The sequence below is a fragment of the Collinsella aerofaciens genome, from assembly GCF_039836695.1.
GTDB lineage: Bacteria > Actinomycetota > Coriobacteriia > Coriobacteriales > Coriobacteriaceae > Collinsella > Collinsella aerofaciens_BD.
This window is the reverse complement of sequence record NZ_JBDPAC010000007.1, coordinates 1-106,561: the sequence shown is the minus strand read 5'-3', so window position 1 is coordinate 106,561 and position 106,561 is coordinate 1. Positions and strand designations below refer to the sequence as shown.

The following is a 106,561-nucleotide window of genomic DNA, read 5'->3' as shown; positions in this document are numbered from 1 at the left end:
TTTCGCCGGAGCTAAAGCGACGCGCGGCGGGGTCGTGAGGTGCACACGCAAGGGGCGGTGCCGACGCCGTGCGGTTAGGAGGAGACAGATGGGCTACTACGCATGGGGTACCGGCGAAATTAAGTTTGCGTCCAAGGAGGAGCTCGAAGCCGCCGTAAAGGCGTTGAAGAAGATCCCTGCTAGCGCGAATTTCAAGGGCATCGAGAAGGATTACCCCGACCATGAGTCGTTCGAGTTCTGCAAGGCGATGTCTGAACTCGGGTTTTCCGCTGTCCACTCCAAGGATGATTTCTACCCCTATTCCTTCGATATCGAGTACGAATGGGACAAAATCGGGTCTTGGACGGAAGAGCCGTTTGAGGCGATCGGCCCCCATTGCGTCAAAAGCTATTTCAAGTGGAGCGGAGAGGACGGCGAGAGGTGGCTTGAGTCCGGGCTGCACACCGAGAAGGACATGCTCGTCGCCAGTTTCCCGGACGGTGGCGTTGAGTGCTCGAACGGCAGCATGTTCATCGATCTGACCTATGCCGACCAGAGGTTCCAGCTGTTCATCAACGTCAACGACTGGGGTGTCCCCACGTTCCATATCAGCCAAATCAAATAGATCCAATGCCGGGACGGTCGCCGTCCCGGCCTTTATTCCCCCGGCCACCGCCCAGGGGGAGCGCTCCGGCGCCGCCTAATTTCAAGAACAGCCAATGGCGGGGGCCTGCGAGCCCTCGCCCCACTCCAAAGGAGAGAACCATGAAGATCATCGACGAGAAGATCAGGAAGATCGTCGCCCTCATCGACGGGGCCGCGACCGAAGGCGAAGCGCGTGCCGCCTCGTTGGCGCTCCAGAGGCTCCTCGTTGCGAACAACCTTAAGTTGGAGGACATCAATCTGGACGATTCACCGGCAGAAGTCGGTGAGGAGGTTTGCGATCTCGGCCGTCGAATTCCCGAGTGGAAGAAAACCCTTGCACTTGTTGTTGCAGCGAACTACAGGTGCAGGGCCTACACGTCATATAGCAACAATGGAAGGACTGTCGTGTTCGTCGGTGAGGGCGAGGATTCCGTTGTCGCCTCGTGCTGCTTTAGGGCGAGCGCCAATGCGGCCTAGAACTGCTTCAGGACCTATTCCGCGCGAATGAAGGCCATGGGGTACGGGAATGTCTCACGTCAGAAGGGCGTAAAGGGAACGTGGATGCTTGGCTTCATCTCCGGTCTCAAGCGAGCCTATGCGGAGCAGGTCAGCAATGACGAGTCCATGGCGCTCGCGATCGTCGTCCCCGAATCCGTCAACCGTCACATGGATGGGATCGGCTTGAGGACGACCAAGATTAAAGTCAGGACTACTAGCGATCCTTATGTCAAAGCCGACGGCTATGAATCCGGTTATGGGTTCGGCAGAGGCGACAGAGTGACCGCCGCATCGGCATAAGACGAAATGCCGGGGCCGCCAAAAGACGGCCCCGGCATTTTTCTATTTAACTCGATCTAAAGGACAATGGGGCTCCGGTATCGAATGGGAAACCATTTATCGCCGGGCCCCATTGCCAGTTCGATCGTTAGACGAACTACTGAAATATGGAAAAGGTGAATACATGAACAATGGGAAAAGCGAACTACAGAATTACGTAATAACGACAAGTTGCAATAGCGTAAAGGCAGCAAACCGTAAAATGCGAACCACGAAACTACTGAATAGCAGAACTATTGAACATCGTACCGTTCGGTCCTGAATTTTGTCCGCAAGTGTCGTACGCTGCCGTACAAAACTGCGTTTTGCCCGGTAGCGTACCGCCGCCAAGGGCGGCGCTTGCTAGGGCTCTGCCCTAAAACCCGGCGCCTACGGCGTTACGTAGTTTCGGTCTTACATAGTTGCATTACTTCGTAGTTGCTCTTTGCCGCAATTACGCTATTGCATAGTTAAGCAGTTCACTCTTTTCGTTTTTCAGCTTCTCTACTGTCACGTTTTAACGTCAATGAGTTGATTGCCAATATTTTCATTTCGATGATTTGGAAAAATCGCCGGTCGTCAATCAATAATGAGCACGGCAAGTTCGGCTTCGCATTCGAAAGGCGCCGCAATAGCGCCGGATGGATGGACCGGACTCCGATCCTGTCGTTATTCACCTCATTACTTGATAGCCAAATTGGAGTCATTAGACCGACGGGAGACGGTTAGTCAATTTGACTCACGGCTTAGTTTCACTGGTACGTTCAGGCAGGAGCCCAGGGTCGCTGCTGGTCGTTCTTGGCGAAGGACATTGGCTAAGGTTTTGGGCGGGTGCGACCGGAACTTACATTCTTTGAATGTCCAATAGTGCCGTCTTGTTGCAACTGCATGGTAACGTTGTTCCGATATTTCGTTGTTACTAGGTTACGTAGTTCAGTTATGCAGCTATTGCACAATAAAGCTGTTCGCCTTTTACGTTATTCACCTTTTCGACTTGTACGTAACAATGCGCTGTAAATGGCCCAAACGAGATATCCGCAATCGGCTCCAGCCACCCGTCTTACCTTGAACTCTTAGGCAATACGTGTGGCGTGGGCTCATCGAGAAGCTCCGGATGAATTCCGATAGATAGACTGGTTCATTGTGTCGATCGAGCTGTAACTCTGAATAGCGATGACCGTTTTAGATGAAGGGGGCTACCCAGCGTCGCTCTTGGCTGTGGCAAGCCTTCCCCAGCTTCCGTATTTCAATTGTTCCCTTACTACGTTGTTTTGTGGTTATGTAGTTGCGTTATTGCACAGTTACTTCTTGACGTTAATGAGCTATTACCCAACACCTTCTTTTCGTTGATTTGGAAAGACATCGCTCGTCAATCAATTTTGAGCGCGGCACATTCGTTCTCGAACTCGCAGGACGCTGTGCAGTGCCGGACAGATGGGCCGGACTTCGATCCTGCCGCTATTCGCCTCATTACTTGTCAGCCAAACAGGGGTCATAAGGCTAACGAATCACTAAGCCTGTTTAAACCAAGGCCTAGTTCCCCGGATCGTTTAGGCGGGGGCGCGGTCGATGGTGTCTGTTTTGCCAACGGGCATTGTCTAGGGTGTGCTGGCGGGTGCGACTAGATTCCCTTTCTTTGAATGCTCAACAGTATCGATATGTTGAAGTTGCATTGTTACGTAGTTACGTTATCTCATTGTTACGTTATGCAGCTATGTCACAGTTCGGTTGTTCACCCTTGACGTTATTCGCCTTTTCGGTATGTACGAGACAATGCACCGTAATTGAACAAAATGGGATGTCCGTAATCGATTCCAGCGACCCATCTTGCCTTGAGCTCTTAAGCAAGACGTGACCCACAAGCTCGTCGAGAAACGCTCGGATGGATTTTGATAGAAAGGCTGGTTCCTTGTGTTAATCGAGCCGGAATTCTGAATAGCGATGACCTCTTTAGGTCGAGGACATTACTCGACGTTTCGGCTGACTGTGGCAAACGTTTCCCACTTTCCGAATTTCAATTGTTCCTTTATTACGTTGTTGCTTAGTTACGTAGTTACGCTATTCGGCTCTTACGTTGTTCCGTAGTTCGCTTATTGCATTGTTCGTTATTTCAGTTTGTTTGTAGTTCGGTAATGTCATAGCTCGGCAATGCCACAGGCATTCACCTGCAAAAACATTGGCACCGCATGTCACCAAGTTGTACGGCACGGTACGTGTCGCTGCTCTACGCTTGTTAAAGCATGAGTTAGGAGTCGGCGCATGGGTGAATTGTCCCGTGAGAAAAAGCCAAAAAAGGCCCGTATAGAAGCCAGGAGCACCGTTGAGGAAGCGGAGGCCATTCGTGCAATGGCAAACAGCCTCAACATGAGCGTCACTGAGTACATTCTGTACAAGGCGCTTTACGAGACCAATGCCTCATCAGGATCGACCTTAAGGGATATCTGGGACGAGCTCTTTACTATTTCGACGCAGCTGTCTGAGCTCAATTTAAACGCAAGGGCGATAGCGGGACAGTCGCGCGCCGCCGAAGCGAGAAGGCTGTCTATGGCCATATTCGCGGCAATCGATGCCGTCGAGCCGCGTCTGATGGATGCCTGCGAGCGTCTCTCGCGTGCAATCGAGGCTGAGTATCCGACTGAAAGGAGGCGTAATGCCCTTTCTTAAGACGCTTTCGGGTGGTGGGGGCAGCTGTAAACAGGTCGATGACTACCTTTCATTTGGGCATCGAAGCGCCGAAGACCATGAAGAGAGAATGGAAAAGTACCTTGCCGGAGATAAGTCCGCCTCGCGCTCCATGGCGTTCGGCCACTCTCCAGGTCTGCCCGACACCCCCTACGGATGGCATAAGGTGATGGATGCGACGAGAAAGAGATTCGGCAAGGATAAGCCCCCAGAGTGGTTTGAGAAGAAAAGGAAATCAAATCCAGATCTTATCTGGAGAAACTACTATCAGTGGGTTTTGTCGCCGGACCCCAGGGACCGCGCGTCGGCAGAGGAGGTTGGCCAACTCGCCCAGGAATGGTGTGAGAGGGTTTGGCCTGCCGATCGGGGCTGGCAGTGGATCTGGTCCGTACACGACGACAACGCAAGTGGCGTCATGCACGCCCACATAATTCTCAATGCTGTAAATGCGTCCACGGGTCTCAAAGTTCAGATTTCACCTGAGGATAGCGACATGCTCGACCATCAGGCTCAAAAGATCGGTGAGGAGCATGGAATGAATTACTTTCCCGACCTTGCTGATTGGCGCGCAGCAGTACGTGAGGGACGGCAGGCCCCTACGATTCAGTCAGTTCGCATGAGTGCGGCCGAGCGCTCACTTAGGCGCCGTGGAGGCCGAAGCTGGGTTGCGGAAATCAGAGATGCGATAGACAGGTCAATCGCAAACAGCTCCAACTGGGATGAGTTCGTAGAGAGGTTCGAGGCCGATGGCTTTACTGTCGAATGGAGTCGCAGGGGTATCGGTTATAGGCATCCCGATAGCGGCGGGCATGACAAGAAGGTACTTGCGTCTTCACTCGGTTCAAATTACGACGAGTTCGGCATTCGTGCCCGGCTGGGAATACCTGTTGATGTTGTAGCCGGGAATATCGAATCACGAATCTCCAGCCGCAAACTGAATGAGGCAAAGGCAAAGAGTCTTGGCTACACTCCGCGAGATAAGGGTTTTGACAATGCGCTTAAGTGGAGGATTGCATCCAAATCGAAGCGCGCCGGCATCGGCGCAATTAGCGCCGGGGTCAAAGCCTTGTCCGTCATTTCCGCAAATGGGTATAGCAGCGTCTCGGAGGTCGAGGGTGCCTTCAGGTCTCAGATGCTCAAGGTCGAGGCTATGGAGCATGAGGTCCATGAGATCGAGTCATCGATATCCATTGCGGAGGAAGTTCTCGAACGCTCGGAAAAGATCTCGTCTGCCAGGGTAAGACTTGCCGAGCTGGAGTCGTCAATTTCTTTTTCGCCGGCTGACAGGAAGGAGAGAAACGCTCTTTTATCCCAAATTGATAACGATACCGCTTTCTGCAGCGCGGCATTATCAAAGATGTCTGCCGATACATCGGAGGCTGAGCGCTATGCCGTCGAAGCGCGGTTAATCCTAGGCGGGCTGAGAGATAGGCTGGGTGAGCTCTCCGTGTCGCTCGATAGGGCGCGAGCTGACGCCGAGTCTCTAAATGAGTCTCTCGCGGCAATCGAGGGTTTTATTGGAGCTAGGACAGTGAGGGACCTAAGAGGAGTCCCCTCGGTCGGCGAGTTTCTAAGAAGGTCAAACAGGCGGAGACTCAGCGTCCCGACTTCCATCCAGACAAGAGACTTGATCGCTGTCGCGGCCGCATTGGAGTCGGCCGTCTCAAGGCGCATTCTTCAGGAGGGCAGTGACCGTATCGAGAGCATCAAGAAGGCGGCGAAATCGCAAATGCCTTCGGTTTACGTCCGTCCCGAAGCCGGAACGGTTTCCGAGAGAAAGAACACGGTTTAAAGATGAACACTTCTTCATTGAGGATTTACTACGAGACGGGATGTATCGACGAGGTGCATATGCCAGATCCGTCTTTTGAATCGGGCGTCGCTCTCCAGCGTGAGTACCTCGATATCTCCAATCCCGACAGCGGCATATATCTCGATAGGAGCTATAAGATGCCCGGGGGTGACAATGACGAGTATCGCGAGCTGTGTGACAGGATGCTTGTAGTGAGCTCGGACGACCTGGCGAGGGCCCTTCTCGTCGAGTCCCATGGTCTTGCCCTTCTCACGCGCGACCCTCTATCTGATTTCGATTGCGGTCTATCTATCACGCTGCCAGACCGCCTGGGCTTCAACGATGACGCCTGCTTGATGAACGAGGATTGGTATTTCAGAAACATCCAGAAACTCATCGAAAAGGTTCTTGCGATGGGACCCGCCGCGCACGCCGCGCTCGTCAACGGATTGGCGGCCGGTGTGGAAGGGCTTACCGTTGAGGAAGGCTGGAGTGATGGCACCCGATGAGATTGTCCTCAGGGACTATCAGCAGGAGTGTGTGGATATCTGCGACTCCCTCGAGAGCGGGTCGCATCTCGTGCAGATGGCAACGGGGCTCGGTAAAACCGTAACTTTTAGCAGGATCGCCCGGAAGGGTAGGGTCCTTCTGCTTTCACACCGCGAGGAACTGGTTACCCAGCCGGTTAAGTACTACAGCTGCCCGGTAGGCATCGAAAAGGCCGAACGGCACTCGCATGGCGAGGAGGTTGTCTCGGCTTCTGTCCAGACGCTCGCAAATCGACTCGAGAGAGACTTTGAGCCTGGCGAATTCGATATGGTTATCACCGATGAGGCGCACCATGCCCTAGCGCCGTCTTATCGAAAGATCTATGACTACTTGAGGCCGCGCCTCCACATCGGGTTCACCGCGACGCCGAGGAGGGGAGACGATCGAGGCCTCGGGGCGGTTTTCGACGATATCGTCTTTCAGAAAGATCTGCGCTGGGGAATCTCCAATGGCTATCTATGCGATATCGACTGCCGTAGAACCATCGTGGACTGGTCGACGAAGGGCGTCCGAACCGGAATGGGCGATTTCCGGGTAGGAGAGCTTGCAAAGCGCGTTGACCGCCCTGAGACGAACCGGCAGGTCGCGGCTGCATATAAAGAACTCCATATAGGCCAGACACTCATCTTCGCTTCGAGCGTGCACCATGCCTACTCGCTGGCCGAGCTCATTCCCGGCTCCGTGGTTGTCGATGGAAACACACCGGAAGATGAGCGCCGACAGATCATTGACGCGTTCACGGCGCGAGAGATTCCATGCCTCATCAACTACGGCGTTTTTACCGAAGGCACGGACATGCCACTCATTGAAACCGTATTGTTGGCCCGACCGACGAAGAACCCATCGCTCTACACGCAGATGGTCGGGCGAGGGCTGAGACTCTACACCGACCCCGTAACCGGCTATGAAAAGAAGTCCCTCAGGCTTATCGACTGCTTGGGCGTTTCTGACGATAAGAGCATCTGCACACCGCCAACTTTATTTGGACTCAATGAAAGTGATTTTCCCGACAGGGTTGGCAGGAAGCAACTCGATGGCTCGCTTCTCGATTTGGGAAGAAGAGTCGAGGAAGTGGAGGATTGTCCATCCGGTTGGGTGCTTACGTCGCGCAAGGTCAACGTGCTCTCTTCCACTGGGTCCATCGCGTGGGTCGTGCACTACAACGGCGATCGGAATATCGCCGGTCCCGGTGCATCCGACAGGGGGTGGCAGGTCACGCTATACAAGCCTGACCTTCTCGACTGTTGCACCGCGGATCTTACGAGACTGGGGGAGACCCAGCGCAGGTATTATAGGTCGCTTGATGTTGCCGAGCAGGACATACTCCTGTGGCTTGAATCGAATTATGAGACCTCGCACGATAGGGCCCTTTGGGACCGCGAGCGCGCGGCAAAATGGGCCGAGGACCCCGCTTCAGAGCCGCAGTTGGCTTTTATCAGGAGGCTTTTGGGTGATTCTGCAGGTGACCTAAATTACGATGACCTTACCAAGAGGGATGCGACGATACTCATCGAGTGCGCCAAGAGGCGCGCCCAGGAGACGAATCTAAGGAAATACGGAGTCTGCCCGCTGTGTGGGCGCGCGCTGAAGGTGTCTAAGTCCGGTAAGTCCATCGTCTGTGAATCCAATAGCTGGGAATATAGAAGCGGTTCATTTGTGATTGCGTCCGGTTGCGGTTTTCAGGTCAAGCGCTTTCATGAGCATGAAGAATATTCGCCTGAAAAGGCCATGAAATGGCCGGGCGTTAAGGAGCATCTTAAGGAGAAGCAGGGATGATTCCCCTCGTAGGTCCGTTTAGCGAAATTGCGAAAAGGCGTTTCGATCGGAATTGTGAGCGCGTTGCATCTGGTACCAGAAGTTCCACTGCCGTGAAATTGACGGTTGGTGTTCTTGTTGCCTCAGTGCTTATCTTCATATGCCTGGGTACCGAGGTCGTTAGAGAGGCTGCGATCGCAAATGCGGCTGAGCAGAAAGCGCAAGCAGACGGCGGCGTGTCTCTAAAAGATGAGAACCCGGACTATGTCGGTTGGCTTACAGTCGAAGGGACCTCGATCTGAACGCCCGTTGTCTCATGCCGCCAGGGTGACCCTAACGGTTTCTACCTCAATCACGGTTTCGATCGCCTACCGTCATTCTCCGGTTGTCCGTTTATAGCTGAAGGCTCATCGCCATCAAGTTCAAACATGCTCGTGTACGCTCATAACATGGGATATGGAACTCTAGGCTTTACCGAGCTCCAGAATTGTTATCGGACGGATTGTTTTGCAAATATTGGAGCCGTGGCATTCACGAATGTAAATGGCAATACCGTTCGCTATAGGCCTCTGTTTGGCATGAGGGTGCCTAAAAGCTTTGATCTGCTTCTACGGTTTGACTTTGCCGGAGAGTCAGACTTCAAGGCCTGGCAAACTTCATTGGCCGAGCACGCTAGCGCGAAGTCGGATTCCGCTGGTTCCGACTCTGTCGTCACGTTGGTGACATGCTCTTCAGCGATTGGCGGGGACCGGTATCGGAGCGTTTTGGTTTGCGAAAGGACTATTTAAGTCATGTGTGGCGCCATGGGCTAACGCAACGGCTGAAACGGTTAATAGCAATAAAGGTCCGGATAATCAATCTTGCATTTAGTATCGGGCATCTTCAAAGCACCTATATAATTAAATAATTAGTTAATTAATCAAAGGAGCTGTACATGCCAGATTCGTCCTCAATTAATGACAGCCGGATAGGGGTGCAACAGGGTGAGCCCCTTCGATCTTGTCTTTCCTCCACAAATCTTGATGACACAATTCGTACGACTCTTTCGCTGTCACTAACCGTTGGCGATAAGAAAAGGCTCAAATCTATGGCAATGAATAGGGGAATGACAATCGCAGCACTTGTGCATGAATGGATTGTTGAGTTTGCAGGGGAGGATAATTAATGGCCAAATTCGATACCGAGCGCGAGGGACAGATCAAGTTCTATGAGACGTTTATCCCAAGAGTTGACCCGGACTTGGATTTGGACGAAATTCTTGCAGATGATAATGATGGCGTCATCAACGGCAACCTCCTTGAGTTTAAGCTGATCGTCACAGACCTCAATGCCGTTCTATTCCAGTGCATCAAGTACCTCTCCGCCCGCCGCCTCAAGGGGAAGCCGGTCCCTGCGAGCGTTGTTATTGTCTCGCTCGAGGAGTCCGTTGCCTACGTCTATTGCTCCAAGGACTACCTTGAGCAGATCGAGACTGTCTACAATGGTCCCTCGTCCAAGAACAATAGTGGATTCACGGCTGGCAAGTATGCAGACAGACTGGACTACTCAGACCAGCTTGCTGCCGAGAGGCTTGTAAAGACGCTGAAAACCGATAACTATACGAAGACTCACATAGATGAGAATTGCATCGTTGGATGGGCGGAGGAATACTATCGCCTGAGGCCGGATGCACGTAAAGAACATTTCATTGGCGACAGCACCGGAAAGCATAAGGTCACCGGCGAGATTAGGCAGCCCAAGGTTTTTGCCCGATACTTGATTTCGTATACCGGGCAGACCAATGTCAAGTTCGACTACCTAATGGACTGTCTGAACGATTTCCTCCAGAAAAAGGACCTAGGGGCTTTTTTCACCCCGGAGCCCTATGCAGAAAGAGCCAGGGAGCTATTGGAGGAAGCCATCTCGCGAGTTCCATCAGGAAATGATTACGTCATTATCGATCGCTGTGCAGGCACGGGAAACCTAGAACGGGGTCTATCTGAAGACGTGCTGTCACATTGCATTGTGTCGACAAAGGAATACTACGAGTACAAGGTGTTGCAAGAGCTGATTGGCTCGAAGGTTCGCCACATCATACCTCCTATCGAGGCTGAGGACACCTTCGATGCCGGTAATGTAAGGGGTGCCGACGCTCTAACGCGGGAGTATGTCGAGAATCCTATCATCAGGAGTTATGTCGATGACCCGTCCTGCACGATAATCCTGTTCGAGAACCCGCCGTTCGCCGAGACCACTTCGATGGAGCATCAGAAGCGCGGCGAGGGAAAGAAGTCGTCATCTGGTTGGAAGGCCAGCTGGGTCGTCGAGCAGATGAGAAAGGCCGCGAAGGAGGATCCGTCGATCTCGGGAACGTCAACCAACGATATGGGTAACGTCTTCATCTGGTCTGCGTTTGAATACTATCTCCGGCAGCCGACCGACAGTTATGTTGTCTTTTCGCCTGTTAAATACTGGAAGGCCCAGGGGCTCGTCAAAAAACGCTTCATTGACGGCTTTGCCGGAGACAGATTCCATTTCCACGCAAGAAAACACTCATGCGTACTCGTAGCCCTATGGTCAAATGAGGATGCAACGGTCGATTCGTTCACGGTAGATGGTTTTGATATCATCAAGGGGAAACTCGGGCCTGCAGTTCCGCTGGATTTCAGAAGGATTGATTCGCTCTATAGTTCCCGTTACTACGACAAGCGCAAAATGGAAGATGACATCGACGGCGGAATCCTTCTGCAGAAAACCGGAGATGAGGCCACGACGCAGAAGAAAAGGCTAAAACCCCGCTGGAATAAGAACATACTTGGCTACATGGTCGTAGACGGATTTGGGTTCGACAACCCCGACCTTCATTCGATACTCGTCTCGGCCGGCATATTCAATGGCAATGGCTTCTATCTTCGTCGCGACAACTATCTGCAGAAGCTGCCTATGTTCGCCGCGTCCCGCTACATCTCCTATGACGGATCCTGGACTGAGCGCGGCCGCATCATGAAGTCGGCAGATGGAGCGGACAGGTTCCTGAAGGACGTTACCGCTGGCAAGTTAGACCAATGGCTGTTGAGAACGCTCCTGTTCACATGTATGGAGTATCAGAATCACATGCGGTCGTTCAAGGGCAGCGATGGTAGAGCCTACAGAAATGAGCTGTGCCTTGACACTACAAATCGCAGCACGGTGGCTTCTGCGGCACTAGAAGGGCTTCAGTGCGGCGAGCGTGAAAACGAGCTTCTGACGGCATGGACTAGGGTCTTGGAGGAAGCGAAGGAAACGACCCTATATGACAGGTCGCTCACGTATGGCCTCTATCAGATAGGCGAAGAGCTCAACACATGGCGTGAACCATCGAATGGGAAGAAGGGACGTATATATGATTACCCGTCGCTAAACGGGTCGATTCGTGCTCTTAAGGAACTCAACAAGAAGTACTACCTCGAGGAGATTGTCCCTAAGTTGTTTGAATACGAGTTTCTGAAATAGTGCATTAGTTGAATTGAATAATCTGCCTCATCTGGTTATGCCCGCTGAATCTGATAACCGATTCAGCGGGCACAATTCAATTTATTTATGAAAGGTGGCCTTATGCAAGTTTTGGTCTAACAGGGCTACCTGATTTCGAAGGAGCGCCGGCTGCTCGTTTCTTATTCTCGAGAGCTTTCAGGTCTGCCTGGATTTTCGAGGTCGAAGGGGTGGAATGATCAATCGAGCGTTTTCCCTCCTCGAGCGTCTCCGGGGTATATTGAATGAGAATATCGGCCCCTATCTCGTGCATTCTCGCGTCAAAGGAACATTGGCACTTCCGCAGGACTTCATCGAAGAATCGGAAGTTACCTTGAGTCTGCGCAATCTCCATCCAACTCTTGTATTCGTCCGCACGCGCTTCGTCAATGACGATAAGGTCCACCCCGTTCTCGATGCACTGCTTCATCATGATGAGTCGACCGATTCGCCCGTTGCCGTCCTGGAACGGATGCAGATGCTCGAACCTTGCGTGAAAACGGGAAATCGACTCGAAGTCCTTTGGGCTGCTCTCCCATTCGGCAAGCAGTACCGGTATGGCAGTCGGAATGTCGCTCGGAAGGGCAACCTGCACCGAGCTGTTCCCAATACGGTTGGGAATGTACTTGAAATGACCGCTTTCCCCGTTGGCCGCCATGGTCGTTCCCTTGTGAAGAATCGTCTCGAATTCAATGAGGAGTTCCGGCGTCAGCTCGACTCCGAGCGTGTCGACCATTCGATCGAACATCTTGAAAGACTTCTTGGTCTCAATGATATCGTCAAAGTCGTGGTCTCCCGTAACCTTATTCCGTGCATAGAGCGTCTCGATCTGATCGAGCGTGAAGGTGGATCCCTCGATCTTGTTAGAGTGGTAGAGGAATTCTAGAAGGATGACCTCATAGGCGGAATTCGGTGCCGCCTTCAGTGTCTGCATCTTACTTGGGGATATAATCATTGTGCATCCTTCGTAAAAGGCGTATCAATCACAGTCGTTTCTATATCTAGGATAATTGAATAAACGATATTAAATTTGTGTTTCCCCAGCAGGACAAGCGCCCCAATGCCTACAGCGGCCGTAAAAGATACACCCTCGGCGCTTCGCTATCAAAGGCGGTTGTGACTTGGCCGCCACCTTTAAGGACGAGTTAGACGTTGACTAGATTCTCCCGCGGCAATCGCGATAAGTTGGCTCACAGGAACTTCTTCTGGCTTACAGTCGCGGCATGTTCTTGTAGACACCCTGGCGGTGGCCGACCCTCACGACCTCGATGACGGCTTTCCCGTCCTCGATCCTTGCCAGTATGCGGTAGACGCCGACGCGCCAGCGCCAACCGGAATCGGTGCCCTGAAGCTGTTTTCCGTTCGGTGCGCGGCGCGGATCCTCGCATCCGTTAAGGTGTTCTTGAACCCAGGACAGGATGATGAGCCGCTGCTTCTTAGGGATGTTGAGGAGTTGCTTGGTCGCTGCCTTTGACCACTCGACGCTGAAGCTCACTCCGCCTCCATTGCCATACGCATGACGTCATCCATCGAGTAGCGGGTGCCATCGTCCTCCATCAGCGCCTCGTTGTACGCCTTGATGTCGGCAGCCTCCTCAACTTTTTCGAGGGCGGCACTCCTCACGAATTCGGAAAAGGACATGCCGAGGACGCTCGCATAGGACTGGATCCAGTCCTTCTCACACTCGTCGAACCTGATGGCGGTCGCACTCATGGCCATAGCTACTCCAATCAACGTACTACACCGTAGCACGCTCATTATACCCATTCGGCATGGGATCGGTCTCAAATAGGTGTTCAGAATGAGTATGCGGTTCCGCACCAGGACAAGCGCATCCAAATGCCCTACAACGGCCGTAAAAGAGATGCCCCTTACCGGAAGAAGGGCTTAGTTTCTTGTTTTTGCGCCCTTCATGGGGTATAAGTGGTTTAAGTTAAGGTGATTAGCACCGTCAATGCGCCGCTATGAAAGGCGCCCATCAGTCCGAGATAGGGATTTAAGGAGACGGTGCCATGCCGAATGAATCATTCCGCTACTCAAAGCAAATATCGGACCAGGGCCGAGAACGCTCTGTCGAAGTGCGCCGGGAGCGTGCTGCCCTCAAGGAACGCCTCAAGGCGGGGGAGATCAGTCCCGCCGATGTCCTCAACGATGAGGGGAACGTCGCGGCCAAAATCAGGCTGTTCGCGTTCCTTAAAAGTTGCCCCGGTGTGGGGTCGGCGGGGGCAAGGACGCTCCTTCGCGCATTGGGCCTGTCCGAGACGAAGACAATTCGCTCCCTGGGTCCCGTGCAGAAGGCCCGCATACTGACCATGCTGGAGATGGTCGCCGGTGGTGCCCGGGTCGACCGCGTGGCCGAGATCATCATGTCCGAACGATAGAATAGAATCCGATAGGGGATTAGAGAAAGGCAACATCATGGATGAGAATAACCTCAACAATCAAGACGGCCAGGGCCAGGACCTGAACCTCGTTCCCGATGGAGACGGCAGCGGCAAGATGTCCCTGAAACGCAAGGTCGCAATCGGCGCGACGGTCGCGCTCGTTGTCGCGGGGCTCGGGTTCGGCGGCGCCTGGGCTACCGGCGTCTTCGCCCCAAAGTCCGAGATCACTAAGATCGAGGCCGATGGCGACAGCGGCAAGAAACAGGTTTCCGAGAAAACCGAGCCCGCGGTGGATTGGACCGTAAAGATCGAGGCCGAGGGCGTGACTGCCGACTCCTCGCCCCTCATCACCCGTTACGTCTGCACCGACGGCGCCGATAAGGGCGTCGAGTTCTTTCATGCCACCTCCGCACCCGACGCCATCGAGGGCAAGGACAGCGTGCAGCTGACCGAGGGCACTTGGGAGATTACCGCAATCCCCATCATCAATCCCGATGGCTCCATTACTACGCCTGCCGGCGGCGGCGAGCAGGCCGTTTCCGGCGAATCGAAGGGCTCCGGCTCCACCGAGTTCACCGGCGAGACGAAGCCCGCCGGTGACGTGACCCAGGACGACATCGACAGGGTACTCGACAAGGTGAACGAGGCGGTCTCCAAGGGTGACGGCACGCTCACGGGGGATGCCGGCAAGGACGTGGTGAACAAGGTCACGGACAACGCGTCGAAGGCCCCTGCCGCCGACAAGGAGAAGGTCGAGGAGAAGAAGGACGCCGCGACCGATAGCGCCGTGAAAGCCGAGGACAAGAAGGCCGATGCGGCAAAGCCGTCCACGGGCTCCGGCTCCGCGCCGTCAAAATCCGACTCCAAGCCCTCTTCCGGCTCCTCCAACAAGCCGTCCCATGAGCATACTTGGCAGGCGCAGTACCGCAGCGACCCCGTATACGAGACTCGCACTCGTACTGTTGTGGACCAGGATGCATGGGACGAGACCGTTAATGCAAACTATGATGAATTTAGATTTTCTGATGGCTATGTAACGACTTCTCTCGCAGATGCTATTAACCATCAGGATATTACTGGGTGCTCTTACTCAATTTTCACACCACAAGTAACCATTCACCATGAAGCGGTAACGCACCAGGAGACATATCAGGTGCAAACCGGAACCAAGCAGGTGCTTACCGGCTACCGCTGCTCCGGTTGCGGTGCCACGAAATAGGTCTGAAGCGGATAGATGGGCTCTTGGGAATCAGGTTCGAAATTGCTCCATGTCATATCGTTATTCGGTCGTTTATACTTCGCATTGCTCCTGATAGTCCGGCCGGGGTACTTCGGGAAGAGGACGCACCTTTATAGGACAGCCGGGATCTTCGTACTGCTCGGTGCTTTCCTGCGTCTGGCTCGCGATATCCTGCCATATCTTGTCGTCTTGGCATGAGCTTTTCTCGTCGCACCCAGTGGACGGTCGCATGATATTGGGGTATTGATACGGTGGTTGATGCCGTGTAGCAGTGCTGCCCTCAATGCTACACGGCATTGTGTTTATGTGATAATATGTCATTATCATATTGTGAGGTGATGTATATGGCATTGATACAGCTGAACGTCCCCGACGATGTAAAGGAACGTGCGGATAGGGCATTCGCGAGGAGCGGGCTCACGACACCGTATGCGATGCGCATCATGGTCAACCAAGTTGCCGAGACGGGCAGGACGCCTTTTGACGGCCTGTTCTCATCCCCATCCGGGCGGCTCTACTCGGAGGATGTGCGCCTGGCGATGTTGCGCGCGGAGGCCCAGGAGTATGGCCTGATCGAGGATGATTCCGGAGATGACCCCCTGAAGATCCCTGATGACATCCTTGCGGAAATGGGAATCAGTCCCGAGGAGGTCGGGCAGTGAGCCACTACGAAGTGAGGGTTCCCGGCTCTTTCTGGAACACGCTCGCCGCGCTTAAGCCGAAATACTCTCATGCCGAATACGTTGAGGTCGTTAATGCTGTCAAGGCCTGTATCGCCGAACTCGAACGCACCGGCATGATAGAGGAGAGCGGGTGGGATGATCATGTGCTCGTGCACCCGCCATATTCTGACGGCAAGCACCGTGAGGCCCATACCTACGATGATGACGTCCTGGTCGTGTATTTCATTCGCGAGAGGAACCGCCGAATCCGCATGGTAGGCGTTTTCGATCATTTGAATATACCGCGTTCATAACCGCATTTCTGTGATTCAAATATAGGAGATGCCCCACGGTTATCCTCTCTTTGTAACAAAGAAGGGCCCCGCTCATCTTGAGCGGGGCCCTTCAGGTTTTATCGCGGATATGCGTTAGATCTTACGCTTGTGGAAGATCAGAAAGATTCCGGCGATACAGGCCGCGACTCCGGCGGCAATTGCCGCGTATAGGACCCAGTTGCCGGTCTGCTCGAGGTTCTTGCCCTTGGGGGTGTTCTCGATATCGATGGTCTGGTCGGTGTCCTCAAGGTCGGTCTCCTTGGAGATCTCCTTGCCGTCCGTATCGCGCTGCAAGCTCTCGAACACAACCGCCTGCTGGCCTGCAACATCGGAAGCCTTGAACACCATGGGAACGTCCACGTCGAGGTCCGAGGCGGTGGGGGTGAACCGCACCTGCCCGTTTGCGATGACCTCGTAGGTGCCAAGCGCGGAGCCCTTACCGGCCGATTCGGTTTCGTTTGCCGTATTGTCGCCCTCGGCCTTGTTGCTCTTATCGGAGGACACGAGTTTCACCTGGCCGCCACTCAGCTTCGTCACGATGTCGGCCGCATCCTGCGTCGCGCCCGGCACGGTGAGCGTGTAGGTCCCGTCATCGTTCTTGGTGAGTTTGGCGCCCTCGGGGATGTTGACGAAGGAGCCCGTTCCGGTGACGTCGACGAGTGCCTTGGAGAGGTCTGTGCCGGAGGTGCCGGTATCGGATCCCTTCTGGATGCCGTTGCCGGCAAGAGTCGAGGCGTCCTTCACATCCGTGAGCGTGAGTTGCGTGCCGTCTGCCTTCTTGTTGATAGAGGCCGTGAGGGTGTAGCTCTGGCCGGGGCGCAGACCCTTGAGGTGGACGGTATCGACGATTGCGACCTCGTCCTCGGGCTTGACCACCTTGCTGCCCTGGATTGTGGCCGCGGTGGTCTTGAGGCTCGGGGAGATCTCGACCGTCTGATCCTGGTCGTTCGTGTCCTCGTGCGAGCCGATGAGGGTACCGTCGACGAACAGCTTCTCGAAAACTACGGTCTTTGCGCCGCCAAGCTCGCTCGCATCGAAGGTAAAGGTCACATCTTGGGTCCCGTCCTGGGCCTGCGGCGTGAACTTGGCCGAGGCGGTGATCTCCTTGCCGTCTGCGCCCTTCAGCGTCTCGCCGGTCTCGGCGTCCATGAGGGTGCCCTGGAGTTCGTATTCGGTGCCCGGGACGAGTCCGGTGTATTTGACGGTGTCGACGATGGTGGCCTTGCCGTCGGCGGTGACTTCCTTATCGCCGTCCGCGCCATCGGCTGCCGAGGTCTTGATCTCGGGCGGGATGACCTCGACGGTCTGCCCCTCGTCGGTCAGGTCCTCGTGGCTGGCGATTACGTTGCCGTCCGCCTCGAGTTTCTCGAACACAACGAGCTTCTTGTTGGAAAGGGTCGAGGTGTCGACCGAGAACGTCACCTTCACCTTGCCCTCGGTGTCCTCGGGCTCGAAGGTCGTGGATGCCGTTATGGTGTTGCCTTCTGCATCCTTCAGGGGCTCGCCGGTCGCTGCGTCCATCATTGTTCCGGTAACGGTGTACTCACGGCCCGTGGCGAGGTTCTTGTATGAAACCTCGTCCTCGACGGTTACGGCCTTGCCGACGCCGATGGACTTGTCGCCGTCCGCCGCATCGGTCGCGGTTGTGCCGATCTCGACGGGCAGGAACTCGACCGTCTGGTCCTCGTCCTCGGGATCCTCATGGGTTGCCTGAATCTTACCGTCCAGGTAGAGGCTCTCGAAGACGACGGCCTTATGGCCACCGAGAAGCGTGGCGTCGAACTTGAACTTGACCTTCTGCTTGCCGCTGGATGCCTTGGGGGTGAACTTGGCCGTGGCGGTGATCTCCTTGCCGTCCATACCCTTCAGGGCCTCTCCGGTCTCGGCATCCATGAGGGTGCCCCGGAGCTCGTACTCGGTGCCCTTTTTAAGGCCCTTGTAGGAGACGGAGTCGACGATTTCGGCCTGGTTCGAGGCGAGGAGCTTATGGTCCCCGTCGGCCCCGTCGGTCGCGGTGGTGCCGATTTCGATGGGGTTGTCGTCCACCGTGCCGCGGTCGATCGTGTAGGAGTCGCGGCTCACGGTCACCTCGAACTTGACGAGGTTGAGGCTGGTATTCGTTGTGCAGCGAAGTTCCTCGAAGGTGTAGGTGTCATACGGCAGCGCGCCCTTGGAGTCGTCTGCTGCGGTCTGGGCGTCTTTCGAGCCGGAGAACCACAGGCCGTTGTCGATGGAGAGTTTCGACTCGTCTACGGTGCCGTCGGCGTTCAGGGCGGCATCGTTGCCGTTGGTGTTCTGGGTATGCGGGCAGGCGGAGGCCTCGGTCGTGAGGATGCCGTTCACATCGGTGATCGCGATGTGGCTCTCACCAGTGGTCTTGGACGTGATCTTGAACGGGACGTTCGCGAGTCCGGTCATATCCCCGCCATGCACCTTGTTGAAGGCGATGTCACCGCGCTTCACCTGCTCGCGCACGGTGGGGGCGTCCTCGCTGGGCTCAACGAAGGTGGTTACACGCTCAGTCGTTGTATTAGGAGTAATTTGCTGGATATGAATAGAATTATCCGAAAGAAGATATCCACTGGGCGCCTTTGTCTCCTGGATAGTTACCGTGCCAATTGGGAGGGTAATGTTCCCATTTGTACTCGTATAGAAGCTATCGCCGGAAACAAAATATTTGTCTTTATCAAGAGTAACGCGCGCGAGAGAAGTGCGGCCATTCTCATCCGTTTTCAGAACCCAGGTCCTCGTGGCCTTCTCGGGCAAGTTCTCCTGGGTGTAGAATCCGTCGTAGTATTTGACGGTGAACTCCGCGCCCGCGAGCATGCCGGCGCCGAGCGGGGAGGCCTTGCCTGTCTCGCTATCGACCTTGGCTACCAGCATGTCGGCGGGGTCGTTCTGGGGCGCATCGGTGACGTTCACGGTGGCAGTCTGGCCGCCCGACACGTTCACCTGATGGATCCCCTCATCAAGTGCATAGGACTTGCCGGCCTTGGTCTCCTTGACGTAGTAGGTGCCAGGGGCGATATCGATTACGTTCGAGTCGCCGGAGGCGTTGCAGGTGAGCGTTCCCACCTGCTGGGTGCAACCGGAATCGGAATAGACGCCGTAGGTCGCGCCCTCGAGCGAGTAGCACGGGTTGTTGTCGGAGATGCCGGGGTTGGAGCTCGCCTTCTTGAGCTTCAGCTTGCCCTTGTTGTGGAAGGTGATGAGGCACTGGGTACCGGTTCCGTAGTTGACAAGGTAGATCGTATCCTTGAAGGACTGGGGTGCGGGCCCCGGCAAATTCTTGTCCAGATTTGCAAGGAATGTGCCCGCGTTGATATTGCCGTTGTAGTAGAGGATGGTCCTGTAGCACCAGTTGCGGAACGCGGCCGTCGTGCCCTGCATACCGTACTGGCTGGAGCTCTTGGAAAGCGCCGAGAGCGCGATATGCTGGATGGCGAGCATCTTGCCGTAGTCCAGGGGCGTGCCGTCGTACCAGTTGAAGTTCCAAAGGCCCTTCGCCTTCGCCTCTTCGAAACCCGGGCCCGTGGGGCCGTAGTAGAGGACCCTCGCCATACCGTCGAGGCGGTCTATCTTGGTCTGCTCACCGCCCCCTCCCGTATAGCACTTTGACCAGTCGCTTTCGATCGGTAGTTGCGCCTGGGCCGTTGAGGCGTCCAGTGGATGGCGTTTGGGCGGGTCGAGGCAGATCGCCGGCGTGCCCTCCGAGGTCGTCGAGTTGTACATGTAGAAGCCGCCGTAGTTCACGCGCTCGCCGCGCGTAATCGTCTCAGACGATGCAGCATAAGCGGCAGTCGGTGCCGGTACGACGGAGAGCACCTGGCTCGCGATAAGCACCGCTCCGGTGCCGATGGCCGCGCCTTTCTTGAGACGGGCGCCGATGCGGCGGAAGAGCCTGCCGGCGCACTCCTTCATCTTTCCTCCAGGTCGCATGACTGCTCCATTCTCTCGGTTACCGGAGAGGGGACGCGAGTTTCTGGCTGCGTTTACTGGCATGCGTCCCCATGGTCTAACGTACCGCCGGCGTCGGCGCTATGCCTGCCGATTTGGTGCCACGGGGTGACAGTTTGCGCCTACGGTGCCTATTAGTCCTATCGATTTCACGTTACCGTGGGAGGTGTCCCCGCTGCCCGCAAGGAACAAGTGTTCAGGTGGATTCGGGCCCGGTGAGGTTGCGAGTGGTAAACTGGGTGCCACAGAATTCCGGTCGGGTTATTGGCGACGTGAGCACAATGGCGCGCACGCGCCCTCGTCAACGATCAACCGGAGGCAGATAAATGTTTGAAACTGATTGCAATACGGGTGCAGATTCGTCTCGCCGCGAGATGACGGTCCGTGAATTCCTCGAGACCGTTCCCGGGGTGGGGGAGCTGGTCGTCGTCACATGCGGAGGATGGCCCACCTGCACCGTGCATATCGACTGTGAGGACTGTTTTCGCATGCCCGCCGATATCGCCCATCGGAAGGTGCTGCATTCGAGTTTCGGATCGATCAAGGTCACGACCCGTGGACCGTTGCCCATGGACGTTCCCGTCCGCTTTGTCGATTGTTAATAGCGGACGCTGGCCAAATAGCCGCTTTTGGGAATCTGATCATTGAGGGATAGGGGGTCGCAGTCCCATCATCGCTGAAATGCGACGGTAACCGTGCCTTGATGCCGGGTTTGGGACCGTTTGGGAAGAAAGGTCCCATCATCGTTTTAGGCTAAACCCGACGAGTGCAATGCGTCTTATGATCGGACTTGATCTCAGATCCGGTTTTTTCAACTGAATCGAGGCTGGATTTCAACGATTTTGTGGAAGGACCGACGAAGCCGGCGTCATCCTTGAAGTCAGGCCTCTCTATGCCCAATTTCCCAAGTAGGCTATCGGACAAAGAGCGGTCAGCGAGCATGGGCGCTATCGTGGAAGCAAAATCGACCTGCATAGCCTCGGCATAAGATATAAGGGGGGTGGTTACCCCCGCCCTAAACTCATCGAGGGAGGTGTAATAGGTTTCCTTTGAGGCATCCGTCACGATAAAGGGAACGAGTCCGGCGCGCAGGCATTCACGAAAGGCGATAGCCCTTCCAACCCTTCCGTTACCGTCCGGGAAGGGGTGGATCGTCTCGAATCGAACATGGAACCTGACGATATTCTCCAGGGACGGCTCGTATTTGTTATATTCCGAGACCAGGCGGTCGATTAACGTGGGGACCTCCTCCGGGCGCGCCGTGATGACGCTTCCAACCCCGTTGCCCAGGACCTTCCATTGGCCGGGTACGTCCATCACTCCGTCCATGAGTTGTAGGTGGATCTCCTTTATGAGTTCGGGAGTGAGCTCCCTGTCCAGTGAATCGAAAAGGAAATCGAACATTTTCGTGTGGTTTGCGGTTTCGCGGACATTTCCCGGGGTGGTAGTGTCCGCGAGGACGGCGTCCCTCGTTTCGAAAATCGTCCTCGTCTGCCATTCTGTGAGCGAGCTGCCCTCGATCCTCTCATGGTTGTACACGAAAGAGACGATCGATGTCTCATACACACCGTTCGGGACGAAGCCCTCGCGCTCGAACTTGACCTGATCGATATAGCTGTAAACGAAATGACGCTGTAGCTCCGGGCTCAGGGACCCATGCGCATGTGGGCTATCGGCAGTATTTTGATCTTTATTTGCCCCTGTCAGCAAATTGAATAATCTGTTCAACATATATCTGCATACTCCGATAGGTGTACGGATTCCTGACGGCATTTTACCCAGGATAGCAGCCACCCATGACTGGTCCTGTCACCCCGTGGCACCAAACTGCCCGGCACCATGCGGGTTGTCGTTTTACGCTTTTGATGGGGCCGAATGCCCACAGGCGACCATGGGCTTGTGGCGGGCTGTCGCCACAGGGCCCCGAGCAACTGATGGCAACCGTAGTTCCTTGGAGGATATCGAGTGCTGGATAACCTTTCTCTTATGGGGCCGGATGAGGAGGAGCTCTCCCTCTCGGCGCTGGTGTCTTCAGCGACCCTTCTGCCTTCCTGCGCCTTCTCCGCATATTCCATCATCGTCAACATAGCTCCCACGATGGGCGGGCGCGCCGTCCTTTTCTATCTGACGCGGGGCTCTGTCGAGAGCATCTGGATCCCCGTGGCCATATTCATCTTCGCCCTCATAGCGCGCAAGGTAGATGACTGGCGATTCTACGCGCTCACCGCCGTGTTTAGCCTTGCGGCCTGCGCACTCGCCGTGCTGAGGCTCGACCTGTGCCATGCGGGGGTCTATTTGGCCGTTCTGGCCTGCTGCGGTCTATCCGCTGTCAAATCGAGGGAGTACTGAGATGGGTTCCTGGAGAAAGGCGGCCACTGGTTCAGCCGGTAAAATTGCAACCGATATCCGACTTGCAGGGGATAGTGCACGGCACCATGACGACGGGTCCGAGGCGGGGTTATTCACGCCGGTCTCGCGTCGCGGTTTCCTCGCGGCCCTCGCCATCGCCGCCGGCCTCGGCCTGATGGGCGCGAGCGATGCGCTCGCATATGCCGCCGTCGACTTTGGGCCAGGAGCCGGCTATATCGGACCAAGCAAAGACAGCGGCGACCTGACGCATCCGGATCGGACCCGTGGCGCCAACGATCGCTGGTTCGGCTATGCGAACAACTGGGACCTCTGGAATATCTACAATGACTACAGCCACCGACTTGGCTACGCCTTCGCGATGGTATTCGAGTGCGATTGGTCCGACGAGCTCTATGACCACATCGTTTTCCGTCCGTTCTACTACTGCACCTCCTACTGCGCGACCAATCCCTGGAGGGGATATTGGCTCGGGCGCGATGACGGCGACGACAACAAGGGCACCTGCTATATCGACGGCGTGCCGGTCGGCAACTTCGTCGGCAACCTCATCAACGACGGCTCCGAGGGCGAGGACCGCCATGTGAATGCCTACGGATGGCTCTACCACGGGTTCTATGAGGGTCCCGGATGGTCGACATTCCTGAGACGCAGGCAGGCAAAGACCGGCCACAACGTCTATGCGCATATCGATATCTTCAATTGCTGGAAGAACAACGTCAGGCCCTCATCGGCCATCGTCTCCTCGCAGAATGCCCCGAAGGATAGGGACATGTCCGTCCAGACCGATAAGATATATATCGAAAACGACCTGTCGCTCATGGGCGGCATCTTCAAGATCATCCCCGTCACCGCACCGAACCTGAGGGTCGACCTCGTCCAGGGGTATTACGAGAACAATGTCCCCGTCGCCCGCTACGAGAACGGTCGCGGTACCTGCCTCTACCATGACTATGACGGGGTCAATCAGAACTGGATGTTCTGGCCGAATAAATCCGATGGGCTGGGATGCTTCACCTTCTGCATCGCTAACATGATCGGCCCCGGTCTCGATCGAGGCTTGGATAACTACGGACACACCTCTCCCACCATGGAGCGGGGTTACGCAAAAATCTGGCGTAACCCAGAATCGACCAACCTCACGAATTCCTGGTGGGTCCACCATGAGCCCGCTGTCACGAACGAGACGGACCACAAATGCTGGTTCATCACCTCCGATGCGGACGGGCAGAGGCTCGACACCTGGGGGGTTACCAAGGACGACAGCAGCACCTGCGTAGCCGTGTCCAATCCGGCGTGCCCGGGACTCTGGGCAACCCAGGTCAACGCCCAATGGATTCTCGAGGAAGTCGTCTGCCACGGCGACGTCGGGCTTTCCAAAGACGAGGCCCAGGTCGGCGACAGCCTGAAGATTCTGGGGTGGCACAACAAGTTCAAGGACGAATCTAAGAGCATCAAGCCGGCGGGATATGTCCTGGGGGCAAAAAACGAGAGTGAACTGCCCGTCTACCCGATTTTCCGTCTGTACATGACGGACTCGGAGGCGGCGGTCGCAAGCGATGACGCCGCCATCATGGCATCCTGCCGAGTCGCGACATGGGGAGGCCAGCAGGCCGAGGCCTACTCGCACCGCCATATCGGTTGGCCCCATGGAGGGCATTCCATCTTCAGCCTCGAGATGCGTCTTCAGGATTCGAAATACAAGGGATCGATTCACTATGCGGCACAGCGCTTCACCGGCGGCGAATGGGATGAGGGCGCCGACGGGTCCAAGGTGTGCTCGAATGGGGACTATGATACCGAGATAATCAGCCGCGTTAAGGTGTGGCTGACCGGGGACATCGCAGATGAGTACGACCTCGTGGTCAGGACCAAGCTGCTCGGCGGCACCTGCGCGTGGAGCGACCCGGTGTACGTCCACAACTCAAAAGACGAGCCCTTGACGCTCGAGACGGCGCCGGCATGCGGTCCCGAGCCGGACGGGAGCTCCGATACCAAGATCTCGGGCATGAACGTCCACCTTATCCGCAAGCCGACGGGCGCGCGGGTGGTTCGGGAGTTCAGTGCCGAGGAGAACGTCGAGGTGACCGAGGAGTTCGGTTCCGGGTGCCTATACGCAGCCGCCATGTTGGCGCTACGGCTTCCTTCCGGGAACACCGACCGCATATGGACGGACCGCTATCGCGGCACAGTAATCTCCAAGCCCTGCCTCATCGAGTCGGCAAGCGTCGAGTACTATGCGGACGGCATCGATGACGGCCATCGCGTATATATCGATAGGAATGTCCATCCCGGCGATCGATACGCGCCCATCGTGGCCGCGCTGGAGGCTGCCGGGAAATACCCCTGCAACCTCTATGCACACTACGGCGAGGACGCGGCCACCGGATTCACGGGCTGGTTCAAGGACGCCGCCCTGCGCGATCCAGCCGGTTCCCTCGATATTCCCAGGAAGGGCGCACTGAAGCTATACGGGCGCAACCGCTGCACGCTGCGCATCGAGTACGCGGAAGGATCGGTTGAGCCCGACGCCGGGACCGTCTACCGCAGAAAGCCGAGCGATGTCGCGGATGCGGTTGACGGTGCGCTCGGGCTGCCCGATTTCACCGGTCTTGCCGAGAGGCACAGGCTCGATAAGATCGACCTGCCGGCAATCGGCGATGGCGGCGTGGGGCACACCGCCTTTTACCGCGGCGAGTCCGTGACGCTAGCCGGCTACGAGGACGTCTTCGCCAAGCGCGAGGACGGGACGTGGCGACGCCTCGTCTTCAAGGGCTACATGCACGATAGGGCGGGGGGGGGATGCCTCTCTCGACAATCAAGATGGAACGCGACACGACCGTCTACGCCCTGTGGGCGTATGCGGAGTCGGACGGCGTCGCCACGACAAAGAACTAACGACGGCTCGGGACGGAGGTGCGGCCTCCTTCCCGAGCCCGCGCATGTCCCTGACGGGAGGTGTGCGTAGATGAGGTTCGACAAGCACGATGAGGGGAAGAGCGAAGGCTCATCCTTAGGGGATACCCCCATTACGAGACGAGGGCTGTTCGCGGCCCTGGCGGTTGCGGCGGGGCTCGGCCTGCTCGGCGCCGACACGGCGCTCGGGTGGGACTATTGGGGGCAGAACGCCGCGATCGGCCAAGGGGCCTGGGACGCCTATGGGATGCTCAACGGCAAGATCAACTGCTGCAGGGGCAGGTCGAATCCCATAAACCAATGCATGGGCTGGGCAAACGGATGGACCGAGTGGTACGCCTTCCGCTACGCCTACGTCCAGATCCTTCGTTATGCCCTGAACCTCCAGGTTGAATGCGACTACGAGAACGAGCTGTGGTTCCACCTCTCCTTCTACCCGTTGACCGCCTGCGGGGACGACAACTACAACCCCAGGGGCCACCGCCTGTGGTTCGCGGCAGACCATGATAACCTCGGCGCAATCAAGGAGGACGGGCAGGAGAACAATATCGTCACCTTCGACGGCAACCTTACCAACGAGGAGCTTGGGGTCGGCACCGGCCGCCACGATACCGGATGGAAGCACTACCAGTATCACGACACGGGAAAGTGGTACAGGCGCACATCGAGAGACGTGACCCATAGGTGGGCCGCGGACCTGAACATCTTCAACATCTACGTCGAGGGCGTCTCCCATGACGAGAACGTCGACGCCCTGCACTCCCAGACGGGATGGTTATCATCCACCGTGGAGCATACCTACCTCACGACGGAGGATATCCAGGGCATCGTGTGCCGCATCCACGCCGCGGACGACGACACGCTCAACTGGGACGTGCGTGACGCCTCGATTACCGATGCGACGGATATCTATCAGCAGGCATATGGCAGTAATTTCAACCAGCTGTATCTCACCGAATTCTCCAAAGTCCGCGATGACACCTATCAATCCGACTGGGGACCCGTCCCGGGCTTTCTCACGACCATGCGACCGGCGCATGTGGCCGATGGGTCCCGCGCGGTGAACGCCTCATGGGGCGGGCCATGGGACGGAAAAGAATTCAGCCATACCAACTGCACCCAGCCCTTTCAAATCAACAGCACGGGCGTCCAATCGAGGGCCAGCGCATGGTGGGTAACGAAGAGGTTTTCCGAGGGGGGCGCCCTGTACGGCGACGGCGCGATGGCCATCATAAGCGATGCCTCGGGCCTATGCGTGAACAGGCCGAATGCAACCGTCGCGAAGCCTTCGAAGCTAAACCTCTTCCATAGCGGCTACAAGGATGGGGTGGCGGGCGACCGCGCTTCGGCATGGGTCGTGAAGGAAGTGCAGTTCACAGGCTCGCTCACGCTGAACGACGGCAAGCCCGAGCTGACTCGCGTGGAGCCCGTGGCCTGCTCGGACCCGCTTCTCACATGTAGCCCGTGCAGGAACTGGTCGGATGTCAAAAAGGGCAACGGGGGCAATGCCCCGACCCACTTCTCCTATCGCTGGTACCAATCGGAAACCGACGAGGTGCCCGACGGCTGCTCAGGCGCCTCCATTATCGGAACATGCCACCTGTCGAACTTCGGCGACATGCCCGAATGCGCCGCATACCGCCATGTCGGCATGAATATGTCCGAGCTGATGTGCATAGAGGCGCTCTCGCTTCGCCTCGAGGGCTCGCCATGGCAAGGATCGATCCGCTATAGCATGCTCGCCAAGGGCGGCGGGTGGAGCGATGCCGCGGCCGACGGGGAGCCAGTGGGCGAGGGAGGGAGGTTCCTGCGCTGGAGCGCCATCAAGGTCTGGCTCACCGGTGACGTCTCGCTGCATTTCGACCTCGAGGTAAGGGCGTTCAACTCGAACGTCGGCTGGACGGCGGGCTACGTCTCGGGAACGGGACTCGATGCGCCGACAGTTGATGGGGTAGGCGACCTCACCGCATCGAATGACCTGAGATGCGTCCAAGTCGATTTGATCCCAAAACCGGAAGGAGCCGTGGTTTTGCGGGATTTCTCGCGTGACGGTGGGACTCTAAACATCACGGAAGACGAATTCGCCGATATGCAGGACCGCTATCTCTCCTGTGTCGTCATGCAGGCATTTCCGACTGAACTGCGCAAGGGGGCCAACCATGACTCACCGCTCGTTCACCGATTCCATGGATTCGTAACTGCCGGGCCCATCCATATCGCAGGGGTAAAGGTCGTCTATCACGCCGACGGAGTGGATGACGAATCGATAGTCTTCACGGAAACGGCCAAACCCGGCCACCACTCGGCCAACGCGGAGGCAACCGCGGCCGCGCTGAAAAGCCGATGCAACCTGAATGACCATTTCGGCGAGGATCGGAGTGCGGGCTTTACGGGCTGGTTTTCCGATACGGGGCTGACAAGTCCCTATGGGGGATCGGAGCTCAAGGCGGGCGAGGAGCTCCACCTTTACGGCCGCAATCGCTGCACAGTCAGGATTGAATATGCGGAAGGTTCGCTGCGTCCCGAGGAGGGGGCCGTGTATCGCACCGCCGCGAGCGACAGCGCTCCGGAGGTGGCGAGTGCCCTAGATCTCCCTGATTACGGCAAGGGGCTTGAGTCCCATTCTCTCGAGGGAATCACGCTGCCGGCCATCGGTGACGATGGCCGCGCCCACAAGGCCGTCTACTGGGGCGAGCGCGTCGCCCCGGCAAAACCCGAAGACGTCTACCGGAAGACATCCGACGGCACCTGGCGCCGGTATGTCCCGATGTGCTGGCTGACTTCAGTGAGCCAGCAGGGCGAATCGACCAGCTCGATTAAGGCCAAGCGCGATACCGTCCTATACATCAGGTGGTCTGTGGCGCAATCCGATGGCGTCGTCAGCTCGAAATAGGGGGACAGGCGATAGCGGGCGCGGCAGAATCCAAAGGACATCGGCTCTGGTGGCTCATTCTGCAAGCTGTCGCCCGCGCAAAAGTTGAACCGGGGGAGCTTCGCGTTCGGCTCCCCCGGTTTTTTCGATCAATAGGTGAAGTAGCCCGGCCGCCTGTTGTGGCTGGGCGTCTTTTTGTCCTCAGCCTTCTTCTCCTCGAGTCTGGCGAGCCCGTCCTTCAATGCCGCGTTGCTAGGCGTATTCTCCGGGGTCTTTTGCCTTAGGGGATAGACTTCGCGCAGGTATTCCAGTTGGGCGGCATAGCGGACGTTGATGAAGGGCGGGAGACCATCCGTCTCCCTGAACTCGTTATGGTCTGCCGCGATCTGGTCGATGAGGTCGCTCGGGTAGATCTTCGTGGCGCTCGATTCCGTGACCTCGAATTCGGGCCCTTCGTAGGAATCCCATGCGTCGATACGCTCGATATGGTAGAGGCGGTCTGATTTCGATCGCGATACGGCCATCCACTCCTGGGCGTCGTCCGAGCGCCATTCGCTCATGCCGCAGGCAAGGAGGATGCGATCTGAATCGCCGTTCGCGTCGAGGCCATATCCGAGGTCAGGGAAGTGGACCTGATGGTTGAAGAACAGGCTCCAGTCGGCACATGACTTGATGGCCGCGACCAACTCAGTCAGCTCGAAGGTGGAGAATGATAAGTTCAGCTTGGATGAGGGATCCTCGCCCCTCATCGACCAATAGTACCCATGCTTTTCGCTGGCCCTGTTCAGACTTATCCTAATTCTCTCGGCATCAAGGCTATTAAGGGAGACGGCTGTCATACCTAGGTGCTTTATTGGCACGTCGTCGCCATTGAAATCGGCATATAGGTCGACGGTAATCCTGTCGGAATGTCGGATTTCGTCTATGAACTCGGCAGCGTTAACGAAGGGCAGGACCTCAAACGAGCTGGCGTTGCCCCCGTATTCGGTGTTCGATTGTCTGCATAGGGTGGACACGGCGCTACCATAGCCTATCATCGGCCCCCGCCTCGTCGCCGCCCTGCTGATCTGTTCGGCAACCTCCGGGGGAATCTCGCTCGGATGGCCAAACCCAAACGAGTCGTTGTAGGAGAATCTCTTGTGGAGCGTGCGCCACTTATACCCGGTAGAGGTGAACAGGAGCTCAAATGCCCGTTTCGGCCAGTTGTCGGGACCTCCGAACATGGCGTTCAGGCGCTTCGAGCAATCGATGAGACCGAAGGTTAAGTATGTCTCGTCAAGCGTTATTTGGCCCGAAGTGTACCTCCCGACCCGTTTCATGCGGCAATCCAGTTCCTCGACCGCCGCCCTCTTGCGGTCTTGCGGCCAGTCGGCGGGGGAGAGCCAGGTGCCGCTCGCGATCTCCTCGGGTGTATGGAAGGGCGCGAAACGGCCCTCGAATTCGATTTCCGAGCCGTTGGGGACGAAGGGTGTTTGAAAATTATACATGACACCGGGGCCATCCATGAGGCCGGCGTCGACCGGGTCGGCACAAAGGCGGTCGCTTATGAGCACGCCATCCTTTTTCGCGGTGTATCTAAACAGACCGCGATGTTCAATGAAATCGAGAGATATCTCGTATCCATCAACATCTCCACTCCATACCTTCTCATACATGCATATGTCCCTTCTGTCGCTAATGCCCGAACTTGGGTCCGTGGCCGTTTACCCACGGGCCTTGCTGGCGACGAAGGCCTTCCGCCGCCACTCCCATCCCATGGCCAACCGATTTTTCCGGAACGACTGCGATAGAGCGAAGCTGCGTGCTATTAAGTACGCGTGCGTTGGCGTATGCGGCCATGTTGTAGGCGTTTTCCTGGCGCACCATCTCCCGCTCGATCGCGGTGGCGACGAGCGCCCTGTCAGAATACGGGTCGAACGCGGTGGCGCAGGAGACGAGCCTGGATAGAGCCGAGGGCCCATCGATAAAGGTCAGGGGGACCGAGTATCGCTCCCTGCACCACCTTGCGGCGACGGCGCGCGTAAGGCTCTCGCGCCACCCCCCGCCCTTTGCGGCAGTAAATGAATTGAGGGAACGGAACCCGTTCTCGCGCATGATGTCGTTAAGATCGTCGGTCTCGATATAGCCGTCCTGCCCGGCGACGGGGTCATAGATGTCGTAGGCGTCCTGCAATACCTGCCAGGCCCCGTTGCCGATGGGCCAAGCCATCGCGAAATCGGTCGTCGTCCCATTCATTGCCTGGAACCCGAGGCCGTGGACTGTGAAGCTACCGCACCATGTGAGGCCGTAGCGGGCGCCATCATCTGCACCGGGCCTTACCGACGGGCCGTCATCCATGTCCCTCAGCCAATTCGGAAGCATGCTAAGGTCAAGCTCCTCGGCCATATCTCTCCCTCCGTCCGATCTTTCGATGTTCCAATCATCGTTTCGGAGGCAGTGGGGCGGGCGGCTATGAACAAGTGTTCCAAGACGAGTGGCACCTCATGGTACCAAGTGGGGGAGCGGCGGCATTTGCGGGATTTTATGCTTGAAGCGTCTGTTTTCAACGGAAGGGAACGCTATGGATACATCCGATGTCTATACCCAGATATTCCAGTCGCTCATGCCACTTATTCAGTTTGCCATCGTGCTTTGGGCGGCAGAGACGATTCTGACGATGCTTATAAAGGAGCATCGCAAGTCCAAGAAGAAAAAGGAACGAGAAAAGCGTCGCCTGGAGTATCAGGACCGGCGTATGGCTAATGACGAGGAGCACGCGAAGGTCACGCGTGCGATGCGCTATGACGTGCTGCGCCGTGACGGCTTCAGGTGCGTCAAGTGCGGACGGGGGCGCGAGGACGGGATGAAGCTCCACGTCGACCATATCAAGCCCGTCTCACGCGGGGGGAAGTCCGTAATGAGCAATCTGCAGACACTCTGCGAGGATTGCAATTGCGGGAAGGGAAACAAATACGAGGAGTAGCGTATCTGACAGCAAACCCTCTAAGTATTCTTCTCATCGTGAATCACCGTCACACGGCGAGTGCCGATCGTATCGAGGTGTGAGCCGTCGAATACCTTTCCGTCGGGTTCGGGCTCGAAGCCGCCATCCTCATAGGGGGCGGCCATGCGCTCGAGGTCGGCATCGGTGATATCGTGCTTCGCCATAAAATCGTTAACGTTCATGTTGACAACCTCTCCAGGCCGAGTTCCCTGAGCGTCTTGCCGCTCGGTGGAATCATCCAGCGTTACAAATCGAAACAATCATCCACGGAATCATCGACGCGTCAAACACGATGGGCATGTCGCACTAGCCCGATATCCAGAGAGCCTACTGTTCTTCACGCCGCTGGCGCTCGATCCATTTTTGGACGGCAACGCAGGCGAGGGCATTGGCTAGGCTTGTACTCGTACCGTCCGGCCGGACGTAGCCGATATGATCGGCCGCATCAGTCAGCTCAATGTGTGCGAAGCGATTGTAGTTACGATTCGTCACGCCGAGCCATAGACAATATTCATACATCGTGTCTGTGACCCTGGCACCAGAGGCGGGCGCAGCGTCGTTGTGTCCCAGGAACCTCATGACGTGTTGGGCGTTATAGACGATAACTTCGTCGGCGCCCCAGATGATCTCCTTAATCTTTACCTGGTCGTCGAAAAAGGAGGGGAGGTCTATCTGGTTGTCGGGGGCCACCCCGTTGACCTCAGATGCCGCCTGCCATAGCTCCATACGACTTGGCCTGTATTTCCCCTCATGGAGCACATTTCCCGCCCAGTCCACGATCGCGATGGCCACGATCTCGTCTTCAACGGGGTTGGGTCCCGTCGTCCCGAGGTCCAGGCAGACAACCTTCGGGGCCTGCGCCTCGAAATAGCCGGCCATCATGCCGTCACGACGGCGGTGGAGCTTCGGGATCATGCCGAGGGAACGCGCAAAGAGCTCGATCTCATCGGCCGATCCGGTTACACGCACGCATGCCATACGCCGTTCCTCTCACTAGTCGGTAACCTCGCGTCAGCCGCCTCGACTCTATCACAGCGCTGGATAGGCTTATTGTGGCTCCTGCGACCAAGAGGTAATTAAATCTTGTCGAACATATGTTGTACGGCCGCGTACGTAGTGGTCTATCTGCGTTTTTCCATGTCACCATTTGTCACCCCTTGGCACCAAATAACCTTCTGTTGATGCATTTCGCGGGGCAAAATCTTATTTGGGGGTGGAGGTCCATCCCATCGTGTCGACGGGGGCTGAAGACTCGAACCCCCAACCGAAAGGAGTGCATCATGGATTCAGCAACCATGAACGCCATGGCCACGTATCTCGCGGCCAAAACCTACAATGTCCGTCGCGCTGCCAACGAGAAGTTCGGTGCCGTCATCTCCACCGAGATGATCATCCTCATCGGCCTGCTTGCCCTCGCACTTGTCACCGTGCTTTCGGCTTATTCCGGCAAGCTCCGCGATGTCATCACGATGGCAACCAATGTCGTCGGCAAGATCGGCACCAACGGCTACTCGCTCACGTAATAAAGCTCGATTTGCCTTCCCCTTTGGCCCCGTCCCAGATTCAGCCTGGGGCGGGGTTTTCCTTTTTGAAAGGAAGGATGCTTGCCTTGACATATTTTCCGGGTCAACAGCTCTATTTATCAATGTCTAATTGTGAAGTCTGACCTTCCGGCGATACCCCGAATCGTTGCCGCAAGTGTCCCCACACGTGTCTATAATTGAGTAAAACCCTCCAATGCCGGGAAAGGCCCGGCCTCACGCCTTCTTGCAGAGGGGGAGGGGTAACTGTGAACAGTTTCCAAATGAATAGCGTGATCCTAACCGAGGCCGGCAGCGGTACGGTCGAGCGCTGCCTGGACTCCAGGGGCCAGATGCACGTGCGCAACCAGGTCGGAAAGCTCCGCATCGACTCCGAGACTGGCGCCACCGAGATGGAGGTGTCGCGCGGCCTCAGCGATGCCGTCTACGTGGATGTTGCGACCGGCGACATGATCCACGAGAACACGGTGGGCAGCATTCGCTTCCGCACCGACTCGACCGGTACCGTCATGGAGCACCTGCTCTAGATGCCTATGGAATGTCGGGATAAAGAAAAAGCCCCATACGGGGCGGCCTGTAAAGGCAGTTTGTGGCTTTTAAGCCGTATTTCGACTTAGGTACTGCGCTTCGAGCAGCAACTCACAATCCCTTTATATCACACAGGAGAACTCATGGCTAGGAAACTTAAAAATATCAACGGTCCGTGGTATGCCGGAATCGACCTCGACGGCACGAGCATCGGGTTCGTGGCCACCGACGAGTACGGAGATGTCCTCTACCACAAGGGCCAGCCCGTTATGGGCGCACGATGCTTCAAGGAGGCGCTCCACGCCTCCGAGGCTCGCATGCCGCGCACCGCGAGGCGCAGGCTCCAGCGCGCACGGGGTAGGGAGCGCGAGATGGAGCGCGTGTTCGCCCCGGCGATCGCGCCTGTTGACCCGGATTTCTTCGTCAGGCGCCGGATGTCCTATAAACTCATGCGCGACGATATCGCGGCAGACCCCACCGCTGCCGCATGGCAGGGGCTTCTGGACGGCTACCCCACGCTCGCGCACCTCGACGTCGACCTCATGGAATCAGACGGCCCTCGCGACCCGAGGCTCATCTTCTGGGCTGTCGCCAACCATGTCGTGCGACGCGGGCACTTCCTCATGGAGGGCAACGACGTGACGTCCGCCAACTCAGACCCCTCCGCTCAGGTGGAGGCCCTCGTGCGCGAGCTCGACTCCCTGGGGGAGGCCTGCGGCGAGGCTATCGAGCTCGACGGCGGCGCGCTTACCGATATGGGCGGCTCCTGGACGGCCCGTGAGCTCCAGAAGGCCGTGTCCGGCGCCGTCTCGGTAACGGGCGACGATATCGACGCCAAGATCGCACGAGCGCAGGCAAAGGCGCTGGGCGACCTCGTCGCCGGCTACAAGGCGAACATGGACGCCTTCGCGCTCGAAGGCGAGCAGATCGGCAAGGTTTCCGTGTCCGACGCCGACGCACTCGATGAGTTCCTCGCCAACTGCCCCGACCGCCTCGCCCCGACTATCGAGGCCGCGAGGGGACTCTACTCGGCATGGCGTCTACAGGGCCTTCTCTCCTTCGCGCCCGGCAAGACCCTCTCGCACAACCAGGTGGCCCAGTACGAGGTGTACGGACGCCAGCTGCGCACCCTGAAGGACCTCGCGCTGAAATATATCGTCCGCGCGGATTCCGCAGACGGCCCCGATGAGGACGGCCTCGCCCTCTATAGGGACTTCTTCGGCGGCCCGAAAAGGTCCGGCCGCAGGGGGTACGACAAGATACTCGTGAAAAAGCACGACGGCGCCAAGAGGAACATGGGCTATACGGCTTACGACCTCAACTTGATTCCCTACGAGGAGTTCAAGAAGAGGGTCGAGAGGCTCTTCAAGGGCACGGATGCCGTAAAGGACCCTGCCTACGCCGATATGGTCGCCGCGCTCGGTGAGCACAGGTTCCTGCGCCGCATCCACACCACTGACAACAGTGCGATTCCCTACCAGCTCCATGCGGAGGTCGTGGGCCGCATCATCGACAAGCAGGGCAGCTTCTACCCTTGGCTCAAGGACGCAGGCCCCCATATCCTGAAGGTGCTGACCTCGAGGATCCCGTACTACGTCGGACCGCTGGATTCCTCGGCCGCACCAGTGGACGCACACGGCAAGGCGAGGTTCGCGTGGTCGCGCCGTCTTCCCGGCCACGAGCGCGCCTTCGTGGCTCCCTGGAACTACGAGGAGCATATCGATACCGATGCGGCCGCAGAGGCCTTCATCCGGCGCATGACGGGCAAGTGCACCTATCTGGTGGATGAGGACGTACTCCCGGCGAACTCCCTCATCTACGAGCGTTTCCGGTTCCTGAACGAGCTGGCGGGAATCCGCTACACCGAGGACGGCCAGGACTGGCTTCCGCTCGATGCCGCGATGAGGGCGGCCGTGGTCGAGGCCGCATCGGACGGGTCGGTCATGACCCTCAACCGGATTGAGAACATCCTCTCGCGCGACTTCACGATGGCTCACCCCCACGTCAAGGGCGTATCCGACGCCAAGAGGATGACGTCGCGCCTGTCCGTATCGGCCTGGATGGCAAATCTTCTCGGCGTGAAGACACTCACTGCGGCCCAGAAGTCCATGGCAGAGGACCTTATCCTTTGGAATACCGTGTTCGAGGAGCGCTCCATCCTGAAGCGCAAGATCGCCAAGGAATACGGGGACGTCCTTGACGAGGATGCGATCGACGCCTTTTGCGCGAAGCGCCTCAAGGGCTGGGGCCAGCTCTCCGAGCGCCTGCTCACGGGCGTGTGGGCCGATACCGCGCGCGGCGACATGTGCATCATGGACGTCCTCGAGCAGGGAGCGCCCTACGGCAGGTTCCGAGGCACGTCCATGAACCTGATGCAGGCCTTAAGCGACACCGAGCTCGGCTTCCGCGCAAAGATCGAAGAAATCCACGCCGCCGCGCTTGAAAAGGCAGGAGAGCTCGGCATCGACGCCCTGCCCGGGTCCCCCGCACTCCGACGCGGCGTGTCGCAGGCCATGAAGGTCATCGAGGATATGACTTCGGTGGCAGGTTGTGCCCCGGCTAAGGTCTACGTCGAGGTCACGAGGACCGCATCGAACAAGTTGAAGGGCAGGAGGTCGCAAAGCCGCGCCCAGGAGATCGAGGCCGCTCTAAAGGCGCTTGACGAGGACGCGCGCCGCGACCTGGATGCCGCCAGGCTCCTACGCGAACCGGGGATGTTCGACGAGAAGGAGATCAACGAGCGTCTGTACCTTTATTTCAAGCAGGCGGGAAAGAGCCTCTACTCCGGCAGGCCCATCGATATCGCGCGCATCGCATCAGCCGACTACTGCGTCGACCGCATCCTGCCCAGGTCGGTGCGCAAGGACGAATCACTCGACAACAAGGTACTGGTCTTGTACGCCGAGAGCCTTGATAAGAAGGAGTCCATCCTCGTGCCCCAGCCCGTCCAGAGGAAGATGGCGCCGTTCTGGATGCACCTACGCCGCGTGGGCCTCATGACCGAGCGCAAGCTCAACGCGCTCATGAGGACGCAGATCTCGGAGAGGATGCTGAAGTCAATCGTCGGGCGCCAGCTGACCGAGACGAGCCAGGAGTGCAAGCTCATCGCCGCGGTCCTCGAGGCCACCTACGCGGGCGTCAAGGTCGTGCCCGTTAAGGCCGGCGTCGCCAGTTCGGTCAGGAGACGTGCGGGCATCCCGAGAAGCCGCAAGGCCAACCGCTACTACCACGCCCACGATGCCCTGATCGCCCTCACGACCGGCAGGTTCATCGAGACGAGGGCGCCCATGTGGTCGAACAACAGAGCCTTCTACGAGCGCACCATGCGCGATATCGAGGCACAGGAGCGCCGGGGCGGTGCCGACTCCGAACTCGACTTCTTCTCAGGCGGGTTCTTCCGCGACCTCGTGGACTATGACACGGCCGAGGTGCTGTGGGATTCCGATTTCGAGCGCGAGAGGCTCGTCCGCGCCTGCTCCTGGAAGAACCTACGCGTAACTTTTGCCCCCTATGAGGAGGGCGGGGCCTTCTGGAAGCAGACCGTCTACTCCCCGCGCGACTCGAAGACGAAGCTCATTCCCGTGAAGGGAGACCGTGACGCGGCCCTGTTCGGCGGCTACTCCGCCCAGACGTTCGCCTACTTCATGATCTACGAGAGCGAGGGCAAGAAGGGCAACCTATTCAGGTTCGCCCCAGTGCCCACTTCCATCGCGTCCAAGGCCACCGATTCGCTCACCGAGCTCTATGCGCGCTCGCTATGCCGCGAATCAGGCGAGAGGTTCATCCGCGTCGTGCGCGACAGGATCCTTAAGGAGACCGTGTACGAGGCATACGGGGAGCGTTTCAGGATAAAGGGACAGAAGACCGCCGGCCCCGTGCGCCAACTCGCCCTCGATACGTCTGATACCCGACTGCTCAGGATCGTCGAGCGCATGGTCGACGGCGAGCAGCCGAGCCCCAGGCGCGATCTCGAGTCCGATGCCCAGGTCCTCTGCCGGCTGTGGGCGCGCCTTCTCGAACTGGCCCCGGCAAACTTCCCCCGCGTCTCTAAGGTGCTCAAGCTGGGCGCCCTGAAGACGCCGGAGGAGGTATTCTCCGATGCGGAAGCAGACGATATCGCCAAGACTGTCCGAGCGGTAGCGGAATCCGAGGTCCAGGTCGTGGAGCTCCTATCCGGCATCAGGGGCACCGCCGACGTGAGGTCCCTCGGCGGCAGTGCGTTCGCGGGCACACTCTCGATGACCTTCGATAAGATCATCAACGACCCCAAGGCGGGCTTCGCCATCGTGGACATCTCCGCGGCGGGCCTTCACGAGAGGGTTTCCACTCTTGGGTAAGACGCTCTTTATAGAGAACGCCCGGAAACTGCGCTATGAGGCTGGGTGGGTCGCCGTTCACCGCGACGGCGACCCCCGCCCCGTTCTGTTACGGGCCGACGAGCTCGACTGCATCGTTATCGACGGGAAGGCCGCGTTCATATCGACCTACCTGATCGATGAGCTCGCGGCAAGGGGCTGCAGCGTCATCCTCACCGATAGCCGGCATATGCCGGCATCAATCCTGATGCCGCTAACTGCGGCAACGATCGATACGAATGCCAAAGTCCTCGCGCAGATGTCATGGGGCGCCTGGCCGCGCAAGATGCTGTGGAAGAAGATCGTCGAGTGCAAGCTGGATAACCAGGCCTCCGTCCTCGAAGGATCGGGCCATGAACAGGAGGCCGAGTTGCTCGCGTCCTATGCGGGAGAGGTCCGCGCGGACGATTCGACCGGGCGCGAGGCCGCCGGGGCCCGCCGCTATTTCCAGGCGCTGTTCGGTACCGCTTTCGTCAGAGCACCGCACGCGGACGCGACCAACAATGCCCTCGACTATGGTTATTCCATCCTGCTCTCGCATACAGCGTGCCGGATCGCGGCGAAGGGCTATCTCAACCAAGTCGGCATCCACCACCATTCCAAGACAAACCCCTACAACCTCGCCTGCGACCTCATGGAGCCGTTCAGGCCACTGATCGACCGGAAGGTCGAGCTGGAGCGTCCCTGCGAGCTCACGCCGTCCGTGAAGAGGCTCCTTGCGTCCACACTCGCCGACAGGATCCCCTATGGCCATGGGAGCTACCGGGTGTCGGACGCCATCGACCTTTGGGTAGATGGGTGCCTTCGGGTGATGGAAGGGACTGGCGATGCGGATGGGACTTCGACGCCCGGAATGCCTTGATGAGGAGCGGGGGAGGATAAGGTTCATGAGGATAATCGTCATGTATGACCTCCCCGTAGCCGATATGCAGGACCGCCACGAGTACTCAAGGTTCAGGCAGTTTCTTGTCAGGGACGGCTATACGAGGCTGCAGAATTCCGTCTACACCCGCCTGGCGGTGGACACCAAGAACGCCGACGCCGCGATCGCGAGACTCAAAGCCAACCTTCCAGAAGCCGGGCTGGTGCAGGTGCTCAGGGTGTCCGAGATTTCCTTCTGCTCGATGCTCACGCTTTGCGGAAGCCCGTCAGACGAGGGGCATCTTGTTACCGGAGAGGATTTTATCGTCTTATGATCATCAAGCTTGAAACGATAGGGGAGACAATCGATTTACCGGATGGGCTCGGGGTCATTTCCTTCGATGATTTTGACGGGCTATCGCGATGCGCCACGTCGCTTTTGGGGGAAGGGGAACCTGGAATCGCCCTATACCGCGGGGAGAGAAAGATCAAGCCGAAGGGCATCCTCCTTATCGACAGCCTGATCGAGCTTCCATTCGAAGACCGGAGGCTTGTCGGCGCCTACGCGTCGAGGATGGCTGCCGAGGTCGAGGCCTATGAGCCCCTGGCGACCAAGGCAAATGAGATCAGGATGTTTGTCGACGAGCTGATTGCAGAGTTGGGGGCTTCGCATCGAACGGATCCGATAGGGGACACGGAGCGGGATATCAAATCGTTCGTCAAATGGCTTTCGCTGACACCGCGCCGTGAGCCGGGCAGTACCCTGCTCAGGAGATTCCTCTCTTTCATGGATTACGTTTGCGATACGGGTCTGAGTCCGTCAATTGCCGTAATCGGCCTTATCGACAAACTCAATCCGGCTGATGTTTTGGAGAAAACCCGAAAGGCGCGGCATGAGGGTCTGGAATTACTGTTCCTCGAATATCGGGAGGTGAACGCAACCGATCCCGAGATTCCGGTGTGGCATATAGACAGAGACGGGGTTCTCTTCTCCCGCACCGCTTAAACCGTTAAACTGGTGTGAGCACCTTGAAATCTCAAATAAGGCTTATTGCTTGACAGCCCGGTTGTCCGATGATCCGGTAGCTGTCAGGTTTTTCCAGAACTCACATAACCATCCTGTTTCCGGGCGGAAATAAGATGGTTTCCCAAAATCGTCGGAACCTTTTCTACCTTTAAATCAACTTTTCAGCTTCAGTAGCTGCTCTTATGCGGCGCTTGCCAGCCGATGCCGATTCTCCGGCTTCGCAGGTACCGCGCTTCGAGCAGTTACTTGCCCTTTGCAGCAAAATATACCCATACTCACGGGCTTCGCAGGTACCGCGCTTCGAGCAGTTACTTGCCGTCGAAGGCGAAGGTCACGTCCACATCACCGCTTCGCAGGTACCGCGCTTCGAGCAGTTACTTGCCATGAGCGTCATCAACACGCCGCTCCTCAAGGCTTCGCAGGTACCGCGCTTCGAGCAGTTACTTGCCACACCGCGCGGGACTACCCGTTCCGCACAGGCTTCGCAGGTACCGCGCTTCGAGCAGTTACTTGCCCGGAAGCCGCCTCGTTGTAGGGACCGGCGGGCTTCGCAGGTACCGCGCTTCGAGCAGTTACTTGCCGGCTGCCCTACTGGGCATACAGGACGTATTGCTTCGCAGGTACCGCGCTTCGAGCAGTTACTTGCCCATGTTCCTTGCTCCCGTCAGCTACTACGGGCTTCGCAGGTACCGCGCTTCGAGCAGTTACTTGCCCGATGCTTTCCTTTGGAGGTGTCGCTTATGGCTTCGCAGGTACCGCGCTTCGAGCAGTTACTTGCCGGAGGACTCTGTCGATGAATCTTAGCATGAGCTTCGCGGGTACCGCGCTTCGAGCAGTTACTTGCCTGAGTAGCCTGTCAAAGCAGGAGTACATCAGCTTCGCAGGTACCGCGCTTCGAGCAGTTACTTGCCTCAGGATGCGCTCGATAAGCTGCTGAGCGAGCTTCGCAGGTACCGCGCTTCGAGCAGTTACTTGCCTTTGCTTGCAGAGAACAACACCGACGAGCAGCTTCGCAGGTACCGCGCTTCGAGCAGTTACTTGCCTACGCAGACAAGCTACTACCCGATCATCAAGCTTCGCAGGTACCGCGCTTCGAGCAGTTACTTGCCCGAAAGCGAGGAATTGGTACTTATGACCATGCTTCGCAGGTACCGCGCTTCGAGCAGTTACTTGCCAATTAACGAAAAGAGAGGAGGTATATATGGGCTTCGCAGGTACCGCGCTTCGAGCAGTTACTTGCCGAGATCGCGCTCATAGATGTAAGTTCGACGGCTTCGCAGACACTGCGCTTCGAGCGGTTACTTGCCGATTGGACTGACAAGCTCCCCTATATTAGCTTCGTAGGTACTAGCGCTTCTAGCAGCTACTTGCCTGAACAATTGCACCATAGGAGGAATTGGGAATTTCACAGGTGCTGTGCTCGGAGCAGCTACTTAGCGATCGCGCTCGTTAATATACGTGCGATGGCGCTTCGCGGGCACCGAGCTTTGAGCGGTTTCTTGCCGGGCTATGTTCCATTGGAACGCTCCATATGCTTCGCAGGTACCGCGCTTCTAGCAGTTACTTACCTCGAGCTGATTAGCGCCGGAGTGCGCGAGGGCTTCGTAGGCACCGCGCTTAGAGCAGTTACTTACCGCTGAAACCACTTTTCTTAAATCTCTTAATACTTCGCAGGAACTGTGCTTCAAGCAGTTGCTTGCCAGGGATCACCGTCTGTACGGTATGGTTGCTGACTCGCAGGTACTGCGCTTCGAGCAGCTACTTACCCCTCCAGATGGGCCCGCTTCTCACCAGCGAGCTTCGTAGGTATCGCGTTTTTAGCACTCGCCTCCCGCTGTCAAGAGAATCAGCAGGTGCTCGTGGGCCCGAGAAAAAGACACGTCAAGCATCGCCATACCCAACTTTAGCGTTTGCAGAATCATGCGCTTCATAGATACCTCACCTCGAGCAGCCGCTTGCCCGAGACTCCTTAATTCGAGAGGGGTATACTTCGCAGGAAATGCACTCCGAGCAGCCGCTTACCGGAACGGCCTCCAGCTTATTTAGCACATACGCGGCAATAGCACAGCGCTTCGAGTAGATACTTGCTGCATATCAATGCGGTTTGTCTGCTCGATGGGTTTCGTAGGCAACTCACTTCAATTTGTTTCTTGTCTTCTCCCGCCCTTGACGGAAAGCGACATGAGCTTCATAGGCATCGCGCTTCGAGCGGCTGCTTACCATTTTTCCGAAAAGGAAGATGACGGGATGCACTTCGCCGAGACCGCGCTTCGAGCAGATACTCATTCTGTTGCGACGAGCAGTGCGACTGTAACGGGCCTCGCAGGCACCGCGCCTCGAGCAGCATCTTTCCACAGGTGTATGGCGTTGGCTATCTGGTGATGTTTCGCAAGTACTGTATTTCGTTCGGCATTTTTATCTGCCATGCGTTAGCTCCTGAACAGCTGCTACTTCGGATGCACCCTTATCGATCGGCTATCCACCATACGCATCGCGATTGAGCCGCCAACTGTCCGCAGGCGTCCTCAGGACGGAGGCTCCGCAGTTTTGTAGGTGTCCATGGTGCGGTCCAACCCGCATAGGTTGCGTTTCGATATATACCTGTCACCACGTGGCACCAAATAGGCCTTATTTTGAGTAAACACGACTACAGAATTAAATATGAGTTCCCATGCCTGTATCGAGGAGGCACCCGTGTCTTTTGGCGTCAGATTGGTGACCGTATTAGCCGTCGGCTGCGGCTTTTGGTGCGCCTCCCATCTTTATCAGCGTTGGCGCTACGCCGCGCTGGAGCATGAGGACAAGGCCATGCTCCAGGCACGACCCGGGGACGCCGATAGGGACAAATGGATAGACGCCGTGAAGAGGGAGGCAGTTAATTACGGCGTCAGCCCCTCGACGCTCATTTCCCTGGGGAGTAAAGGATGTATCGGCGCGGAGTTATCCATGCTTGGCGACACCGGAGCATACCTCCGCCACCATAACCCTCCCTTGACCTCAGAAATCGCCCTTGTCTACCCTTACCTGTTTGCTTCATGGGTGGGAACGCTCATCTCGGTTCCCTACGCAATCTTGCTGGCGACCTCTGTTGCGCTTGGGCAGGAGGACATGAGATTCAGGATTGCACCGGTGCCCATGCTGCTCCTCTTTGCGGCCTCGGGTGCCGTGTCGTCCCCCTGGGGACCATATACGTGGGCGATAATCACCGTTCCCTGCGCCGCCGTATTCGCGTTGATTTCATTTGCCATGAAGCGTATCGGGGGCATCTCCTGGCACGCCGGCGACTATCTCACACTTGCCATCGCCCTCATGGCCGTGCTGTCCGTCGGAACGGTGTTCGAGTTTCTCACTATCCACCTTCTGTGCGCGTGCGCTCTTGAGCTTGCCATCAGGTTCATTCCCGCCTGTGCGCGCCTCAAAGACAACGTCCCCTATAACGCCGTGCTGTCGGTAAGTCTGGTCGGGGCGACGCTAATCGCAATCTTGAAAGGTAATCTGCTATGAGGTCAAGACCAACAGAACTCAGGGCGGTCATGGTGACCCAGCTCGTCCTCCTACTCCCCATCATGATCGCAATGCTCGCACTCGTCGTGGATTGCGCGAACCTGAGCCGTTGCAAGGCCCTCGCATCGGCGGCCGCATCCGAGGGGGTGCGCTACGCCGCGGCGAACCCCGATAAGAATGATTCTGAAGTCGAATCCTACGTAAAGGGCGCTATCGGTCTCGATGGCAGCTGCACTGTGGATATCGAGCGCGGCGCGCTTTCGTCCAAAGACGTGAAGCTAAGAGTTGGGGACAAGTCCAGGGACTCTTCAATAGAACGCAAGTCCGTCACGGTCAATGTCCAGATTCCATGCCGTCGCGTATTCACCCTGGCCGTCTTCGATGGTCTTGCGGAAATTGAGCCCGAGTCATCCTCGGCAACGGCAATCTCATCGGAGGTCAAGTGATGGTGCGTAACAGAAAGTCGCTCGAGGCGCTCATCTCCACTGAATTCATGTTCGTATTCCCGATAGCGCTCACCGTCATACTCGCCATCATGGGCTTCGGGTTCACGGGCTATCAGCGTGCCAGAATTGATTACTCCCTCGCACATCTCGCGGACCGGCTTCCCGCAGGCTGGGATTCTATGGACGCAGACACGCTCGTGAAGAAGCTCGTAAGCGCATCGGCCGACATTGACCCAAGCTACCTCACGGTAAAGAACGCCTCTGTCAACATCGATTCCGATGAGAACCTCGGCCATGGAAACGCCGTCGCAGGTGATTTGGGCACCGAGAACCTCAGGACCGAGGACAGGACCGTAACGGTGTCGGCTGAAATCACGTACGACTACCCGGCGCCCTACAACGTGTTCGGAAAGAGATCCGTCCGAAACATCACGCGTTCCTACATCAGCTATTCCGACTGGGAGGTCATCTAGATGAAGTGCCACGCACTCAGGGGAGGGGGAGCCAGCGCGCAGCTCACATCCTTTTTCGTCGTGATGCTCATCCCCCTATCCCTTCTCATAGCGCTCGCCGTAGACCTGGGAGGAGCGCTCGCATATAGGACCTGGCAGGGATCGCTTCTCGAGAGCACGAGGCAGTCTTGCTTTGGTGAGGCCAATGCCGTCAAATACGCCGAGAACCCGGGGGATGAGGCGCGCTCCGAGGTTCTCGAGATGCTCAAGGCCAACGGTTACACCGGAAAGGCCACGGTCTATTACGTAGAGGCCCCTGAAAGCCTTTGCGGGGCAGCCGATCGCTACGCCGGCGTCTATGTGGTCCTTGAGGGGACCTGGCCGTCTTCTTTCGCGAGATTCGCCGGCGTCGATGAGCTGAAGGTGCGCTCGGACGCCGTCTGGACCCTACATCCCTATTCGTCCACGACGGTATGGCGGCCGGCCGACACTGGTAACGGCTGGTGCGAGTACACGATTGACAAGGAAGGTAGCGTTTCGACGAAAACGGGGGCATGCTCACTCGACGATGCGCCCGAAATTCTCTCCAAGGCCGTGAGGGACATGCTTCCCTGATCGACGGGCGGCAACCGCCAGCCAACACGCTACAGCGCGCCATATTGTCACCCAATGGCACCAAATCGCCCTGCGCAGACGGCCGCGCGGGGCGATTCTTTATATGTCGGAATAGCACGGCAGGCCGAAGAGCCCTCGGGCCCGATGTGCGACCCGATGCGTCAGAGACTGGTCTGCTCGACCAAAAAGGCTTTCGAGATGGTTTGTGCGGCGGCAGAGAAAGTGCGGCCAGTATCACCTGACACTGGAGAGCGAACCATTTTCCACCGCTCGCGTTTTAAGGGACTCCTAGGTCCCAGGAAGGAATCTTAAAGATGAAAAAACGGACCCAGGAGGAAATAAGGGCAGAAATCGCCCAAGTCGAGTCGGAAATGCGCACGGCCATCGACTCCGGGCGCATGCGCAGCGTCGAACGGCTCCGCGGGCGCAAGCAGGCGCTCGGCCATGAGCTGGAGCGCGCAATGGCACAGGAGGCCGCCATGGGGGCGACCACGTCGACGCAGATGCCCGCCGCGGCCCCCGCGCCCGCACAGGGCGGCCAGAGGACCACGTCGACGTCAGGTGCCGCGACCGCTCGCAGGCAGCGCGGGCCGGCAGCAGGGGGAACGCGTAAGGACCGAAGGCTCGCCGCCGTCGCCGGCGTGGCGATCGCCGTCGCAGTCGTGACGGTCGGTTTTTCGGGCTGGCGATGGACTCAGGCGCAGGGCGAGCTCGCGCGTCTCGAGAAGTCGACCGTCAAGGTAGTCACCGTCACGCGCGATGTCGCCCCCGGCGAAGTCCTCACTTCGGCAGACCTTACGGTCGCAAGCGTGCCCACGGCGTTTGCGCCCAAGGACGCGGCGAAGAAGGTATCCGATGTGGCGGGCCGCCAGTCCGTGACGCAGCAGACCTTGGGGACCGCAGTTTCCCTCTCCTCCGTATCGGGCTCGAAGAAACCCGCTTCCATCACCACCGCCGTAACCGAGGGCCACGTTGCCTATACCGTCGCACTCGACAGCTCAACGGGCCTTTCCCCGCTGCTCTCGGTCGGTGACAAGGTCGATGTTCTCGCGAGCGTGAACGACGGCCAGGTCGTGAGCACCGTGCGCGTGGCCGACTCCATTCGCGTACTGGCGCTGGATGGCAACCTCTCGGGCTCCAAGTCAGACGGTTACTCCAACGTCACAATCGAGGTAACTGAGGACCAGGCCCTCGCCCTTTCGAGCGCGAGCGGCATCCGACTCGTGGCCCTTCCCGAGACGGGGGAGGCGCAAAATGCTGAATAGCGATCTGCTCGGCATCGAACGCGAGGCCGTCCGCCAGGCGACGGGGATCCTGACTGCCGCCAACGATGCCTCCGAGAGCGATGTGCAGCGCGACTCGCGCGCTCGCGACCTCCTTGCCGAGATTATAGATTCCAGTCCCGAGGGGTCGCGTCTGGACGACGACTCCTTTGATGCCGTGATCCAGGCCGGGCTCAACGACCTATATTACCTGGGCCCCATCGAGGAGCTGCTTCCTGATACGTCGATCTCCGAAATCATGGTGAACGCCCCGGACGATGTGTGGGTTGAGCGTGCTGGACTACTTCAGAGGGTCCCCGTCGCCTTCGAAGACGACGACCACGTCAAGTTCATCATCAATCGCATAGCGTCAGCCGACGGTCGCCGTTGCGACGAGGCGCAGCCGCTGTGCGACTGCATCCTGAACCGCCCCGGTGCGATATTCAACGGCTCCCGTGTCGCGGCGACCGCGAAGGGCATCGCCGTCGATCACAACATTCTCAACATCCGTAAGTTTCGACCGGATGCCGTGGAGCCAGAGGACCTCATGGCACTCGGCACCTTCGACCAGCGCATGCTCGAGTTCATGGAGGCGATCGTACTCGGCCGAATGAACGTCGTCATCGCGGGCGGCACCGACTCGGGCAAGACGACGCTCCTCAACGCCTGCTCGTCCTTCATCCCGGACAACCAGCGCATCGTCACGATCGAGGATGCGCCTGAGCTGCGCCTCCAGAAACCCCATGTCGTGCGCAAGACCGCTCGCCGACCCAACATCGAGGGCGAGGGCGAGATCACCATCCGGCAGCTCGTGATTCACGCGCTGCGCGAACGCCCCGACCGAATCGTCGTCGGCGAGTGCCGCGGCGGCGAGGCTTTCGACATGATCCAGGCGATGATGACGGGACACGAGGGCTCGCTCACGACCGTCCACTCATCCAACGCGCGCGAGGCCATGACCCGCCTGCGCTCGATGATCCAGCAGACCGGAACCGAGATGCGAAGCGAGCAGATCATGGAGCTCATCGCCTCGGCCATCGACTTCGTCATCTTCGTCAACCGCTACGACATCGACGGCTCGCGAAAGATCACCGAGATCGCCGAGGTCCAGGGCATGCAGGGCGACGTCATCACCATGGGCACCATCATGCGCTTCGAGCAAACTGGCTTTTCCGAGGACGGCAAGGTGCTCGGAGAGTTCATGCCCACCGGAGAGCGCATCACCCCGGCGCACCGCGAAAAGCTCTTCGCGCGCGGCGTGTACATCGATGACGATTTCTGGTTCCGTCGATGAGCGGGCAGATTTCCCCGGCAGCCCTCCTCCCCGCGCTGCCGGCGGTGCTGATGGGAATAATCCTGTTCCTGACGGCAAGAAAGCTTCGCATCGAGCGTGAGCAGTCAGAAGCAGGACCCCTTCCGGAGAATCCATCCGACAAAGATGGGGGAAACCGCCTTGCCGGCGCCCTGCGACGCGTGTGCCAGGGCGCTGCGCCCCAGCTCTCCACCACCGAGGCGGCACAGCTCTGGGCGGTAATCGCGTTCGCGCCTTCGGTCTTTATCCTTGCAATGGGCTCGACAGCGGGAGCGGTCGCCGCGCTCCCGCTCGGAATCGCGGCCTTCCCGATCTGGGTGAAGTCGAAGCGCGGGGCCGAACAGGGTCTTTTCGAGGAGCAGCTCGGACAGGCGATGCCGCTCATCGCATCGAACCTTCGAACGGGAGCCTCGATCGCGCAATCGGTGGCACCGGTCGCAGAGCACATGGATGAGCCCCTGAAGTCGGAGTTCGCCATCCTCGAGCGCGACCTTAGGAACGGACGCCCCATCGACCAGGCGCTCGACGATATGGCAAAGAGGGCCAAGAGCTCCAACCTCAGGCTCTATTCAACGGCCGTATCGGTATCGCAGCAGACCGGCGGCTCGCTTTCCGAGATCACGGAGCGTGTCGGCGAGGCCATCCGGGCAAAGGTCAAGGCGAAGCGCTCGGCCGAGGCCAAGACCTCCTCGGCACGGTTCGAGGCAAAGATCGTCGGCTTCGCGCCGATCGTCATGCTGCTGCTCATGTCGGTTGCCTCGGAAATGCACCGGCAGTTCTTCATGACGCCTGCGGGGTGGGCGTGCCTGGGCGTGGGCATAGCGCTCGATATCATCGGTTTCATGGTGCTGAAGCAAATAAGCAACATCAGGTACGACTAGGGGAGCTCAGATGTTCGAATCAATAACAACTGGCTTCATTATCATCCTCATCGGAATCGCCGCGGGCCTCGGAGTGGACATCGCCCTCAAACGCGTCTTCGGCCTAGAGCAGCCTGCGGAAGAGGACGCCTCCCCGGCGCTTCCCGGAATCGCCGACAAGCTTTCCAACGTTGTCTCCAGGCTCGCTCCCATTTCGCGCACCGTAATGGACTCGACGCGCGACTCCCTCGACCGCGCCGGTTCCACCATGCAGCCGGCGACCTTCTGGGCCTTCCGCGTCGCGAGCGCGGCGGGATTCACTGCGGCGGGACTCGTCGCGTCGCTTTTCGTCGGCGGGGCAAAGGGTCTAGGCATTTTCGCCGCGCTGGCGCTCACAGGAATCGCCATCCCGCAGCTGTGGCTTTTGAATGAGCGCGCGAAATGGCGCGACGAGCTCGACCGACAGCTTCCCGACGCCCTCGATCTGCTCGCAATCTGCATGTCGGCGGGCTCGTCTATCGATTTCGCCCTGCACACGGTCGGCAGCAAGATGGACGGCGCCATCGCGCAGGGCTTCGAACGAGTGGCCAACGAGGCCAGCTTCTCATCGCGAACCGAGGCGCTCCTTCGCTTCGCGGAACGCGCGCGCGTGCCGTCCCTCACGATCTTCGCGGCCTCGTTTGCGCAATCCGAGCGCGCGGGCGGATCTCTCGTCGACATCATCCGCGACCAGGCGGAGACGGTTCGCGAGCAACGGCGCCTGAAGGTCGAGTCGGAGATCGAGAAGCTCGGTACCAAGATGCTCTTCCCGATCATCCTGTTTATCCTTCCGGTGTTTCTGATCGTCGTCCTCGCCCCCGTGTTGGCCCAGATCGCGCAGACGTTCACCTCTCTCATGTAGGAGACGGCCCATGAGCTTCGAATACGATATCCTCTGCGTGGCCACCACCCGGTCCGGCGCCGAGGTCCCGATTTCCCTCAAGATCGCCAAGTCCTTCAGGGACAAGGCGATCGGGTATATGGGCGCCAAGTCAATCGGCAAATCCACCGGCATGGTCTACGCAAGGGGCAGGTCGCTCCATACCCTGTTCATGCGCGTCCCGATTGATGTCTGCTGGATTGGCCGTTTCGACCCCTCAGATCAGTCCTGGCCGGTAGTCTCGCTCGATGCCTCAGTCGCCCCCTGGCGCATCCTTTTCGCACCGCGGGGGGCTGTGGGCGGCATCGAGGTCGCGCCCGGGACGTTCACCGAGTCGGACCGCCCGATCTCTATCAGGAGACTCGATTGAACCAAATTAAGGTAGCGAAGATCGTACGCTGTGCCTCAGCGGCGCTCGCCGTCCTCCTGTCAATGGCCGTTATAGCCTTGATTCCCGCCATTAGGTCGGCGGGGACACTTGATACGGACGGATGGTTCCTTCTGGCCTCGGGGCGCGTGGTCGTCGAATCCGGCATCCCGAGCACGAACCCATTCACCGCAATCGCCGGCCAGGGTATCGTGCTCCAGCAGTGGCTGCACGACACGTGGCTCTATCTGTGCTGGAAGGGCGCGGGCTACGCGGGCGTCGCCGTCTCCGTGGCGGTACCCGCCGCGCTCGCCCTGTGGGCCTATACCGGAACCGTTTCCAGGCTGGCGCGAAACGCACGCCACCCCTGGGCACCACTACTGATCGGCGCGCTCGGCTTTACCCTCATGGCCTCGTATCTGTCCATCCGTCCGTCCCTATGGACGGCAGCGCTGCTGTTTGTCGCTATTTCCTCATGCTTGGACTGGCGGCGAGGCGCCGATAAGCGTTGCCTATTTGCTCTTCCCGTGGTATCGCTGCTGTCGGTGAATCTGCAGGCTGCGCTTTGGCCCTTGCCGGCCGCCGCCGCAGTGTGCTTCCTGCTTCCGGAAGAGGGCGAGTTCGAGTCGAGCAATACATGCGAGGCACTCCGCGCGTGGTCACAGTCCAGGCTGCCCCTGCTTGCGGCGATTGCCGGAATGGCAGCGGAATCCCTCGTCAACCCGTATGCTATCGACGGATCGCTCTATGTGCTCCGCTCACTCGGTGCCGCATCGTACGGCGGGGTCATCCTCGAGTTGAAGCCGGTGTGGGCGATGCCAGAGGCAGCCCCGTTCTGGTGCGTTGTGGTCCTTGCGGCGAGCGCATCGTGCGCCCTCGCGCGCCGGTTCCCACCCAGATGGCTTCTGGCTTTTTGGCTGGCGTCCGCAATCGCCGGGGCGCTCGCCGTCAGGTGCCTCTGGATAACGTGGACCGTCTCGTTTCTGATCGTCGCGGTATCCGCCGGGCGTAAGGACGAACTCGAGCCCCGGACACATCGTTTACTCATTGCAGGCAGGCTGGCCTTGAGCCTTGTCTTGGCACTCTCCGTCATCAACAGCGGACTCTACTCAACCGAACCCGAGACAAGCGGAGTGGAATCCGGTTGGTACGGTATCGATGCGGATATGGGGCAGATCGTCGAGGCTCTGGGCGACAACCCCGGCCGCATATGGGCCGAGGACGCCACCGTGATGAACTACCTCGAATGGGCAGGGGTTCCCGTGACATACGATATGCGGCCCGAGATCTGGTCTGAGGCAATCGCAGGGGACAGCGCGGCCAATGACTACCGACACTATGTTGACAGCCTGGAAAGCGGCTATGGGCACCTAAGGGAGGATGGCTGGGCATGGGCAATCGTGATGGACTCCCATGGGAAACGCCTGGAGAAAGCCTGTCCCGGCGCCAGGAAGACGGCGAGCGGCAGGGGATATACGCTCTATCGGTTGTGACATGAGATGGATTGATGGGTGATAACGCATGGGTAGCGTCAACGTCAGCAGAAGAGCCGTTCTGGCTGGTATCGGCTCTATGGCCATCATGGGATGCGGCTGCGCCAAGAAGTCGGATAAATCGGACGACTCGAAGAAGAAAAAGAAATCCGAGAAGAGCGAGGACGAGGCGTTCTCCTTCGGAGGCATAGGGGACACGAGCTCCTCCGATGCCTCCAGGGGGCTTACGGTCGATGGCGTCTACAAGAGGACGGCAACGGACTCGAGGGGCAAGGAGTATCGATTCCTGCTCGTCGGCATGACATTCGAGAACGGCCTCGACCATGACGGACGGGCACCGGTGTCCTACGTCTCGTGCTACCAAAACGGCGTGAAGCTGTCCCATTGCACGAAATACAGCGACCCGAATGCCTCGAAGACACTCGAGCCCGGCTACTCGATTTCAGTCTGCACCGCGTTTCTGCTGGAAGACGAGGGCCAGCCCGTAAAGGTGAAGATCAAGTCATCGAATTCATCGGATTACGTCTACGAGAACACCTACCCGATCTCGCATCTGGATTATGAGGCCCTCTAGGAGTCCTCTCCGGCACGCACGATGAAATAGCCATCGCCGTCCTTGACGATAAAGCGATGGACGGGCCTGCCCTTCCAATCGATCTCCACGCTCCAGATACGGGCGAGGCTGCCCGCCTTGCGCCCGGGGCAGGGGACAGATGCGCCCGTGGAGCGGACCTGGAACCTCCGACCGTCGGAAAGCTCGATCCACCTGAACTTCGGCTCCCTACCGGGCCTCTCCACGACGCTAACAGTAACGGGAGTCATTTTCGCTCCAAATGATTCTTATGGCCAAAGGGGGCCGTGGATCTGCCCGACGGGCGCACCTGCGTACTCATGGCTATTCCGGCATATATACGGGCAGGACGCGGGCGGGTGCCGGGACAACCCTTTCCGCGGGCTCCTGTTCGCTCTTAAGCTCAGCCTTCCTCGGATTGCCATAGAAATCCCCCGCGACCCAGGGCATATTCAGGTTCAGATGTTCCTTGAACATCGGCGCGACATGCTGATCCCATATCTCGAGATCGCTATCGAATAGCTCGCGCGCTTTCCTGAGAATCGAGTCACGGTACTGGGCGGGCACCCCCTCCGAGATGAAGCCGGCCTCATTCATTTTGCGTATGAAATCGGGTGAGGAGCCGGCGCCCAGGACAAGCTCGACCCTCTCCTGCGCGGTAACCACATTCCCGTCGGCGGGGCCGAGCAGCTCCTCCGCGTAAACGGGGCTGAAAACGGCAAGCCTGTGCAGTCCTGCCAGGTGGTTGACAATTTCACGGTCCTCATAGGAGACTTTCGTGACCTTGCGGTCTGGCATAATTTTTATATTTAAGCCTTCGGTCTCCAACCGGTCTTCACTGGCCCCACGCCTACGGGGCTGATCAATAAAATGCGTCTGATCCCTTCGGTAAAGTTTTCCATAGCAAAGGACTTCAGGCGGCATATCTACCGCGACGCCGTAGGTTTTCAGAGCGCAGGCGAGGATGGGAAGCTCCAGCTGCTCCATTTCGAACCCTCGGGGCAGGCCCTTGTCGTCCTTGGCGCGAGCCTCCCCTTTTCGAAGAGGAGTCGGATGGTCACGCTCATAATCCACGCTGATGACATAACCGGCCGATGTGGAGCTGCCCAGGAACGGCAAAAGGGTTTCAAAAACCTTTGACTCGACCAGAGCTTCGTTCTTGAACGAAACGAAATTCTCAAATCTGATTGTTCCCGGGAACGCATCGTCTCTCGTAACGGTCATCTTGCCAACCGAAGTCCTCAAGGGATACGGATCATATATATCCGCGGCATCGAATCTTGGCAGCAGCGGAACCAGTATGGTCTCTGATTTTCTCTTTACCATAACCGTTTGACCCTTTCATTCAGGGGTTGCCATGAGATTAGAATCCCACTGTTGGAGTCCTCGCGCGGGGTCGTTTGGTGCCATCTGGTGACACCTCAGCCCGCATTTTCATGGCTTTTGGACGTCTGGCGTTCATGCTATGAGATGTGAGACAATAGAACACGCGTTCGTTAGTAATTGGCATGAGGAGTCGGCGTGGGGAAGAAGTCAATCAGACTTGTGACGGCACTGGTCGAGTGTCGGCCGGACGGAGAGTACAGCCCGTGGGGCATCAAATGGTACGACGGCAGGATCTTCCCCTTCGCAGAAGTCGGTTGGCACGAGCCCCGGTCATGGGTGCTGGGGGAGGGACGTGTGTGCGAGAGCTGGCGCGTGAAGATGGGGGATGGAACCCTACGCGACATCTGCCACCACGGCAACAGCTGGTATGTGGTCCATGACATGGATGACGACAGGCCGGATGACGGATGGTCTCCGTAACCGTAACCGTGCTACCGTATCGGCCACAACCGAACTGTTGCTTAGCATAAATGCGATATAGTGTAACAACATAACTATGTAATAACGTAACTACGGCATAGTGTAATAGCGCGATTACGCAATACTGCAACCTCTCAATAACGTAAATAGGCAATAACGTAATTTCGCAGCTATCGGCACCATGATTTTCCAAAGCTGTCCTGGGTGGCCTCTGTCGTTACAGTTCACATTACATTAACGATGGAAGATCAATACATTTATTGTGCACCTCTGCGGTGATCGATGTGCTAGAATGTAATACACGTTATACGCATGATTGGGAGGTGCGTTATGGCCACTGCTACCGCGGCATTGAGGCTGCCCGAGGACTTAGCAATCAGGTACGACCGTTTGGCGAAATCAACGGGACGCACGAAGACTTTCTACATGACAGAAGCGCTCGCTGCCGAGATTGACAGGCTTGAATACGAGTACGGCTTAATGAAGAAGGTCGAGGATTATAGGGCCGGCAGGCTTGAGACTGTGACGCTCGACGAGCTGGAGGAGAGCCTTGGCTTGGCGGATTGAAGTCGATAAGGATGTCCAGCGATCAATGAGAAAGCTGGACAAGCAGATCGCCAAAAGAATTGTGGCAAAGCTCCATGAGATTTCACAGCTCGAAGACCCGAGGAGCATGGGAAAGGGCTTGACAGAAAATAAGTCTGGTCTATGGCGCTACAGGGTCGGAGACTATCGGATAGTTGTCGATATCGAGGACGAAGTTCTCGTCATCCTTGTTGTCGATGTAGACCACCGAAGCAGGGTTTACAGGACTCGCAGGTAGGCTGGTCGACACCGCTGACGCAACGGGGAGGGTTTTTGACCCTCCCCGTTTTTACGCTGCCAACAGGGGTGGTCGTCGTAGGGCCCGCCGTCTGGAAGTCGGTCGTACTCCCGCGGCCCCGTTTTCAGCAGCTCCTTGGCGCGAGCGAGGTCGTAGCGCACATCCCATTTGCTGCAGTAATACCAACTCGAATCGCCGTGGCCATAGGTGACGGGCTTCCATCGCGTGTCGACGATCGGGACGAACCTCAGGACACACCACCGATAAGCCGTGTTTTCGATGTAGCTGTCCTGCAGGTTGGCCTCGCTGATGGTGTCGATGGTGCCGCCCCAACGGCATAACGTAGCTACGTGATAACGGAACTGTGCAATATCGTAACTATTTAATTTCTGACTAAATGAATTTCCTAACAATCGAAAAGCCCCTGCTCAGGGCAGGGGCTTACGGATTCGCGAGCTATTAATGTCGCGCTGAACGCTCTCTCATATCGAGCGATTTCTTAAGGTTTTCCGTACCGGCGACGCCATGGCCCAAAAGGCCATCGAGTCCCGATGTCAGCGCCGCTACATCTGACGACGAAGCCCCAACACGCAGGATCTTCGAGTCGAGCAGCGATCTCATGAAGCGTTCCGGAGTCTTTTCCGAAATGATCGCCTCGACCTCCTTGGAGATTCGGTTCGGATCGCTGTCAATGGGAACCGTCGGCATCTCCTTAGCTGAGACGGGGCGTGTGCCGTTGTTCCTGAGCCAATACCTGAATTCGATATCGATATCCTCGGGAACCTCGACCTTGATCTCGTTGGCTTTCTCATCGATCACGAGGGCACCGTAAAACGAATCTCGCTCGGCGTTCTCCACAAGCCCCTCGAGCTCGAGTATGCCCATGAGGATGGGAAGCTCCATCAGGCGCTCGTTGCCCCCGCGGAAATCACCGATTTCCCTGCCATCATAATAGCCGGGAAATTCAATGAGATAACCGTTATGCGACAGCTCCGGCCATCCGAGCGCGAGTGCGGCCTCCACCTCATGTGAGACGTGGGCCACGGGGACGATACCGTCGCATGAGAACGGCTGAATGAAGACGCCTTCACGGCCTTTCGGATCTTTCTTGAGCTTGAAAGCAGCGTCATGGGGCCGACTCGGTCGGTCACTGTAACGAGGCGCGTACTGCACGCTGAATAATGCGACATACGGCTCATCGTGATCATTTACAAGACGCATATCAATTCCTCCTTATGCTCGTTCGCTTGGGTGCATCATTTGCGGCCCCGTCGATACCGTGACCATTCTTTTGGGCGCGCTCCATATCGAAGGCCCTCACGAGAGCGGGTGCATATTCCTCTGCAAGCGATGCCGCCTGCAACTTGAACATGCGGGATATGACCCCTGCATCCTGTTTCGCCTGCTTGCCGGCGAGCGCGATAGCGGCCTCGCAGATCTCATTGGTCGTCGGCTCTCTTCCACCGAACTCAGCGAGCTCGTTTTTCACGGTGTCAAGCGAACCGCCGTCGTTTCTGGCGTACGCTGCGATATAGGCCTGCTTGAGTGCGTCGACCAGTCTCTCATCAGCCGCAATTCCGGTCTCGGAGCCGCCGCCGTCGCGATAATAGGCTGTCGTGGCCTCCTCGATTGATTCGGCGAGACTTTTCCCTGTGTTCATCCCGTCTCCGTTCTCATTTTGCTTTCTTATCTCAAATGGTCCTTGAGGCAGCCATTTCCTCTGGGGGCTAAGAGGGCCTGGTAATTAAATACCGTGCCCGCCTCCGCGGGAATGGCCGTCCTCGTCATTACCTTCATCGAAATTGGAAGTTTCCGTAAATGCAGAACCGTCCTCATCCTGGGCACTGTCTTCGTTCGACTCGGCGCGGCCCTTTTCCAGCTCCTTCTGTTCCAGCTCGGCAAGCTCGGCCTTCAGGTTCGCGAGATTCTCCTCTCCATCCCAGGGCTCAGCAGCAATCTTCCTGGCATCCTCGAGCTGTTTGTCGGCGCGCTCCATTAAGGTCCTTGCCTGGTCTAGACCGCTCGCCTCCTTCTCAATAATGCCGTCCATCTGCTGTAGCACGGTGTGGGAACCGGATATGGCCGATGGCAGCATATGCCTCGACCAGTGAGCCTCTGTCTCGCCTTTCACCCTCAGGCCGATGAAGGGGTCATAGCGGAAGGTACCGCCCCGTTCCTGAAGTGTCTGCTCCTTCTTCACGACGACTTCCAGCCCACGGAACTCTCCAATGGCCCTGATGGGACCGATAGGGCAGTCGTGGGCCGCCGTCTGAATCATCTCGATTGCGTTCGCGCGATCTTGAGCCGACACACCGTTGACCGAAACCCTTACGATATCCGACCCCTTCTCGAGCTCCCTTTGCCTGTTCGCGCGGTCGAGGGCATCGTGGTCGCGCTCAAGAAGCTCAAATATCCGGCGATTGACCCTAGCAGATGGCTCATAGCGAGATTCGATTTGATGGCGCATATTCGCCACCGTCTCGGCATGAGACTGTCTGAGCATGGACTGCGACATGATCTCGCTTCTCAGTTCCTGGATCCTCTTGACATCGGGGTTGCCGGACGCCACGGCGGCGAGGTCGGAATATGAGATTCGCGTCTCATCGATATCGTCCATGCTGCGCACGGACGGCTTATTCGAGAAGACCTGCCCGATAAAGCGCTGCTTATGCTCGACGGTGGAATAGAGGAAGGAGTCGAAGGTTCCCTGGGCGACATACTTGTAATCCTTCACCAGATCAAACAGGTTCCCCTGACGCTTGACTCTTCCCAAGCGCTGCTCAAAGTCTGAGGGCCTCCAAGGGCAGTCCAGGTTATGGATGGCTGCGAGCCTCGTCTGGACGTTTGTGCCCGTTCCCAACTTAGAGGTCGAGCCCATGAGCACGCGCACCTCGCCCGCGCGCACCTTCTCGAAGAGCGTCTCCTTCTTCACCGGATCGTCGCCGACATCGCTGACGCACGCAATCTGCTCGGAGGGGATCCCCGCCTCGATAAGGCGCCTTCTCATATCATCTTGGATATTCCAATTACCTGATGCCGGGGTCGAACGGTCACAGAAGACGAGCTGCGCACCGCGCATGTCAGCCGTCTCGTTCCATATCTTTAATACCTCCCGCGCGCAAGCATCGCATTTGCCGCCTTCCAATGGCTCCAGCTCTGGATGCAACAGTTTTGGATCGAGGGCGACCTTCATGCCGTCGCCCGTGATTGCCAGCAGGTTGTCGTTGTCGTCGGCGTTTCCGGCACGGACGCGCTCGCCGCGGATACCGAGCTTCTTAACCTCCTCGACCTGTTCGGGTGTGGCCGGAACGGTGACATGGATTTCCTCGCAATCGGGCACCTTGAGGTTTACATCCTCCTGCGTGACGATATCCGCAAAGGATCGATAGGCGCTCATGAGCTCGGGAAGGTTATGAAACTTCGTGAAGCGCTGTTTCAGCTGGAAGCCGTTGCCCTCCGGTTTAATCTCCATCGAGTCCTCAATCGTCCCGAACGTGAACGCCCAGGCCGGAAACGACGATAGGCCCTGCCGCTCGAGAAGCTCAGGAGCAAGGTAGCGCTGCATGTTGTACAGCTCTCCCATCGTATTGGTGACAGGCGTGCCCGTAGCGAACACGATATTGCGTCCACGGCCGATCTCTCGAAGATAGCTGCACTTATCGAGCAGGCTCTCGCTGCGGTTGGACTTTGAGGAGGCCATTCCCGCGATGTCGAGGCCGTGGGTTTGAAGATTCTTATAGCCATGCGCCTCGTCCACGAAAAGGAAGTCGAAGCCGATCTCCTCGAATGAAAGCCCCTCGGTCTTCGGGGTCGAATGGAGACTCGCGAGCTTATCATCGATTTTCTTGGCCTCTTCCTCGAGCCTTTTAACCGAGAAACTTCCACCGTTCGCCTGTGCATCCATCTTAGCCTGCAGGAATTCTTCCTTTCGGCGTTTGAGATAGATCTCCTTCCGCTCCTGGGAAAGGTCGAGCATATCGAAGCGCGAACCGGATACGATCACGGCGTCCCAGTCTCCTGCCGCCGCACGTCCGAAAAACTCTCTAACGGAGTCTGCGGAATCCGACTCCGTTTTCCCCATATAGAGGACCCTTGCCCCGGGATAGAGGTAGGCGAAATCAGATGCCCACTGCTCGGTAAGATGCTTAGGCACTACAACGAGCGGCTTGTTGGCCCGCCCGAGGCGCCGAGCCTCCATGCACATTGCGATTCCCGTATAGGTCTTACCGGCGCCGACAACATGGGCCACGAGCGTGCCCTCATCAGCTTGTCCGGCACGTGCCACAGCTGCGCGCTGGTGTGGCCTCATCTCAACGTCGGGATTCATGCCGGGGAATGTGAGATATGAGCCGTCATACGTCCTGGGGGCCAGGCGGTTATATCTGTCGTTGTAGATTCCGCAAAGGACATTCGCCCGATCCGGATCAGTCCACACCCACTTCTCGAAAGCCGATGAGACAATGCGTCTCCTGTCCCATGCGGCCTTGGTCGCCTGAGGGTCGGGGACCTTCTTGCCGGTGAATGGGTCCTCCCTGTTCAGCTTCGTCTCGCTGCCGTTGAGAACGGCCGAGACGACCTTGAGGGGAGTGTAGGTGTTGACGCCAAACCTGGCCAGCACCTCGAGAGAAAGGTCTGTCACATTTCCCGTCAGTCTCCATTTGCCGGTATGGGGCTCATGGGCGACCTCGAATTTCCTCCGCTTTGACGCAGGCATCTCGCCATCGGTAATCTCGAACGTCTCCTCGATGAAATCCATGACGATAGAGGGCGGAATCCAAGGGGAGCCGAGGGTAGCCGCAATCTCCCCAGGGCCCAACTCGCGTGGAAGCACGGCCTTCAGCTTCATTTCGCACGAGTGCAGTGTAGCGAGCCTCTCGGCATCCGACTCGGTTAGGCCGAAGCCTGCCATATGCTGTTCACGCCTTGCCCTGTAATCGGCAAGGTCCTCAGGGCTGAAAAGCTCCTCGTGCGGAATGGGCTGCTCGACGTCACCCACCCAATCGACATGGGTGATTTCTGTGGCAGCATCCTCACCCGCCTGACGATAACCGAGTGAGACTAGGAATTCGGCCGGAACGGGATCCGCCTTCATAGCGGCTGCGAGGGCTCCCGAAAGAGGCTCCTCTCCCGACTCCCGAGAAATAGAGACCCCGTACACCGTCGCAAGGTTTACGATTGGTTTAGGAGTCTGATAGACACAGTCGGCGTCGGCCCGTCGAAGCGCGGCGGCAAGGACATCGGTACCCACGCGGGGCTCTCTGGACAGGCGCCAGAGAACTTCCTCGGTATTCATTCCATCGGTTGCAAATTCACGATTATTGGCTCGATATCCGACAGATCGCGCGACAAGCGTTGCGATGAGCGGGTTCGAGATGACAGTGCGGCCGTCCCTACGCTCGGTTGAGACGGATACCCCCTCATCAAGTTCGCTCAGGGCGGCGATAAGCGCCTCGCCCGTCCATGTACCGAATTCCCGGTCGCGCCAGCTGTCCGGCAACCTATCGACATGTGCAGATGCGATAACGGCACGGTTGGCAGTCAGAGGATGGACGCAGGTGTCCCATAGGCCGCTCTTCACGAGAACGGCGACGGTCCTAGCCACCCCCTCGCTCGTCTCGGGAGTCCGAGCAGGAGGAATCGATACAGATTCAAGCCAGGAGCCTTCTCCGGCGTTAAAGCGCTCAGTTTCAATATTCTTCTGTAGCGCATGGATGGCATCAAGCTTCTTGCCGATATCGCCGGAAAGGTATGCCTCTGCGCTTTCGATTTTCGATGTGATCGGGTCGCGGACAATGAGGTCGCCGAGCCTTTCCTCGGCCTCGTCGGCGTCGCAGCCCAGAAGGCCTCCGATGAGCGCGAGATCCACTCCTCCCGTACGGTCATACGAGACTGCGAGGGCATCAGCCGGGGTCTCGGAGCGGTCGGGGAGGGGTGCCTGGGGGCGAACCGTGCGCTTCGATAGGATATCGGCCTTGCGGACGAAGTTCTTCTTGGTGTCCAGAACCTCCAGGCTGAACAGGTTGATCGCGAGCGAGCAGTCATGATAGCCCTTTTTGATTAGGATTCTGCGGTTTTTCGGTTCGTTCAGGCGGCCGTAGTGCTCGGCAAAGCGATCGTAACGGTCGTTAAGAGACTTGATTCCGGCATCGACTGCGGCGTCGGTCGATTCGGGATCGCGCTGGAGGGCGATAAGTGCCCGTGCGGCATCCCTGAGCTCGATCATAGCGCGGGCGCGGTCCTCGGCACCTCGTCCCGCGGGGTGAAAGCGCTCCACGGTATCGCCGTTGCCATACCAGATCGAGCCGCCGTCGCCCAAAGTGAACTCATAGAGTGCCGGGTCGGTGGGGATTTGGACGACCTCGGGGGCTGCGGACCTACCCGGCACACCCTCAAATGTATGGGCAGTAGTGCTGATCGCCTGATCTGCCAGAGCCTTCCTGGCACCATCGGCGATCCCTGCGGCGTCAAGTCCGCTGGTCAGCGAATACCCGGGGCCGTATGCGGTCATCACGGAGCCCTGGTCTCCCACGGCGATTGATGGATTGCCTGCAAGTTCCGAATTTACGCGGAAGCCGTCCGCGTTCATCGCTGTGTGAACCCAGGCTGGAGCGTTGTCGCGCGAAATCTCCCGCGGCTCGGCAAGCTTCCTCAGGATAACGAGGTCGCACAGCGCGCTCGTTCCGGCCTGGCTCTCAAAAGTCTCCTTGGGGAGTCGGACCATGCCGATAAGGTCGCACTCGCGCGCAAGGTTCTCGCGAGTCGTCTCGCGGGCCTTGTCCATGGTGTAGCGGCTCGTCAGCACGGCGACGATGCCGCCCGGGCGCACGGCGGCCACCGACCTTCTGATCATATAGTCATGGAGCGGGACTCCATCGATTTTGATTGCATCCGAATAGGGTACGTTGCCGATAGCGGCATCAAATGAACCATCGGGGATCTCGCATTTAGCGATATCCGCCGCGACGATCGTGTGGTCTGGACACAGCACGCGCGCGAGCCCTGCGCTCACGGGGTCGATCTCCACGCCAGTGACGTGTACATCCATGCCCTCTGGAACACAGCGCATGAAGTTGCCCGTACCGCAGCCCGGCTCCAGGATCTCAGCCGTGCCCTCATCGCAGATACCGGCGCCCCTCAGCGTCTCCCAGATTAGCTCCACGACGGGACGCGGGGTGTAGAAGGCCGTGAGGACCGTGGCACGCTGCTCTGCGAACTCATCCTCACTCAGCAGCTCTTTCAACTCTTGAGATACGGCAACCCAGCCGCCGGTCGGATTCTGAGCAAAGGCGTTCGCGGCGCCACCCCAACCGGAGTAGGCCGAAATCGCACGCTTCTCCTCAGGAATTGCCTCTCGTCCCTCGTCCATGGCCGCCTTGAGGGCGCGTAGCGCAGCTACGTTGAGCTTCGCACGCTCCAGGGGCGTATGGCCGGCCTGGGCATCCGGGTTCAGGTATTCGTTGTTGTAGGTGGTGGCTAGAGCGTGAGCACCGTCTCGTTGAGGGCGATCTCCTCGGCCATCTTGTGGGCGCTTTCGGCCTTGCGGATGTAGTCGTCGTACCGGCACTGGGCCATCGTGAGCTGCGCGAACTCCGGTGTCGCCCCGCAACTCTCCATGCAGCTGTCCTGGAGTTCCGCCAGCCTCGTGAGGTAGTTGCGCTCCACCGCCTTGAGATACTCCTCGGTCTCGCCGGCCGCGTCCATCCTGGCCAGCTCTTCCGGAGCGTTCTGCTCCATGAAGGAATAGCGGAGACCCATCACGCCCTTGTACGGGTTCTTCAGCACCGACATGTGCCTCCTCCTCGGAATCGTCCTTGCGGGTGGCCTCATCGCCACCCGTTTGGCTTACATAAGATTCCAGTTGCGCCCCGAAGTCAAGAGCCAACCTCTGTTGGGTCTCCTCTTTTTCTGCCGGCTTCTCAGCCGGTTCCTCATACATCGTCGGGTCATCCATGGCGAAAAGGGAGATCTGCCCCTCTGCCGCGACGAATCGCTTCGACGTTCTCCTTGCCATGGCGCTACGCCCCCTTCCGTGCGTTATGGGATGTCCCGCGCGCTCCGGCATCGAAGGAGGCCAGCATGCTCTTCAGGCGTTTCGTCGTCATGTTTGCCGACTGCCCGCGCTCTGACGGACCGTTCTGCGCGGCTCGCGTTCTCGGCCGGCACTCGAAGCCAGCCTTTTTAAGGGCCCGGTCGATTCTGTCCGTGGCTCCCCTCACTTGGGCGCACACACGCTCGATTCGGGCGAGAAGCATTTCGGTGTCCTCCATCGGCACGGGGACATCCATGCCGTCATCGACCCCGTAACGGCGAAGCGTCACGTGCGTGGCCATCGGGTCCATGCCCTCGAGGTCAACGTCTTTTGATGCCTCCGAGACCGCGTCGAGTCCGACCGTATCACCCTCGATCACCCTGATGGGCGCTGCCCCAGGCCATGAGGTGAGGCCCTCGAAAGCGGAGGCGGGGTAGACCGTCTCGGGTGCGAGCTCGCAATCGAGAGTCAGCTCATCCCCGACTCGCCTGGCGATAGGGACGAGGATGTCGAACCCAATCGGATGCTCTTTGATTCTGCCGCCCAGCTTATCGGCACGGGATCTACTGAGGACGGTCGAGGTATCTGCCTCTGGATGGTCCAGTTTGAAGGCCGCAAGGGCGAGGATTCCCCTCGGGCCCATCTCGGGATGCTCGGACATGGAGTCGAGAATTGCGTCCCAACCATGTGGATGTCCCAACACGGCCGCAAGCATCTCGACAGGCGCTTTGGTGTGCCTCTGCTGCATTGTTTCCTCCCCGTCTCAGTCAACTCCCATTGATGATGGGGGAGTGGAACCACAACATCCGATGCGGGAACAAGTGTTCACGGCGAATAGGAGGTCTCAAATCTATAGACTCATAATGATTCAAAATAAATCGCGGCGCCGTACGGCGCGCCTATGCCTCGAGTCTCATAGAAGGATGCGTTTCGGAGATCGGAAAAGTAATAGGTCCCCGATGTTTTTATGCCATCCGAATCGACAGGCGCGCACCCGCTCCCCATTACTGCATGATTGTCACGAGGATTACATCCAGAGCTCCACGCACGCCCAGCTTCGGCAATAATCTCGTCCTTACAGTAGCTACCGTTATGAAAGAACGCGAAATGAGGAGCGGTGCCCCCAAACTCCTCGCCCAATTCAATTACGCCGACATTTTTACATTTGGCAGCGTCATCGTCCGTGCCAAGGACAATCCAATTCGACGGAATTAGCGCATAGGCGCCACCGCTAAGCTCGATACGCCTAAGCTCATCCGGTACGCCGTCCTGCTCATAGTATGAGGAGAAATGTTCGTGAAGGCGTTTTAACTGACTTCGTGTGGCCTCCAAATCGCTCCACATCATTTCCCGCGATCCGTCCTGCGGAAGAAGCTTCATCTCCTTTTCAATTACCCTGATCTGCTCCGTACAGGCCACATCGACCGTCTTAGCAACTCTTGGTTGGAGCCCCATAGCGATATTGGCGATGTAGTCTATGGCCTCGCCAGGTGTCCGGAGAGAGTCAGGGGTTGCCTGCATCAACCCATCTAAGGCGGCCTTGGTATCCACCTCAATCGTAGTGCCGATTTTGACCTTATTCATCTTGGCGCCATGTTGCGGCAATCTTGCCATAGCTCATCCATTCTCAATCTATGTTTTCGTTGATTTGGCATCCGACGATAGGTGGAGTTACAACCGGAAGGCCGATTCTTTAGTCCGGCACCTTATCGGCGCCCTCATCCGTAGTTTTGGGAGCCGAGGCAATCTCCGCGAGCCTCGTGAGCCCAGAGGCGATCTCCACCGCGTCCGCACCCAGCAGCCAATCGGCGGGCACACCGAACGTCCTCGAGAGGGCCTTGAGAGAGACAGCGGAGGGCAGCCTGACGCCCGTTAACCAAAGGCCAATCGAGCGCGTCGATTGACCGATCATGTCCGCAAGCTCATCCTGACCGATACCCGTCATCCTCATGAGGGCGGCCAGGCGCCTGCGAAAAAGCAGCAGGGACGGTTCGGTTGTGTACGGTCCGGGCGCGTTCTTCATCTCGATCAGTACGTCCCGACGTTGAAGCCCTCGCCCTTGGTGTAATCAACTGTCAGGGGGATCTCCGTCTCGTTGGGGAAATAAGCTCGGATGATCCAGTAGGGGATATCTGAGCCATCGGGGCCCATTCCCGTGTTGACGCCGCTCGACTCGATAAGGGTCTTCTCGGGAGCGCCGTATTCAGAGGTCAGGGAGGTGAGGTACCTTGCGACCACGTCCTGGAAGCCAGCCTGGGTCATCTCCTCGGGGAGGTTGTCGGGGACGGCAACGATCGACGGATCGACCTGAATCGTATCGCCCTGCCCATCCGCGGCGCCTTCCGATTCGTCATCCGTGCCAAAGCCATCGGTATCGACCGCACCGTCGGAGGCAGCCGGGGATTCCACTGCCGAGTTGTCATCTGTCCTGCCTGCGGGCGGAAAGAGCGCGAACGCGACGTTGATTGCGATGCAGACAATGATGATGCCCACGCAGGCGAGGATAATCCCCTTCGAATCCAGCTTCTTTCCCTTTTTGTACATGGTGATCTTCCCTTTCCATTGTCCGTTATTTGAGTTCGACCCCGCCTATCCAACCCCAGTAGACGCCTGAGCCTTTACCGTAGAAGGCAATGAACTCATCGAGCGTCTTGGTGGTAATCGCACCCTCGTTGCTCATGACCTTGCCGTCACCGACATAGATGCCGACATGGCCATAGAGAAGGCCCGGGCTGCCGGTGCCGGGATGGCTCGCATCGCCGACGATCATGCCGACCTTGAGGTCCGCAGGATTGTTGCTGTGGCACCATGCCTTGACCATGTCGCAAGCGTTTCCACCGAAGGTGCCGACACCCGCCGCCTTGAATACGTTTGTCACCCACGCGGCACACCAGTTCTGGCCAGGCGAGGGCGTTGATTTGCAGGCGTTGACGACGGCGAGTTGGCTTCCCGTGGCACCCGCGAGCCCCTGTCCCGAGCCGCCGAGGGTACCGGATGTGATTGCGTTGTAGAAGTACTGCGCGTTGGTGTATCGCGATTCCCAGCCTGAGGGCTTGCCTCCCACCATGGCGCAGCGTTCCCACCCCATGGCGTAGTTTTTCGTAGCGGCCTCGAGATCGGTTGAGTCCATGAAGGTTTGATAGGTGTATTTACCGTCGGCACTGGAAAATGTGCCCCACTCATCGTGGTCCGACCAGAACTCGAGCTGGACGTCGAGGTCGTACCAGTTCTTGCCCTTCTCCTTGGCGAATTGGGCCAGGCGAAGGCGGCGCCCTCCGTCCCATTGGCCTATACCGGTCGCCTTGTTATAGACAGAACCCCTCGCAATGATCTCGTCGTTTGTCTTCGGGCTCTTTCCGTCCAGCCAATAGGCATACGAACCCATTGCCTGGTCCGCCATCGGGTAAATCTTATGATTTGAAGATCCAGCAGACTCGTGACTGTAGTTGCCCATGATGGCGGCCGCGTGGATGTCGTCACAACCGTGGTCCTTGAGGTATAGGTAGATGGTGAGCTCGTCGCCGTCCAGGCTGCCGCCGTTGCTTGCGCCTCCCGCCTGCTGACCGAACTGCACGAGCCCAAACGACGAGGCGAGAATCGCACCCATGAGCAGAAGGCCGCCGAGGGAGAGCAGTGAGGCGAACAGGGCGATCCTGTTCTTCCATTCCCTGAGGGAGAGAAGTTGCTTTCTGCCCTTACGGCCCTTGAATAGCTTTCGGGAGAGCTTGCCACCGACGGCGCGCCCCGCCTTCTTCCCAAGGGAGGCCTGCTTGAGGGCGGCCTTCCTCTTCCTGCGCAAAACCATCTTGCGATGGTCCTTGAGCTTTTTGACGGCGGCCGGATCCTTCTTGAATGAGCCCGGACGGCGCTTCATAAGGATGTCGAGCTCGACAGCATTAGCGCGCTTGAGCGTCTTGGATGCGCTACCGGTAACCGGGGCGACGGGGACCGTTGCCACCTTTTTCGCGAGCGACGAGGATGCCAGGAGCTGGGCCGAGGGCGTTGCGCCCGACACAGCGGCCCCGCGTCGGGAAGACGAGGCCATGACGGAGGGGGAGAAACCCGATCCCTCCGATGTTTCTGTGGCGGGCGCATCGGCTTCGGATGCCCCTGCCATGGATGATTTCGCGACCGACGCGAAGGTGCCGCCGTATGAGACGGCGCCCGCGGCGGCGGATGCCGCACGCGAGCGCGTCGATTTCTGGGCGCTGAGACGAGAGAAGTCCGAGGAGCCGGTGCGCGACCTGTTCGGGCGCGGTGAGGACCCTTCCCATGCGGAAGTGCGCCGCGACTCGTCTTCGAGCACGGCGGGCACGGTGCCCGTACGCCGGCTGACGGCGGTACGGGCATCCGCATGGGCAAGGTTTGAGCTATATCTCGTCGAGCGCGGTTTCATCTACTAACCTACGAAACCGGAACCATCGGCATATTCGTTGAGGCCCTCGGGGCTGATCTCGTCGGGGCTGGCGAACATGCCGCCAACGTCCTCACCGCTGTCATTTTGGTATTTCAGCAGAGTGGACATAGCATCGGAGACCGATGCGCTGCCAAAACGCTGGTCTGCTGACTTCTGGGGGGCGACAGCCGCCTGGGAGGTAGCCTGGGCGCGATGACGCTGCGCGGCGCGCTGATTCAAAAACATGCCATTCGGCTGTGTAAAGCTGGTCGCGGGGTCCTGCTGAACAGGGGAGGAAGGCGCCGGCTGCTGAGGGGCCTGCGCCTGGGTGCGCGGACGAGGCGCTGAATCCCTCTGCTGCTGACGGGTGCCGTTTGACCAGGAGCTCGGCTGTGCATTGAGATCTTCGGCGGGCTGAGCCTGCTCGGGAGCGGAAGCGGGCTGGGGCTTCACCTCGGCATCGAGACCGTTAGCGCGCTCCGACATGGCAACGAGCGCAGACAGCGTGTAGCCCACCTCGGAGCCGGAGAGGGCGACCGTGCCGTTCGAGAAGGCGATATCACCGGAGGGCTCGCTTCCAAGCGTGACCCCGACAGACGAAAGAGCCAGCGCGAAATCGTCGAAATGGGTGTCGCTCTCGCGGGTGAAGACCTGATCGATTGCATTCAGGACGAGGTCCTTGAGCTCAGATTCGGCCTGCGCGCGCAGCTCCTCCTCGGTCGGGAGTCGACGGGTGTTGAAGCGCGAGAAGTCCGCGCCCTCCTGGAAGTCACGAATATCCATATCTTCCATCCTTTCCTTGTTGGCGGTAACTGTGTCTCGGTTGCCGCCTCCGTTAAAACCGAATTGCTCGCTCGCCGGCCGCACATTGGGTCGAGGGCGCGCCGGGGGAGCCATATGAGCGGGCGATGGTACGTTGCGGCCGATCTCCTCACGCATTGATCGCGGGGTCGATGACGGAGTGTCTTCCGGTTCGTCGAGTGCGGCGACGTCTGGGTTTGCCGCCGCCTTCACGGCACGGCGCTTGATATCGGCGGGACGGGTCGTGCAGATGTCGTAGAGAGTCGGGCAGATCTTCGAGTCAATCTGGAAGTCGAAGTGCACCACGCGGTTCTTGAACACATAGAGACCCTCGCCGGGATGTGCGGTAGCCAAAACCTTCGTCTGGCTCTCGGAGAGGTTGAACAGCTCTTGGAAGTCAGGGAGGAGGTCGCTCGTCTGCTGCAGAATCGTCACGAAGGGCGAGTTCTGGAACATGTAGCGCGTCTCCTCGCTGTTGAGGACGCGCGAGAGGTTTTGGGTGATCGCGTTGATGTAGAAGTCCCACTTTCCGCCACGGGTGAAGAAGCGGTCGATCTGGCTGCGGGCGTAGGGGCTGTCGAGCAGGAGCTGGAACTCGTCGATGATAAGCCAGGTTCGCCTGCCGGCACGGCGGTTCGCCGATACGCGGACCCAGATGTGGTCGAGGATGATGAGCAGCGCCAGCGGCTTGAGCTCGCTGGACAGCTCGTGCAAATCGAAGCACACTAGGTTCGACTGGAGGTTCACGTTCGTAGGATGGTTGAACAGCGACAGCGTGCCCGTGACGTAACGGCGAATGAGCTTGGCCAAATCGCGGGCGTCGCGCATATCGGAGCCCTGCTCGGACATCAGGAAGTCGTAGATATCCTGGAGCGTCGGCAGGTTCTCGGGTCGCGGGTCGTCAAGATACCGGTTGTATGCGTATGCGGCGGCGGCATCGAGGACGTTTGCCTGGGCATCGTTGACGCTGCTGGCCATCATACGAACGAGCGACTGGATGAAGGACACCTTCGCGGGCACGGGGGAGGACTTCGTCTCCGGATCGTCCGAGCCGTAGGCAAGGGAGATGTCGAGCGGATTGATGAAGTCGCCCGAGTTCTCGGCGATGCGGATGACCTGGCCGCCCAGATACTCGGTGGGCGTGACATACTCGCCCTCCGGGTCGATCGTGATCACGTCGTCGTCCGGATGCTTCAGGTGCACAGGTATGATGCGCGTGATCTTGGAATTGAACGACTTGCCGGATCGGGGCTGTGCCAGCGTGAAACTGTTCGTGTGCTCATGGGACACGGGGTCGTAGACGATAAACGATCGGGTCTCGGCGTTGAGACCCATGATGTTGCCGCCCGGGTCGTTCATCTCGGCGGCGACGAACATCAGCATATGGGACAGGGGGTCCGTGGTCAGCGTTCGCTCGTAGGGGATGTAGGGGGCGCCGATCGGCAGGGCGGTCGAGAAGGACTCCTCGCGAAGCGCGCGCCATGAATCGGGATAGGGCTTCCTGTGCGTGGAGAACACCTTCTCAACCTCGCGGCAGGCCTCCTCGAGCTCGGTCTCCGTGCGCCCCTGGACGGTCACGACCGTCGTGACGCCGAAGGCGTGCATCTCCGCGCTCTCGAGGTCGTCTCGGAACGCCTCGGCGTCCTCCTGGGCCTCGCGCATCGCGGGCGGCATGTTGTTCTGGTCGACGAAGTAGCCGACCTCGGGACGGCTCGTGTTGAACTGGTAGGTGTTATTCTCCTCGGTGATCTCGTGCAGGTGGTTCTCGGCGGCCGAGATCGCGGCAGAGAACTCCCAGGGACGGATGTGCCACGCGACGGTGAGGTCGTAGGGCAGTCCCGTCAGGTCCGAGATAAAGGAGTCCTTCATGGTCTTGCCGTAACCGTCGAGGGTTACGTCGTAGGTCTTAACCCAGCGACGGCCGACGATCATGCGGGGGTCGCCGCGGTAGCCGTCTGCGGTGAGGACAGAGGAGGGCGCCACGAGCTCGCGGGTCGTGAGGCCGACGGTCCCGGACAGTCGCTCGAAGTTCGCCGTGCCCGGAGTGTCGTCCTGGCGCGTCATGGTCTGAATGATGTCGAGGCGCTGCTGGCCGTCGAGGACATGCGCATCGGAACCGAGGTCGCGCATGAAGCGAAGGAAGGAATCCGCCTCCTGGGACAGCCGGGGCACCGCACGCTCCAGCGTGTCAGCGGACACGGCAATCGTGATAATGCGGTCGCGGCGCACCGAGCGGGAGGACTTGGCGAGCATGGAGCGGGTCCATGCATTGTACTCGCGGCGCAGGACGTTACCGCGCTCATCGCCGGGAACCTCACGGAAGAGCAGGTCGGATGCGAACTCCTCCGGGCTCACGCGCTTGTTCATGATGAAAATGCCGAGACGTACCGTGTGGTCGAGCGAATCAAGGTATCCCGCCCACGCCTCGCGCACGAGATACTGGTCCTCGGGTCGCGCTCCCTGGTAGTTGACGTCATCGACACGAAGGGCGATGGAGTAGGTCTCGCTGTCGATGCGCATGACGCCGTCAACCGTGAGCAGCTCGTAGGGGACGAGTTTCGTGGTCGACCACTTAGGCTGGACGAGCTTCACATCGGTCGAGAGCGCAGTGTTTACACCGAGCTCGGCCTGTTCCTCGTCTATCGCCCAGGAAGAGCCGAGGGGGATGGATGGCACGTCGGTGCCGTAATTCGCGACATACTTGTCACGTTTCTTCTTCAGTTTTTTCAGGCGTTTGTCCATCTGGCGCACGCCCTTCTGCCAACCGGCCTCGAGGGCGCTCGCGCGGCGCTCCTCGGCCTCGGCAATCTCTCGGTCGAGATCGTCAATAGTCAGTTTGCTCATCTAGGGTTTCTCCCATCGTTTCTCACGGAGGCCTCAGCCATCGCCTGGGCGATTCCCGCCGGCACGGCCTCCTGCTCAAACTTCCTCGCCTTCCTTGCTGCCTTTTCGCGGCGTTTCTGCTCGCGCACCTCTGCCTTCGTCTTCTTCGGAACGGCCACCTCGAAAGTCGGGACAGCGAGCGTGAGCTGATCGGGCTCCGTCCTGTCCTTCAGCATGAGCGGCAGCCATTTCTCCGATTTCAGGCCGTGGTGCGAATGGAGGCCGATGACGCCGATGGCAACGCACACCGGGATCGCCATGTAGGTGACAATATCGAGGCTCCAGCCCCATGCGTAGACGCCGTATATTCCGACGGTCACGACGGCAACGGCGGCAAGTGCCGCTATGGCCGAGCGCTTGGAAAAACGACCAAAGATGTTTCTCGCGACATAGTTGTTGATATCGTCGCGCACGAATGTCTCTGCCATTTCACTACCTTTCCTAGGCGAGGCCGAACAGACTGTTGGCAACGACCTTTGACTTGTTCACGATTTCAGTAATGCAAAGGACGGAGCACATCGACGGGATGAGCGCGGCCGCGGCGCCCCCGAAACCATTCAGGGTGCTTGTATCAGACGTGATAGGGGCTATGAGTTCGGTTGCGACCGTATTGATAAGTGGGATCATGCCAATCGCGATGACAATCATCACCGCCTGGAAACAGACCGCGGCGAAACGCTTGAGATAGCCGACGCCCATGGGTCTTGATTTGTCGTCAGCAAAGAACGCTAGGCAAAGGGGGCTTGCGGCGGACCTTAAATATATTTCGCCGACACGCACGAAGATTGTTGTCAGCACGGTGAATAGGCAGGCGACGCAGGCGACAAGGGAAACGATGGCAAGGATGAGAAGAATAAACGAGGTACCGGCCTGTGCGTAAGTCAGGGCGTCGAATGAGCTGGTTACCTGTTCCTTTATTCCAATGGAGTTGGTCGTGTCGATTCCCATGGATGCAAGCGTGTTGTTTACGACCCCGACAAGGTGTTGGGCGAGAACGTATACGGCCGCACAGATGTCCATCGCATGAACGATGAGGGTGTAGCTCACTGCGAACATCATGACGACGAATGCGAGGCTTGCCATGATGTCGACGCCTGCCATCTTGCGACGGACATCCAGCTGGTGCATGAGGGCGACACCGAACGTCAGGCCGAGAAACGCCATGGCATAGGGCTGGAAAGCGCCTTTCGATAGCTTTGATGCCATGGTGTAGAACTGGCCGAAAGGACCATTGGTAAAGTCGGATGTGAATGCAGTGCTCGCCGTAGAGGACACTAGCGAAATGCACCATTCGGCAAGGCTCGTGGCGCTTTCCGCAAGCCCACGGCAGAAGGTCCATGCCAGGTTTTCGGCAGCATATTTAAAGAACTTAAAATCTAGGGCAAACTCTGGCGGATTATCCTTGATTAGCTGATTCTCCATGTCGTCCGGGTCCTTTGCGGCCGAATCTTTGTCTGTATTCGGTTTTCCGCCTGTTCCAGAGGATTCCTGTCCGGTTGACGTAGCTTTTGCTATCTCCCATCCATCAGGGGCCCAACTTGGCGCTAGGCTCTTGAGATATTTACTGTCGCTCAAACTTCCATCAAGTTTTTTAGTTTTTGCAGCTTTTGAACTTACAGTTTTACCGTTCTTATCGACATAAACCGGACCGTAAAGATTTGCTCCTCCGTTTCCGAGTTTCACCTCATATCTAATTTCGTGAGCGGTGATTCCGTCATGTTTAAAGTCTATGAACTTGTCATTTTCAATATCCGACCAACGGATAACAACGTAGCGCTTAGAGTCTGTTGTCTGAACGCCTGAAATATCCAGCGAGTCTCTCACGGACCACTGGCCCTTTTGAGCGGCATAGGCAATCGACGCAATGGCACAAGCCACAACAAGCATCAAGACGCTGACGGCTGCAAAGCGCAAGGCGCGATCGCCAAACGAAGTCGGCCTTTCATCATATTCAATTTCGTCATACGGGTCTGTTGGCCCGGGCGACGCAGCACCACCGATAGGGGAGCCGGCCGCGAAGGCGAGCAGCCTCTCTCGGATCTCCATTATCCTAGGATGCCGTTGAACAGCTGGGAGATGATGTGGGAGAAGCCGCAGCCGGCGATAAAGACGCCAGCGAGAACCTGCCACCACTCGGTACCGTGGCCGGGGCGCCCCTTAGTCTTCTCCTCGAGCAGATTGTAGACACCCCACAAGGCAAACAGAGAGCCGCCAGCGATCATGACGTTCTCGAATTTGGTAACGAGATCAGCAAGCTGTTCCATTGAAGATTTCCTTCCCTTAAGGATAGTTGATACCTATTCACGCGCCCTTAGGCGTCGATGACGATGGTTTTGGGGCTGGTGCGGTCTATGAGCACGACACCCTCCGGTGTTGGCACTGAGGAGTTGTCCGCGTGCCGCCTCGCGCGCGCCCACTCAAGCATGTCGGTCTTGCCGGCGCTGAGATATTCCTTGCGCCTGGGGTGAATCTCGGGATCGGCCTTGAGGTCGCGAAACCACATGCCCTGCTTGTAATGGGTCACGCACTCGTCAGGGGACAGACCGTCCTCCTCGTTGAAGCTGTAGAGCTCCTCGGGGCTCATGAGCGGAACCTTGACGTATCTCGTGCTCTCCTGGATGGATTTACCGCTCGCGGAGTTCGAGACAGAGTAATCCGTGAACTTCTTCGTGGTGTTGCCCATCTCGCGCGATATCTGCTCACAGTCGGAAAAGAGGGAGGAACCCATATACATAAAAATGGCCGAGTTTGCTCGGATGGATTCCGACTGCTTGCCATATCTAGCCTCGAGCTGTTTGCCGTCCTGCACGATCGCACAGAGGTTGATCCAGAACTTACGGCTCTCGGCGAAAAGCTTCTCAAGGTCGGGGATCTTGCCTATCTGTGCGAGTTCGTCGAGATAGCAGTAGAGGGGAATCTCAAGATGGCCGATTCCATTCGTTGACCCGACATCCTTAGAGATGTCGAACAACTGGTTCAGGGCCATCGCGGCGACGAAGTCATAGGGGCCGCCGCCGGACTTGATGCAGAAGAAGATTGCGCGCTTGCGCTTGTCGATAGACTGGAGGTCGAGCTCGTCACGGCCCAGCATCTTGCGAATCGCGGGGTTGTTGAGCCTTTGCAGGCGGGCGGCACACGAGGACACGACCGCCGCCATCTGCTCGGGAGCGCCGGCGTTTGCCTTGAAGGTGCGGTAGTTGGTGAGGACCGAGTTCTCAGGGAGAGACTCGTCATCCAGCGCGTCCTCGCCGTACGTATCGATGATGTACTGCGCGAACCCATCGAAGCCGTCGCGCTCCCGGGTGCCCTCGAAAACGAGGTCGAGTTTGTTGATGCCCTCGGCGCCATCGGCCTTGGCCATCGCGAGGTAGTCGATGATGCCGGGAAGGGTGCAGTCGGCGGTATTGCCGTTGGCCTTGAACCAGAAGACGAACATGCCGCAAACGCAGGTGTAGAAGTTCTTCTCCATATCGATGAAGAACTGCTGGTCCCCGTGCGTGTCCTCGCCCTTGGTGTTCGAGATAAACATATTGACCAGTGAGTTGATGGACGTGACGTCGCGGCAGTTGATAAGCGGGTTGTAGGGGGTTGAGGCAAGGATATGCTCCTCGTCGCGCAGGTCGATGACCTGCACGTCATAGCCGTTCTTCTCCAAAAAGGCGGCAGATGCACGGAACAGCTCGCCCGAGGGGTCGGTAAAGACCATGTTGCCGTTCATCTGCATGATCTGATTGGTCACGAAACGGTAGGACTTGCCGGCGCCCGATCCGGCCATGATGAACATGTTTCGGTTTGGCACCTGGCTCTCGCGCCTGATCGGGTCCTTCTTGTCGTTGACGATGGATGTGCCGGCAACCTTGCTGTTGAGCGAGAGGATGATATTGTCGTCCTCGACCGTCTCGCACCATTCGGGAACCGGCCATTCGGCCGTCGCCTTGTTGTGCGAGTACAGCAGACGCTCCTGGGCGGTCGAGAAACGCTGGGATCCATATTGCTTTGCAGGCGAGATGTCCTCTCCGGGCGCCTCATGTTTAAGGAGAACGGCAAGGGCGATTACGAGGGCCGCGACGACCGAGGCCAGCAGCGGGACCCCGCCGAAGTAGACACCGAGGGGCCGACGGGATGCCGCCCACGCGACGAACGCCACGACGTCATCAGACGTCTCGATACCGCTTGTTCCGAGCATGACCTTCTGGACCGTGAGGTTCACGATCCAGAAGGCGGCAGATCCCAGCATGACGGCTCCGACGGCCTTCGTTATGTCTATCTTTGGCAGCTTCATCGGCTACCTCTTGACCCGCTTGTTGAGGGTTCGGGAGTGCGTGGCCGGACGGTTCTGATTTCCGATTTGGTGACGGTTGGCCTTGCGGTCGGCTGCGTCGCGCATATTGACGGCGCGGATGACCTCATGCGAGCCCATCTGTTTGGTTCGTCCCTGGCGCTGCTGGAGTCTGACTGACCCCTCAAAGGCCTCGCGGTCCTTCAGTGTCTCGATTTGGGTGTGGCACCGGACGATGGCATCGGCACGGTCCTCCCGAAGCACGCCCTTGTCATCGCCCTCGCAGATTTGGTTCCCGATTTTTGCCGTGCGCCCGTCGGGATCGGTAATCCTGAAGGCTCCGGCCATGGAAACGGCGGCGGTGTAGACGGTACCGTCCCAACCGGTGAACTTACGCTTGTACATACCGTCGTTCTGGTCGAGCTTCCACGACTCCCCCAGATATTCGATATTCTCCGGTGCAGGCGGGAGCCCCACCGGGGGAAGGCCCACGGCGGGTAGCCCGATTGCCGGAAGGGCGGGGTACTCTTTTGGTTGCGAAGGCGACTGGATATCGTTTGGATTGGCGGGCGTCTGGACGCCACTCTCGGCTGGGCCCCTCATCGCGTTGTCCACGTCGGCATTCGAGATCAGCTTCCTCTCGATTGCCGTCTCGATGCAGGCGGCGAGAGCCTCCTGGTCCTTCATCTTGTATTCGATTGCGAAATAGCCGGTCGCCGGGTCTTCAAAAACGGCGAACCCGATGCGGTGCTTTCGACAGATATCGGAAAGGAGCGATAGGTCACCACGGTCAAGCGCGCCCTCCTTGCCAAGGTTCACGAGCTTGATGACGTCGTTGCGGTCGCGCCTGAGCGTGTGCTCGGTAACGAGACCATAGCGGCCGAGCCCATTCACATGGCTGATCGCGTGGTTCGCGCCGCGACCAGCGATTCTGCCGGTACCCCCAGCAACCTTGCCGGTACCACGCGCGAGCGCTCTCATCGTGATGATGAGGACTTCGCGCGCCGGCGGCAGAACAGCCTGGCCGAGCATCAGCAGAACACGCATGGCCTCTTCATTCTCCCCGGGCATTACTACTACCTCCCTCCGGCGACGTGTAGTTGGGGCCGCACATAAAGCGGCCCAAACTACAGTTTTCGCCATATAGGCCACCCGTGCCGACCGGTTTGGTGCCACAAGGTGACAATTTCTCTAATTTGCTATGTCTGTGTACACAGGGGCGCTTGACATGCGTGCCTGGTTGCTTCTGGCCCTCGGTAACTGCAGTCGTGTGTCGATATAGGCGCCTTGTAACCAAGGCATCGGCGAGCGCATCGTGCGGAGCGCCCTCGAAGCTATAACCCATGGCATCTGCCGCAGAGGCGAGCCTCCATCTGGTATGGGACTCCGAGAACGGGCCGTGCACGCGCCCTAATTCCTCCATCGCATCGACAATTTCCACAGTCTGCGGAATGACGATGCCCTCATGCTCGAGGAATCCAAGGTCGAATCCGACATTCATGCTGCGGCTTGACGCGCAAATGAACCGACGAAGGAGACTCCCGATGCTCGATGTCGAGAACCATAGCCAGTGTCAAGATCTCATCGCCCTCAAAGGGGTCGAGCCCCGTCGTCTCGGTGTCGATCGTCATGCACTCGATGGGAGAGTCGAAAGGCACCAAGGTAATACTCATCTTGCCGCCTCCCTATGCCTGTCCGTAATGGAAATAGCCGGTGCGATTGGGAACCGTGGTATGGAGTGCGCCCTCGGCACCGCCGCCCAACTTCCTGCTGATCTGCGCGATGAGTTTTTTTGTCCCAGGCATCTCGTGGGCGCGTTCGGTCTTGATGTCGTCCTTTTCGACATAGCCCCCGTCGACAGACTCGTCCCACTCGTCCTGCGTCGATTCGGTGTAGTAAACGGGTGCATCGGGGTCGTTTTCGATGGCCTGGGAGACAAGCGTATCGATGTGTTCGGTATTCCCCCTCACGGCAGCATGGACAACGTCATCGGTGAGCGCACCGCCGTTCGCAATGTACTCATAGAGGCTTTGGTCGGCGGGATCGGGAATCACGCGCCCGAACTGCTCGTCCGTCACATAACCCTCGTCGCCGATCCTGAATTGGCCATAGGGCCCCGCCGGCCACGGCACCGCGATACGCGAGAGCTCCGTGTCCGCCATGACATAGAATTTCATGACGGCGAGCTTCTCATCTCGAGAGATATAGTCCTGAACGGCGATGGGGGCCTTCGAGTTGATATGGGTTCGATCTGACGGCGAGAGCGAAAGACCTCGCTCGATCTCATATTCGGCCTGAGCAGTGGAGGCCGTGAACAGGGCCTGCGCGAGCAGCCAGGACTTCTGACCCGCATATGTGTTGCGAGCGATACCGTCAAGAGCGACCTCAGCCACAGCCGAGAGAAGGTTGGGCTCTGCCATAATCGCGCCGAGCGCGGCGACAGCCGGCCACTTAAGGTATCCCTCGCATTGCTGCGGGTCCATGATCATTTCGCGCGCAGCATCGAAAACACGGTCGAGGTCGAGCAGGCCCAGCCCCGCTGCCACCGCCGACCTATCCAGGTTGTCCATACGGCTCTCCCTTCGGTCATAGTTCCGTTGGTTGTATCGTCCGCCCTTGGGCCTGTCGATGAGAGCCGCTGAACAACTGTTCCTAGATTTTGATTCGTTAATGTTTAAGCGATTGAGCGTAGGGGAGGGTCACGTCGCGCTCCATCGACACGACTCCGTCGGGCGATGCCGTGCTTTTGGTCGCAAGTCGAAGCGAGTCAATGATCTTTTTCGTGCTGGGACTGCAATCGACTCTATGGGGGGCCACGCTCAGCTCTTCATACTGATCAAGGATCGCGTCCACCTTCCGCGACTCGTCGAAGGTCTGGCCGCGGTAGAGCTTATAGTCGTGTCCACCGATGATGACGAGGCCGTCGGACATGAGAGCAATGTCTTTCGCTTCAATCGCAGGCACAATGGCGAAATTTACACCTGCGGCGATGGCAATATCCTTGTATTCATTGGGAATGACCATCTCGCGAAATTCGGACAGATCCCTCATCGAAAGAAACGCATTTAGGTTAACTTCAACGGCGTCATATCCACCCCGTCCGGCACCATCGATAATGGAGCCGAACACCTCTGAATCCATGAGTATGCCGGGCAAGGGGTCTGCACTAGACCTCTTCATATAGACAGTGCGATCTCCTTGGGCGGGCCCGTCGAGGTTAACGGTCACGTCGGACCAAAGTTCACCAAACGAGTCGGACCCTTCGGTCACATCGAAGGCTTGGATGCATAATGTATCGTTCTCCTCGTAGAATTGCTTCACGAGCTCAACGGTCTTCGGCTCGCCATCAACCGAATAATTGACCTTGATGCCGCCCTTGGTGGTTGCATCCACATAGAGGCTGCTGTCCTCGATGCGCTTTTTGAGGTTCTCTCTATAGGCGACCAGCGATCCTGGGAGCGCCTGGATATGAGAAAGGCCTCTTTCCAATTGGTCAATATCGACAACGACCGGCTGTTCGATTTTAGGGAATGGGCTCAGCTGAAACGCTTTCATCGCATAGTCGCTTCTGTCTTCCCTAGCCGTCATAACGAGGGCGGCGTCGCTTGGAAACAGCGTAGTACCGTCAACCCTAACGATCCTGACGGTGTCTCGCCTTGTCGCCGACGCCACAGACTGAAGAACATGGGACGATGCCTGGTCGATATTTCCGAGAACGATGGCGCCACCGCTTGCGGCAGAGATGACACCCGGCCTGATGGGGCGCCCGCCGCCGATAATACCTGCGATGCTTGCCGTCCCGATATCGGAGACAACGGCAACGTTACCCTTCGCACCGACACCGGCAAGGTCTCTCATGAGCGTCGCCTCATCGCTTTCGCCGACGCGGAAGAACGCGCGAAGCGCCTCTCCCGCACGATCCGGGCTATCCGTCTCAATTAAGATGGGAATTCGCGTCGCAAGGGCCTCGGCCACAGCGGAGACTGCAGCAGGCGGGTAAACCGGACTCAATTGATTTGGTTCAGCCGGCATAGGCCTGCCGATAAGATTCTCAGGATTACCCAAGGAATAAGATGAGATCGAGTCCAGGGTTTGAAGGCTCGGGTTAGAAGGCCTCAATCCGCGCGGAGTTGCCGCGGAAACGACTCCCTGGAGATTCAGCTCATGGCAGAGATCCTCAACTGCAATGGCGCCCCGACACGACGTCACGTTACCGCCGAAGTCCAGCGATCCAAAATACAGCTTATCCTTGATATACGTAGGATCGACCTGCCCCGAGGCGCTCAGGATACCAAGCGCTATGGGCAGCGCGAGGGAGCCTGCGTCTCGAATTCGACCTGAGAAGGCCTTGCTATAGCCGGGCGAGGGCATGACGTCGATAGAACCACTGTCTCGAGGCAAGGTGTATCCCTGCGCCTTGAGTGCACACCTGACAATGCCCCGCAACTCCACGGCGGCGTTATCCTGAATGCCTAGAATGTGAATGCCGGGAATTCCCGGTTTGAATTCAATCGCGATATCAATGGGTACTGCCGAGGCGCCTTCCACAATGGCGCCATGGACAACTGTACGATTGGTCATAACTCGCTCCAATCCTCAATGATAATGAAACAAGTTTGACGGCAGGCATTAACCATTGCGTCTAGCTGAACAACTGTTCCGGGACCTCACTGGCTCGCCGCCGATTGAAAGAGACGGTCCATAGCATATTCACAATGTTTATACTGGGATAATTGTTTATGCATTGAGCTGTGGTGGATAGCGGTGGATAGCCAGAAGAAACCAGTGGATTCTAGAAGGAATAACCAATAGTAAAGCGGTTCCCCTGAACAACTGTATTTCATGGAAACCGCTGGTAGATAGTGGTGGGCCCTCCGGGATTCGAACCCAGAACCCAGGGATTATGAGCATGGGCCGAAACCCATCGAGAGCATTATGACATCGATGTCAGCTCAAGGGTCAATTGGCACCAGCTGCCAAGTGTGCGCGCGGCATCCTCACCAGGTTATCGGAATTCAACGCTGATGCCGCGACGCTCAAACTCATATGCCATCGCGTGAGCGCCGGCTTGACCGAAAAAATTCTGGTTGCAGCCAACCTCGTCACACATAGCCCTGTCACGATGGTGAGTGATTGGGGGCAACCACAGGCTCGACCCTCAGCGCATAGATCTGACGGATAACCAAGGCGCAAGCATAGGAAGACCTGTTGACCTTGAATATCAACGGCGTTTCTCGGATACCAAAGAAGGAGTTTGTCAAAATGTATCAATTTGCCATTTCGAGTAAAACGAGATTACAGTGTTTATTGTTATCCGCTGCTATCCACACTTTGATTTACGTTTCTGCACTTGAATTTGGTTTAGAAGATGGACTCATAATCCCTGGGTTCTGGGTTCGAATCCCGGAGGGCCCACCAGGTTTTTCAACAGGTCAGGCAATATGTCTGGCCTGTTTTCTTTTTCATGGCAGTAGTTTCCACTTGCAAATAGCCTGCTTGCTCACTTCCGGGCGCCCTCGGTCGGCTGCCTGCGATGCCCCCGCCATGAAACCGGCCTATCTACTACGTTTAAGCCCGACCCCTCGACCATACCCCGTTTTCCCGAAAACCGCAGGCCGTCTACCTGCGGTTTTATTTTTGCCCGAGACGCCATGGTCGGGGGATGCCGGCCAAACGTAGTAGATGGGCCGGTTTCGTGGCGGGAGGCCCCGGGGGCGGCCGGGGTGGAGCCTGATGGGAGGGCGGCGGCAGCGCCGCCCTCCCGCGGGGCGCGCCCCGCGGGCTTAGTCGGGCATCGCGGGCCCATCGCTCTCGAGTCCGTCCCGCATCCGCGCCGCCGCCCCAGGAAAGTTTTTCCAAAATTGTCCTTGCATCGCCGTCCGAGTTCCCGTATAGTACTTCTTCGCACGGGGGCGTAGCTCAGCTGGGAGAGCGCTTGACTGGCAGTCAAGAGGTCAGGGGTTCGATCCCCCTCGTCTCCACCCGAGCATTGAATGAGGCTCCAACGCAAGTTGGGGCCTTTTTTCATATAGGCACACAAGGTCAAAGGCGGCACCATGATCCTCCTGGTCGACAAGATCGAAAAAAGCTTCGGCGCACGCGTCCTCTTTAGCGGCGCGTCCTTCCAGATCAACCCCGGCGAGCGCTTCGCACTCGTGGGCCCCAACGGCGCCGGCAAAACTACCATGCTCAAGATCATCATGGGCATCGACAGTCCTGACGCCGGCCAGGTCCAGTACGCCAAGGACTGCCAGGTGGGCTACCTAGAGCAGGAAACTAATCTGGAGCAAAAGGACACCACCATCCTTGCCGAGGTCGTGGCCGCCGCTAAGGAAATCCGCCGCATGGGCGAGCGCGCCAACGAGCTGCAGGCCCAAATCACCGAGCTCTCCGAGCAGGGCAAGGACGTCGACGCACTCCTCAACGAGTACGGCCAAGTCCAGGACCGCTTTGAGCATCTGGGCGGCTACGAGCTCGAGAGCAACGCCCGCAAAATCCTGTCCGGCCTGGGCTTTAAAGTCACCGACTTTGAGCGCCCGTGCTCCGAGTTCTCGGGCGGCTGGCAGATGCGTATCGCGCTCGCCAAGCTCTTCCTGCGCCACCCCGACCTGCTGCTGCTGGACGAGCCCACCAACCACTTGGACCTCGAAAGCGTCCAGTGGCTGCGCGGCTTTATCGCCAACTACGACGGCGCCGTCCTCATCGTCAGCCACGACCGCGCCTTCATGGACGCCTGCGTCGACCATGTCGCCGCACTCGAAAACCGCCGCGTGACCACCTACACCGGCAACTACAGTAGCTACCTCAAGCAGCGCGAGGACAACCTGGAGCAAATGCGCGCCAAGCGCGCCGCCCAGGAGCGTGACATCGCCCACATGCAGGTCTTCGTCGACAAGTTCCGCTACAAGCCCACCAAGGCCGCCCAGGCCCAGGAGCGCATCCGCAAGATCGAGCAGATCAAAAAGGAGCTTGTCATCCTGCCCGAGGGCCACAAGCACATCGACTTTAAGTTCCCCGACCCACCGCGCTCGGGCGACATGGTCGTGGGCCTCGAGGGTGTATCCAAGTCCTACGGCGATAAGCACATCTACAGTGACATCGACCTCAAGCTCTACCGCGGCGAGCATGTGGCGCTCGTCGGCCCCAACGGCGCGGGCAAGTCCACTCTCATGAAGATCCTCGCCGGCCTGGAGCCGCCCACCACCGGCATCCGCGACCTGGGCACCAACGTGGGCGTGGCCTACTACGCCCAGCACGCACTCGAGGGCATGACCGAGTCCAACACCGTCCTGCAAGAAATCGACACCGTCACGCCCAAGTGGACCGTGCCGCAGCAGCGCAGCCTGCTGGGCGCCTTCCTGTTTAGCGACAACGATTCCATCGAGAAGCAGGTTCGCGTCCTCTCCGGCGGCGAAAAGGCGCGCTTGGCGCTCGCCAAAATGCTTGTTGCCCCCGAGGCACTCCTGTGCCTGGACGAGCCCACAAACCATCTGGATATCGACTCGGTGGACATGCTCGAGAACGCCCTGCAGAACTTCCCCGGCGCCATCGTGCTGATCAGCCACGACGAGCACCTGGTGCGCGCCGTTGCCAACCGCGTGATCGACATCCGCGATGGTAAGGTCACGGTCTACGACGGCGACTACGACTACTACCTCTACAAGCGCGAGGACCTCGCAGCCCGCGCCGCCGCCGAGGCGGCAGGGGAGAGTGCACCGGCCGCGACCAAGTCCGCTAAGGTCACCGCGGCCCAGCCCGATGCGCCCGCCACCCCCAAACCTGCCGAGGGCAAAAAGACCAAGGAGCAAAAACGCGCCGAGGCCCAGGCCCGCGCCGCACTCAACAAAAAGCTCAAGGGCGTGCGCAACCAGCTCAAGAAGATCGAGACGGAACTCGACAAAAAGCGCGCCCGCTATGACGAGCTTATGGAATTGATGGCTAGCGAAGAGCTTTATGCCGATCAAGACAAGTTCAATGCTGCGCTGGGGGAATATAACGGGCTTAAGCAAGAGCTGCCCAAGCTCGAGGACGAATGGTTGGAGCTTTCCACCCAGATCGAAGAGGAGACCGCGCGTGAACTCTCGTAAGGCCACCGCCGTGGCGATGAGCATCATCGCCATCGCTTGTCGCATCTGCGGCATCTTTATGAGCGCGATGACCGTGCTGCTGTGCTTTAGCGGCCTGACCGCCAAGCTGCAGATCGTGGGCTTTGTCGTTGAGCTTTCGCGCGCGCTGCCGAGCGCCATTGCCGGATACGGCGTCATCACATCGCCCTTTGGCGGCGTATTCCGCCTGGATTACGCTATTGTCGCGGTAATCCTGTTTGTGGCCGACTACCTGCTCACGCGCGCCTCGCGCCGCGTCCGCTAAGGGAGTGCCATGTCCAACAGCTACTTCATGAACCTGCTCGCCAGCGCCGTTGCCGTTATCGTCGGCATCGTGATCCACGAGAGCGCACACGCCGCCGCAGCCTGGGCACTCGGCGACAAGACGGCCCGTTCGCGCGGTCGTGTCTCGCTCAACCCGCTGAACCATATCGACCCGTTTGGCACCGTCCTCCTGCCGCTGCTTATGCTTGCCGCCGGCGGTCCCGTATTCGCCTTCGCCAAGCCCGTGCCCGTCTACCTCAACAACCTCAAACACCCCAAGCGCGACGAGGTCCTGGTGAGCGTAGCCGGCCCCGCATCGAACATCACGCTCGCGTGTCTTGCCGCAGCCCTCATGCGACTAGCATACGGCAACCTCTACGCCAGCATGTCCTTTGCCTTGGCATCACAAATCATGAACTTCGGCGCCACGTTTATCGTGGTCAACCTGTCGCTTGCGTTCTTCAACCTCATCCCGATTCCGCCGCTCGATGGCTCGTCGATCATCGTGCCTTTCCTCAAGGGCAAGGCGCTCGCTAACTACTACCGTCTGCAGCAATACGCTATGCCCATCCTCATCCTGGTGCTGTACCTGCTGCCCATGTGGACCGGCATCGACGTGATCGGCCGCTATTTCGACGTTACCGTGTATCCGCTGGCCGAGTGGCTGCTCAACTTCGCAATCGCCAGCATCTAAGGTAAACTTACAGGTCGACCGTGCAAAACGGTCGCAACATGCACCCAAACCGCGCCGCGAAGGCGCCGTCAAAGGAGGTCGAAGATGTCGTATCGCGTGTCGACGCAGGTCTACAGCGGACCGTTCGACCTGTTGCTGCAGCTGGTAACCCGCCAAAAAGTTGATATCGGCGCCATCTCGATCAGCGAGGTGGCCGAGCAATACCTTGCCGAGGCCGAGCGCATCGAGGCGCTGGACCTGGACGTGGCGAGCGACTTTTTGCTGGTCGCGGCAACCCTTTTGGACATCAAGGCCGCCTCGCTGGTGCCCCAAGAAGCCCCGCGCAAGTCAGACGACGATGACGAGGACGATGAAGACCTCGAGGAGCTCAGTGCGCTTGACGGCGACGCCCTGCGCGAGGTCCTGATTCAGCGCCTGATTGCCTACAAGCAGTTTAAGGGCGCGGCGGCAGCCCTCGGCGCGCGCATGCAGGCCGAGAGCCGTATGCATCCGCGCGTGGCCGGCCCCGACCCCGAGTTTTTAGGCCTTATGCCCGACTACCTGGCCGGCATCACCCTGCGTGGCCTCGCCGTCATCTGCGCCGACCTGGACGGCAAGCGCCAGACCTTCTTGCTGGAGGCCGAGCACGTGGCGCCGCATCGCGTGCCGCTCGACCTGACCGTGGCCTCGGTCGACCGCTTTACCATGGCGCACCAAACCTGCACCTTCCGCGAGCTGCTGGACGGCGACGCCACCACCGAGCAGCTCGTCGTCACCTTCCTGGCCATGCTGGAGCTTGCCAAGCGCGGCTCGCTTACGCTGAGTCAGGACGAAATCTTTGGAACCATCTGCATCAACCGAGTCGAGGGAGCCGAGGCATACGTGCCCGGCGAGGGCCCCGAGCTCACCGAATAGGAGCGGCAACCATGTCAACCCTTTCCACGCTGGAGGCAAACAGCCTCAAAGGCGCCCTCGAGGCGCTGCTGCTGGTGTCGAGCGACCCGGTGAGTGCGCCCGCGCTAGCCGGCGCACTGGATATCGCCCCCGGCGAGTGCGCGTCGCTGCTCGCCGAGCTCAAGGTTGAGTACGAGGAGGCCAACCGCGGCTTTCAGCTGCGCGAGGTCGCCGGCGGCTGGCGCCTGTTTACGCACCCCGCCTACCACGATGTGGTCGAGGCCTATGTGCTGAGCTGGGATACGCAAAAGCTGTCGCAGGCGGCGCTCGAAACCCTGGCCGTGATCGCCTACCACCAGCCCGTGACACGCGAGGTAGTCAAGGGCATCCGCGGCGTCAACTCCGATGGCGTTATCGCGTCGCTCGTGGACAAGGGCCTGGTGCGTGAACTCGGCCGCGACCCCCAGCGCGGTCAAGCCATCATCTACGGCACGACCAACGCCTTCTTGGAAAAGTTCGGCCTGCGCTCCACCCGCGACCTGCCCGACCTGGAGCAGTTTGCCCCCGACGAGCAGTCGCGTCAGTTTATCCGCGAGCGCCTGAGCGGCCGCAGTATTCAGTCCACACTCGAGGAGCAAGCCGAAGACCTTGACGAAGAGCGCGAACTGCTCGATACCGATGTTGAAGATGTTGAGGCAGTCGAGGACTTGGAGACCCTTGTCGTCGACGAGACCTCGGAGGATATACATGACGAGGACTAACGAAGTAGGGGAGACGCGCGCCATGGGCAATTCAGTACCCGCAACCGACGCTCAGCCCGTCTACCCGCACACCATGCGCCTGCAGCGTTTTTTGGCGCGCGCGGGCGTGGCGAGCCGCCGCGGCTCGGAGGACCTGATGACCGCCGGCCGCGTGACCGTCAACGGCGAGGTCGCGATTGAACTGGGCACCAAGGTCGATGTCGACCGCGATCACATCGAGGTCGACGGTATGCCCGTCAAGCTCAACCAAGGCGCCGTGTACCTGATGCTCTACAAGCCGACCGGCTACCTCACCACCATGAGCGACCCGCAGGAGCGCCCTTGCGTGGCCGACCTGGTCCCCCGCGACCGCTTTCCGGGACTTTTCCCGGTGGGCCGCCTGGACCGCGACACCACGGGCCTTTTGCTCTTTACCACCGACGGTGACCTGTCACAGGACCTGCTGCACCCCAGCAAGCATGTCTATAAGACCTACCAGGCACTCGTGGACGGGCACCTGACCGACCGCGATCTAGAACCGCTCCGCCGCGGCATCGAGCTCGACGACGGCCTGTGCCAGCCGGCGATCTGCCGCGTCATTAACGCGCGCGAGGCCGAGGCCGTAGCTCCCCAGGGCGTCAAGCCCGGCACCACCGCCGTGGAGGTCATCATCCGCGAGGGTCGCAAGAACCAGGTCAAGCGCATGCTGAGCAAGATCCACCACCCGGTGATCCGCCTGCACCGCTGCAACTTTGCCGGCCTGGAGCTCAAGGACGTGGCCAAGGGCTCGTGGCGCGAGCTCACCGACCGAGAGGTGCAGATCCTCAAGGCCGGCGGCATCCCGCCCAAGCAGGCGAGCGCCAAGCGCAACGGCGGCAAGCCCCAAGACATGCCCGCAAGCCGCACGCGTCACCACGGCAGCCACGGCTCCGCACCCAAGCGCAACACCTACCGCGAGCGCTACATGGGTTAGGCAACCCGCCGCGCCCCAACGCCCGCGAACCATACCTGCACGTCAACCATCGAAAGGAAGCATTGCATGATCGTCGCCATCGACGGCCCCGCCGGTTCCGGCAAGTCCACCATCGCCAAGGAGATCGCCCGCCAGCTTGGCTTTAACAAGCTCGACACGGGCGCCATGTACCGCGCCGTCACCTTCGCCGCGCTCGACCGCGGCATCGACCTGGATGACGAGGCGGCAATCGATGCCCTCGCCGAGCAGATCGAAATCCGCTTTACCAACGGCACCGGCGAGGATACGCGCCTGACCATTGACGGCCAGGACGCTTCGGCCGCCATCCGCACCCCGCAGGTCGACGCTAACGTGTCCAAGGTCTCGGCCTATCCAGGCGTGCGCGCCGCCATGCTCATCCATCAGCGCCGCGCCGCCGAGGACCGCGACATCGTCGCCGAGGGTCGCGACATCGGAACCGTCGTGTTCCCCAACGCGCAGGTCAAGGTGTTCCTAACCGCCGACCCGCGTGAGCGCGCCCGCCGCCGTGTGCTGCAGCGTCACCAAAACGACGCCCAGCCGCTCACGTCCGAGCAGCTCGAAGCAGAGGTCGACGAGACCCTCGACGCCCTTAAGCAGCGCGACAAGCTCGACAGCAGTCGCGAGGTCGCCCCGCTCGTGCCCGCCGAGGACGCCGTGCACGTCGACTCCACCGCCCACACCATCGACGAGGTCGTCCGCATTATCGAGGACCTCATCAACCAAAGGAGGTAGCCCATGCGCCTGTTTAAGCAGACGCCCGAGGATTACTACAACGCCCCTTATGCCGAGTTCCCCGCGCTCATCCGCGGCACCGTCGCCGTGGTCATGGCAATCCTTTGGGCCTTCTCCAAGCTCATGTGGCGCTGGAAGGTAGAGGACGCCGATCTTCTGTTTGAGCGCCAGGAAGGCCGCGGCAGCGTGGTCATCTGCAACCACACCTCGATGGCCGAGCTCTTGGCCGTGGAGACGGCGCTGTTCTTTGGGGGCCGCCGCATTCGTCCCATCTTTAAGTCCGAGTTCGCCAAGAGCAAGATTGTGCGCTGGGCCTTTAGCCGCGTTGGCGGCATCCCCGTCGAGCGTGGAACTGCCGATATGAAGTGCCTGCGCGCCGCCCAGCATGCGCTGCAGCGCGGCGAGGACGTCCTGATCTTCCCCGAGGGCACACGCATCCGCTCGCGCGAGATCAAGCCCGAGGTCCACGGCGGCTTTGCGCTCATCGCCCAGATGGGCAAGGCGCCCGTCAACCCGCTCGCCATCTGCGGCTGGTCCGACATCACGCCCGCAGGCAAAAAGCTCATGCGTCCCAAGAAGTGCTGGATCCGCGCCGGCAAGGCCGTCTCGCTTTCCGACGCACCGGCTGGGCTTAAGCGCACGGAGCGCCTGGAATGGTTTGAGTCCGAGGCCATGAACCGCGTCTACGCTATGCGAGACGAGCTGTGCGCCGAGCATCCGGGCAGGTTCTAGCCATGAGCGAGAACGTTACGAACACTGCCGCGACCGCGTCCGACCAGGCAACAGCGACTACCATCGAGATCGCAGCACACGCCGGCACTTGCTACGGCGTACAGCGTGCGCTCGATATGGCGCTGGCCGCCGCGCCGCAGGCAGGGGAGTGCACTCAGGTTCATACCTTGGGTCCGCTCATCCATAACCCCATCGTGGTACGCGAGCTCGCTGAGGCAGGCGTTGGCTTGGCCGAAACCCTGGACGACGCCGCAACCGGCACCGTGATCATCCGCGCCCACGGCGTGGTGCCGCAGGTAATCGATGCTGCCCGCAAGCGCGGCCTAAACGTGGTCGACGCCACCTGCCCCTACGTGAAGAAAGTCCATATGGCAGCCGAGCGCCTGGTGCGCGAGGGCTACCGCGTGGTGGTCGTAGGCGAGCCGGGTCACCCCGAGGTCGAGGGCATTCTTGGCCACGCCGGCAAAGATGCACAGGTCGTGAGCTGTGCCGCCGACGCCAATGCCTTGTCGCTCAAGGGCAAGGTAGGCCTCGTCGTGCAGACCACCCAGACCGCGCAGAACCTCGCCGAGGTCGTGGCAGCTATCACCCCGCGCGTGCAGGAGCTGCGTGTGATCAACACCATTTGCGCTGCCACAAGTGAACGTCAACAGGCAGCAGCCACACTTGCCAACCGCTGCGACTGCATGGTCGTCGTGGGCGGCAAGAACTCGGGCAACACCCGCCGCCTGGCGCAGATTTGCGCAGACGCCTGCGAGCGCACGCATCACATCGAGGAAGCTTCAGAGCTTGAGACCGCTTGGTTTACCGACGCTCACCACATCGGCATCACCGCCGGAGCCTCCACCCCGCAAGAACACATCGAGCGCGCCGTCGAGCGCATCAAGGAGCTTTGCCGCTAATCATGGACCAGACCGTACCCGCATACGCCGCCGAGGTGGCCGATTACGGGCGCAGCCGCGACCCCGAGCCGGGTGAGGGCGCGCTCGTAAAGAACGTGCGTCCCGAATCGCCCGCGTGGGATGTGGGTATCGAGCCGGGCATGCGCGTGCTCACGGTCAACGGTGAGGCGCTCACCGACATGATCGTGTGGCTCTGGGAGGCCGACGACGACACCGTCGACCTCGAGGTTTTCGACCCGCGCGACAACAGCGTCACCCCCGTCGAGCTCGACCGCTTCCCGGGAGAGGACTGGGGCCTTGAATTCGATGGCCCCATCTTCGATGGTATGCGCACCTGTGTGAACGCCTGCGTGTTCTGCTTTATGACCATGCTGCCCAAGGGCGGCCGCTCCACGCTCTACATCCGCGACGACGACTATCGTCTGAGCTTTTTGCAGGGCAACTTTGTCACGCTCACGAACCTCACCGACGAGGACGTGCAAAACGTCATCCAACGCAACATGAGCCCCATGAACGTGTCGGTCCACGCCGTGAGCCCCGATGTCCGCCGACGCATGATGGGCCGCAACGCCCAGCGCGGCATGGATGTGCTCGAGGCCATCATGGCCGCCGGCATCGAGATTCACGCGCAGATCGTGTTGTGCCCCGGCATGAATGACGGCGAGGAGCTGGAAAAGACCCTGCGCTTTTGCGAGGAGCACGAGCAAATCACCAGCCTGGGCATTGTGCCTCTGGGCTTTACTAAGCACCAGAATCGCTTTAGCTGGTCCTACAGCGACAAGCCCGAGCTGGCGCGCGAGACTATTGCCATGATCCGACCGTTCCAGGACCGCGCCTATGAGCGCTTTGGCCGCCACACCTTCCAGATGAGCGACGAGTTCTATCTGGACGCCGGCATCGATCCTCCCGAGGCAGACTTTTACGACGGTTACCCGCAATACTACGACGGCATTGGCATGATCCGCTCGTATCTGGACGAGACCGACGATGTGCTTGCCGCCGACGCCGAGCGCCTGCGTCGCGTCCGCGAGGCCATCGCCGCCCGAGGCCAGCACCTGCTGTGCCTCTCGGGCGCCAGCGCACGCGATACGGTAGCCCGCTTTGTGGAATCGCCCAAGGGACTCGCCGGCACCGTCACGGCCATCAAGAACCGCTACTTTGGCGGCAACGTGGACGTGACCGGCCTCATCGTCGCCTGCGACATTCTGGAACAGCTGCCGCAGGACCTCTCGGGGGTTATGCTCTTTGTGCCTAAGCTCATGTTCAACGCTGACGGCATGACGCTTGACGAGTATCATCGTGACGATTTACTCGCAAGCCTTACCAGTCGCGGCGCCGAGGTTCATGTGGTGTCGACCATGCCGCATGAGCTGCTCGATACCCTGGAGCACATCCTTGGCATTGTGCCTGCCGACTCTAACACTTCCACTGACCCTACCCATTAAAGGAGTGCAGATGAAACCTATCGTCGCCGTCGTCGGACGCCCCAACGTGGGCAAGTCCACGCTCGTTAACCGCCTGGCCCAGACCTCGGACGCCATCGTCCACGAGTCCCGCGGCGTCACGCGCGACCGCTCATACCACACGGCCGATTGGAACGGCCGCGAGTTCACCATCGTCGACACGGGCGGCATCGAACCGCTCAAGAGCGATGACGTCTTCGCCACGTCCATTCGCGACCAGGCCCTCGCCGCCGCCGAGGAAGCCGCCGTCATCCTGTTTGTGGTTGACGGCCGCACCGGCGTCACCGAGGAGGACGAGTCGGTCGCTCGCATGCTCAAGCGCTGCGACAAGCCGGTCTTTCTGCTGGTGAACAAGCTCGACAACCCCGATCGCGAGAACGACAGCATCTGGGAGTTCTATTCGCTCGGTATCGGCGAGCCCACGCCGCTCTCGGCCCTGCACGGCCACGGCACGGGCGACCTGCTCGACGACATCGTGGCCCTGCTTCCCGAGGAAGAGGACGAGGTCGCCGATGAGTTCCCCGACGCGCTGAACGTCGCCATCATCGGCCGCCCCAACGCCGGTAAGTCTTCGCTGTTCAACCGCATCCTGGGCGCCGACCGCTCCATCGTGTCCAACATTGCCGGCACCACGCGCGATGCCATCGACACGGTCGTCGAGCGCAACGGCAAGCACTACCGCATGGTCGACACCGCGGGCATTCGCAAGAAGAGCACCGTGTACGAGAACATCGAGTACTACTCCATGGTTCGCGGCCTGCGCGCCATCGACCGCGCCGACGTAGCGCTGCTCGTCGTCGACGCCTCCGTGGGCGTTACCGAGCAGGACCAGAAGGTCATGGGTCTTGCCATTGAGCGCGGCTGCGCCATCGTGGTGCTGCTCAACAAGTGGGATCTGCTCGACGACGACCGTAAGCGCGAGGCCTGCATGGAGACCATCGACCGCCGTCTGGGCGTCATGGCTCCCTGGGCCCAGTACCTGCGCATCTCTGCCCTGACCGGCCGCAGCGTCGAGAAGATCTGGGCGATGGTCGACGCCGCCGAGAAGACGCGCTCGCAAAAGATCAGCACCTCGCGCCTCAACACGTTCCTCACCGACCTGCGCGAGTTCGGCCACACCGTGGTGGACGGCAAGCGCCGCCTGCGCATGCACTACGTGACCCAGACGGGCGTCAACCCGCCGACGTTTACGTTCTTTGTCAACCACAGCGACTTGGTCAACGACACCTACCAGCGCTACGTGGAGAACCGCATGCGCTCGACCTTCGATTTTTCCGGTACGCCCATTCGACTCTTCTTTAGGAAGAAGGAGCAAAAGGATGCTTAATCCGATCCTGCTGACCGCCATCTGCGCCGTGGTCTCGTTCTTTATCGGAGCGATTCCGTTTGGCCTGATCCTGGGCCGCGTGTTCAACCACACGGACATTCGCAAGGCGGGCTCCGGCAACATCGGCACCACCAACGCGCTGCGCGTGGCCGGCCCCAAGGTGGCCGCGCTCACGCTGCTGCTCGACTGCCTTAAGGGCGCCATCTGCGTCCTTATCGCGCGTCCGCTCATCGCGAGCGTGGGCTATGGCTTCCCCGTGAGCATCATGGCTCCCGGTGCCGCCGGTGACTGGATGATCGGCGTCATCTGCCTGGCTGCCGTGTGGGGACACATCTTCTCGCCTTACCTTAACTTCCACGGCGGTAAGGGCATCGCCGTGGGCCTGGGCGTGATTCTTGCCTGGTACTGGCCCATTGGCCTGTCGCTGCTGGGCATGTTTATCGTTGCCGTCGCCATCACCAAGTTTGTGTCGGTGGGCTCGCTTGCCGCCGCCATTGGTCTTCCCATCGCTGCCTGTGCGGTCTTTCCGTACAGCAGCCTGGGCCTCAAGTTTTGCATGGCGATGATCGGCATCACCGTAGTGTGGGCCCATCGCGCGAACATCAAAAAGCTCATGACCGGTAAGGAGTCCAAGCTCTCGTTTACCAAGCGCGTCACCGAGCCCGACGATAAGTAGGAGAGAGTCATGAATGTTGCGCTGATTGGCTCCGGCTCCTGGGGAACCGCCGTCGCCGGCCTTGCCGCCGCGCGGGCCGAGCGCGTGACCATGTGGGCCCATAGCGAGCAGACGGCCGCCGGCATTAACGGCGAGCACCGTAACCCCCGGTATCTGGTGGGCTACGAGCTGCCCGGCAACGTCGTCGCCACCACGGACCTGGTGCAGGCGCTCGACGGCGCCGAGGCCATCATCTTCGCCGTTCCTTCGACGCACCTTCGCAGCGTGTGCCACCAGGCCGCGCCCTTTATCGCAGCCAATACCCCGGTGCTCTGCCTCACCAAGGGCATTGAGCCCGAGTCCGGCCTGCTCATGAGCGAGGTCATCGCCAGCGAGATCGGCAACGAGGCGCGCGTGGCGGCGCTCTCGGGCCCCAACCATGCCGAGGAGATCTGCCGCGGCGGGCTTTCTGCCGCCGTCATCGCCAGCAAAGATCCGCAGATAGGGGAGACCTTTAAGGACCTGCTCCTGTCCACGGCCTTCCGCATCTATCTGTCGCAAGACATGACCGGTGTCGAGGTCTGCGGCGCCATGAAAAATGTCATCGCCATCGTGTGCGGCATCTCCGCCGGCACCGGTGCCGGCGACAACACGCTCGCCCTCATCATGACGCGCGGCCTGGCCGAGATTAGCCGTCTGGTGCATGCCCGCGGCGGTCAAGCTATGACCTGCATGGGACTTGCCGGCATGGGTGACCTCATTGCCACCTGCACCTCGGAGCATTCGCGCAACCGCACCTTTGGCTACGAGTTTGCCCACGGCGTGTCGCTCGACGAGTATCAGACGCGCACGCATATGGTTGTCGAGGGCGCCGTCGCGGCCCGCAGCGTGAGCGAGCTTGCCCGTTCACTGGGCGTAGACATTCCGCTCACCTTTGCCGTGGAGCAAACGCTCTACAACGGTGTTACTTTGGATAGGGCGCTCGAGATTCTTACCGACCGCGTACCCTCCCAAGAGTTCTACGGACTCACCGACTAGCGCAGAAAGGCTTCTACCATGGGTTCCATTAAAATCGCTCCGTCCATCCTTTCGGCCGATATGGCCAACCTCAAGGGCGACCTCGACAAGATCGCCGGCGCCGACTACGTGCACTTCGACGTCATGGACGGCCACTTTACCGGCAACCTCACCTTTGGCGTCGACATCCTCAAGGCCGTCAAGCGCTCCACCGACGTGCCGGTCGACGCGCACCTGATGGTATCGAACCCCGACGAGACGGTCGATTGGTACGCCGACGCCGGCGCCGACATGATCACCGTGCACTACGAGGCTTCCACGCACCTGCACCGCACGCTCACGCATCTGCAGCAGCGCGGCGTCAAGGCCGGCGTTGTGCTCAACCCCGCCACCCCCGTGTGCGTGCTCGAGAGCATCATCGACGTCGTCGATATGGTGCTGCTCATGAGCGTGAACCCAGGCTTTGGCGGCCAGAGCTTTATCCCGGGCACCATCGCTAAGCTCCACGAGCTCAAGGCCATGTGCGAGCGTCACGGCGTTTCGCCCCTCATCGAAGTCGACGGTGGCATTTCTTCCAAGAACATTGCCGAGGTCGTCAAGGCCGGCGCAAATGTCCTGGTGGCCGGTTCTGCCGTATTTAAGTCCGAAGATCCCGCTGCCGAGGTTGCGCTGCTGCAGAAGCTGGGCAACGAGGCTGCACAGGAGGCATAAACCCTTATGACCGCAGGTCAAAACCGCATACCCGTGAATCTTGACTACGCCGCCTCGACGCCCATGCGCGCCGAGGCGCGCCTTGCGCAGCGTGAGTACGACGATAGCGAGCTAGCGGGCGTCAACCCCAACTCGCTGCACTCGCTCGGCCGCAAGGCTGCCGCGCGTCTGGAGGTTGCACGTCGCGAGATCGCCCGCAGCTTTGGCGCGCGCGTTCGCCCGTCTGAGATTGTTCTGACCAACGGCGGCACCGAAGCCAACCAGCTGGCGCTACTCGGTCTTGCCGAGGGTGCACGTCAGCGCGACCGTAAGCGTAACCGCGTGATCGTATCTGCCATCGAGCACGATTCGATTCTGGACAACCTGCCGCTGCTGCGTGCCGCAGGCTTTAGCGTCGACCTGGTGCAGCCCTGCCGCATGGGCTACATTGAGCCCGCCACGCTTGTCGAGCTACTAGGCGACGACGTGGCGCTCGTGAGCATCATGGTCGCCAACAACGAGACCGGCGTGGTGCAGCCCATCCGCGAGCTGGCCGCCGCCGCACATGCTGCCGGCGCCCTGTTTCATACCGATGCCATCCAAGGCTACTTGCATATTCCGCTCGATGTCACCGAGCTGGGCGTCGATGCTATGACCGTTGCCGCGCACAAGATCGGCGGTCCTGTGGCATCTGGCGCGCTCTACGTTAAGACCCGCACCCCACTGCGACCCCGCATCTTTGGCGGCGGACAGGAGGCCGGTCGTCGTGCCGGCACGCAGGACCTGCGTACACAGCTGGCTTTTGCCGCTGCCGCCCGCACGTTGGCGCCCCGCGTGGCCCAGGAGCGTACAACGCTGCAGGCCTTATCCGACAAGCTCTACGCCACGCTTACGGCCCATCCGCGCATTCACGCCACCATGGGCGACTACGCGCAAGCCGACCGTCTGCCCGGCATGGTATCGATCTACATTGACGGCATGGACTCCGAGGAGCTCATCATCAAGCTCGACGCCGCCGGCTTTGAGGTGTCGGCAGGCTCGGCATGCTCGAGCGGCAGCATGGACCCGAGCCATGTTCTCAGCGCCATGGGCATTGGTCGCGAGCAGGCATTGGGCGCTCTGCGTATCTCGTTTGATGACCGTGTGAACCCTGTCGACCTGGACGAGTTTGCCCAGACGCTGCTCTCGATCGTGGGTGCCGCATGATCGTCGCCGAGCTTGAACGTGGGCTGCTGGCGCGCTACCCCAAGGCGGACGCCGAGGGCTGGGATCACGTAGGACTCTCCGTTGGCGATCCGGCCGCGGAGATCACCGGCGTTGCCTGCGCGCTCGATGCGACCGAAGCTAATGTTCGCCGCGCCCAAGAAGGCGGCGCCAACGTGCTGCTGACGCATCATCCCATATACATCAAGGCGCCCGAGGCGTTTTGTCCGTCGGATTCCGCACGCCCCCAATGCAGCGCGGCGCTCTACGAGGCAGCGCGTTGCGGCGTGAGCATTATCTCGCTCCACACCAACCTGGACCGCTCGCACGAAGCCCGCGTCTGCCTGAGTGAGCTGCTGGGTGCCACACCCGTGAGCTCACTGGAGCACGTGGACGACCCCGAGCCGACCGGCCTGGGCGGGCTTGCAACGCTCAACGACCCGTGCACGCTGCGCGATCTTGCCACCCGTGCTGCCACAGCCTTCGGCAGCGACCCGCGTGTGTGGGGCGAAGTTGATCGCCCGTGCCGCACCGTCGCCATTTTGGGCGGCTCCCTGGGCGACTTTGGAGAGCTCGCCATCGCCGCCGGTGCGGATGTTGTCGTGACGGGCGAGGCAGGCTATCACGTGGCGCAGGACCTTGCCTTGCGTGGGCTACCGGTGATCTTGCTCGGCCACGACCGCTCCGAGGAGCCGTTCGTTGATATATTGATGAACTCTGCAGTTGACGCCGGGGTCGACCCCCGTCATGCGATTAAAATACTGAACCCTTGCCAATGGTGGACTGTGACAAAAGGAGAGAACTTATGAGCGCCGGCGCTACGCTACTCAAGCTGCAACAGATCGATTTGGAGCTCGCCCGCAACAAGAGCGAACTTGCCAATATGCCGGAGCTCAAGGAGCTCGCTTCCAAGCGTAAGACCTACGTTAAGCTCAAAGCCGAGATGACCAAGCTCTACGCCCAGCGCAAGGACCTGGACATTGAGCTCGACGATCTCAACACCACCGAGATTCAGACCAACAACGCCATTGAGGCTGCCAAGAAGCGCCACGTCGACGGTTCCGACTACCGTGAGGTTCAGGACCTGGAGAATGAACTCGCAACCCTGGCCAAGCGTCTGGACAAGATTGAGCACACCCGCAAGGACGTCGTTGTCGCCCATAAGGAGGCGCTCGACCGCGAGGCCCGCGCACAGGCAATTATCGCCAAGTTCGAGGAGGGCGTAAAGGCCGATACCAACGCCGCCCGCGCCAAGGCTGCCGACCTGCAGGCTCAGATCGAAGCCGCCACTAAGGAGCGCACCGCTCTTGCCGCCACGCTGCCGGCCGACGTGCTCACCGACTACGAGCGTCTGCTCAAGCAGTTCCGCGGCTTGGCCGTCGAGACCATCCAGGGCAACATCCCCACGGTCTGCCACACCGCGCTGCAGGCATCGTCCATGAGCGACCTCAACCACGACGGTAGCGAGATTACGCACTGTCCGTACTGCCACCGCCTCCTGGTGCTCCCGAGCAAGGAAGCCTAGCGATGACGGCGGCATCCAACAATTCAATGCAACTTGAGGGAAAAACGATCCTGCTGGGCATTACCGGCGGGATCGCCGCCTATAAGTCGTGCAATATCGTGCGCCTGCTGCAAAAGCGCGGCGCACGCGTCAAGGTCGTCATGAGCGAGCATGCCACCGAGTTTGTGGGCCCGCTCACCTTTCGTGCGCTCACCAACGAGCCCGTTGCCGTGGGCCTATTCGACGATCCCTCCGACCCCATCCACCACATCTCGCTCGCACAGGAGCCCGACCTGGTGGTCGTGGCGCCCGCGACGGCCAATATCATCGCCAAGATGGCCAACGGCATCGCAGACGACCTCATCTCCACCACGCTGCTGGCAACGCCACGACTCATCGTGATCGCGCCGGCCATGAACAATGGCATGTGGAAAGCGCCGGCTACACAGACCAACATGGCCACGTTGCGCGAGCGCGGTGTCCATGTGGTGGGTCCGGGCAGCGGCTACCTTGCCTGCGGCGACGTGGACACGGGACGCATGAGCGAGCCCGAGGACATCGTCGAGGCTGTCTGTGAGGTGCTCAACCCCGTGCCGCAAGACCTGGCGGGCAAGCGCATCGTCATCACTGCCGGCCCCACACACGAACCGATCGACCCGGTGCGCTTCATTGGCAACCGCTCATCAGGCAAGATGGGCGTCGCCCTTGCAGGGGAGGCCGCACGCCGCGGTGGCGAGGTCACGCTCGTGTTGGGACCGACATCGCTCGATGTTCCCCGCGGCGTGGAGTGCGTGCGCGTGCAAACCGCCGCAGAGATGCTCCAGGCGGCCCTGAGCGCCTTCCAGACGGCCGATGCGGCAATTTGTGCGGCCGCCGTCGCCGACTATACCCCCGCCACCCCTGCGGACCATAAGCTCAAAAAGTCCAACGAACGCTTGGATCGCATCGAGCTTGTCGAAACGGTCGATATCTTGGCCGAGCTCTCACACCAGAAGGGCGAGCGATGCGTGATCGGCTTTGCGGCCGAGACCGATAACGTTGTCGAGTACGCCGAGCGCAAATTGGCACGCAAAGGTTGCGATGCCATTATCGCCAACGATGTCTCGCGCGCCGATTCAGGCTTTGGTACCGACACTAACAAGGCCTGGATTGTGAGCACAGCGGGTACACAGGAACTTCCCGTGCTAACAAAACCCCAGCTCGCAGATACAATTTTGGACTTGCTTCAAAAATTGTAAAAAAGTTCTTGCACAAGTCTAAAGTTTCGGGTTAATATACTTCCTGTTGCGAGCGAGAGCAGAGCAACAAAAAAAGCTTCGGGACGTGGCGCAGCTTGGTAGCGCACTTGACTGGGGGTCAAGGGGTCGCTGGTTCGAATCCAGTCGTCCCGACCAGAAGTTTCGCAGGTCAGGCACCTAGTGCCTGACCTTTTTTGTTTTAAGCAATTGCTTAATTTTGATTAAGCAACAGGGTGCCAAAAATCTACCTGCGCGATAATCGCTTTTTGCGGTTACTTGCGCGTTTTGCACGCGCTTGAGCCGATTTATTAACGCGACATGAATCTACATACGCGTAGCTGGTATACAGACGAGTACAGGCTGTATTTATCGCGGCGATTTACGCAGATATGGCGACTGTAACGAACTAGTGTGTCGCTGTATTTATTCCAGCAGTTCACTTGATCTGTGGACAAGTGAGCGGTTACAACAAAACGCCAACCAGGATGGACTCCATACGAGGATGCCGCAAAGGTAATGGCGGGGAAGTGCGGCAGGCGCTCTGAGAGCCGCTGTATGACCCCATTTCTCCTCAACCCGATTACCTGTACAATGAACCTCGAATTGTTTGAGTAATCGCCACAAGAAAAGCCCTCGCAGGATTGCGGGGGCTTTTCGATGAAAGAGATCAGAAGCAGAAAGCGGGGAGGACATAAAACGAGTCCGTCGCGCTGTAGCTGTAGCAAATACCGCCGCTTTGAACATAGCGAAAGGATGTGGAGCTGCGCGGTCTCACGGAACGAGTCCAGTGGCTATAGCCTGATGCACCGGAATAGTTCGACCTCGTCACGCCCTTGGATTTGTAGCACTCGTACTGGATGCCGTCAGATTGCATATCCCCGTATACTTCGGTTGCCGAGAGCAGAAAAACCTTGTCGGTCGTCGCCGAGGGGGCACCGCCCCCGTTACCGCCAACGTTATCGGTTGTCTTTGTGACGGGTTTCACCTTTGACTGGAGCTCGCTGGGCAGGAGCAACCAGAGGTCACCGCTGTTGAGGCGGGTACGGAGCTCGGACTTATCCCAACCACCGGCATTGGTGTCCGTAGCGTTCATTCTCTGGCTACCCAAGGCAGAGTTGGTCGCCTCGAACGTCAAGCCTGCCATGCCGCTACCATCGGCCAAGTCGTCGTGGTTGATGCCGATGATACGGTACTCGAGCGTCTTGCCATTGGTCAGCTTCATCGAGAACTTGGTGCCGGCATCCATGGCGGCCTTGGCCTTGGCGTAGGCGATAGACGATGTACCGTTCTTGGCAATGTCTTTGGCAACCGCCTCCTGCTCGTCGAGGGTCCAGTCCTTCGCGTCCTTGGCGATGGCCACCTGGACGGCCGCGGAATCGGCGCCTGCGGAGCCGCCACCGGACGCGCCTCCCTCGACGCCGCCGACCGTCCCATTGTTCACCGTGTTGCCGACCAGGTTGGACTGGTTTCGGATGGCTCCGGCCACGCCGGGTCCCGCGAACACGATGACCAGGCCGATGACGGCAATGATCAGGACGTACTCGATAATTGATTGCCCTCGGAAGCGGGTCGTTTCAGGAGCGACCCCCCCCCGAAGGTTAATTGCCGCTGCATGCATATACGGCTCCCTTCACTCGGGGTTTGCAATACGAGCCGAGCGTAGGGCTATTCCAAGTATTTGCAACGGTCTTGCCGCTGCGGCAACGATGACGGCAGGGGAGAAAGTCATGCGCTATTAGCGCGGCTATAACGTCCGCTTCGAATGCCGACCGTATTCATATCGAGGCAGCCATTTCATACCTTCAGAAAGACAACTGAAAGCCGCAAAAAAGCGGGACCCGGCTATAAGCCGAACCCCGCCCAAGAGAAGCCTTTAGAGCCGAGACAGACAACGCGTGTGGACAATCACTCAGCCTCCACCGCCATGCGCACGACCTCTTCCATCGGGTAGCGAGTGCCGCCGTCCCCGTCCAAAGCCTCGTTGTAGGCCTCGATGTCCGCCATGTCCTCAGCCTTCTCGAACGCGGCCCTTCTCACGAACTCGGAAAAGGTCATGCCCGTGGCGTCCGCATGACCCTGAATCAAGGCCATTTCGCCCTCATCGAACTTGACCGCGATCTCGCGCATCGCCATGGTCGCTCCCGTAAACGCCGTCATCGAAGTGAATCCATTATCCACCCACCGTATACGCCCCGAACTCGAAACACCAAGCAGGATGGACTCTATACGAGGACGCAGCAGAGGTAATGGCGGGGGAGTGCGGCAGGCGCTCTGAGAGCCGCTGTATGACCCCATTTCTCTTCAATCCGACTACCCGTGCCATGAACCTGAAGCCGTTCGTTCGGTCGCCAAAAGAAAGCACGCGCGGGGTAACGCGGGCTTTGCGCTAGACAAGCTAGAAGCACCAGGCGGGGGAGACGCAAAACCAGCCCGGCGCGGAGTTGCTGTCCGACGGATTGCCGCTGCTGTCGACATGGAGGAAGCCCTTCGAGGCGTTCGGAAACACCGAACGCTCCCACCAACCGCTGCCAATGGCAATGGCAGAGTTGGGATTATAGTTCTCCGTCACCTTGCCTTTGAAGGCCTCGTACTGGGTGCCCTCGGAGGAAGTCCAGGGATAGGATGCCCAATAGGAGGTGGGGGGGCGATCTCAGAGTAGCTGAGCAGGAACAGCTTGTCCTAGGTAGCCGTCACGGCGGCGTTCTTGTTCTCATCACCGCCCCCGACATTGTTCGATAGCTTTTTGACGGCCTTCACCCTGGACTGGAAATCGGAGGGCATCAGATTCCAGATCTTGCCGGAGTTCATTTTCTGACGGAGTTCAGACTTCTCCCAACCGCCGGCGTTGGTGTCAATCGCGTTCATGGGGGACCAAATGCCCGTCGTGGTGGTGAGGAACGTGAGGCCCGCCTTGCCGGATCCGCCTGCAGGGTCATCATGATTGATGCCGATAATGCGGTAAGTCAGCGTCTTGCCATCGGTGAGCTTCATCGAGAACTCGGTGCCGGCATCCATCGCGGCCTTCGCCTTGGCGTAGGCGGGCGACGCCTCGCCCTTGGCGGCGATGTCCTCGGCAACTGCCTTCTGCTCACCGAGGGTCCAGTCCTTCGCGTGTCCTTCGCGTCCTTGGCGAGCGCCGCCTGGACGGTCGCGGAACCCGCGCCGTTACCGCTGCCGGAACCGCTCGGTTCCCAAGTCCCACCTGCTGTCCCGTTTACCAATACTCCCGCCACCGTGTTGAACTGGTTCCTGATTGCCGACGAGACCCAAGGGCCGGCTATCATCACAACCAGGACGATAATCGCGATGACCAGAACGTACTCGATGGCTCCTTGGCCTCAGAGGCGGGTATTCCTAGGAGATACCCACCCCCCCCCGAAGGTTAATTGCCGCTGCATGCATATGCGACACTCCCTTCGCATGGGGATTGATATTGCATGCAGAGCGTACGTTAAAGCGAACCGACTAGCCCGTAACGTGCCGCTGAGGCAACGGCGGCACGGGTGCCCGCGCCACATAAACTGCTTGCCGTTTTGTTTCTTCAGACCTACTGCCACGCCTTCGGGAGGATAACGCCGGGGGCGCAGTGATTGAAGTCACTATGATTGGCATAGGTTGGGACATTCCAATCGGAACAGTCGAGGTTTAGATTTTTGCAATAGCTAAACATGCCGAGCATATCCATAACATCTGAGGTCTTCCACCCTGGTCCAAATTTCATGCTTTTCAGCGAACTGTCGGTGGAAAAAAGGAGACGTAAATCGCCGGCTTTCCGCGTCGACCATCCGGAGATGTCAATCTCCTCGACCTTGTAAAGGTTTTTGAGCGCCGAGTCGAATTCGACGACCGAGGACGTATCCCAGCTTGAAATACTGAAGGAAGTCGCATTGCCGCAATACGCGAATGCGTGCTGCAGATTTGTGCAGTTCGATATGTCGAACTTTGCCAGATCAAAGCTCTTGCAGTTCTCCATGTACTGAAAGCAAAATGCCAACGAGTGGATTTCTATGCCATCGTCAATGGCCTTTACGGCCACGATATTATTTCTGTTAGGCCACCAGGGGGCAGTCGTCTTGCCGTCGTTTCCCACGGTCGCGGTGGCGTATCCATTTTCGAACCCCGTATACACCGCCGTCACGCGGCGGCTGTTGAGCATGTCACCGACTCTGGGGACCCCGCGGCGCTTGTAGAACATGAGGCTGTGGTCGTCCTCCGAGTACACGGCGAACGCTATCCCGTGAACGGGGTCCACGATGTCGGCGTCGGTCAACGACCCGTTGCCGCCGCCCGTGCCGCCCGACTCCCAGCTACCCTTTGAGATTCCGTTGCCGAGCGTCCCCGCCACCGTGTTGAACTGGTTTGTGATCGCCGACGAGACCCACGGTCCCGCGATCAGCACCACCAGGACGATGATCGCGATGATCAGTACGTACTCGACTGTCGACTGCCCCTTCGGGCGGCGGGTAAATCTGGGAGATACCCCCCCCCGAAAGGAATTTCCGCTGCATGCATGTGCGGCCCTCTCGGATTGCTTTGGCTGATGCTGCAGAGGATAGACGCGATTACTAAGGATGAGTCAACAATGCCGCAGCGGCATTCACACTAAGAGGGTAAGGCGTTCGGAGTGACATCCCGTTCCAAAACGTATACTTGATTTAAGGCGGAGTGGAATGTGGGCGCGCAAGGAGATGCGGAATCGATGAGAACCTCAAAAAAAACTACTGCAGTGTTATCATCTTTCATCCTCTCTATTCTTCCATTTCTGATTCTATGGGCGGCTTGGTCAGTCCTCCCTGATACAATTCCCGCTCATTGGAGTGGGGGTGTGGTTGATCGATGGGGTAATAAGCTTGAATTGCTGGTTGTTCCGCTGTTTTCTCTGATTGGTTCTATTGCAATTTCTGTGTACCTTATTGTTTCCACGCGGCGAAGAGAGTTCGCGGATTTCTCTGCTCGAATGCGACGGGACTTTGTTGCGTGCTATATTTCTAGTCTTCTTTTATCGACAACCTGCTCAGTGATAATTGCCGTTTGGGTTCAGTTGATTCTTACGCAAAGCACTGCGGTTGATGGGGGACTTGGACTATCGATCCTGTATTCCCTTCCCGGGCTATATGTGATCTTGTGCACTTTGCCGCCTTTTTATGCGAGCGGCGAGAGCAAAAAGGCAGAGCGCCTGATAACAGTTCTTATTGGCTGCGCGGAGATTGTTCTTTGTGGAATAGTGCTTGAAGGTTCGGCTGCCTCTTATACGATGATTGGACTGATGATTCTGTTCTGTGCGTTTGAGATTGTGTCACAGGTAAGGGATAGCCGGTCCTTATGAGTTGAATTACGCGCGTGCGGATATAAAGGTTGGCATGTTAAGCTAGTCGTTTTCTCGTTCTGGGACATTTGCAGTAGGATGAGTGGGACTAGGCGCGCTGCGGTGTGATGGTGACGGTTGAGACTTGTATCGCTGCAAATCCGCTGATGCACATTTTGCTATTGGGCTTGAAGGTGGGACCTACAGGCCTTTGTTTGGGATGTTCCGGTCGTCCAACACGTGTTGCACGGCTTTATATTGTTACGCTCGTTCGGCGCTCCGTTGGAGCATTTCCGGGTTTGTCGGCATCATGACTTGGCCAAGTGACACGCTTGCCGGGACGGTTGTAACGCCGCGCCGGTTCCGTGTGCTCCTTCGTTGTTGGCCTGTCCAGCCGGGGGCGGATTCGGCCTCATGTTGTGGCGCACGGCCTTCAGGGGCTTCCCCCTGGCGAGTTATGTTCGTCCGTATGGGTAAGGGTCGGGTTGAGCTGACAATCCCGTGTCGGAAGGGGCTTGCACCATGCGCGCGATGACAGAGATTGAGTGGCTGGACGGCCGTGTGACGAAGGTGCCGGAGCTCGCCCTGGGCGATGCGCTCGGCGAGAGCGTCCAGGCGGAGCTCGATTTCGGGTTCGACGACGTGTTGGAGGGCCTTTGGGTTGAGGTGCGCCATCATGAGCCGGATGAGGACTCGGACGGCGACCCGCGCGGGAGGGGCTGCGCACTGTACGCGGACTGCCGGTACAGCCTGGTCGAACCGTCGGACCTCGACCGTGTCTTCTGCATCCTTTACGAGGGGCAGCCGAGGGTCCAGCCGCGTCGCGGGGGAGCTCGTGAACCTTTCGCGGGCCTGCGCGTTGTCCTGCCTCATGCTCGGATCTCCCTACCCGCCAGGCGCCCTCGAGGCCCTGGCCGCGTGCGCTCGATACCTCTGCGGTCCGGCTTTCACGTCCGACCTCGCCGCCCGCGTCCGTGCGCGGATCCCATCCGGCCTCACGCGCTTGAATATCGAGCTGAGCCCAAACGATGACCCACACCCCATCGGTCTTCATGATGATGCCTCGATGAGCCAGCTCGCCCAGAGCTTTCGATACAGTCGGTTGAGTCGAACAGACTTTTTTTCGAGCTTGTCCTGACGCATGAAAAGACCTTTTGTAAGTTCTTTTCCGTTGGCATCCTTCCTATTAGGCCCTTTGGACGTCTGGAAGGAGCAAATCATGATCAGAATCGCAAGCTGGACGCGATTCTTCGCGACCGCAAATAATGAGTCGTAGGATGGCCTGTTGATTCCACTCAGGATCTCGCTCTTTGCAATCTCATCCTGTCGAACGTCAAGCGCCGCCTCCATCTCGCTAGGCGTCTCGGCCTGATCGGCAACCGATGGAGCGTCCGTGTCTAAAGGCCACGGGAGGCCACGGCCTTTTTGCGGTTTGTAGCTACTTGTACTCATGTTGATTCCTCCGGTGCGAGGCTATCCAACCCAATTGCCGACTGTGCCCATAATATGGTTGATTTCCGATCTCAGCCGAACACATTGAGCGGATAGGCCGTTCCCGCAGTTAGCCGAACGCCCCCGAGGCCCCATTCAGGCCACGGGGGCGTCGTTTTCCCAGTTGAAGGAACGGTGGAGATGTGTTTCGATGGGTCCGGTGGCCATGCTCCGCCTGCCGCCCGGCACCTCTTCCCAGACTCAGCCGGACGGTCGGTCCGTCTATTCCGTTTTCGCCCTTAGGCTAGGCCAGCGGGGCATCGCCCCTCTCTGCGCGCGCCCTCTCGGCGGGGCCGGCGGGGCCGACCTGTCGGTCTACGACGGGTTCCTGAAGGGGGCGGTCGCCGATGGCAGCTAGCGAGGAGCTGGCCCGCAGGGTCGTGGAGGCCGGGCGGTCGTGCTCGCTCACCACCGCCGTCCTGGAGGAGTGGTCGAGGCTCGGCACCCCGAAGCAGGTGGAGTACCTGGCGGGCTACCTCGAGGCGGAGAGGTCCAGCCGCGAGGCCTCGAAGCGCGCGACGCTGCTCAGGCGCTGCGCGCTGCCGGCGCCCAAGACCTTCGACGGCTACGACTGGTCGGCCGTGTCGTGGCCGGAGGGCATGGGGCGCGAGTCGCTGCTCGCGCTCGACTTCGTCGAGCGCAGGGAGGACCTCGTGCTCATGGGCGACGTCGGCACCGGCAAGACGCACATGGCGTCGGCCCTCTGCGCGCTGGCGTGCGAGAGGAGGCTCGAGGCGCGCTTCTTCACGGCGTCCTCGCTCGTGATGCGCCTGAGGCGCGCCCGCGACGACGGGAGGCTCGACCGGGAGGCTGCGCTCATCGGCAAGGCCCGCCTGCTCGTCATCGACGAGCTCGGGTTTCTCCCGCTCGACGCGGACGGGGCGAGGCTGCTCTTCCAGGTCCTCGCCGACGCATACGAGAGGCAGTCGGTGGTATTCACCACGAACCTGGAGTTCAGCAGGTGTGGGCGGTGTTCGGGGACGACCAGATGGCCGCCGCCCTGATCGACCGCATCGTCCACCACGGGAGGCTCGTCCAGTTCCGCGGCGAGTCCTACCGCGTCCGCCATGCCCTCATGCAGGAGGGCTAGCCGCTCAAAAAGCGTGCGCGCTTCCGATGCTGCGACTGCTCAATTTCCGATGCTCTTTTTGCTCAAATCCTCTTGACGAAACACAGAATACGTGCGGGCGGCGCTTGCAGCCGATCGCACGGTACCGGCCGCACCCGTTGCAGCAGCGCGGCCACGCCGCCAGGCGCGGGCAGGCCGCCGACAGGTCGGCCGAGCCGTCGACGCGCTCGCCGCGCCTGGACTTCGGCGCCGTCACGAACCTGTGCGACGCCACCTCGGCGCTCACCGCCGAGGGCGACCTGCACAGCTCCCTGGCGATCTCCCTGCACGAGGCCCTGCGCTCCAGCATCCTCTGGACCGTGTCCCGCTCGTGCCTGGTGAGCCTGCCGTAGGCCCTCGGGGCCGCCTCCGCAGAACCCTTCTTCCTCTTTCCGGACCGGCCGTCCTCCGATCTCCCGGTGCCGGCCGGTCCGGCCCTCAGGGTATCGGGTTCCCACATTCATCCGCACATGTGCGGATGAATGTGGGAGGTGTTCGGATGAAGTTGATAATCAAGGCTTCGATAGCAAACGCAATTTGGTTTTTGAAATATGGACGAATTCCTCGTCAGGAGGGTAAAATGGTGCCGACGGCAGCCCAAGTTGTAGAGAGCTGGGCAGAGCCGTTGCTTAATGAAGTTGGGTCATCGTCTTAGCGACGGTGGCCTTTCTTTTTGGGCTTCGAACCCTGCTTGAGTGCCTTGGAAAGGACGACAAGGGCCGTGAGGAGCGAGACCATAGCAGTCAGGAGCTTCACGAGCTCAGTGAAATCGGTCATGGGCATCACCTCCCATCGGATGGAGGGCTCTGCCCGGCACGAGGGCTGCCGACAGCAAGGACGATTCTATCAGAGCGGCTGACTCCCGCCCGATTATTACCATCCCACCGCGCCTGTGCAAAAAAGAGGGCCGCCAAACAGCGACCCTCCAGCGAAAGTGCATGTTATTTAGGACAGTCAAATTCTTTGAAAAA

Annotated in this window: 98 protein-coding genes, 2 tRNA genes and 1 CRISPR repeat array; of the genes, 62 read left to right on the top strand and 38 right to left on the bottom strand. The window is 59.0% G+C overall.

Features of this window, described 5'->3' with window-relative positions; all coding sequences use genetic code 11:
- Positions 1–88: 88 nt before the first annotated feature.
- From ABG996_RS05205 to ABG996_RS05165, 9 genes are all read left to right on the top strand, one after another.
- Positions 89–604, top strand: coding sequence for a hypothetical protein (locus tag ABG996_RS05205; RefSeq protein ID WP_347478846.1), 516 nt, complete (start codon positions 89–91; stop codon positions 602–604).
- A gap of 140 nt (positions 605–744) precedes the next feature.
- Positions 745–1,101, top strand: a complete 357-nt coding sequence (locus ABG996_RS05200) for a DUF2786 domain-containing protein (RefSeq protein ID WP_347478844.1) — start codon at positions 745–747, stop codon at positions 1,099–1,101.
- An 84-nt stretch (positions 1,102–1,185) separates the two neighbouring features.
- Positions 1,186–1,422, top strand: coding sequence for a hypothetical protein (locus ABG996_RS05195; RefSeq protein WP_347478842.1), 237 nt, complete (start codon positions 1,186–1,188; stop codon positions 1,420–1,422).
- A 2,277-nt stretch (positions 1,423–3,699) separates the two neighbouring features.
- Positions 3,700–4,104 (top strand): plasmid mobilization protein, encoded by a 405-nt coding sequence (locus ABG996_RS05190; protein ID WP_347478841.1) that lies wholly within the window; start codon positions 3,700–3,702, stop codon positions 4,102–4,104.
- A complete protein-coding gene (locus ABG996_RS05185) occupies positions 4,091–5,914 on the top strand; it encodes a relaxase/mobilization nuclease domain-containing protein (protein ID WP_347478839.1) in 1,824 nt (607 codons plus the stop codon). Before ABG996_RS05190 ends, ABG996_RS05185 begins: the two co-directional genes overlap by 14 nt.
- Positions 5,915–5,916: 2 nt before the next feature.
- Positions 5,917–6,423: a hypothetical protein gene (locus ABG996_RS05180; protein ID WP_347478837.1), complete on the top strand. Its 507-nt coding sequence runs from the start codon at positions 5,917–5,919 to the stop codon at positions 6,421–6,423.
- On the top strand, positions 6,410–8,239 hold the full coding sequence (locus ABG996_RS05175) for a DEAD/DEAH box helicase (RefSeq protein WP_347478835.1): 1,830 nt from the start codon (positions 6,410–6,412) through the stop codon (positions 8,237–8,239). The genes ABG996_RS05180 and ABG996_RS05175 overlap by 14 nt, the downstream gene beginning before the upstream one ends.
- A gap of 913 nt (positions 8,240–9,152) precedes the next feature.
- Positions 9,153–9,383, top strand: a complete 231-nt coding sequence (locus ABG996_RS05170; protein ID WP_347478833.1) for a hypothetical protein — start codon at positions 9,153–9,155, stop codon at positions 9,381–9,383.
- Complete coding sequence (locus ABG996_RS05165; protein WP_347478831.1) at positions 9,383–11,689, top strand: hypothetical protein; 2,307 nt, start codon at positions 9,383–9,385, stop codon at positions 11,687–11,689. The genes ABG996_RS05170 and ABG996_RS05165 overlap by 1 nt, the downstream gene beginning before the upstream one ends.
- Positions 11,690–11,789: 100 nt before the next feature.
- On the opposite strand, the gene ABG996_RS05160 is transcribed toward ABG996_RS05165, so the two are convergent.
- From ABG996_RS05160 to relB (ABG996_RS05150), 3 genes are all read right to left on the bottom strand, one after another.
- On the bottom strand, positions 11,790–12,662 hold the full coding sequence (locus ABG996_RS05160; protein ID WP_347478829.1) for a Fic family protein: 873 nt from the start codon (positions 12,660–12,662) through the stop codon (positions 11,790–11,792).
- A 255-nt stretch (positions 12,663–12,917) separates the two neighbouring features.
- Positions 12,918–13,202 carry a type II toxin-antitoxin system RelE family toxin gene (locus ABG996_RS05155; RefSeq protein WP_347478828.1) on the bottom strand — a complete coding sequence of 95 codons (285 nt, stop codon included), beginning with the start codon at positions 13,200–13,202 and terminating at the stop codon, positions 12,918–12,920.
- Positions 13,199–13,420 carry a type II toxin-antitoxin system RelB family antitoxin gene (relB, locus tag ABG996_RS05150; RefSeq protein ID WP_347478826.1) on the bottom strand — a complete coding sequence of 74 codons (222 nt, stop codon included), beginning with the start codon at positions 13,418–13,420 and terminating at the stop codon, positions 13,199–13,201. The genes ABG996_RS05155 and relB (ABG996_RS05150) overlap by 4 nt, the downstream gene beginning before the upstream one ends.
- A gap of 299 nt (positions 13,421–13,719) precedes the next feature.
- On the opposite strand from relB (ABG996_RS05150), the gene mihF reads away from it, so the two are divergent.
- The 4 genes from mihF (at position 13,720) to ABG996_RS05130 (ending at position 16,307) form a co-directional block, all read left to right on the top strand.
- The gene (gene mihF / locus ABG996_RS05145) at positions 13,720–14,088 is read left to right on the top strand and encodes an integration host factor, actinobacterial type (RefSeq protein WP_347478825.1); all 369 of its coding nucleotides are present in this window, start codon (positions 13,720–13,722) and stop codon (positions 14,086–14,088) included.
- A 37-nt stretch (positions 14,089–14,125) separates the two neighbouring features.
- On the top strand, positions 14,126–15,310 hold the full coding sequence (locus tag ABG996_RS05140) for a hypothetical protein (RefSeq protein WP_347478823.1): 1,185 nt from the start codon (positions 14,126–14,128) through the stop codon (positions 15,308–15,310).
- A gap of 365 nt (positions 15,311–15,675) precedes the next feature.
- On the top strand, positions 15,676–15,993 hold the full coding sequence (locus tag ABG996_RS05135; RefSeq protein ID WP_347478821.1) for a type II toxin-antitoxin system RelB/DinJ family antitoxin: 318 nt from the start codon (positions 15,676–15,678) through the stop codon (positions 15,991–15,993).
- On the top strand, positions 15,990–16,307 hold the full coding sequence (locus ABG996_RS05130) for a hypothetical protein (RefSeq protein ID WP_347478820.1): 318 nt from the start codon (positions 15,990–15,992) through the stop codon (positions 16,305–16,307). Before ABG996_RS05135 ends, ABG996_RS05130 begins: the two co-directional genes overlap by 4 nt.
- A 114-nt stretch (positions 16,308–16,421) precedes the next feature.
- Here ABG996_RS05130 and ABG996_RS05125 read toward each other — a convergent pair whose 3' ends face one another.
- The gene (locus tag ABG996_RS05125; RefSeq protein WP_347478818.1) at positions 16,422–20,267 is read right to left on the bottom strand and encodes a VaFE repeat-containing surface-anchored protein; all 3,846 of its coding nucleotides are present in this window, start codon (positions 20,265–20,267) and stop codon (positions 16,422–16,424) included.
- 344 nt (positions 20,268–20,611) lie between these two features.
- Between ABG996_RS05125 and ABG996_RS05120 the strand changes: the two genes are divergently transcribed.
- Positions 20,612–20,887 (top strand): hypothetical protein, encoded by a 276-nt coding sequence (locus ABG996_RS05120; protein WP_347478817.1) that lies wholly within the window; start codon positions 20,612–20,614, stop codon positions 20,885–20,887.
- Between the two features lie 151 nt (positions 20,888–21,038).
- On the opposite strand, the gene ABG996_RS05115 is transcribed toward ABG996_RS05120, so the two are convergent.
- Positions 21,039–22,016: a Fic family protein gene (locus ABG996_RS05115; protein ID WP_347478815.1), complete on the bottom strand. Its 978-nt coding sequence runs from the start codon at positions 22,014–22,016 to the stop codon at positions 21,039–21,041.
- 234 nt (positions 22,017–22,250) lie between these two features.
- Here ABG996_RS05115 and ABG996_RS05110 point away from each other — a divergent pair, with 234 nt between their 5' ends.
- The 3 genes from ABG996_RS05110 to ABG996_RS05100 are packed head-to-tail and all read left to right on the top strand — an operon-like array spanning position 22,251 to position 28,461.
- Positions 22,251–22,634 carry a hypothetical protein gene (locus ABG996_RS05110; protein ID WP_347478813.1) on the top strand — a complete coding sequence of 128 codons (384 nt, stop codon included), beginning with the start codon at positions 22,251–22,253 and terminating at the stop codon, positions 22,632–22,634.
- 1 nt (position 22,635) lies between these two features.
- Positions 22,636–25,620 (top strand): hypothetical protein, encoded by a 2,985-nt coding sequence (locus ABG996_RS05105; RefSeq protein WP_347483974.1) that lies wholly within the window; start codon positions 22,636–22,638, stop codon positions 25,618–25,620.
- Positions 25,621–28,461, top strand: a complete 2,841-nt coding sequence (locus ABG996_RS05100; RefSeq protein WP_347478810.1) for a hypothetical protein — start codon at positions 25,621–25,623, stop codon at positions 28,459–28,461.
- Between the two features lie 128 nt (positions 28,462–28,589).
- Here the strand turns inward: ABG996_RS05100 and ABG996_RS05095 are convergent, their stop codons facing one another.
- Both ABG996_RS05095 and ABG996_RS05090 read right to left on the bottom strand, forming a co-directional pair.
- Positions 28,590–30,095, bottom strand: a complete 1,506-nt coding sequence (locus ABG996_RS05095; protein ID WP_347478808.1) for a hypothetical protein — start codon at positions 30,093–30,095, stop codon at positions 28,590–28,592.
- Between the two features lie 19 nt (positions 30,096–30,114).
- Positions 30,115–30,825: a hypothetical protein gene (locus ABG996_RS05090; RefSeq protein ID WP_347478806.1), complete on the bottom strand. Its 711-nt coding sequence runs from the start codon at positions 30,823–30,825 to the stop codon at positions 30,115–30,117.
- Positions 30,826–31,000: 175 nt separating this feature from the next.
- On the opposite strand from ABG996_RS05090, the gene ABG996_RS05085 reads away from it, so the two are divergent.
- The gene (locus ABG996_RS05085) at positions 31,001–31,402 is read left to right on the top strand and encodes an HNH endonuclease (RefSeq protein WP_347478804.1); all 402 of its coding nucleotides are present in this window, start codon (positions 31,001–31,003) and stop codon (positions 31,400–31,402) included.
- A gap of 20 nt (positions 31,403–31,422) precedes the next feature.
- Here ABG996_RS05085 and ABG996_RS05080 read toward each other — a convergent pair whose 3' ends face one another.
- Positions 31,423–31,605 carry a hypothetical protein gene (locus ABG996_RS05080; protein WP_347478802.1) on the bottom strand — a complete coding sequence of 61 codons (183 nt, stop codon included), beginning with the start codon at positions 31,603–31,605 and terminating at the stop codon, positions 31,423–31,425.
- A gap of 145 nt (positions 31,606–31,750) precedes the next feature.
- Positions 31,751–32,401: a hypothetical protein gene (locus ABG996_RS05075; protein ID WP_347478800.1), complete on the bottom strand. Its 651-nt coding sequence runs from the start codon at positions 32,399–32,401 to the stop codon at positions 31,751–31,753.
- A 302-nt stretch (positions 32,402–32,703) separates the two neighbouring features.
- On the opposite strand from ABG996_RS05075, the gene ABG996_RS05070 reads away from it, so the two are divergent.
- From ABG996_RS05070 to ABG996_RS05045, 6 genes are all read left to right on the top strand, one after another.
- The gene (locus ABG996_RS05070) at positions 32,704–32,946 is read left to right on the top strand and encodes a hypothetical protein (protein WP_347478799.1); all 243 of its coding nucleotides are present in this window, start codon (positions 32,704–32,706) and stop codon (positions 32,944–32,946) included.
- Between the two features lie 266 nt (positions 32,947–33,212).
- Positions 33,213–33,491, top strand: a complete 279-nt coding sequence (locus ABG996_RS05065) for a hypothetical protein (protein ID WP_347478797.1) — start codon at positions 33,213–33,215, stop codon at positions 33,489–33,491.
- Between the two features lie 144 nt (positions 33,492–33,635).
- Positions 33,636–37,829: a type II CRISPR RNA-guided endonuclease Cas9 gene (gene cas9, locus ABG996_RS05060; protein ID WP_347478796.1), complete on the top strand. Its 4,194-nt coding sequence runs from the start codon at positions 33,636–33,638 to the stop codon at positions 37,827–37,829.
- Positions 37,822–38,709, top strand: a complete 888-nt coding sequence (cas1, locus tag ABG996_RS05055; RefSeq protein WP_347478795.1) for a type II CRISPR-associated endonuclease Cas1 — start codon at positions 37,822–37,824, stop codon at positions 38,707–38,709. Before cas9 ends, cas1 begins: the two co-directional genes overlap by 8 nt.
- Entirely contained in the window at positions 38,675–39,043 is a 369-nt protein-coding gene (gene cas2, locus ABG996_RS05050; RefSeq protein ID WP_347478794.1) for a CRISPR-associated endonuclease Cas2, read from the top strand. Before cas1 ends, cas2 begins: the two co-directional genes overlap by 35 nt.
- Positions 39,040–39,714 carry a hypothetical protein gene (locus ABG996_RS05045; protein ID WP_347478793.1) on the top strand — a complete coding sequence of 225 codons (675 nt, stop codon included), beginning with the start codon at positions 39,040–39,042 and terminating at the stop codon, positions 39,712–39,714. The genes cas2 and ABG996_RS05045 overlap by 4 nt, the downstream gene beginning before the upstream one ends.
- Positions 39,715–39,950: 236 nt before the next feature.
- Positions 39,951–41,042: a CRISPR direct-repeat array (repeat unit 36 nt; unit sequence GCTTCGCAGGTACCGCGCTTCGAGCAGTTACTTGCC).
- A 975-nt stretch (positions 41,043–42,017) separates the two neighbouring features.
- Here ABG996_RS05045 and ABG996_RS05040 read toward each other — a convergent pair.
- A complete protein-coding gene (locus ABG996_RS05040) occupies positions 42,018–42,161 on the bottom strand; it encodes a hypothetical protein (protein ID WP_347478791.1) in 144 nt (47 codons plus the stop codon).
- Between the two features lie 268 nt (positions 42,162–42,429).
- On the opposite strand from ABG996_RS05040, the gene ABG996_RS05035 reads away from it, so the two are divergent.
- From ABG996_RS05035 to ABG996_RS04985, 11 genes are all read left to right on the top strand, one after another.
- Positions 42,430–43,239 carry a hypothetical protein gene (locus ABG996_RS05035; RefSeq protein WP_347478789.1) on the top strand — a complete coding sequence of 270 codons (810 nt, stop codon included), beginning with the start codon at positions 42,430–42,432 and terminating at the stop codon, positions 43,237–43,239.
- Positions 43,240–43,271: 32 nt separating this feature from the next.
- Positions 43,272–43,685 (top strand): TadE/TadG family type IV pilus assembly protein, encoded by a 414-nt coding sequence (locus ABG996_RS05030; protein ID WP_347478788.1) that lies wholly within the window; start codon positions 43,272–43,274, stop codon positions 43,683–43,685.
- Complete coding sequence (locus ABG996_RS05025) at positions 43,685–44,158, top strand: TadE/TadG family type IV pilus assembly protein (protein ID WP_347478786.1); 474 nt, start codon at positions 43,685–43,687, stop codon at positions 44,156–44,158. The genes ABG996_RS05030 and ABG996_RS05025 overlap by 1 nt, the downstream gene beginning before the upstream one ends.
- Positions 44,159–44,752 carry a hypothetical protein gene (locus tag ABG996_RS05020; RefSeq protein WP_347478784.1) on the top strand — a complete coding sequence of 198 codons (594 nt, stop codon included), beginning with the start codon at positions 44,159–44,161 and terminating at the stop codon, positions 44,750–44,752.
- Between the two features lie 314 nt (positions 44,753–45,066).
- A complete protein-coding gene (gene cpaB / locus ABG996_RS05015) occupies positions 45,067–46,017 on the top strand; it encodes a Flp pilus assembly protein CpaB (RefSeq protein ID WP_347478782.1) in 951 nt (316 codons plus the stop codon).
- Complete coding sequence (locus ABG996_RS05010; RefSeq protein WP_347478780.1) at positions 46,007–47,308, top strand: TadA family conjugal transfer-associated ATPase; 1,302 nt, start codon at positions 46,007–46,009, stop codon at positions 47,306–47,308. The genes cpaB and ABG996_RS05010 overlap by 11 nt, the downstream gene beginning before the upstream one ends.
- A complete protein-coding gene (locus ABG996_RS05005; protein WP_347478778.1) occupies positions 47,305–48,207 on the top strand; it encodes a type II secretion system F family protein in 903 nt (300 codons plus the stop codon). Before ABG996_RS05010 ends, ABG996_RS05005 begins: the two co-directional genes overlap by 4 nt.
- Before the next feature lie 10 nt (positions 48,208–48,217).
- Positions 48,218–49,087 carry a type II secretion system F family protein gene (locus ABG996_RS05000; protein WP_195233401.1) on the top strand — a complete coding sequence of 290 codons (870 nt, stop codon included), beginning with the start codon at positions 48,218–48,220 and terminating at the stop codon, positions 49,085–49,087.
- Positions 49,088–49,097: 10 nt separating this feature from the next.
- Positions 49,098–49,475 (top strand): DUF192 domain-containing protein, encoded by a 378-nt coding sequence (locus ABG996_RS04995; RefSeq protein ID WP_347478776.1) that lies wholly within the window; start codon positions 49,098–49,100, stop codon positions 49,473–49,475.
- Positions 49,472–50,965, top strand: a complete 1,494-nt coding sequence (locus ABG996_RS04990) for a hypothetical protein (protein ID WP_347478774.1) — start codon at positions 49,472–49,474, stop codon at positions 50,963–50,965. The genes ABG996_RS04995 and ABG996_RS04990 overlap by 4 nt, the downstream gene beginning before the upstream one ends.
- A gap of 28 nt (positions 50,966–50,993) precedes the next feature.
- A complete protein-coding gene (locus ABG996_RS04985) occupies positions 50,994–51,539 on the top strand; it encodes a DUF5067 domain-containing protein (RefSeq protein ID WP_347478773.1) in 546 nt (181 codons plus the stop codon).
- Here ABG996_RS04985 and ABG996_RS04980 read toward each other — a convergent pair.
- Both ABG996_RS04980 and ABG996_RS04975 read right to left on the bottom strand, forming a co-directional pair.
- Positions 51,536–51,787: a hypothetical protein gene (locus ABG996_RS04980; protein WP_347478772.1), complete on the bottom strand. Its 252-nt coding sequence runs from the start codon at positions 51,785–51,787 to the stop codon at positions 51,536–51,538. The two genes, ABG996_RS04985 and ABG996_RS04980, sit on opposite strands and share 4 nt — an antisense overlap.
- Positions 51,788–51,860: 73 nt before the next feature.
- A complete protein-coding gene (locus ABG996_RS04975) occupies positions 51,861–52,862 on the bottom strand; it encodes a hypothetical protein (RefSeq protein WP_347478770.1) in 1,002 nt (333 codons plus the stop codon).
- 195 nt (positions 52,863–53,057) lie between these two features.
- On the opposite strand from ABG996_RS04975, the gene ABG996_RS04970 reads away from it, so the two are divergent.
- The 3 genes from ABG996_RS04970 to ABG996_RS04960 all read left to right on the top strand — a co-directional run bounded on the left by ABG996_RS04970 (position 53,058) and on the right by ABG996_RS04960 (position 54,165).
- Positions 53,058–53,342, top strand: coding sequence for a hypothetical protein (locus ABG996_RS04970; RefSeq protein ID WP_347478769.1), 285 nt, complete (start codon positions 53,058–53,060; stop codon positions 53,340–53,342).
- Positions 53,343–53,672: 330 nt separating this feature from the next.
- The gene (gene relB / locus ABG996_RS04965) at positions 53,673–53,909 is read left to right on the top strand and encodes a type II toxin-antitoxin system RelB family antitoxin (RefSeq protein ID WP_195233388.1); all 237 of its coding nucleotides are present in this window, start codon (positions 53,673–53,675) and stop codon (positions 53,907–53,909) included.
- Positions 53,910–53,934: 25 nt separating this feature from the next.
- On the top strand, positions 53,935–54,165 hold the full coding sequence (locus tag ABG996_RS04960) for a type II toxin-antitoxin system RelE family toxin (protein WP_347478767.1): 231 nt from the start codon (positions 53,935–53,937) through the stop codon (positions 54,163–54,165).
- Positions 54,166–54,624: 459 nt separating this feature from the next.
- On the opposite strand, the gene ABG996_RS04955 is transcribed toward ABG996_RS04960, so the two are convergent.
- From ABG996_RS04955 to ABG996_RS04915, 9 genes are all read right to left on the bottom strand, one after another.
- Complete coding sequence (locus ABG996_RS04955; RefSeq protein WP_347478765.1) at positions 54,625–55,386, bottom strand: hypothetical protein; 762 nt, start codon at positions 55,384–55,386, stop codon at positions 54,625–54,627.
- A gap of 1 nt (position 55,387) precedes the next feature.
- Positions 55,388–55,825, bottom strand: coding sequence for a hypothetical protein (locus ABG996_RS04950; RefSeq protein ID WP_347478764.1), 438 nt, complete (start codon positions 55,823–55,825; stop codon positions 55,388–55,390).
- A gap of 84 nt (positions 55,826–55,909) precedes the next feature.
- Complete coding sequence (locus ABG996_RS04945; protein ID WP_347478762.1) at positions 55,910–61,531, bottom strand: DEAD/DEAH box helicase family protein; 5,622 nt, start codon at positions 61,529–61,531, stop codon at positions 55,910–55,912.
- A 107-nt stretch (positions 61,532–61,638) separates the two neighbouring features.
- On the bottom strand, positions 61,639–61,953 hold the full coding sequence (locus tag ABG996_RS04940; RefSeq protein ID WP_347478761.1) for a hypothetical protein: 315 nt from the start codon (positions 61,951–61,953) through the stop codon (positions 61,639–61,641).
- A gap of 227 nt (positions 61,954–62,180) precedes the next feature.
- On the bottom strand, positions 62,181–62,942 hold the full coding sequence (locus ABG996_RS04935) for a hypothetical protein (RefSeq protein WP_347478759.1): 762 nt from the start codon (positions 62,940–62,942) through the stop codon (positions 62,181–62,183).
- A 110-nt stretch (positions 62,943–63,052) separates the two neighbouring features.
- Positions 63,053–63,808 carry a hypothetical protein gene (locus ABG996_RS04930; RefSeq protein ID WP_347483950.1) on the bottom strand — a complete coding sequence of 252 codons (756 nt, stop codon included), beginning with the start codon at positions 63,806–63,808 and terminating at the stop codon, positions 63,053–63,055.
- 79 nt (positions 63,809–63,887) lie between these two features.
- On the bottom strand, positions 63,888–64,145 hold the full coding sequence (locus ABG996_RS04925) for a helix-turn-helix transcriptional regulator (protein ID WP_347478756.1): 258 nt from the start codon (positions 64,143–64,145) through the stop codon (positions 63,888–63,890).
- Between the two features lie 77 nt (positions 64,146–64,222).
- Positions 64,223–64,738, bottom strand: coding sequence for a hypothetical protein (locus tag ABG996_RS04920; RefSeq protein WP_347478754.1), 516 nt, complete (start codon positions 64,736–64,738; stop codon positions 64,223–64,225).
- A 25-nt stretch (positions 64,739–64,763) separates the two neighbouring features.
- On the bottom strand, positions 64,764–66,209 hold the full coding sequence (locus ABG996_RS04915; protein ID WP_347478752.1) for a phage tail tip lysozyme: 1,446 nt from the start codon (positions 66,207–66,209) through the stop codon (positions 64,764–64,766).
- 28 nt (positions 66,210–66,237) lie between these two features.
- Between ABG996_RS04915 and ABG996_RS04910 the strand changes: the two genes are divergently transcribed.
- Positions 66,238–66,597 carry a hypothetical protein gene (locus ABG996_RS04910; RefSeq protein WP_347478750.1) on the top strand — a complete coding sequence of 120 codons (360 nt, stop codon included), beginning with the start codon at positions 66,238–66,240 and terminating at the stop codon, positions 66,595–66,597.
- On the opposite strand, the gene ABG996_RS04905 is transcribed toward ABG996_RS04910, so the two are convergent.
- From ABG996_RS04905 to ABG996_RS04865, 9 genes are all read right to left on the bottom strand, one after another.
- Positions 66,594–70,235: a VirB4-like conjugal transfer ATPase, CD1110 family gene (locus ABG996_RS04905; protein WP_347478748.1), complete on the bottom strand. Its 3,642-nt coding sequence runs from the start codon at positions 70,233–70,235 to the stop codon at positions 66,594–66,596. The two genes, ABG996_RS04910 and ABG996_RS04905, sit on opposite strands and share 4 nt — an antisense overlap.
- Positions 70,232–70,702, bottom strand: coding sequence for a PrgI family mobile element protein (locus tag ABG996_RS04900; RefSeq protein WP_195233357.1), 471 nt, complete (start codon positions 70,700–70,702; stop codon positions 70,232–70,234). Before ABG996_RS04900 ends, ABG996_RS04905 begins: the two co-directional genes overlap by 4 nt.
- A 13-nt stretch (positions 70,703–70,715) precedes the next feature.
- The gene (locus tag ABG996_RS04895; RefSeq protein WP_347478747.1) at positions 70,716–72,320 is read right to left on the bottom strand and encodes a VirB6/TrbL-like conjugal transfer protein, CD1112 family; all 1,605 of its coding nucleotides are present in this window, start codon (positions 72,318–72,320) and stop codon (positions 70,716–70,718) included.
- A complete protein-coding gene (locus ABG996_RS04890; RefSeq protein ID WP_195233353.1) occupies positions 72,320–72,538 on the bottom strand; it encodes a hypothetical protein in 219 nt (72 codons plus the stop codon). The genes ABG996_RS04895 and ABG996_RS04890 overlap by 1 nt, the downstream gene beginning before the upstream one ends.
- Before the next feature lie 47 nt (positions 72,539–72,585).
- Positions 72,586–74,556, bottom strand: a complete 1,971-nt coding sequence (locus ABG996_RS04885) for a VirD4-like conjugal transfer protein, CD1115 family (RefSeq protein WP_347478745.1) — start codon at positions 74,554–74,556, stop codon at positions 72,586–72,588.
- A gap of 3 nt (positions 74,557–74,559) precedes the next feature.
- Positions 74,560–75,624 carry a hypothetical protein gene (locus ABG996_RS04880; protein WP_347478744.1) on the bottom strand — a complete coding sequence of 355 codons (1,065 nt, stop codon included), beginning with the start codon at positions 75,622–75,624 and terminating at the stop codon, positions 74,560–74,562.
- 392 nt (positions 75,625–76,016) lie between these two features.
- A complete protein-coding gene (locus tag ABG996_RS04875; protein WP_347478743.1) occupies positions 76,017–76,226 on the bottom strand; it encodes a 3'-5' exonuclease family protein in 210 nt (69 codons plus the stop codon).
- Positions 76,227–76,238: 12 nt separating this feature from the next.
- Positions 76,239–77,123 (bottom strand): hypothetical protein, encoded by an 885-nt coding sequence (locus ABG996_RS04870; RefSeq protein ID WP_347478742.1) that lies wholly within the window; start codon positions 77,121–77,123, stop codon positions 76,239–76,241.
- Positions 77,124–77,220: 97 nt separating this feature from the next.
- On the bottom strand, positions 77,221–79,134 hold the full coding sequence (locus ABG996_RS04865) for a magnesium chelatase domain-containing protein (RefSeq protein ID WP_347478740.1): 1,914 nt from the start codon (positions 79,132–79,134) through the stop codon (positions 77,221–77,223).
- Positions 79,135–80,461: 1,327 nt separating this feature from the next.
- On the opposite strand from ABG996_RS04865, the gene ABG996_RS04860 reads away from it, so the two are divergent.
- The 20 genes from ABG996_RS04860 (at position 80,462) to ABG996_RS04765 (ending at position 97,842) form a co-directional block, all read left to right on the top strand.
- A tRNA-Ala gene (locus ABG996_RS04860) sits at positions 80,462–80,534 on the top strand.
- Between the two features lie 75 nt (positions 80,535–80,609).
- On the top strand, positions 80,610–82,640 hold the full coding sequence (locus tag ABG996_RS04855) for an ABC-F family ATP-binding cassette domain-containing protein (RefSeq protein ID WP_347500970.1): 2,031 nt from the start codon (positions 80,610–80,612) through the stop codon (positions 82,638–82,640).
- Positions 82,627–82,923 carry a hypothetical protein gene (locus ABG996_RS04850; protein ID WP_055250169.1) on the top strand — a complete coding sequence of 99 codons (297 nt, stop codon included), beginning with the start codon at positions 82,627–82,629 and terminating at the stop codon, positions 82,921–82,923. Before ABG996_RS04855 ends, ABG996_RS04850 begins: the two co-directional genes overlap by 14 nt.
- Before the next feature lie 9 nt (positions 82,924–82,932).
- On the top strand, positions 82,933–83,616 hold the full coding sequence (locus ABG996_RS04845) for a site-2 protease family protein (RefSeq protein WP_347478737.1): 684 nt from the start codon (positions 82,933–82,935) through the stop codon (positions 83,614–83,616).
- Positions 83,617–83,700: 84 nt separating this feature from the next.
- Complete coding sequence (locus tag ABG996_RS04840; RefSeq protein WP_347478735.1) at positions 83,701–84,510, top strand: segregation and condensation protein A; 810 nt, start codon at positions 83,701–83,703, stop codon at positions 84,508–84,510.
- Between the two features lie 11 nt (positions 84,511–84,521).
- Complete coding sequence (gene scpB, locus ABG996_RS04835; RefSeq protein WP_006236036.1) at positions 84,522–85,250, top strand: SMC-Scp complex subunit ScpB; 729 nt, start codon at positions 84,522–84,524, stop codon at positions 85,248–85,250.
- Positions 85,251–85,272: 22 nt separating this feature from the next.
- Positions 85,273–86,202, top strand: coding sequence for a pseudouridine synthase (locus tag ABG996_RS04830; RefSeq protein ID WP_347478734.1), 930 nt, complete (start codon positions 85,273–85,275; stop codon positions 86,200–86,202).
- 66 nt (positions 86,203–86,268) lie between these two features.
- Positions 86,269–86,955 carry a (d)CMP kinase gene (gene cmk, locus ABG996_RS04825; protein WP_006236034.1) on the top strand — a complete coding sequence of 229 codons (687 nt, stop codon included), beginning with the start codon at positions 86,269–86,271 and terminating at the stop codon, positions 86,953–86,955.
- 3 nt (positions 86,956–86,958) lie between these two features.
- On the top strand, positions 86,959–87,687 hold the full coding sequence (locus ABG996_RS04820) for a lysophospholipid acyltransferase family protein (protein ID WP_347478732.1): 729 nt from the start codon (positions 86,959–86,961) through the stop codon (positions 87,685–87,687).
- Between the two features lie 2 nt (positions 87,688–87,689).
- Positions 87,690–88,589: a 4-hydroxy-3-methylbut-2-enyl diphosphate reductase gene (locus ABG996_RS04815; protein ID WP_347478730.1), complete on the top strand. Its 900-nt coding sequence runs from the start codon at positions 87,690–87,692 to the stop codon at positions 88,587–88,589.
- Between the two features lie 2 nt (positions 88,590–88,591).
- Positions 88,592–90,034, top strand: a complete 1,443-nt coding sequence (locus ABG996_RS04810) for a DUF512 domain-containing protein (RefSeq protein WP_055309921.1) — start codon at positions 88,592–88,594, stop codon at positions 90,032–90,034.
- Between the two features lie 10 nt (positions 90,035–90,044).
- Complete coding sequence (gene der / locus ABG996_RS04805) at positions 90,045–91,379, top strand: ribosome biogenesis GTPase Der (protein WP_117758057.1); 1,335 nt, start codon at positions 90,045–90,047, stop codon at positions 91,377–91,379.
- Positions 91,372–92,055, top strand: a complete 684-nt coding sequence (gene plsY, locus ABG996_RS04800) for a glycerol-3-phosphate 1-O-acyltransferase PlsY (RefSeq protein WP_347478729.1) — start codon at positions 91,372–91,374, stop codon at positions 92,053–92,055. The genes der and plsY overlap by 8 nt, the downstream gene beginning before the upstream one ends.
- Positions 92,056–92,064: 9 nt before the next feature.
- Positions 92,065–93,072 carry an NAD(P)H-dependent glycerol-3-phosphate dehydrogenase gene (locus ABG996_RS04795; protein WP_196025826.1) on the top strand — a complete coding sequence of 336 codons (1,008 nt, stop codon included), beginning with the start codon at positions 92,065–92,067 and terminating at the stop codon, positions 93,070–93,072.
- A gap of 18 nt (positions 93,073–93,090) precedes the next feature.
- Positions 93,091–93,762, top strand: a complete 672-nt coding sequence (rpe, locus tag ABG996_RS04790; protein ID WP_195445808.1) for a ribulose-phosphate 3-epimerase — start codon at positions 93,091–93,093, stop codon at positions 93,760–93,762.
- 6 nt (positions 93,763–93,768) lie between these two features.
- Complete coding sequence (locus tag ABG996_RS04785; protein WP_148346660.1) at positions 93,769–94,947, top strand: cysteine desulfurase family protein; 1,179 nt, start codon at positions 93,769–93,771, stop codon at positions 94,945–94,947.
- Positions 94,944–95,753: a Nif3-like dinuclear metal center hexameric protein gene (locus ABG996_RS04780; protein ID WP_347478726.1), complete on the top strand. Its 810-nt coding sequence runs from the start codon at positions 94,944–94,946 to the stop codon at positions 95,751–95,753. The genes ABG996_RS04785 and ABG996_RS04780 overlap by 4 nt, the downstream gene beginning before the upstream one ends.
- On the top strand, positions 95,750–96,469 hold the full coding sequence (locus ABG996_RS04775) for a zinc ribbon domain-containing protein (RefSeq protein ID WP_347478725.1): 720 nt from the start codon (positions 95,750–95,752) through the stop codon (positions 96,467–96,469). Before ABG996_RS04780 ends, ABG996_RS04775 begins: the two co-directional genes overlap by 4 nt.
- Positions 96,470–96,471: 2 nt before the next feature.
- On the top strand, positions 96,472–97,686 hold the full coding sequence (gene coaBC / locus ABG996_RS04770; protein WP_347478724.1) for a bifunctional phosphopantothenoylcysteine decarboxylase/phosphopantothenate--cysteine ligase CoaBC: 1,215 nt from the start codon (positions 96,472–96,474) through the stop codon (positions 97,684–97,686).
- A gap of 79 nt (positions 97,687–97,765) precedes the next feature.
- Positions 97,766–97,842 (top strand) — tRNA-Pro (locus ABG996_RS04765).
- Between the two features lie 511 nt (positions 97,843–98,353).
- Here ABG996_RS04765 and ABG996_RS04760 read toward each other — a convergent pair.
- The 5 genes from ABG996_RS04760 to ABG996_RS04740 all read right to left on the bottom strand — a co-directional run bounded on the left by ABG996_RS04760 (position 98,354) and on the right by ABG996_RS04740 (position 102,085).
- Positions 98,354–99,304, bottom strand: a complete 951-nt coding sequence (locus tag ABG996_RS04760; RefSeq protein WP_347478722.1) for a DUF6273 domain-containing protein — start codon at positions 99,302–99,304, stop codon at positions 98,354–98,356.
- A gap of 287 nt (positions 99,305–99,591) precedes the next feature.
- Positions 99,592–99,843 (bottom strand): type II toxin-antitoxin system RelB family antitoxin, encoded by a 252-nt coding sequence (gene relB / locus ABG996_RS04755; protein WP_055287387.1) that lies wholly within the window; start codon positions 99,841–99,843, stop codon positions 99,592–99,594.
- Between the two features lie 238 nt (positions 99,844–100,081).
- A complete protein-coding gene (locus ABG996_RS04750; protein WP_195211964.1) occupies positions 100,082–100,255 on the bottom strand; it encodes a hypothetical protein in 174 nt (57 codons plus the stop codon).
- Positions 100,256–100,365: 110 nt separating this feature from the next.
- Positions 100,366–100,701, bottom strand: coding sequence for a hypothetical protein (locus ABG996_RS04745; RefSeq protein WP_347478720.1), 336 nt, complete (start codon positions 100,699–100,701; stop codon positions 100,366–100,368).
- Between the two features lie 532 nt (positions 100,702–101,233).
- Positions 101,234–102,085, bottom strand: a complete 852-nt coding sequence (locus tag ABG996_RS04740; protein WP_347483937.1) for a BspA family leucine-rich repeat surface protein — start codon at positions 102,083–102,085, stop codon at positions 101,234–101,236.
- A gap of 300 nt (positions 102,086–102,385) precedes the next feature.
- Here ABG996_RS04740 and ABG996_RS10830 point away from each other — a divergent pair, with 300 nt between their 5' ends.
- A complete protein-coding gene (locus ABG996_RS10830) occupies positions 102,386–103,012 on the top strand; it encodes a DUF1648 domain-containing protein (protein WP_430733169.1) in 627 nt (208 codons plus the stop codon).
- Positions 103,013–104,041: 1,029 nt separating this feature from the next.
- Here the strand turns inward: ABG996_RS10830 and ABG996_RS04735 are convergent.
- The gene (locus tag ABG996_RS04735; protein ID WP_195364264.1) at positions 104,042–104,443 is read right to left on the bottom strand and encodes a hypothetical protein; all 402 of its coding nucleotides are present in this window, start codon (positions 104,441–104,443) and stop codon (positions 104,042–104,044) included.
- Positions 104,444–104,829: 386 nt separating this feature from the next.
- Between ABG996_RS04735 and ABG996_RS04730 the strand changes: the two genes are divergently transcribed.
- Both ABG996_RS04730 and ABG996_RS04725 read left to right on the top strand, forming a co-directional pair.
- Positions 104,830–105,486: an ATP-binding protein gene (locus ABG996_RS04730; protein ID WP_347478717.1), complete on the top strand. Its 657-nt coding sequence runs from the start codon at positions 104,830–104,832 to the stop codon at positions 105,484–105,486.
- Positions 105,453–105,572, top strand: a complete 120-nt coding sequence (locus ABG996_RS04725; protein ID WP_271737480.1) for an ATP-binding protein — start codon at positions 105,453–105,455, stop codon at positions 105,570–105,572. Before ABG996_RS04730 ends, ABG996_RS04725 begins: the two co-directional genes overlap by 34 nt.
- Positions 105,573–105,576: 4 nt before the next feature.
- Here the strand turns inward: ABG996_RS04725 and ABG996_RS04720 are convergent, their stop codons facing one another.
- Together ABG996_RS04720 and ABG996_RS04715 are read right to left on the bottom strand one after the other, a co-directional pair.
- The gene (locus tag ABG996_RS04720) at positions 105,577–105,900 is read right to left on the bottom strand and encodes a hypothetical protein (RefSeq protein ID WP_249360907.1); all 324 of its coding nucleotides are present in this window, start codon (positions 105,898–105,900) and stop codon (positions 105,577–105,579) included.
- Positions 105,901–106,241: 341 nt separating this feature from the next.
- Positions 106,242–106,367: a hypothetical protein gene (locus ABG996_RS04715; protein ID WP_267471256.1), complete on the bottom strand. Its 126-nt coding sequence runs from the start codon at positions 106,365–106,367 to the stop codon at positions 106,242–106,244.
- Positions 106,368–106,561: the final 194 nt, after the last annotated feature.

Excerpts from the sequence above, each read along its gene's own strand:
- ABG996_RS05205 (WP_347478846.1), top strand. The coding sequence starts at position 89 with ATGGGCTACTACGCATGGGGTACCGGCGAAATTAAGTTTGCGTCCAAG.
- ABG996_RS05200 (WP_347478844.1), top strand. The coding sequence starts at position 745 with ATGAAGATCATCGACGAGAAGATCAGGAAGATCGTCGCCCTCATCGAC.
- ABG996_RS05195 (WP_347478842.1), top strand. The coding sequence starts at position 1,186 with ATGCTTGGCTTCATCTCCGGTCTCAAGCGAGCCTATGCGGAGCAGGTC.
- ABG996_RS05190 (WP_347478841.1), top strand. The coding sequence starts at position 3,700 with ATGGGTGAATTGTCCCGTGAGAAAAAGCCAAAAAAGGCCCGTATAGAA.
- ABG996_RS05185 (WP_347478839.1), top strand. The coding sequence starts at position 4,091 with ATGCCCTTTCTTAAGACGCTTTCGGGTGGTGGGGGCAGCTGTAAACAG.
- ABG996_RS05180 (WP_347478837.1), top strand. The coding sequence starts at position 5,917 with ATGAACACTTCTTCATTGAGGATTTACTACGAGACGGGATGTATCGAC.
- ABG996_RS05175 (WP_347478835.1), top strand. The coding sequence starts at position 6,410 with ATGGCACCCGATGAGATTGTCCTCAGGGACTATCAGCAGGAGTGTGTG.
- ABG996_RS05170 (WP_347478833.1), top strand. The coding sequence starts at position 9,153 with ATGCCAGATTCGTCCTCAATTAATGACAGCCGGATAGGGGTGCAACAG.
- ABG996_RS05165 (WP_347478831.1), top strand. The coding sequence starts at position 9,383 with ATGGCCAAATTCGATACCGAGCGCGAGGGACAGATCAAGTTCTATGAG.
- ABG996_RS05160 (WP_347478829.1), bottom strand. The coding sequence starts at position 12,662 with ATGATTATATCCCCAAGTAAGATGCAGACACTGAAGGCGGCACCGAAT.
- relB (WP_347478826.1), bottom strand. The coding sequence starts at position 13,420 with ATGAGTGCGACCGCCATCAGGTTCGACGAGTGTGAGAAGGACTGGATC.
- mihF (WP_347478825.1), top strand. The coding sequence starts at position 13,720 with ATGCCGAATGAATCATTCCGCTACTCAAAGCAAATATCGGACCAGGGC.
- ABG996_RS05140 (WP_347478823.1), top strand. The coding sequence starts at position 14,126 with ATGGATGAGAATAACCTCAACAATCAAGACGGCCAGGGCCAGGACCTG.
- ABG996_RS05135 (WP_347478821.1), top strand. The coding sequence starts at position 15,676 with ATGGCATTGATACAGCTGAACGTCCCCGACGATGTAAAGGAACGTGCG.
- ABG996_RS05125 (WP_347478818.1), bottom strand. The coding sequence starts at position 20,267 with ATGCGACCTGGAGGAAAGATGAAGGAGTGCGCCGGCAGGCTCTTCCGC.
- ABG996_RS05120 (WP_347478817.1), top strand. The coding sequence starts at position 20,612 with ATGTTTGAAACTGATTGCAATACGGGTGCAGATTCGTCTCGCCGCGAG.
- ABG996_RS05115 (WP_347478815.1), bottom strand. The coding sequence starts at position 22,016 with ATGTTGAACAGATTATTCAATTTGCTGACAGGGGCAAATAAAGATCAA.
- ABG996_RS05105 (WP_347483974.1), top strand. The coding sequence starts at position 22,636 with ATGGGTTCCTGGAGAAAGGCGGCCACTGGTTCAGCCGGTAAAATTGCA.
- ABG996_RS05100 (WP_347478810.1), top strand. The coding sequence starts at position 25,621 with ATGAGGTTCGACAAGCACGATGAGGGGAAGAGCGAAGGCTCATCCTTA.
- ABG996_RS05095 (WP_347478808.1), bottom strand. The coding sequence starts at position 30,095 with ATGTATGAGAAGGTATGGAGTGGAGATGTTGATGGATACGAGATATCT.
- ABG996_RS05090 (WP_347478806.1), bottom strand. The coding sequence starts at position 30,825 with ATGGCCGAGGAGCTTGACCTTAGCATGCTTCCGAATTGGCTGAGGGAC.
- ABG996_RS05085 (WP_347478804.1), top strand. The coding sequence starts at position 31,001 with ATGGATACATCCGATGTCTATACCCAGATATTCCAGTCGCTCATGCCA.
- ABG996_RS05080 (WP_347478802.1), bottom strand. The coding sequence starts at position 31,605 with ATGAACGTTAACGATTTTATGGCGAAGCACGATATCACCGATGCCGAC.
- ABG996_RS05075 (WP_347478800.1), bottom strand. The coding sequence starts at position 32,401 with ATGGCATGCGTGCGTGTAACCGGATCGGCCGATGAGATCGAGCTCTTT.
- ABG996_RS05070 (WP_347478799.1), top strand. The coding sequence starts at position 32,704 with ATGGATTCAGCAACCATGAACGCCATGGCCACGTATCTCGCGGCCAAA.
- cas9 (WP_347478796.1), top strand. The coding sequence starts at position 33,636 with ATGGCTAGGAAACTTAAAAATATCAACGGTCCGTGGTATGCCGGAATC.
- cas2 (WP_347478794.1), top strand. The coding sequence starts at position 38,675 with ATGCGGATGGGACTTCGACGCCCGGAATGCCTTGATGAGGAGCGGGGG.
- ABG996_RS05045 (WP_347478793.1), top strand. The coding sequence starts at position 39,040 with ATGATCATCAAGCTTGAAACGATAGGGGAGACAATCGATTTACCGGAT.
- ABG996_RS05040 (WP_347478791.1), bottom strand. The coding sequence starts at position 42,161 with ATGGCAGATAAAAATGCCGAACGAAATACAGTACTTGCGAAACATCAC.
- ABG996_RS05025 (WP_347478786.1), top strand. The coding sequence starts at position 43,685 with ATGGTGCGTAACAGAAAGTCGCTCGAGGCGCTCATCTCCACTGAATTC.
- ABG996_RS05020 (WP_347478784.1), top strand. The coding sequence starts at position 44,159 with ATGAAGTGCCACGCACTCAGGGGAGGGGGAGCCAGCGCGCAGCTCACA.
- cpaB (WP_347478782.1), top strand. The coding sequence starts at position 45,067 with ATGAAAAAACGGACCCAGGAGGAAATAAGGGCAGAAATCGCCCAAGTC.
- ABG996_RS05010 (WP_347478780.1), top strand. The coding sequence starts at position 46,007 with ATGCTGAATAGCGATCTGCTCGGCATCGAACGCGAGGCCGTCCGCCAG.
- ABG996_RS05005 (WP_347478778.1), top strand. The coding sequence starts at position 47,305 with ATGAGCGGGCAGATTTCCCCGGCAGCCCTCCTCCCCGCGCTGCCGGCG.
- ABG996_RS05000 (WP_195233401.1), top strand. The coding sequence starts at position 48,218 with ATGTTCGAATCAATAACAACTGGCTTCATTATCATCCTCATCGGAATC.
- ABG996_RS04995 (WP_347478776.1), top strand. The coding sequence starts at position 49,098 with ATGAGCTTCGAATACGATATCCTCTGCGTGGCCACCACCCGGTCCGGC.
- ABG996_RS04985 (WP_347478773.1), top strand. The coding sequence starts at position 50,994 with ATGGGTAGCGTCAACGTCAGCAGAAGAGCCGTTCTGGCTGGTATCGGC.
- ABG996_RS04980 (WP_347478772.1), bottom strand. The coding sequence starts at position 51,787 with ATGACTCCCGTTACTGTTAGCGTCGTGGAGAGGCCCGGTAGGGAGCCG.
- ABG996_RS04975 (WP_347478770.1), bottom strand. The coding sequence starts at position 52,862 with ATGGTAAAGAGAAAATCAGAGACCATACTGGTTCCGCTGCTGCCAAGA.
- relB (WP_195233388.1), top strand. The coding sequence starts at position 53,673 with ATGGCCACTGCTACCGCGGCATTGAGGCTGCCCGAGGACTTAGCAATC.
- ABG996_RS04960 (WP_347478767.1), top strand. The coding sequence starts at position 53,935 with ATGAGAAAGCTGGACAAGCAGATCGCCAAAAGAATTGTGGCAAAGCTC.
- ABG996_RS04955 (WP_347478765.1), bottom strand. The coding sequence starts at position 55,386 with ATGCGTCTTGTAAATGATCACGATGAGCCGTATGTCGCATTATTCAGC.
- ABG996_RS04950 (WP_347478764.1), bottom strand. The coding sequence starts at position 55,825 with ATGAACACAGGGAAAAGTCTCGCCGAATCAATCGAGGAGGCCACGACA.
- ABG996_RS04945 (WP_347478762.1), bottom strand. The coding sequence starts at position 61,531 with ATGGACGAGGGACGAGAGGCAATTCCTGAGGAGAAGCGTGCGATTTCG.
- ABG996_RS04940 (WP_347478761.1), bottom strand. The coding sequence starts at position 61,953 with ATGTCGGTGCTGAAGAACCCGTACAAGGGCGTGATGGGTCTCCGCTAT.
- ABG996_RS04935 (WP_347478759.1), bottom strand. The coding sequence starts at position 62,942 with ATGCAGCAGAGGCACACCAAAGCGCCTGTCGAGATGCTTGCGGCCGTG.
- ABG996_RS04930 (WP_347483950.1), bottom strand. The coding sequence starts at position 63,808 with ATGGCAAGATTGCCGCAACATGGCGCCAAGATGAATAAGGTCAAAATC.
- ABG996_RS04925 (WP_347478756.1), bottom strand. The coding sequence starts at position 64,145 with ATGAGGATGACGGGTATCGGTCAGGATGAGCTTGCGGACATGATCGGT.
- ABG996_RS04920 (WP_347478754.1), bottom strand. The coding sequence starts at position 64,738 with ATGTACAAAAAGGGAAAGAAGCTGGATTCGAAGGGGATTATCCTCGCC.
- ABG996_RS04910 (WP_347478750.1), top strand. The coding sequence starts at position 66,238 with ATGACGGAGGGGGAGAAACCCGATCCCTCCGATGTTTCTGTGGCGGGC.
- ABG996_RS04905 (WP_347478748.1), bottom strand. The coding sequence starts at position 70,235 with ATGAGCAAACTGACTATTGACGATCTCGACCGAGAGATTGCCGAGGCC.
- ABG996_RS04900 (WP_195233357.1), bottom strand. The coding sequence starts at position 70,702 with ATGGCAGAGACATTCGTGCGCGACGATATCAACAACTATGTCGCGAGA.
- ABG996_RS04895 (WP_347478747.1), bottom strand. The coding sequence starts at position 72,320 with ATGGAGATCCGAGAGAGGCTGCTCGCCTTCGCGGCCGGCTCCCCTATC.
- ABG996_RS04890 (WP_195233353.1), bottom strand. The coding sequence starts at position 72,538 with ATGGAACAGCTTGCTGATCTCGTTACCAAATTCGAGAACGTCATGATC.
- ABG996_RS04885 (WP_347478745.1), bottom strand. The coding sequence starts at position 74,556 with ATGAAGCTGCCAAAGATAGACATAACGAAGGCCGTCGGAGCCGTCATG.
- ABG996_RS04880 (WP_347478744.1), bottom strand. The coding sequence starts at position 75,624 with ATGCCCGGGGAGAATGAAGAGGCCATGCGTGTTCTGCTGATGCTCGGC.
- ABG996_RS04875 (WP_347478743.1), bottom strand. The coding sequence starts at position 76,226 with ATGAGTATTACCTTGGTGCCTTTCGACTCTCCCATCGAGTGCATGACG.
- ABG996_RS04870 (WP_347478742.1), bottom strand. The coding sequence starts at position 77,123 with ATGGACAACCTGGATAGGTCGGCGGTGGCAGCGGGGCTGGGCCTGCTC.
- ABG996_RS04865 (WP_347478740.1), bottom strand. The coding sequence starts at position 79,134 with ATGACCAATCGTACAGTTGTCCATGGCGCCATTGTGGAAGGCGCCTCG.
- ABG996_RS04855 (WP_347500970.1), top strand. The coding sequence starts at position 80,610 with ATGATCCTCCTGGTCGACAAGATCGAAAAAAGCTTCGGCGCACGCGTC.
- ABG996_RS04845 (WP_347478737.1), top strand. The coding sequence starts at position 82,933 with ATGTCCAACAGCTACTTCATGAACCTGCTCGCCAGCGCCGTTGCCGTT.
- ABG996_RS04840 (WP_347478735.1), top strand. The coding sequence starts at position 83,701 with ATGTCGTATCGCGTGTCGACGCAGGTCTACAGCGGACCGTTCGACCTG.
- scpB (WP_006236036.1), top strand. The coding sequence starts at position 84,522 with ATGTCAACCCTTTCCACGCTGGAGGCAAACAGCCTCAAAGGCGCCCTC.
- ABG996_RS04830 (WP_347478734.1), top strand. The coding sequence starts at position 85,273 with ATGGGCAATTCAGTACCCGCAACCGACGCTCAGCCCGTCTACCCGCAC.
- cmk (WP_006236034.1), top strand. The coding sequence starts at position 86,269 with ATGATCGTCGCCATCGACGGCCCCGCCGGTTCCGGCAAGTCCACCATC.
- ABG996_RS04820 (WP_347478732.1), top strand. The coding sequence starts at position 86,959 with ATGCGCCTGTTTAAGCAGACGCCCGAGGATTACTACAACGCCCCTTAT.
- ABG996_RS04815 (WP_347478730.1), top strand. The coding sequence starts at position 87,690 with ATGAGCGAGAACGTTACGAACACTGCCGCGACCGCGTCCGACCAGGCA.
- ABG996_RS04810 (WP_055309921.1), top strand. The coding sequence starts at position 88,592 with ATGGACCAGACCGTACCCGCATACGCCGCCGAGGTGGCCGATTACGGG.
- der (WP_117758057.1), top strand. The coding sequence starts at position 90,045 with ATGAAACCTATCGTCGCCGTCGTCGGACGCCCCAACGTGGGCAAGTCC.
- plsY (WP_347478729.1), top strand. The coding sequence starts at position 91,372 with ATGCTTAATCCGATCCTGCTGACCGCCATCTGCGCCGTGGTCTCGTTC.
- ABG996_RS04795 (WP_196025826.1), top strand. The coding sequence starts at position 92,065 with ATGAATGTTGCGCTGATTGGCTCCGGCTCCTGGGGAACCGCCGTCGCC.
- rpe (WP_195445808.1), top strand. The coding sequence starts at position 93,091 with ATGGGTTCCATTAAAATCGCTCCGTCCATCCTTTCGGCCGATATGGCC.
- ABG996_RS04785 (WP_148346660.1), top strand. The coding sequence starts at position 93,769 with ATGACCGCAGGTCAAAACCGCATACCCGTGAATCTTGACTACGCCGCC.
- ABG996_RS04780 (WP_347478726.1), top strand. The coding sequence starts at position 94,944 with ATGATCGTCGCCGAGCTTGAACGTGGGCTGCTGGCGCGCTACCCCAAG.
- ABG996_RS04775 (WP_347478725.1), top strand. The coding sequence starts at position 95,750 with ATGAGCGCCGGCGCTACGCTACTCAAGCTGCAACAGATCGATTTGGAG.
- coaBC (WP_347478724.1), top strand. The coding sequence starts at position 96,472 with ATGACGGCGGCATCCAACAATTCAATGCAACTTGAGGGAAAAACGATC.
- ABG996_RS04760 (WP_347478722.1), bottom strand. The coding sequence starts at position 99,304 with ATGCATGCAGCGGCAATTAACCTTCGGGGGGGGGTCGCTCCTGAAACG.
- relB (WP_055287387.1), bottom strand. The coding sequence starts at position 99,843 with ATGACGGCGTTTACGGGAGCGACCATGGCGATGCGCGAGATCGCGGTC.
- ABG996_RS04745 (WP_347478720.1), bottom strand. The coding sequence starts at position 100,701 with ATGGATGCCGGCACCGAGTTCTCGATGAAGCTCACCGATGGCAAGACG.
- ABG996_RS10830 (WP_430733169.1), top strand. The coding sequence starts at position 102,386 with ATGAGAACCTCAAAAAAAACTACTGCAGTGTTATCATCTTTCATCCTC.
- ABG996_RS04735 (WP_195364264.1), bottom strand. The coding sequence starts at position 104,443 with ATGAGTACAAGTAGCTACAAACCGCAAAAAGGCCGTGGCCTCCCGTGG.
- ABG996_RS04730 (WP_347478717.1), top strand. The coding sequence starts at position 104,830 with ATGGCAGCTAGCGAGGAGCTGGCCCGCAGGGTCGTGGAGGCCGGGCGG.
- ABG996_RS04720 (WP_249360907.1), bottom strand. The coding sequence starts at position 105,900 with ATGCTGGAGCGCAGGGCCTCGTGCAGGGAGATCGCCAGGGAGCTGTGC.
- ABG996_RS04715 (WP_267471256.1), bottom strand. The coding sequence starts at position 106,367 with ATGACCGATTTCACTGAGCTCGTGAAGCTCCTGACTGCTATGGTCTCG.